The organism is Sporosarcina sp. ACRSM (assembly GCF_022346545.1).
Classification (GTDB): domain Bacteria; phylum Bacillota; class Bacilli; order Bacillales_A; family Planococcaceae; genus Sporosarcina.
Genome location: NZ_JAKRNU010000003.1, coordinates 56792 through 172134, shown reverse-complemented (window position 1 = coordinate 172134; position 115343 = coordinate 56792). Strand labels below are relative to the sequence as shown.

Genomic DNA, 115343 nt, shown 5'->3' with positions numbered 1-115343 from the left:
TCCTCTCAGCATCCTCTAGTATTCGATTGCTAGATTAGTATGCAATGTTAGATTTCAGAGGAGGATATGGAAATGAAGATCGTTATGGTTCCGTCAGGATTTAAAGAATGTTTGGATGCAGAAGAAGTGGCTTTGGCGATGGAGCGTGGCGCAAAGCGATTTGACCGTAAGGCTGATGTAGAAATTGTACCGATGATTGATGGGGGTGAAGGCTTTGCAAAAACAATCATTCGTTTGAAAGCAGGGAAGATCATTTATCGTGAAGTGACGGGACCGGTCGGAGAAAAGATTTTAAGCCATTTCGGCATTTTCGTTGAGAACGGAAAGAAGATAGCCGTCATCGAAATGGCAGCGGTTGCCGGATTGAAATTAGTTCCGCGCCATCAAAGAAATCCTTTAGAAACGACGACTTATGGTGTCGGAGAACTGATACTTTCCGCATTGGATTTAGGCGTCGACCAAATCTTGTTCGGTTGCGGTGATTCAGGCACATCTGATGGCGGAGTCGGAATGGCACAAGCACTCGGCGCGCAATTTCTAGATACACGCTCAAAACCGATACAAGTACGCAGTGTAGTAGACTTAATGAAAGTCAGGCATATTGACACCAGCTTCCTAGATAAAAGGCTCTCTACTGTCCCCATTGACGTGGCATGTAACTGGAAGAATCTATTATGCGGTGACAAAGGCGTCGCCCGTGTATTCGGTCCCCAAAAAGGAGCAACTCCGGAACAGGTTGAACTATTATCGGAGGCGCTGGATCACTATGCCGCTTTAATCAAGAAAACAGTTGCACTCGATGTCAGGTATTTACCTGGAAGTGGTGCATCGGGCGGTTTAGGGGCGGGCCTCATCGCTTTTGCCGGAGCCACATTGTATCCACGATTCGAAATCATAAAGAATTATATTCAGATCGAAGAAAAAATCAGAAACGCAGATGTCGTCTTCACGGCGGAAGGCAGTCTGGATTTTCAGACGCCAAACGGAAAAATCCCGTCAGAAGTCGCGCGTATTGCAAAAAAACATCACATTCCAGTCATTGCGATTACCGGCACAATCGGACAAGGAGCAGAACTAAATTACAATGCAGGCATTGATGCTTATTTAAGTATCATCCCCAAACCGACAACGTTGGAAAAAGCCATGATCAATGCACCAAAATGGATTGAAGATAGTACGGAAGCTGCGCTGAGGCAAGTCTCCATCGGCCTCACCATTGCCAAACGGATCAGCTCTTTAAAAGGGGTCTTGCAAAAATGATGACGAGAGCGGAAAAACATGCGCATGCACATCGGCCGTTCACTCGGCTGGTCAGCCGTTTTACAAAGAAAACATGGGCAATCCTAGGCGTCCATATCCTCTTCTTATTAGCAATCGGTCTGATTGAAAATCTGGATTATAGCGCAAAGGTTTCCTTGTTTGCTTTCTTATCTGCGATGACCCTATGGATCGCCACTAAAATTCCCGCCGGCTTTGTCGCCATTGCCCTGCTGATATTCATCGTGCTGATGAAGGCGGGTAGTCAGGAATTGCTCTATCATTCACTTGCGGAAGAAGTCGTGTGGCTAATGGTAGGTTCATTCATTATCGGGGAAGCGGTTAAACAGTCGGGATTGGCGGAGAGGTTCACCCGCTCCATCCTAAGCAGAGCAAAAAATAAAAACTCCATTCTTGCCGGAGTCACATCCATTTTATTTGCATCCGCCTTTTTCATCCCTTCGACTTCTGGTCGGGCTGCCTTATCCATGCCGATCATTAAACAACTTGGCAAAAAATTTTCCGAAAAAGAACAAAGTGCGCTGGCGGTACTTGCACCCATCGTCATCTTAATGAGCACATCTGCCACTTTAATCGGTGCAGGTTCCCATCTAATCGGAATCGGCTTGCTTGAAAGCACTGTCGATCAAACCATTTCCTACGTTCAATGGTTGATATGGGGAGTTCCGTTTGCAATCATTACAACCCTGTTCACCGCAATCATCATCAAATGGATGCTATGGCCCCGCAATGAATCGAAATTTACAGGACAAGCAATGGAAGTAACGGCTGAAGCCAAAAAACCTTTCAATGTTAAAGAGAGAAAAACAGTTATTCTGATTACGTTACTCATTTTCGGTTGGATGGCAGAAAGCATCCACGGCTACGATATTGCGTTCGTTACAATGATCGGTGCTGTATTCGTCATGCTCCCGTCCTTTGGTGTCATCAGTTGGAAAGACGGAATGAAATCCGTGTCCTGGAATTTGATCGTGTTCGTCGCCGCAGCAACTGCGCTTGGAAAAGTGCTCGTCGATACCGGTGCAGTCGCCTGGATTGAAAAAGAATTGTTTAGTGTACTTAGGCTTGTCGAGCATGGGAACGAATGGTTGATCGTATTGATCATCGCTATTGTAACGACTACAAGCCACTTATACATCACTTCCCATACGACACGTGCAGTCGTATTCATCCCGGGTTTGATACTGTTCAGCGAAACAATCGGAGTCAATCCCGCAACAGTCGTTTTCCTAAGCTTGATCGGGATGAACTATTGTGTCACCTTCCCGGTCAGTTCAAAAGCCCTTCTTCTGTTCTACGAGGAAGGGGATGTCTCCTTTGATGCCAAGCATTTGGTTAAAATAAGCGCTGTTCTCATGCCTCTTTATATTATGGCGATGGTCTTATTTTACTTCACGTTTTGGAAGTGGATGGGGATGGAATTATAAAATGCCAGTCACCAAAGCAATTTTCATTGTTCTGGTGACTGGCACTTGCGTCAATTATAAAGCGGATTTGACCGTTTTCCTGTAGTAACCGACTGTTAGGAATGCGAAGATCAAGTAGATCAGCGCATAGACGCCCATCGCAATGGAAGCGGGCACTGTAATATCGGACATAAAGAGGAACGAGGCCGCTTTGATGGCGAATACGGAATGCAGCAAGCCGATCAGCAAAGGCAATCCAAAGACGAATGCCTGCTTACGGATGATTCCGCGCATGATGTCTTGGACCGTAAAACCGAGTTGTCGCAGTGTCGCATAACTTTTCTTCTCCTGCTCCGCTTCCGTCATTTGTTTGAAATACAAGATACTACCTGTTGAAATTAAGAACACAAGTCCTAAGAACCCCGCGATGAAGATGAGTAATCCGTTTGACTGGATCGATCTTTCGTACATGGAATAATAATCAGCACCATATGACCATGAACCTTCATCCCAATGCTGGGTCCGAATATCCGAAGCTAGCGCAAGTTGGGATTTGTCAGTTATATTGAAAATACGGATGCTTTTTATGATCCATTCGGGGGACATGTTTTCTATACTTTCTGGAACCATCGCTTTTTTATATTTTTCAAAGTCAGCGTCATTAACGACAAATTGGGGACCCCAAGTATTATTGATTACGTTGCCTTCACCCAATTTTACAGCTGTATATTTGCTTTCCGGCTCACTACTTGTAATATAGATTTCGAATGGAATTTTCATATCTTTTGCTAAGAAACTCATCTCTGAGGAATGATAAATGACAGTCCCATCCTTTGGTGTATCAACTTGTAAGCCTGCTTTTTGTAGTTGCTTAGCACTTACAATATAGGTATTGTAGATTCCTCCTGACCAGTCCATAAATGCAGGGAAAATCCCTTCTTCATAAGTCCATTCCACACCAAGCAATTCAATTGTTGCTGTTGTATAATTGATTTCCTTCTCTTTTAATTCGGCTTCAAAAGCCTCGGCTGATATTTCATCATCTGCAAGCCATTGTTCGTCAAATGCAAAATCAAACGGCATCATGTAACGCGTTTCCTTCTCCGTCGAATAATAAAGTGAATACGAACCCGCCAGCATTGCCAGCGTCATCGCGGATAATACAGTAATGATTGTCAGCGAATTGGCATTCCCCTTCATCCGATGCATAAGCGGCGCAAGGGATAAACTATTGTTCAAGCCGAGATGCCCTTGCTTCCGTTTCCGAATTTGGTAAAATAGCCAACTGATTGTGACGCGAAACACAAGATACGTGCCAAGGATTGTCGAAGCCAATACTGCCAACATATTGAAGTAAATCATATTGTTCAACATATGCCCCGAGAACCAATAACCGAACACAATCAGCCCCATTCCAAGGATAGCCAACACCGCGGATAGGAACGTTTTAGGCTTTTTCGGATGCTCACCTGACTTCTCAGAATTAAATAATCCAAGCAAAGTGCTCCGGTAAACGGTGAACAGCATTTGGACAGATGTCAATGCAATGATGGCAATGAAAACAACAGCCGTTTGAATAACTGCCGCCATCGAAAAAGACACCTCAATGAAGCCTTCATGTCCAATCAATTTCATCAGCAGCATTAAAAATACGCGGGAAACGAGCAGCCCTGCCCCAACACCGATTATAAGCGCGCCCGCACCGAGAAGGGCATTTTCAATAATGAGCAGTCGCGTCACTGCGCCCTTTGTCAATCCTATCAATTGATACAATCCAATTTCCTTGCTTCTTCTTTTCAAGAAAATCGCATTGGCGTAGACAACAAAAATGCCGGCGATGAACAATAACAAAATGCCCGCTACTCTGAATGCCGCAGCCATATTCGCAGAGACTTCGGATTGTTCCATAACGGCTGGATCATATTGCAATGTCGCAAAGACGAAATACAAGACAACACTTAATATAAGCGCAAAAAAGTAGAGATAATAATGTTTGATATTTTTCCGCATACTGCGAATGACAAGATCAAATAGAGTCAACGTTGTCGCCCCCAAGTACGCCTTGGACTTTCAGTATCTCTTGGAAGAAAGCTTGTCTCGTCTTATCACCGCGATACAATTCCGAGTAGATCGTTCCATCTTTCAAAAAGACGACACGGCTACAGTAGCTCGATGCTACAGGATCATGGGTCACCATCATGATCGTGACACCCCGCTGTTCATTGACTTCTTCCATCGTGCCAAGCAAAGACGACGCCGATTTCGAATCAAGCGCGCCCGTCGGTTCATCCGCAAAGACCATCGATGGCTTATTGATCAATGCACGAGCAGCAGACGTCCGCTGCTTCTGCCCACCGGAAATTTCATGCGGGTATTTATGCGCGAGATCTTTAATGCCTAGAATGTCGGCGATGGCATTGAATTCCGCCTCCACCACTCTTTTTTTCTTTTTTCCCAGCGATACGGGCAACAAAATATTTTCTTTTACTGTCAATGTATCGAGCAAATTATAATCTTGGAAAATAAAGCCCAGCTTATCGCGCCGGAATGCAGATAACTCCGCGTCTTTCATCTTGGAAATATCAGAACCGCTAATCAGGACGGTCCCCTCCGTCACACGATCAATCGTCGCGAGAACGTTCAGCAACGTCGTCTTTCCCGCTCCCGACGATCCCATGATTCCCACAAACTCCCCTTCAATCACACGCAAATCGATCCCTTTCAAAACTTGCTGGACATTGCCACGCGAACCATATGATTTCCGCACATTTTGTGCATGTAAAACGGTATTACCCGTTGAATGTATCGTATTCATTGCAACTGCCTCCCTCTTCATCATGTCTCTATCGTATCGCGATTCATACAGCGAGTCGTTCGATTTACATGACAAACGGAAGCCCCAACATGACAATATTGTCATGTTGCAAAGTTCAGTCATGAGAATTCATGCAAAATCACCTTTGAACAAAGTTGAAATGGGGATGGAGTGCCTTCAAGTGATCATTAATTCTTGCTGGCGCTCAATGACCTCCTTCTAGCGATCATTAATTCTCCCTAGCGCTCAAAGGACACATCCAAGTGATCATAACCTTTTTCTAACGCTCAATGACCCTTTAATCAATCTTCAAACATTGCCAACGATCAATAAGATGCATCTAGCGATCATTAATTCTTCATTGCGATCAATGGGTTCCCTCTAACGATCATTAATTCCCCCTAGCGCTCAAGGAGCTCCTCCAAGTGATCATAAACCATTCCCAACGCTCAATAACTCCCTCCAAACGATCATAATCCCCCACCATCGCGCCCTCCTCATTACACATCCCCCGAGCGAATTCTCGTTTTATCAAACTCATTTTCAATAGAAAAAGTCATGCCAACAATCGTTCCTTTTCCCACTTCAGATTGCACTGTCAGTTGAATCCCGATTTTCTCCGCAACCGTTTGTGCGAGGTAAAGGCCTAGGCCGGTTGCGGCGTTATGCAATCTCCCGGTGCCGCCGGTGAATCCTTTATCGAAAATCCGCGGTACATCATGCGGTTCGATGCCGGGCCCTTCATCTTTAATCGTCAATATAGCATTTCCCACCCCCGTGACATGCATCGAAATAAAAATGGTTCCCCCTTCTGGACTGTATTTCAATGCATTCGTCAAAAGTTGCCGGATGATGAACCGGCTCCACTTCACGTCTGTGACAACGTCTAGCCCTTCGCCTTCCAATTCGACTGCAATATTCTTTTCCATGCACCATGTCGCTAGTTCACGCACTTCCGCAGTGGCCAGCTGGCGAAGGTCCGCTTTTTCCAGAACATAATCCGCTTCAAGCGTCGGCAATCGCGAAATGTACAGCTGTTGGTCGATCAACAAATGGACGCGCAACCACTCCGTTTCTATTTTCCGGATAACCGGATTTTCCCGATGGGCATCCATCGTCAATTTCATCGCGGTCAGCGGTGTTTTCACTTCATGCACCCACGCGGCAGTATAGTCCCCTTCGATGACACGATCCTTCCGAATGGCGGCCAGTTCACTTGAAAATTCCATCTCGGCCTGTTGCAAAACTTCTTTCACCATTTCATCACGCAGAAAGTCAGTTTCCGGCAATGCTTCCTGCCAGTCCTTCGTTTGCTCTTCTGCAAGCATAACCAGTTTTTTCGTGAATTTCATTTCCACCCGATACCGCCAAACGATAAATAAGACCAATATGACAATCAGCAACAGATTAAAATAAAGGACCGATGCAAACTTTGCGTCGATCCCCGGATCCAACCAAATGAGCATGTCCGCCAACCCGAGCGACAGCACAAAAAACAAAATCCAACTTTTCATATCCCTCACATAATGAATGAACATGTGGATAACCCCCTTCCTACAACGTGACCGCCATATAACCAAGTCCTTTTTTCGTAACAATTGCTTCACCCAGCCCGATTTCCGCAAGTTTCTGCCGTAGGCGCGTCACGTTCACCGTCAATGTATTGTCATTGACAAACCGTTCGTCATCCCATAATTTTCGGATCAAATCATCACGTGAAATAATTTCATCATTGGATTGAACGAGCACAGTCAGGATGAAAAATTCATTTTTCGACAGCTCCGTTTCCTGCCCATCTCGTCGAATGACGCCCCGTTTCAAGTCAATCATCGCACCATTCCACTCCAGCACATCCGGCGCTTCCTCTCCATATGCATACGTCCTTCTCAATAAGGCTTGCGTTTTCGCAAGTAGCACATCCAGGTGGAACGGTTTCTGAATATAGTCGTCCGCGCCCATATTCATCGCCATGACCATATCCAGCGGATGATCGCGGGAGGATAAAAAAATAATCGGCACTTTTGACACCGCACGAATTTCGCGGCACCAATGGAATCCATCATAAGCCGGCAGTTGAATGTCCAAGATGACAAGATGTGGATTCGTTTGAATGAAAGACCCCATCACATCGTTAAAATCAGCCGGTCCCTTGACATGAAAAGACCATTGCTCCAGTCGTTCTTTTAGTGAATTAAAAATTGAAATATCATCCTCAACAATAAAAATGCTCATGTCCACCCCGATCGACTCCCTTCTTCCGTCCATTTTATCGAAAACCTTCACGACCAAGCAATTCAGGACATCAGAGGACGGAAAAATCAGAAAAACCTGTTAAATATTCTTTGCATATGCTATACTACTTGAATAAGACGAGACTCTTAAATTGGTAAGAGTTAAAATGTCTTGTTTTTTTATTACCTTTCATTATTTTTTTATTCACTTTATCAAAATAATAATGAAAGAAAAAAATAATAGGAGGATTTCATGCTGAAATTTGAGAATGTGAGCAAGGTGTATGATGACGGCTTCCAAGCCGTTAAATCAATTAGCTTCGATATTCAGGAAGGTGAATTTTTGGTGCTAATTGGACCGAGTGGTTCGGGAAAATCAACGACGATGAAAATGATCAATAAGATGGAACCCCATACGAGTGGAACCATTTCCATCAACGGAAAAGATATCAATTCGTATAATCCATCCGAATTGCGTAAGGACATCGGTTATGTCATTCAACAGATCGGTCTTTTCCCCCACTATACGATCGAAAAGAATATTGGCATTGTCCCGCAAATGAAGGGATGGAATGACAAGGAGATAAAAGCGCGAGTGAACGAACTGCTTGAACTCGTCGGCCTCGATCCCGAAGTATATGCCACCCGTTACCCCAAAGAACTTTCCGGCGGTCAACAGCAACGAGTCGGGATTGCGCGGGCACTGGCAGCCAACCCGGACATTATTTTAATGGATGAACCGTTCAGTGCACTCGATCCACTGACACGCGAACAGTTGCAGGCCGAAGTAAGTGCCTTGCATAAAAAATTGAATAAGACCTTTGTTTTCGTTACCCACGACATGGATGAAGCGTTGAAAATGGGCGATCGCATCGCAATTATGAAAGACGGTAAACTTCTACAATTAGACACTCCAGAAAAATTACTTCACGAACCAGCCCACGGCTTTGTAGAGGAGTTCATCGGGAAACACCGGATAACCCAAAACCCTGAACTGATGCCCGTGACCGAAATTATGTCGGAAACCGTCATCACCTCTCTCCCTCAAAGGTCTCCGGAAAAAGCACTCTCGCTTATCCGGCAGCGAAAAATTACAAACCTTATTGTTGTCGATGATGACAAAAAGCTAATCGGAATCGTTTCTGCGTACGATGTCATTAAAAGATTGGATGCCATTAAAACGATTGAAGAAATCATGTTATCCCGTGAGCCATTCCTGCCAGAAACAGCAACAGCCAGGGACGCCATTGTCATGATGGATGAGGCACCATTCGGCATTATTCCGATTGTTGACGCACAACAGCGGGTATTAGGCGTCGTTACACGCGGTTCATTGCTATCCGCTATGTCCAGCCCGTGGACAGATACGGAGGAAAACAACCATGAATAATTTAAATATTTGGCAACAGCTCACCCAACAGTTGCAGATGCGTTGGCAAGAAGTCCTTTCAGCCACATCTGTCCATATCCAACTCGTGTTCTTCTCAATGTTAATCGCCATTATCCTCGGCGTGACACTTGGAATTATTGCCACACGTGTACCTAAGCTTGCGAACTTGGTGCTCGGCGGAGCCGGAATCATGCAGACGATTCCAAGCTTGGCATTGCTCGGATTCATGATTCCTATTTTCGGGATTGGCGTTAAGACAGCCATTGCCGCCTTGTTCCTCTATTCGCTCCTGCCAATTATTCGAAACACGTACACCGGTATCAAAGACGTTGACAAAGCGACGACTGAAGCGGCAAAAGGGATGGGGATGACGAGTATGCAAGTCCTCTTCAAAGTCGAATTACCTTTAGCGATCCCTGTCATTATGGCCGGCGTCCGCACAGCCGCAGTCATTAACGTCGGGAACGCCACACTGGCAGCGTTCATCGGAGCGGGCGGTCTGGGCGATTTCATCTTCCTTGGAATTACGCGCGGTATCGATGGCTTGATTTTACTCGGAGCGATTCCGGCTGCACTTCTTGCGATCATTCTTGAAACGCTCTTCACTGCGGTTGAAAAATGGACCACGCCGGAAGGATTGAAGTAAGTATGAGAAAAAAACTTGGTATATCAATGATCGTATTGCTGATCGCAACTATGCTTTCAGGCTGTATTTTCATCGAAAAAGATTCCTTGACCCTCGGTTCCCGGAACAATACGGAAAGTATCATTTTGTCACATGTGATGGGGCAATTGATTGAAGAAAAGACGGACATCACCGTCATTTACAAAGAAAATCTCGGCGGCTCGAACGTCGTCTGGAATGCGATGCTGAACGGACTGATTGACGTCATACCGGATTACACCGGAACCATTGTCGTCAACTATTACCATGAAGATCCAGGAACAGCAGAAGAGACGCTAGAATTGACCAAACGGCTCGTAGATGAAGACGGCATTATCGCCTTCAACACATTCGGCTTCAACAATACGTACACATTGGCATTGGATGAAGCGAAAGCTGAAGAACTAGATGTCAAGACATTCAGCGATTTCGCAAAAGTCTCAGAGGACTTCACACTCGGTGCGGTTTTTGAATTTATCGACCGTCCGGATGGCCTACCTGGCTTCCAGAAAGAATACGGTCTGAAATTCAAAGACGTCAAAGGGATGGACCACGGCATCATGTACCGTTCCATCGGCGCGAAAGAAGTGGACGTCATCAACTCCTACACAACAGACGGTCAGCTACAAGATTATGACCTGCGTGTGTTGGAGGATGACAAATCCTACTTCCCTCCTTACCACGCACTGCCGCTCGTACGAAAAGAAGCGCTGCAAGAGTACCCTGAAATCGAAGAGGTCCTCAGACAACTCGAAGGGAAAATCGACGAAGAAGCCATGCAAAAAATGAACGCCAAAGTCGACAACGAAGGCATGATGGTCGAAATCGTCGCAGAAGAATTTTTGATTGAATCAGGGTTGATTGAAAAGAAATAAATGAAAAACCGCACCTCTTGTGAAAGGGTGCGGTTTTCATTTCTATAAAAAAACCTGTTTTTAAGACACTATATGATTAATTTGGATAGTGGATTCCTGAACCAGGACCCAAATCAATACCGAACAACATCCAGACAACAAGTGTCGCTGTCCAGAAGATAAGGAAGAACATGCTGTATGGGAACATGACCGAGATAAGTGTCCCAATTCCCATTTTCTTATCGTATTTCTGTGCGAATGCGATAATAATCGCGAAATAAGTCATAAGTGGTGAAATGATATTCGTAGACGAATCGGCGATACGGTACGCCATTTGCGTTAACTCAGGCGTATAGCCCATCTCCATCATGATCGGTACAAATACCGGTGCCATCATCGCCCATTTCGCAGACGCACTACCGATGAACAGGTTGATAAATGCTGAAATAAGGATAAACATCAAGATGAGAGGAATCCCTCTTAAATTAATGCTGTCAAGGAATTGCGCACCATACACACCGATCATCAGCCCCATGTTGGACTCTGTGAAAAAGGCAACAAATTGACCCGCTGTAAATGACAAGACAATGAACATGCCCATCGCCGCCATCGTCGCAGACATCATCGCAGCAACGTCTCGATCATTGCGGATCACTTTCGTAACTTTTCCGTAAACAAGTCCAGGGATAAAGAACAAAATTGCAATAATCGGTACCAACGAACTCATAAACGGTGAACGAATGATCGGCATTTCGCCTTCCACTCCACGTAGCGGTGCCCCTTCAGGAAGAATGAGCAATGCAAATAAGATACTTGAGATGACTACAGAAACCGTAGCCCAAACCAGTCCTTTTTTCTCAATCGTCGTCAGCTTTTCAATTTTTTCGCGGTACTCGCCCTTATATTCACCAAGGCGCGGTTCGACAATTTTTTCAGTTACCCACGCACCAACGAATGTTAGAACGAATACAGAAGCTGCTATGAAGAAATAGTTCATAGCGATGTTCATATTTTCTGCATATGCAGGATCCATGATTGCCGCTGCGGAAATGGTCAGCTCACCGAGCAATGCATCCGTCCCTGATAAAAACAGGTTTGCACTAAATCCTCCGGAAACACCAGCGAATGCAGCTGCAAGACCCGCTAACGGATGACGTCCCAATGCGGCAAAGATAACCGCTCCAAGTGGAGGCAAGACAACGTATCCCGCATCTGAAGCAACACTTGACATAACGCCCGCAAAAACAAGTCCTGCTGTAATCAGTCGTTTGGGAACGGCCATAACAAACCCGCGTAACAGTGCACTAATCAGACCCGATCCTTCTGCGAGCCCGATTCCTAACATCGTTAACAAAACAACACCAAGCGGTGCGAACCCGACGAAGTTCGCCGTCATTTGTGTAAATATGTATTTGATACCTTCCCCGCTTAGTAGATTTTTAACCTCAATCATTTCTCCCGGCTTGCCAGGATGTTCGGCGGTTACCCCAAATGATGATACTATCCATGATAGGACAAGGACAAGCAGCGCCAATCCAGCGAACAAAGTTACCGGATGCGGCAACTTATTTCCGGTTTTCTCAACCATGTCCAAAAAACTTTGGAATAAACCCTTTCTTTTCGTTTCCATAGGAGACTCCTTCCATACCAATAGTTAGTAAAAATGTTCAGAAAAAAATAACCATTCTTTCGAATAGTTACCAGTATATAAGATAGTTAGAATTATTTAAATAGCAAAAAATAATTTTGAAATATGACGAACAGTCAATACCTTCCCACTCTTTAATGAATTCATTTGAAATCTTATATTATTTGAGTTGAAACCCATATATCAGAATCACCTATTTAACAAAAAAATAAATTATAACTATTATTTTTCGCTTTTTTAGTTATTTACAATTGTACTTCTCGTAAAAGATGATACTACTCGTAGTCTAGTATTTTGCCTAATTTGTCTACTTTCCATTTTTCTCGTACAAACTTTTCTTTGTCGCGTTTCCACGATACACTTACAACAATGAAGGAGGCGTTTCAATATGGAAATTATACCCATCGGCATTTGGGGCGGTTACCCGAAAGCGAACAGTGCAACCTCTTCGTTTTTAATCGAACATGAAGGCTTCCATTGTCTGATCGATTGTGGCAGCGGGGTCCTGTCATCCTTGCAAAATCATTTACCGTTAGAAAAATTGGATGCGGTCGTCATCAGTCATTATCACGCAGATCATATTGCAGATATCGGCAGCCTGCAATATAGCCGGCTGATCCAGTACTATCTCGGCAAACCGGCACCTGTTTTACCAATTTACGGACATCGGGAAGATGAAGAAAACTTCGCGAAACTGTCATACAAAGAACAGACAGTAGGTGTGGGAGTTTCAGAAGAGGAGATCGTCCAAATCGGACCGTTTGAAGTATCTTTTTGTCGAACAATCCACCCTGTCTATTGCTTGGCCATGAAATTTAAAGTGGACGATCGATCAGTCGTTTTGACGGCAGATACAGAGTGGCGGGATGAGCTGGTGGACTTCGCATACGGGGCTGATCTGTTAATTAGTGAGGCGAACTTGTATGAAGAACATGTTGGCAAGGCACCCGGTCATATGGGCGGTAGCGAAGCGGGCAAATTGGCGAAACTGGCCGGTGTCAACCAGCTTGTACTCACCCATTTGCCACTGCACGGTGATATCCAAGAGATTCTTGCGGCCGCTGCCAGTACATTTAACGGATCTGTCGAGCTTGCGGAAGTCGGGAAGCCGTACACGATTTCTCCATAACCAAAGAGGCTGTCCTCAGTTTTCACAAACTTTCTGGACAGCCCTTTTCTTCAATCATGCATCAATTTTTCACTAGTTTCGGCTGCTCCATATCGCTGCCGATTATCATTTCTTCACTTAGCTTTGTTTTATAACAAACTGGTCTAATAGATTAACATTTGCCTAGATACTCACACCACCGACATTGCCATCTTTTATTTTATTTTGGTAATCGAATCGGTTCCGCATAGCTCTCTTTAACTAGTTTAGATTGAACTTGTTTCAAATTTTCCTCTTCTAGCTTGTTATAGGCCGCATGTTTCTCCTGAACAAACGCTAACGCAATTCCGCCAACTAAAGACGCAATTCCAATAGCCCCGAAGTTAAATTGCGGATGCAAGTTCATCGTCAGCAAGATTCCGATAAGGATTGGGGCTAAGATACCGCCAATCCGGCCAATCGCCATTGTACTGCCAAGTGCGGATGCACGTATACCCGTCGGATAATATTGAGAAACAAATGTACTGGATAAATTTTGAACACCAATAGACGCTGCACCGATGACAGCAATCAATCCGAAGACGATGACCGTACTTTTTGAAAACCCAATGAGCCCAAGTGCAAGAGCTCCAGAAAGAAAAAGGGGGACAAGCACTTTTTTGGCACCTACTTTGTCCATCAGCCTTCCAAGTAGAATCGTTCCTGCAATCGCCCCAAATTGCATGACCGCTGTAAAGAGTAAACTGGAACTTAAGTCATAACCTGCCTGCATCAATAGACGTGGCAGCCAAGTAGTCAAAGAAAAAACGAGGAGGAGTGAACAGAAGCTAGCAATCCAAAACATAAAAGTGCTAAGCGCTCGCTTCTCCTCAAACATTTTAGCGACCGTTCCCCCAACAGCACTGTTAGTTGCTCGCGGTAGTTCCAACTGCACAAGCTGTGGCATGGATGGATCGACTTTCCTCAAGATCTGTTTCGCTTTTTCCAGTTCTCCTTTTTCAATAAGGTATGCGACTGACTCTGGAATATTTTTGATAATGAGAGGCAACATCAACAGCGGAATAACAGCCACCCAAAAAACAGGTTGCCATCCTACTATTGGAAGTAGCGCACGACTTGTTAGCGCTGCAATAAGCCCTCCGACAGAATAACCAGCAAACACGTAAGCTACGAGCGCTGTTCGTTTATATTTAGGCGCGAACTCCGTCATTAACGCCATGACATTCGGCATCACACCGCCAAGCCCAAGACCCGCTATGATTCGACAAATCGTAAACATTCCTACCCCTGTTGCAAAACCTGAAAGAAAGGTGAAGAAGCTGAAGAAAACGATGCAAATAATAATGACTCTCTTTCTCCCAATTTTATCTGCCAGTAATCCAAAAGTGATCGCACCTATCACTGTTCCCGCAATTGTGTAACTCCCAATGGCTCCAGCCAGTACATCGGACATGCCCCATTCTTCCATCAGTGCAGGCACGGCAGCTCCATAAATGACGACATCATAGCCATCAGACATAATAATAAAAAAGAGCCAAGCGACAAGCGCGATGTGAAATGAATGAACACGGCTGTTATTAATCATTTGCATAGGATTAATGGATTTCATCTAAATGGTTCCCCCTTTGGACTTCCAGTAACTGAATTAACACAGTCCTGATTTCTAATCGTCATTTCACACGGCCTCTTATTCGATCTACCGGAACGCAGCTTTTTCTTTAGCTTCTGGATTGGCATATAAATTATTCGCGTTTTCTTTCAATGCCTGTACCCATCGCTCGGAACGCTCATAACAGTCGGCGATTTCCAAGATTCTCTTATCCTCAAAAGGTTTACCGATTAATTGAAGACCAACTGGGAGACGGTCTTCGGTAAACCCGCAGGCAACGGAAAGAGCTGGGAAGCCCAATATATTCGCAAGCGGGGTCTTGCCTAGTGTAAACATATTGCTAATCGCCTGTTCCTTAACCATTGAGCCGATGTCATAAGGCGGCTGAACATTTGTCGGTCCGACGAGCGCATCAATGCCATGCATTTTTTGAAGAGTCGTTCGAATAAATTCATTTCTTGTCCGTTGGGCATTGATATATGCGGTCGCTGAAATATCCCGTCCAAATTGAAAACGGTATTTCAAGTCCTCCCCATAATCATCCTCATGTTTCTTTAACAACGGTTCATGGAAGGAAATGACTTCTGCTTGAGCAATCATCCGTAATCCATCAAGAGCCCTATCAATACCCGGCAGATTTATCGGAACAATTTCTGCTCCCAATGCCTCTAATTGACAAAAGGCCTTTTCAATAACAGCTTTCACACTGCTAGTAATCCCCGCAAACATATACGGTTCATAGAATCCAAGTTTTACACCTTGTAGGTCTGGTAATGATTTCTCGAAAACTACTGAGCCGTCATGCTTCACTGATGCTGGATCATTTGGATCATAGCCTTTCATAGCGTCTAGCATGATGGCAGCATCTTTGATCGTTCGAGTCATAGGCCCAACATGATCAAGTGACCAACTAAATGGAAGACACCCTTCACGACTGACAAGTCCATACGTCGGTTTGATGCCTGCCGTACCACACATCGCCGCTGGCAGACGAATGGATCCTGCTGTATCTGTTCCAACAGCGCCAAAAGCCATTCCTACCGCTGTTGCTACAGCAGATCCACCACTTGATCCACCGGGAATTTTTTTAACATTCCACGGGTTTCTCGTGATGCCATAGTGCGGGTTTTCAGTTGTCGCTCCCATCGCAAATTCATGAAGATTGGCTTTTCCGATAATAATGGCTCCAGCTTCTTTCAGTTTTTGAACGGAAGCCGCATCTTGATCCGGTATCCAGCCTTGAAAAACTTTTGAGCCACCCGTCGTCCGGACTCCTTCAGTTTGTAGCAAGTCCTTTACGGCAATCGGAATACCATGCAAAGGTCCACGTATTTTACCGCTTTGAAGCTCGTCTTCTAATTGTTTTGCTTGATTGATCGCTTCTTCTTCCATCACTGTTATAAAAGCTGTCAGTTCAGCATTATGCTGTTGGATACGTGCAAGGGATAGTTGCGTTAATTCCACAGGTGATAGTTCTTTCTTTTGAATGAATGACCCTACGTTCTCAATCGTTTCAAATAAAAGTTCACTCATCGTTATCCTCCTCAAAACCTTCAAGTGAAAACGTATACGCTGGTTCCCCTACCAACAACTCAGACTCCTCTAGTCCAACAACGCTGATTAAGTATTCAGTCAAAGACATCTAAAAATCCCCTTTCCCGAGTCATAAATGCTTTCTTCATGATGCGATTTGGCTAGACAAGAAATAATATTTTACGGTTTTAAAAATCAATTACACCTGAACTTAACTACGTCCGGATTTTGAAAAGGTTTTAGCATTCATCCCACTGCTTATCTTATAGAAGAAGGGGATGAATGCTAAATCAACCGTAATTTTATATTGCGTTGTTATTTTTCTAACAAGAAAAATGGTCGTCCAATGGAAGCTTCTAAACGGAAATAACGATCCAGACCTGCAGCGCGAAATGCATGCGTCATATTTGTAACCGTTTGCAAATCAGGGATGTTATATAAAAAACATGCGTGCCAATTGGCAGGGCCTGCATGTCCTGCCGTTAAAATATCTCGGTCGAACGTTCCTAGCAATTCTGAGCCGTTATGTTGCCATTCCTCTAATATTGCATTCAGTTTTGGCAATAATTCTTGTTCTTTTTGTTCCTGTGTTGTATCAAACCATCCCGTTGATTCAAAAATCATAAATACTCGTAATGGGTTTGGTATTTGAGGTGCACCGTGTTTAATTTCAGCCATTTTTCCATCTCCTTGTCGTGAAAGATTGGTTCCAAAACACATGATTTCGTGAGAAGTTTGGATTTCTAATGAATTAACGCATAAGCAGTCCACCGTTTATATCAAAGGTGGAACCCGTAATATACCCCGCCGCATCAGAAGCAAGATAAGACACCATACTGGCGACTTCTTCCGCTTTCCCAAAGCGCTGAACTGGAATACTCGCTTGCATTTGTTCTAATTTAGCAGGATCCATATTGTCCATTTCCGGTGTTTCTATCGCTGCAGGTGCGACTGCGTTGACAGTAATCCCTTGATCTGCCAATGACCGTGCAAATGCTTTTGTTAAGACAAGCTGTCCCGCTTTCGAAGCACAATAATGTGCGCCGGAAGATAACGGACCGGCTTGACCGCCAAAAGATGAGATATTAATGATCCGGCCTGTCTGTTGTTTTTTCATCGTTTCAAGTACTGCTTGTGAATAGAAAAACGTTCCGCCGAGATTCACGGAAAGAATAAGGTTCCACTCCTCTTCTGTCACGTCCTCAATGGCCGTTTCTTTGCGAACACCTGCGTTATTCACTAACACATCAATCCGCCCCCAGTTTTCTACAATCGTATGTACACTCGCTTGAATCGCCAGCACGTCCGATACGTCAACTGTGAGAAACATGTACTTCGAAGAATCGAAACGGTTCAACAGGTCCGATTGTTGAACTTCTGCTAATAGTCGTTCATTGACATCGACAAAGACAACGTTCATGCCTTCAGATAGTAATTTCTGTGCGATCGCAAGACCAAGACCTTGACCAGCCCCAGTGACGATCGCTACTTTTTGATTGGTACTCACAATAAGCGTCCCCTCTTCAATTGAAGATTTTTTTCATAACCTTCATGGCATTTCCACCGGCTACTTTCGCAATATCCGTCGTTGTATAGTCTTGTTGAATCAACCAGCCGATCATATTTCTCATCGCTTCGGAAGGATTCTCAAGTCCTTCAACATAGGAGGACTCTTCAAACTCCTCGCCGCTATGCGAAGCTGAAATTCCTAATCGATCATCAAACGCATGCTGCAACGCGACATGATCGCCAAAAAATGTATCCGGGCCAAAGCCAACATGGTCAATCCCTACTAAATTGGCAATATACTCGAAATGCTCCATGACAGAATGGATCGAGTGGGTAGCAGAACTTTTCGTTAACGTTGTATTCGGGGCTGCGCAAATCCCAATGAGACCGCCGTTTTCAGCACAAGCTGTTAGCACATGATCCGGTTTCATCCGCGGGGTGTTCCATAACGCTCGTGCTCCTGCATGTGTCATAAGGACAGGCATGGTACTTGCCTCGATAATGTCTAAGCTCGTTTGGTCGCCACAGTGAGAAATATCAATCATCATCCCTAATCGGTTCATCCGTTCCACAACACGGCGGCCAAACTGCGTTAAGCCGCCGTCACGCGCTTCGACTAATCCCGAACCAAGCGCATTGGCTTCGTTATACGTAATGCCCATACACCGAATGCCTAGTCCATATAAAATATCCACACGGTCCAGCTCATTCTCTAAAATACTTGCAGCCTCTAAAGAAGGGATGAGAGCCGTTTGTTTCTTCCGTTTCGCTTTCTGCATATCACTATATGAACGTGCAATATAGACAGTATTTTGACGTTCAATATCTGCATAACGCATACCGAGCAAGTAAATCACGTCGTCCCATTTCAATCCATTTTTCGATGTAATGATTGAAATGCCATCCATAAAATTTTCAAAAATGATATCGATGCCTGATTGGGCGATACCTTCATAATGAAAGAATGTGTGCAGTTCACCGCAATATGGGAGTATGTCGTCATAATTTTTCGGAACGATAAAGCCATGATCCCTTAAAGAAACAATCGGTTCTTCCATCATGATTTCGTTCAGCTTGGCTTCTTCTTCCTCCGTTAACTGCAATGAATAAGGCGGTACTCGATCCAATTCAGTCGCAAGGTCATACCGCTTGTAATCAACATTTTCCCGCAAGTAGTTAAAAGAGGTATAGCCATCGTATTGTTTCTTATTCATCACTGCTTAACCGGCTGGCGCTTCAGATCAAACTGTTCTTTTAATGGAAACGCTTGTTGCCAAGTTTTTTGATTGTCATCATAAAGGCCGTCACTGTATAACGTTTTCAATGACTCGTTCTCCAATGCAAACGGCTCCTGTCCTTCTTGGAATTTTTTCACTTGTTGAAGCAGGATTCGGCGCATATGGATAATCGGTAAATCGCTTGTCCCTAAGTGCTCAATCGAACGGTCAACAATTGTTCCCATCGTTTCAGTTGCCGCGTGGTCTTGGTTGGCAATCCCACGAATCCCTGTGAAGTTGCCTGTCTTTTGCAATTCACGATCTTGATTGTATTCATTTTCAGCATTAATTTGCTTACGGAAATCCTCATCCAGCTTTAAACCACGACGATCGTGTTGGGCTTGAACGTCTATGACGCGATCGTGCGCAAACTGAACATCCCACGTCCATGTACTATGGTCATCCCTTGGAATGAATGCATGCCACATGCCATCTTCGCCACCAAATCGTGGTGGGTACGTATAGAATGGAAAAATATAGTGAATTTCCATAAAAGCATTTTCTTCTTCAGTTCCAATTCCAACCGCAATACACCGTTTCCCGAAGTTCGTATCTTGAACAGCTTGTTTAACCGGAGGGTTTTTCACGAGCGGGTGGTCTGGGTCAATACCTAGGTCACTACTCAAAACACCTTCTTCTACCTCCTGCGTACCATGTGCTTTATGCAAAAATGCAGCGTGTACAAAATCCAGGTCATTTTCCATTGCTTGTGCATAGTTACACTCTTGCCAGACACGCTCGACTAATTTGTTTTCTTCAGGTAACCCCATCCAATAAAATTCCGGGAAATCCGGTTGTGAATCAGGCGGTCCCATATACGTCCAAACGATTCCGCTCACTTCTTTTGTTGGATAACTCTTTAATTTAATAGACTGTCTAAACTTTCCGTCCGTAGGCTCTGAAGGAATTTCCGTACAATTGCCAGCCGTATCAAATTTCCAGCCATGGTACATACAACGAATGCCGCATCCGTCATTAATGCCGTAATACAATGACGTTCCACGGTGCGGGCAACGCTCGTCAATCAATCCTACTTTGCCTTCCGTATCACGAAATGCAACTAAATCTTCACCTAGCAACTTCACTCGTTGCGGCTTTCCATCACTTACTAATTCATGGGATTGTAGTGCCGGAATCCAATATCTACGGAATAATTTGCCCATCGGTGTTTCTGGATCTGTTTGCGTGAGTAGTTGATTGTCTGCTTTTGATAACATGACTCATTCCCCCTGTTTCTCGTTGTGGTTTCGTTCAATATTTATTATTCAACCCATTCTTTTTGTGCGACATGTTCAAGCTTGCCACGGAAAAAGAGCAATGGTTCCGCTTGATCGTCGTATGTGGCATTTTTTACATAGCCTGTGATGATCACATGATCGCCACCTTCGAAAATCTCATAGACCTCACATTCAATCGTCGCTAAATTCCCCTGCAGGATTGGTACGCCCTGATCGGAAATCGTGTAAGAAGCACCTGCAAATTTGTCTTCAGACTTTTTCGCAAATCGCCAGCAATCTTCCTCTTGCTCCTTTTGCAAAATATTTATAGCGAAAGGGACACCCTTTTTAAACGCTGGCAAGCTGAAGGCCTTTTTGTCGATACAAACAAGAACGAGTGGCGGGTCTAAGGAAACCGAAGAAAAGGCATTGGCCGTTAACCCGATCAGATCACTCCCCTGCGCCGTTGTAATCACCGTGACGCCCGTTGCAAAATGACCAAGTGTAGTTCTGAATTCACGTGGATCCATTTTTGTTTCCTCCTTACATGAAATGTTAGCTCCATAAAGCACCGAATGTTTGATAGCGGTTTCACTATCTAAATAATTCGGAATACTTCGTTTGTGTATTCATCATAATTTATTCGAATTTTTGAAACAATCTAGGTTTCGATCTAATTATCCAATGTTATTAGACTCATTCGTACGAATAAAAACATAGAAGTTTTACTTTCATGAAAATCAATTACGCCTCGGCGTAATTGCGTCCAGATTTTGAATCGAGCTTGCTCGATTAACTCCTTTCAAAATCTGTGACATCCGCCGGAGGCTTTATCTTCGTTCAGCAGGCGTTTGGACACCCGCTGAACAGATAACAAAACCGGCATTCACCTCACCACCTATAGGGGTGGAAGTCTTCTGCTGAATGAAGATAAAAATACTCCTTTCCTGTAATTTCATTACAGGAAAGGAGTATTTCTAAATGAAAACCTATCGGCTCGGGAAGATCAAGTTATATTCGCTCTACAAACTGCAAGAGCTCCTCATTAGGTCCTTTAAATAAAATCATACGGCCGCCTTCAAGTGTAGGCTTTGGCTCTTCCGACGTAAAAACAATTCCTTTTTCGCGGTAGTAACGAATCGACGCATCAAGATCATCAACTGTAAAAGCGAGATGATTGACAATGCCACTCTCATTGTATTCCCCAACCGGATCAATGTCTTGGATTAATTCAATCTCCATATCCGGTTGTGCTTCTAAATATAAAAAAGCCATTTCTCGGTTTGGATTATTGCCCCTGAGACGGACAGTAAATCCGAACATCTCAGAATAGAATTGAATCGATTGATCCATATCCTTTACTATGATTGCTACATGCTCCATTTTACGAATCATATACGTTCTCCCCCTTCAATACGTTTTTTCTCCCCAAAAAGATCAATCAAATGAAGTGATCCCTCGCTTTGATTCATCTCTTTCATATCTATTTTACGTTAAAGAAGCAACCTTTTGCTTACTTTCTTTTTCGCCCATAACCGTTGTACTATGAAGCGGTTGGACTTTAGCACTCGGGTCCATATAAACTTTTGCATTGCTAACGGCTGTAGGCGCCTCCCCAAAGCCACTTGCAATGAGTTTAACTTTCCCTTCATATGTACAAATGTCACCCGCTGCATAAATCCCTTCAATATTTGTTTCCATTTTCGAATTGACGACAATGCTATTTTTCTCAATCTCTAGTCCCCACTCTTTAATCGGACCGAGGGACGAAACAAATCCATAGTTAACGAGGACATCATCAACTTCAACCACTTTCGTCTCTTCGCCTTTTACTTGCTGAAGAACAACTTGTTCAATCGCATCTTCACCAATAAATTCAGTTGGAACGTAAGGAGTCACAACCTTAACGGTGGAGTTTTCTAACTGTTGGACACTATGCTCATGCGCACGGAACTTTGCTCGTCGGTGAGCTAGCGTCACTTCCTCGGCAATTGGTTCAAGCATCAATGCCCAGTCAACCGCTGAATCTCCCCCGCCGAACACTTGAACTTTTTTTCCAGCAAACTTATTCAGATCATCTACAAAGTAATGAAGGTTTTTTCCTTCGTACTTCTCTGCAGCAGGCAGCTCTAATTTACGTGGATTAAATGCACCATTTCCAGCCGTAATAATGATTGTCTTCGTCAAATGTGTCCCTGCATTCGTCGTCATTTTAAAGATTCCATCCTCTTGCTTTTCCAATTCAAGAACGGACTCATTCAACACAATTGTCGGATCGAATTGATTCATCTGCTCAATAAGTCGATCTACCAGCTCTTGCGCAGTCACTTTCGGAAAACCAGCCACATCATATATATACTTTTCGGGATAAAGCGCAGAAAGTTGCCCACCTAATTGGGGCAAACTTTCAATAATTTTTACCGAAGCTTGACGTAAGCCAGCATAAAAAGCAGTAAACAACCCAACTGGTCCTCCACCAATTATTGTAATATCATACACTTCATTTCTATTGGACATCCGACTCACTCCCATTCAATGATCAATTACGCAGCAACGTAATCGTATTCAGCGCGCAACTTCCACAATTCCCTTTTATTCCGATGCCTTAAAGTCATCGAAAGTACTCAAACTCCAACTTCTTCAAATTTCAACGGATCCCCGTTGAAAGACTTTTCAGAAACCTTAATAGACTCGGTTGGGCATCCCTCATAAGCATCCTCTAGGTCCTCTACCAAATCCTCCGGTACTTCTACAATTCCTTCATTTTGATCGAGAAGGACATAAGAAATCCCCTCGTCATTGTAGTCAAATATATCCGGTGCAGCCCCTCCACATGCACCACATGCAATACATGTGTCTTGGTCAACAATTGTATATTTCGCCATCGTTTTTCACTCCTTCTTAATTTTACATTTGAATTCTTCCAAGGGTTAAGAAGATTTGAAGCGCAATTTGTATTTCAAAACGACTATTTGAGTCAGACAAATCGGTATACAACAAGTCTTCAATTTGCTGTATGCGATAGCGCATCCCACTAATTGAAATAGACATTTCACGCGCTGTTTTATGCAAATTGAATTCGTTTTGTGAGTAATAAAACAACGTTTGTAGCAATTCAGAATTTCTCTTTTCATCGTATTCCAGTACTGGACTCAATTTTCCCTTCGCAAACGCTTCTAATTCGGCAGGCTCCCGAGCGTTTAAAAATAACGTTAAATGTCCTAACTCATTGGACAATACAATTTCCGATTTGGACGTTCGATATTTTGCCAGTTCAACAGCTTTTTTTGCTTCTTGGGCTTTCGTATTAAAATCAGATAGTTTTCGTGTTTCATTACTAATCCCAATACAAATTTGTCGATCAGAACTCACAACTTGCCCTAACAGCTTTTCACCAAACTTTTTTATCGTCGTTCGCTGATTTTCAATCCATTTTTTCGCTACAATTACTTGGATTGTATTGAGCTTTGTGAGAATAAGCATATTATATTGATCGTCTGCGTTTTGAATGCTAGTCGTCAATTGATTTCGAATGCGCATATATTTATCATTTGTCGTATTGTCTTCCTCTATCGTTGGATTATTAATATCAATGTGCATAATATAATGGGGTTCAGTTAAATTGTAGCCAAGTGACGATAACCGATTATGAATTTCCCCCACTTCGGTTCCATCATCATTCAGAAGTTGCTCGACCAATTCCCCTTTTAACCTTTGCTCCGTTTCAAGAGCAATCCGCTCATTTTGCAAGTATAAGGCAGCAATTGTTGCGACACGTTCTAGTAAATCTTCATGAAAATCATCACTTTTTTGATCTAATGCGATGGTTATATATCCGTGAACTTGATTTCGAACGACGATGGATGTTGTCAAAAGCTTAAATGTTTTATCTTTCAAATCCGTTACAATAATGTGATTGAGTGCCGCTGTTTCATATTCACTTGGCCAAAAATTCTCCGCCGACATATAATCCGTCATTCCAGGGTTATCACCATATTGAGCAAGCAACTTAAAATTGCTATTTTCAATTAAGACAGGACAATGCAAGCTTTTTCCTAATAGTTCCGCAAAAGCCGGGAATCCTTCCCCTTTAAGCATGGCCGTCGTTAAATTTCGGCTTAAAGAGGAACCGATTCGGAACCGTTCTTTTTCAAGTTCAACTTTTCGATACATCTGATCCAGTTCACCTGACATATCGTCGTCAACATAAAAAAGTAGTTCCTCGGAAATGTCGTCGCCCCATTCCTCAACTGTTTTTCCAATATAACTACAATGGTCGTCGCCTTTTCCTCTACATTTCACTTCTTTAAAGATAATTTTTTTCCCTACACAAGCACTCGTATAACCACTTGCATAACCAATTAAAAAATAACAAATCGGTTCCGAATGCATCGGAAAATGCTCTAAATGCTGTTTCGCTTCATAGGAATCTATCCAGTAACCAGAAACATTAAAGGTTTTCTTTTCAAGGTCGACATAGAATTCTTCTGGGTACGATAAAGATCTTCCCGTTAAACTATGCATTTTAGAGCCCGCAAGGAGCCACTCCATGTCGTCCTTCCAATTAATCTTATCTTTTAACATTCTCGCTTCATGCGCGCCACAATTATATGCATAACGAAGCAAAAATCGTTTCGCACGTTGAACACCAAGTGCAGTAATTAAATCTTTCCGAAGGAATCCCCATGCTTCCATACTCATTAATGTAAAATTTAAATCTGTTAAGTTTATACCCGGCTTGGTGGAAATGTGCATCAGATGATCTAACGTCAGTTCACTAGCTTGAATTGTCAAAAGAATCCCCCCTTACTATTTTGATGACTCAAATAAGTATTCACAAAATAGTAAATGACTGTCCCAAAATAAAACACTCTTTGAAATGACAGCGTTTACACCCTGTAAAAAATTTTGTAAGATAAGCGGACTTATCAAATGTCTGTGAATAATTCTATCTTATCAGATGTAGCCTTTCATCGGTTGCACGCCCAACTGTACTGCTCCGGCACCGTCATACATGCTCTCGTTTAGGAATGCGTGCTGGGTCACAACCATCGCATCGCGCAAATGTCGTTGCAACGGATGTCCGTCGTAAATAGCAGAGGTGCCAGCAAGCATGTAGGCTGATTGTACGGCGCGCGCACCTTCGCGGGCCGCTTGCGTGGCTGCTAAGCGCAACATGCTTGTTTGATCGGCGGAGACGCCATCGCCTTTCAGGATTGATTCCCAAGCGGATTCAGTAGCCTCGTAGAAGAAGGCACGCGCCGATCTTAGCGCTGCTTCCGCCTTTGCCACAGAGATTCGCAAATAAGCTCGATCGGCCATTTTCGGTGCCCCTGTGATGCTGGAACGTCCAGCCATCTGAGAAACTTCATCAAGCGCAGCCCGGGCTACACCAAGATTGACGACTGCTAATACCTGCGCTGCATAGGCGATGGATGGAAAGTGGTAAATCGGTTCTTCAATAGAAGGAACACCGCCACGAACAAAGGTCCATTCATCAGGGACGAAGATGTCTTTTACGCGCAGGTCATGGCTGCCCGTTCCGCGCATCCCGATTACCTCCCAGTTCTCGACGATTTCCACGTCCTCAGGTCTTAGTACAGCGGTAAGCGGTTTGCCGCCTTCCCCAGTGCCAATACCGACACCGAGGAGATCCGCCCCCTTACATCCACTTGCGAACCTCCAAAGACCGTTAACAAGCCAGCCGCCACTCACCTTCTTTGCGGGCTGAACTGGAAACAGACCGCCTGCAAAGGCCACATCCGGTCCATCTGCATAAAGTTTTGCGAGAGTTTCGCGCGGCAAGGCAGCTAAGTAGACTGCAGCAGAGCCGAAGCTTGCTACCCATCCAGCGGATCCATCTGCTTCGGAGATCGTCTCAATCAACTTAAGGAACTCCATGGGCGTGCGGGCATCTCCGCCAAAACACTGCGGCGCATGAGCGCGATAGACGCCCACTTCCTTTAGTTGCGCTATCATGTCCTTTGGCATGTGCCGCCGTTTTTCAAACTCATCGCGTCGAGCGCGGATTTCGGTCAATACTTGATTGAGTAAGTTTTGGTTTTGTATTTGAACAGTCATGATTTTCTCCTCCCTATAACTTATATTTTCACTTAATGACAGTCACCTCATGATATAAAGAATGAGTTACTTACGGAAGAGCCTTCCCTTTCAACCTAGATTCCAAATTTCATTGGAGATTTGCCACTAAATATTTTATCTATTCCTACGATAGAACATTTGAAATATTTTAACTACTACACATTAGGTCTGAACTTCTTAAATATTCCATACGGTTCGTCTGATTAATTTCAATACTCAACCGCACATTCTAACTCGCTTTCTTCCACAAAAAAATCAGGGGCATTGAGAATGCCCCTGATTTTTTATAGTGTTCGCATCACAAAGTTTAACGAAGCTTCTTTATGATCGCCTTTATCAATAAGATTTGTCAGAAGATCTAACCGGACACCGTCTGCCACGTCTGTTTCAAGATATTCATCGCCTTCGAAGAACACTTGTGTAATAAGGGTTTCATGTCCCTCTGCTTCAAACATAAGGTGAAGATGTGCCGGACGCATCGGATGCTGATCCGTGTATTCCAAAAACTCTCCCGTAGGACCATCTGTCGGGATCGAATACGGTAGCGGAACGATCGATTTCACTTCAAAATCACCGTTTTCATCCGTATAGAAATGCCCTCTGAAGTTATATCTCGGTGCATCCGAATCAAAAGCGGAATATTTACGGGATGCATCATTATGCCACATTTCAACGCGTGTATTCGCTAGCTTCTTACCATCAACATTGCTGACGTTCCCTTTAAAATACAGAACCTCGCCTGCTTCGTCTGGACGCTGGGTCAACACCAATGGTTTTCCGGGTTCTGCTTCAATCAGCGGAGATCCTTCTATGAAATACGGCCCTAAAAGGGACGGTTGTGTACCCGGTTTCTCCGTGTACATCGCCTTTAGTACATGGGTCTCTAAGAAAACATCTGCATACAACGGAAATTCTCCTGTCCTTCCCAGACGATCAGCCCAATTTACAAAGTTTGTATACTCCTCGTGATTTAGTTTCGCTTCTTCTAAAAAACCTTGGATATGTTTGATAAATAAATGAAAGACCTCTTCTACACGTTCATTCTTTTTAGTAAGTTCTTTTTGCATCATGAATTCCCCCTAATTCATTGTTAGATTACCGTTCTCACACATCAGAAAAATTAGAATAATCTAATCATAGATATATACTAACGTAACCCTTCCCTTTAATACAATGTATGTTTAGGTCTAACTAACTACGGTAAATAGACCTTTTCGTATGAATAAATTTAAAAACGCACCTGTTGTGTATGACAAGGGTGCGTTTTTTGTTGGTATTTCATCAAACCACTTGGACTTCTGAAGATAAAGTTGAAAATTTACCTGCAAAATACGTGAGAGCATTCCCGTCATTGTACTCAAAATTCTTAACCTCACCTACGAAAAGAACATGGTCACCACCGTCATATTCGTTCCATGCAACACATTCGATATATGCGAGCGATTCCTCAAGACGAGTTGTATGCTCTCCTTCAATCCAATTGAATGGTTCAGTTTCCTTCGGACGCCCCGCAAAATGCATAGCCACATCTTCTTGATTGTCGTTTAAAATATTAATCGTGAATGCATTATTTTTAAGGTGTTTGAATGCTTTTGTTTTCCGGTCAACAGATACCAAAACAAGCGGTGGATCTAGTGACACAGAAGTAAATGAGTTTGCTGTGAACCCATGATTGCCGCTTTCAGCTTTACATGTTACAACTGTAACACCGGTTGCAAAACGTCCCATACAATTTCTAAATTCCCTTACATCCATCAAAATATCCCTCCTATTAAACTACCTGCCTGGTACTAATTACTAATACTTTATTAGGCGTGATTTACAGCATATTGATTTCTTCCTAATAATGAATAGGCTTTTTCCACTTCTTTATGCTGTAAAAGGTTACGAATCCGTGTCGATGAAATGACTTCCCCTTCTGGACATTTGACAGCGGGATGCTGATACGCCTTAAATGCATTGTCTAGATCTGCAATCGTACCGCTTTTCCCTTTGGCAAAGTTGAATCCTGGTCCCACCCATATCTCTTTTGGATTCACATCACTTAACTCGTCAATAAAATCTTGTACACCCCTGGATGCATATACCTCGTCAAATGATGCGAAAACTGTGTAGCAAACACCCAGTTCCTTTAGAAATCTTCTCTTTTCCGGCAGTGAAGTCAATAGTGGCTGATTTTGAAAAAAAACCTTAGGCGGTGGATCGAATGTATAGACAACAAGGGGAACCTTATAAAGTTCAGCTTGTGATTTCGCTTTTTTTATCAATGCTTGATGTCCTCGGTGAATGCCGTCAAAAGCTCCAATCGTGACAACGGATTGTTCTAGTTTAAGTTGATTGTTTTGAAAAACCTTCAATATAAGATATCCTCACTTTTCGTCAAGATGACAACGATCAATTCGTCAATGACGAATCAAGCATTGTTTTTCGCATTGAATAGCAACCGTTTTAACATCTTTGATTTTCAAAAAATCAAGGACATCATTCAATGCCCTTGACGATGTACACCTTACTTATAGCGTACGCATAACAAAGTTTAACGAAGCTTCTTTATGACTACCTTTATCGATAAGTTTTGTCAGAAGATCTAATCGCACACCATCTGCCACGTCTGTTTCAAGATATTCATCACCTTCGAAGAACACTTGTGTAATAAGGGTTTCGTGTCCCTCTGCTTCGAACATAAGGTGAAGATGTGCCGGACGCATCGGATGCTGATCCGTGTATTCTAAAAACTCTCCCGTAGGACCGTCTGTCGGGATCGAATAAGGTAGTGGCACAATGGATTTCACTTCAAAATCACCATTTTCATCCGTATAGAAATGGCCTCTGAAATTGTATCTTGGTGCGTCAGAATCAAAAGCAGAATACTTTCCAGTCGCATCGTTATGCCACATTTCTACGCGGGTATTCGCAAGCTTTTTGCCGTCAATATTGCTGACGTTCCCTTTAAAATACAGAACCTCGCCTGCTTCATCTGGACGCTGTGTCAACAACAATGGTTTTCCGGATTCCGCTTCAATCAGCGGGGACCCTTCTATGAAATACGGCCCCAAAAGGGACGGTTGAGTACCCGGTTTCTCCGTGTACATCGCTTTTAGTACATGTGTTTCCAAGAAAACATCCGCATACAACGGAAATTCTCCTGTCCTTCCCAGTCGATCCGCCCAATTTACAAAGTTTGTATACTCCTCGTGGTTAAGTTTCGCTTCTTTCAAAAATTCTTGGATATGCTTAATAAATAAATGAAAAACTTCTTCCACACGTTCATTCTTTTTAGTAAGTTCTTTTTGCATTTTGGATTCCTCCTAATTATCGTTTTTTTATTCTTCAACAATTTACAAGCGTCAAATTGTTGAAGAATACAATTCACTTTCCCTACTCATTTCTTTTGATAAGCATTTACATCATCCGGGTTGATCCACGTCGGATTCACCCAACCATCCAAGTTATAATCATCCATACATTCTTGAGCAAACTTTTCATACTCTTCTGCCTGACCAGTCTTTTGAGCCATGATCAAGTTCTCAAGACGAATATTTTCATTGTTTCCGGAGTAGTTTCGCTCATACAATTCATGGCGTCCACCGTATTCAGTCCCAATCGCATCCCATAGCAATTTGATGACTTTAATTTTTTCTTCTGCATCAATGCCATTTGAACCACGATAGAGCTTATCAAGATAAGGACGCAGCTCTGGATTTTTAAAATCACTTGTACTCGATGGCTGTACAATTAGACTTCCCGCCACAACCGTCTCAATAATGTCTTTTACACGCGGCCATCCTTCCGACATGAATACACGGTACGCCAAGCCATAGTCAATGTTTGGCAAGACGGTACCATTTGCACCTTGATTTGGATTCAAAGCCATGGCATCACTCATCGCCCAGAACATATTCCGATACGCCAACACTTCCCCAATATTGGCTTGAACACCACGGAATTTATCTGTTCCGTTCCCTCTTAACGCTTTAATCAGTAAACCTGAAATGAAATCCAGTTTAACCGCAAGTCGTACAACACCGTGAAACGTAAAGCGGTGTAGGAATCCACTTTCTGCGAAGAAGTTATTCGCTTTCTCGATATCTCTATAAACAAGTACGTTTTCCCATGGAATCAAGGCATTATCAAAAACGATAACTGTATCGTTTTCATCAAAGCGGCTACTTAATGGATAATCGAATGGACTTCCCGTTACCGCTGCATTCATTTCATAGGAAGGGCGGCTAATGAGTTTAACACCCGGTGTGGACATGTCAGCAATAAATACAAGTGCATACTCCTCACTTGGGATTGCAAGTGCCCCGTAATGAGCAACAAAGTTATAGTTTGTAAGAGCCGAACCCGTCGCAACCATCTTCGCACCACTGACCAAAATACCTTCTTCCGTTTCACCTACGCAGTGAATAAATACATCTTTCACTTCGTCAATCGGCTTGTCCCGATCAACCGGTGGATTAATGATGGCATGGTTGAAGTACCAGTTTTTCTCTTGCGCTTCTTTGTACCATCTCCTAGCATTGTCTGCATATTTTCCGTAGTATTCCGGATTTGCTCCAAGCGTTGCTAGAAAGGATGCTTTGTAATCTGGAGATCTCCCCATTTGACCGTATGTCAGCCTTGCCCATTGTGCGATGGCATCACGCGTTTTGAACAAATCCCCCGGAGTTGTATCCGGTTGGAAGAAGCGTTGTGTATAGCCGCCATTTCCTGTATCTGTTTCTCTCGTTAACACGTCTTTATATTTTGGATCATGCAAGGCGTCATACAATCTAGCAATGGAACGGGCACTATTTCGGAATGCAGGGTGCGTCGTAACGTCTTCAACTTTTTCCCCATGAAGCCATACTTCCCGACCGTCTCTCAAACTCTCCAAATACTCTGCACCTGTCAAAGGCGCTTTAACCGTTTCCTGTTGTTTAGTAGTCATCTTGTTCCTCCCTCTCTGTAATGTAACCGCTTACTAACCTAATAGTACCTCCTATTCTGATTATTGATAACTGTAAAAAAACATCAATAAAAGTGTCTTGACTAGCAGAAATTGCGGGTAGTTTAAAATTCAGAATCCCCACTCCGCTTTTACAATCAGTAAAGGACGAACCGCAAATGATTCGTCCTCCTTCAACATTCATTATTTCTTTATATTGCTCATGACTTGCAATGCAAAATATATTTTTGTAGCAAGCTGGCATTCAAATCTCCCGGCTCCCGTTTTTAAATCGATGCCACTTAACGATTCTATCCTTTCAATTCGGTAACGCAATCCAGCGATCGATAAATGTAATTCATCAGCCGTTTGCTGCAAATTTCCATTGTTGTCCAAATAGGTTTTAAGCGTAATAAGTAAATTCCCTTGATTTTCACAATCGTATTCCACTAATTCGCCGATCGTTTCAGAGTAAAACCTAATCAATTCTTGCGGATCAGACCCCTTCAAGAACATCATCATCGGTTCTAACTCTTTAAAAGCAGCATGTCGGCTGCCCATAGGGTACGTCAATTGGACAAAGTCACATAGACGAGTAGCGTCCAAATAACTTATACGCATCTTTTGAATCGTATCCGCCAATTGTCCTGAACCACTATAAACTTTTACATCGGGTAAACTTACGAGGATTTCCTCAAGTATACTGGACATATAGTCCTCAATATTCGGGTTGCTATTTTTCGGAACAATCATGACTATGTATCCGTCTTTCGTAAATACATCGAGACAAGAATACTTTTTCGTAAGGAAACCTAACACATCTCCTCTCTTTTCTTTCGGCAACACATTAATAGCGATCAGCCAATTTGGCTCGCCTGGTTTAAAACCAAAAATAGCAGCTTGCCTATTCAAAAGAGCATCATCTACTATTCTATTTTCGATCAGTTCACCGAAAAAATCTTCTCTTCTTTGCCATAGTGATTCTGTGATTTTCCGCTGATGATACATTTGAATCGTGAACACCATTAAAGCCCGATTTATGATTAACTGCTCTCTTTGATCAAGCTTTTCGTCACCGATTACAGTCAGCCTTCCCAATGAAACTTTATGACTTTTAATGCTGAATGACTCAAAAAACAAATCATCATACCGCTTCGTAACTACGCCGCTTTTTATCCATTTATCATATGTCTTCCGATCTTCCGCACACTTAAAATATGACGAGTATACTTCCGTTAAATGATCTATAACAATACTACGTCCGAGTATACTTCCAACCCTCGTCGTAATTTCATTAATATCTTTGTCCTCCAAAAAAAGCTCAGTTAATTCATTTTGCACCTTTTCCGACTCGACGATGTCTTTGTTAAGCTGCTCTATTTCCATATACATATCTTCCAAGACAGACTGCAAAGATTCTGCTTTGTAATAACGTAAATCCTTCAGGTGTTCTTCTTCAGAGTGAGCGACCGTTTTTGCAACAAAATAACACGCCGAGTCCCCTTTCCCTCGGCAGTATTTCTCATAAGCGACAACTTCTTTTCCAAAAACTTTTGTGAGATAACCACTTGCATAACCTATTAATGTCCAACATATTGCTTCACGATCTATACCTTGTTCATCAATATGATTTCCCACTTCAAATGAGTTTTTCCAGTGTCCTGTAAAATATAACTTGTCACCTTCAATTTCCAAAATGTCAGGCTCTACAGTAACAATTCCTTCTAATGTATGCATAGATGGTCCTGCCAGCACCAATTCTTTTATCGACTTCCATTCGTATTCTTCCCGAAGAGACTCTCCTGCCTTGTTGCCACATGCCCAGCCATAGCGCATAAGAAATCCTTTTGCGCGATCTTTACCGAGCGTATTTATTAAATCTGTGCGCAATATTCCCAATGCTTCTACGGAGATTAATGCCATTCGTTTGTCGTGTAATTTAATTATGCCTGTACGAGGATTGACATCAAGCAAATTTTGTAAAAGTAGCTCGTTAGCTTTCATTACCACTCCTACTCCCTTCTATTCATCAGCAAAACAATTGGACTTGCTTGTTTTTTCGAGGAATACGAATTCAATGTTTTCACGGATCATTTCTATTTGTTAGATTAGCGATAGCAAAGGGACTTATACAAACGAATGTTACTCAAACTTAAAGACCCTCTATACTCCACTGTATCAGATTGACCATAAGTACTATATTCAGAAAAAAATGATGATGTATATAGTCATTCATATACATCACCATTCCAATTATTTTGACAACGATTCCAACTTCGACAAAGCTAAACGACGATTTCCTATAGGTCTGCTGCACAACGAAATCCCATATGACCGGTTGAACTATCCACGGTGTTGTGTGACCGTGCCGCCACTCTATAGCGATTACAATAAGATTTATGACAGAGATAACTTCCGCCTTTTATAACTTTTTCATCTCCTGTTCGAGGACCTTTAGGATCGATTACGATTTCCTCTCCGAGATGACGATTTGTAAACCAATCTGAACACCATTCCCATACATTTCCCACCATATTATAAAGCCCATAATGATTAGGAGCGTATGCATCCACCGGGGCAGTGCCTATAAAGCCATCATTCCCCAAATCAAGAGTGGGAAAAACGCCTTGCCAAATATTACAGCTATGTTTCCCCATAGGGGTCAAGATATCTCCCCACGGATATTTTTTCTGAATAAGGCCTCCCCGTGCTGCATACTCCCATTCAGCCTCCGTAAGCAATCGTTTTCCACTCCAAGAACAGTATGCTTGTGCATCGTTCCACGAAACATGAACGACAGGATGTTCCATCCGATTGACGATCGAAGAATCACGACCTTCGGGATGTTTCCAACAAGCGCCGTCAACTTGGTACCACCACGGTGTTTGTTGTACGACATTTTGAATACTCCGCTTCATTTCATCTGATACAAATAAATGAAACACAAACGACCAACCATAGCGCTCAGCGTCTGTAATATAGCCCGTCTCCAAAATGAATTCTTGGAATTGTGCATTCGTAACAGCATACCGGTCGATGTAAAATGGTTTCAATTGAACCGGTCGTACCGGACCTTCACCGTCTTCTATAAAACTTTCAGGATCAGCCGTACCCATTAAAAATTCTCCACCTGCCATCTCAATCATATTCTCATGATGGCGGTAACCCGTTGAAGAAGTATTTTGTAGAACCGACACGGAAATCTCTTTCTTCTTAACTTGGTCTCTTTCTATCGGAGGGGGGCAACACTTTTTTATCATAAAGTTCTTGTCTCCTTTTCACCCCGTTATTTTTCAGTGGCTTCTACGTTGTTTTCCAGTTCCAAAACAACCTTTTCGATTGTACCGGTATAGGCAAATTCACCTTGATCCTCATAAGCAGGACTGACAGGATAAAGTAGATCTTTCCCAATGTCCATTCCCTCAAAAGAAGTTTTGTATGGCAATGTTGCTTCCATTTCAACTTCCCCAACCTTTTTGTCATTCACATAAAGCGACCCGATACCAGCATAATCACCTGTTTTATCGAACTCGAAGCGAATGGCTAACTCTCCTTCGTTCAAATCCTTTTCAGATATGGCTTTGTATCTCGCAAAGCCTGCATTGTATTCATAAATGAGACGATTATCTTTAATGTACAGGGTGTATCCACTCTTATGATTTCCTAAAGCGATCAGCACTCCCTCATCCCCGTTATGATAGGTGATTGGAACATCAATCTTATAGGAATGATTGATGATTGGCGGGGACGCAGATTCGCTCAAATGGCTCATCCCCGGGTAATACGTAAATGTTCTTCTCGCCCTTGGTGAATCATCCGCGACATTAGCAAACGCTTCCAAAAATAAATCTGATAGCGGCAAAACACCATTTTTCTCTGCTTCTTTTTGCCAAAGATCCTTCATCTCTAATAGTTTTTTGGGTTCTTTTTTAGCTAAATCGTGGATTTCTGAAAAGTCCTTTTCCACCTGGTAAAGTTCCCATACATCCTTTTCAAAAGGCTCACCCTTTTTATGCATTGTCACTGCTCTCCAACCATCATGATAAATAGCCCGATGGCCGCTCACCTCAAAATACTGTGTCTTCTTAACAGACTTAGCCCCACCGTCACCAAATGTATATGTGAAGCTTGTTCCATTTAACGGCAATTGCTCAATACCTTTTACTTTTTTAGGAACATCGATACCTAGCGCATCATAAATGGTCGCTGTTACATCGCTTACATGAACATATTGCGTCCTTATTCCGCCTTGATCTTTAATACCCTCTGGCCAATGAACAATCATCGGTGTATGTGTTCCACCAGCATACGTACTATTTTTATAAAACTTGAACGGGGTATTACTTACTTGCCCCCAACCTGCAGGATAATCAGTTCCAGCTCTTTCGCCACCCATAACTTCAATATTTCCAACAATATCTTCTATCTTTTCAGGTATAAAATTGTATGCAAGTGCCTGATTCACCGAGCCCAATTCCCCGCCGATCGCACTTGCTCCATTATCCGAAAGAAAGACAATGATTGTATTATCGAGCTCCCCTTTCTCTTCCAAGAAGTCAATGAACCTTCCAATTTGCTCGTCAGTATGCGTTAAAAATCCAGCGTAAGTTTGTTTCATACGAATAAAAGCTTTTTTGTGATCGTCAGATAAATCATCCCATTTCTCAACGCCTGGATTTGTTGGCGCAAGCTCTGTATTCTCCGGAATAATCCCCAATTCTTTTTGTTTTTCAAATCGTTGTTCTCGAATAACGTCCCATCCTTCATCATAGACGCCATCATACATATCAATATACTTTTCTGGCACTTGATGAGGTTGGTGCTGAGCTCCAAAAGCCATATACATAAAGAAAGGAGTATCTGGTGATGCAGTAATATTGTCTAGAGCGTATTGGATCGATTTATCAACAATGTCTTCCGAAAAATGATAATTATCCTTATCCGGCACTGGGACAGGATGATTATCTTCTGTTAATTCAGGACGATATTGGTCAGCTGAGTCCTCGAGAAACCCATAAAAACGGTTAAAACCTTTTCCAAGCGGCCAGTTATGATAAGGTCCCGCTGGTGTCACTTGTGAAGTCGGTGCAAGATGCCATTTCCCCAGTGCATATGTGTTGTATCCGCTTTCAGAAAGGACTTCCGCTACTGTTGCAGCCGCGGGTATGATTGAACCTCTTTTATTCGGAAATTCTGGACCATAATCGAAATTCGCTACACTTCCCATGCCTACTGCGTGATGATTTCTTCCCGTTAGCAAGGATGCGCGTGTTGGTGAACATAAAGGAGTCACGTGAAAATTGTTATACCTTAAACCATTTTCCGCTAGCTTGTCCAGGTGAGGGGTTTTGATTTCCGAGCCATAACTTCCAAGATCAGCAAAACCAGAATCATCAAGGACAATATAAGCAATATTCGTTTTAGATGGCGGTTCCCCACTTTCTGATTGATTTTCTCTAATAATACTTTTGGCTTTTACACTCTCTTCCAATGCTCTAGTACCTGATGCTTCCGGCCTGTAAGAACAACCAGCAAGCATTGTTAAAATGGAACAAATCGCAATTCCTTTAAAAATGATAGTGTCATTCCACTTAAGTTTCTGATTCAATATATGCCATCCCCCTTTAAATTCCCCTACGAAAATAAGGGCTATATAAAAGTAAATATAGCCCTCCTATCATTACATAAATTGAACGCACAAAAACGCACCGGCTACCGCATCGAAGGCACCTCTACCTGAAAATAGTATTGTGCCGTTCACATTAAGGATCGACCTTTAATTCTCCATTTTTTAAGCACTCTCACCCCAACTAAATCAACGATGTGATGTGGCTGTACTGTATTGTGCGTCCCTTGAATAATGGCGTACTTTTTCCTTATCAATCGTCATCCCGAATCCAGGTCCTTGTGGAATTTTGATCTCAAAGTTTTCATATTCGATGGCATTTGTTGTAATTGTATCTTTGAACAGCAACGGTCCGAATAGCTCCGTTCCGAAAGCGATTTCAGGAATCGTTGAGTATAGTTGGGCACAAATGGCCGTTCCGAGTGACGATTCGATCATCGTTCCTCCGTAAAGTGGGATACCCGCAGCTTCTGCGATGGCCGCCGTTTTCTTAGTGGCTATCAGTCCACCCGCCTTACCGACTTTAAGCGCAAAGACATTCCCGGCACGTTGCTTGGCAATATGGTGAGCTCCTTGAATATGACCGAGCCCTTCATCCACCATGATTGGCACCTTAAATCTTTCCGCAAGCCTTGCCATCCCTTCGTGGTTCCAGTGTATAAGCGGTTGTTCGATCAGATCGACTCCGCCAGCCTCCAACGCTTCAATACAGTATAGAGATGTTACTTCATCCCACGCCTGGTTCACATCTACACGGACACTAGCTTGATCTCCGACTGCTTCTTTTATTTTAAGTACATGCTGGACATTCTTTTTCGGGTCACCCATGCCGATTTTCAATTTGAAAATGTTGTGACGTTTTGCCGCCAGACATTCTTTTGCTTCTTCAATGTCTTTTCCTGTGTCTCCGCTCGCAAGCGTCCAAGCGACTGGCAACGATGTATGGACTTGTCCCCCAAACAGTTCATAACTTGGGACATTCAGTGCTTTTGCTGCCAAGTCGATAATGGCCGCTTCCACTAGCGCTTTCGCATAATAGTTCCCAACAACATGCTGACTGATTAGATAAGAAATAGCCCCAAAGTTTGCTGGATTTTCCCCAATGATAAGCGGCTCAATGTATTTCTCGGTATTAAACTTAATTGCTTCAGGGCTTTCCTCGGCATACGATGCGCCACCGATTGTTGCAACTTCAGCCCAACCTTCAATCCCATCTTCACTTTTTACGCAAGCAAGAACGATCGTCTGATTAACGATCGTATGCATTGCCAGGTGATGGGGTCGAATTGTCGGGAGATCTACGATATACACGTCTAACGAATGGATTTTCAATTTATATTCTTCCTTTCCTCGATAAATTCTGATGATTTTTTGATAGTATTCCTTCAGAAACAAGTGAACTCCCTAAGCTACATTTATAGCCTGTCAATCTACGTTTTCAACGACTATCGAAATACCGTGTCCTACGCCGATACACATTGTCGTTACTCTATTTCACCTCATACTGACACCTTCTTTATGTTTTGCAGTAAATCGAGAATGCTTTCCTGGACTTTCTCCTGCTTTTCAAACATTAGTGTGTAATGATTAGCAGGCACTTCGATGGTTACTAAATCTTTCGCTGTTGCAATCGTTTCGTTATAGGTTTCTTTCGTAAAAAGAGGTTCTTTCTTCCCTAAAGGTCCATACGCAATCACAAGTAACGTTGGACAAATGATTTTTTCAAATACAGGAATGGGATGAAAATCGTAAAAGCTATTAAAATCTTTCTCCATCGCACTCGCTTCTGATTTATGTCGCCATCCATCTGGCGTTTCTTTTACTTCATAGCGGGTAATTTCTTCAACAGCCGCATCCCATTCCACATTTAATGAGGCATAAATGTCCCTTGTTTGAGCGACATAGTCATCCGCGGAACGATACGATTTGTTCAATCGACTGAGAGAAGGGATGATCAATTCCCGCTGTCTTTCTTCCGTTGTACCGGCACCATCAAGTAAAATCAGCCCGGATACTTCTACTTCACTTGCAACAAGCGCACAAATATAGGCTCCCATGGAATAACCCATCAAAATCGGTTTCTCAATTTTCTTCATTTCAATAAATGTCTTTAGTTCTTCCGCATGTTTGAATAAGGATGTATTTTCATCTGCCGGACTGCTGTTTCCTCTCCCGCGAAGGTCATAGCTAATGAACGTATAATCCCCTTCCAACAACTTTCGGTAATGATAAAAGGTCTTATGATTACCCGTCAGCCCATGAACAGCTATAATTGTCCCTTTATGCCCCGGTGTTTCTTGAATCGCTAATTTCGTATGTGAATTGAGCATAAATTCCTTAACCATTTGATAACCCCTCTCTATTATTAGTCAACTTGATAGACGGAATATTTTACTCCAGTCGCCAATCGCTGTCCTGTTGAGACAAACGCTGTTTTATTCATCCAATCGTATTTTTCGGAAGCCGTTTCAAAGATTGGAACTGTACGGAAATAGTACTCTTCCGGATCGACATGTTCATTATTATCAAGGCGTGCCAATACTTCTTTCGGACCTGTACGAATTCCGCGGTAGGTCATCAAAATGAGTTCATTGTCGTCCGTGCGCAATAAGATACGAACATCCTGTATAATCGTCCCATCTTCCCGAACTGTAATCCAATCGTCTCCTCCTGGAATCACTTCTCCCTTGATAGACTCGCCATTGAAATGACCGCCTTCTACCCGGATGATTCGGCGATTACCGATAGGCGTTTTTCCGGGTAAATGAGCTTTTTCAACCTGTAATTCCAAATTAAATGTAAACGTCAGCTTTGGTGCTTCAAAATATGCCATAACTGATTACTCCCCCTTATTTATGAGTTGAACAATCTATTTTGTGAAAAGGTGTTTGCAAAATCCACCGTTAAATTGTACGCTTAACGTACAAAGAATTATATATCGTACAATCACATTATAGACACGGAGGTAGCAATATTGTCAAGGGAATATTCTAATAATTCTATTAAACAAGCAGATTTTGTCCAATCATTGGAACGCGGACTGGCCGTCATCCAAGCTTTTTCGCCAGAATATCCAACCCTTACGGTGAGTGAAGCCGCCAAAATTACGGAGCTAAGCCGACCCACAGTTCGCCGTATATTGCTTACGTTAGAGCATTTAGGCTATGTAACCTCAAAAAGTGGTCACTTTTCATTAACAGCTCGCGTGTTATCTCTCGGTTACGCTTATCTATCATCAAAAAATATTTGGGAAAGTGCGCATGACTATATGAAAGATTTAGTCAATCAAACAAATGAGTCAACATCCATATCCGTTTTGGATGACACGGATATCGTCTATGTGGCCCGAATTCCAACAAAACGAATTATGACAATTTCATTAGATGTAGGATCTCGTCTTCCCGCGTACGCAACGTCAATGGGTCAAATATTATTGGCTCATCTTTCACCATCTGAGCTTGAAGAATACTTTCAAAAAATAGAATTAAAGGCTTTTACAAAAAAGACCATTGTTGATAAATCGGAATTAATGAGCAGGCTTGAAGAAATTCGAAACAATGGATGGGTCTTTGTAGAACAACAACTAGAAGAAGGGCTTAGTTCAATTGCCTCAACGATTCGGAACGCGGAAGGAAAAGTAATCGCAGCCATTAATATATCTGCACAGGCTGGCAGGACAGACGAGAAAACGAGAAAAGAAGCTTTTATACCATTACTGCTACAAACTGCTAATCAAATTAGCATAGAAATTTCGAAGTCACACCATATATTTCATTTATAACTCTAAATGAGCATAGTCGAAAACATACTTTTCCACCTAAAAACCAATGACAGGTCTCACAAGCCACTTGGAGTTCATTTTTAAATAGAAAAGCGTGCTATTTCTTGATTCGAACAAGAAATAGCACGCTTCACACTTCTTTTGAGAACGCGCTTATGAAAATGAAGCTCAACAGGGAGCTGGAACTTGATGATAATGGGCCACGAAATTGTAATTTGTTAATGCCGATCCTGTCGCCACCATTCTAGTAATCGTTTGTATCATACCGTTCCCTCCAGTTTTATAGTTAGATAATCAGGCATCTAATAGAACCTTGCGATTATTCTAACAACTGTAGATATAAAATGGACCAGTCAATTGAGTCGGAGTTTACAATAAAATACCGTCTATTATAGGTTGATCGTCTGCTATCTCGATCGCTTTGATCTTCTCTTTGATTACATAAACTTTTCCTAAACGAAAAAAGGAGCCATCTCAGAAAGTCAATTTTCACTGACTTTCTGGACAGCCCCTTCACACATCAGTCGTCATCGCGGTCTTTTTCAAACTTCAATACTTCGCCTGTGAAAGCGTCGATCTCGAAGTCATATTCATACGTACCGTCCTCGATTTCGATTTCGTATATTTTACGATCGTCATCATCGTCCAATTCAAAGTCTGTGACAGTTCCTTTTGCTTGTTTCATGGCAATTGCAATCGCTTGGTCTTTCGTGAGCATCGTTTGTTTTGTACCAGCGACTTTGCTTGTAGCCGCTTGTTTGTTCACTTTTTTAACATCGTCATCGAGGTCTTTTTCGAATTCGAGAATTTTACCGGTGATGGCATCGATTTCAAAATCATATTCATATGTGCCATCTTTGATTTCGATATCATAGTGTTTGCGTCCATCGTCGCTATCCAATTCGACTTTGGTAACCGTGCCGTTCGCTTTTTTCTTAGCGATTGCAATCGCTTGATCCGACGTTAAAAGTTTCGCATCTGCTACACGTGGTTGAGCGGATTCCACTACTTTTAACGTGTTCGTCGTAGCTGCTTGTTGTGCAGTGTCATCGGAAACCACTTGTGCACTGCGCTTATCTGTCGATTGGGAATCAAGCACGATTTTCCCCGTTTTCGCATCGATGTCCAAATCATATTCGATGCCGTTTGACTTTACTTCTACGTCATATACATAGCCCGTTTTCTTTTTCTCAAGCTCGATTTCCGTCACTTTTCCACCATATTGTTGAAGCGCTAAATCTTTTGCTTCTTGCAACGTCATAAGCCCTTCCGTCGTGCTTACCTTATCCGTTGGCGTATCATTCGCCAAAGCTACCCCACCAATTGCTACTGCTCCCGCCAATGCAGGAATGAACATCCATTTTTTCATGTTTGAATTCCTCCTTTTCTTGTTATCTTTATCATACGACTCCATTCTGAGAAGAGAGGGAGAGGATTATTAGAAATTGATGAGAGAATATCAATTACGCCTCGGCGTAATTGTGAATCGAACAGCGTAGGGTTCGATTTGCCGTATTTCTGCGCTTTTTGCAGAAATTAAGGCTCTTTCAGGACGCAAGGCGTTGGACTCTCTCTGATTGAAATGTATTCTGGCATTCGTCCGACCACTTATGGCAGTGGAAGACTACTGCTGATTCAAGTCAATCAGTCCTCCCATGTTACATTCATGATTTTCCCGGTAATGGCATGAATTTTATAGACTGCCCCATCGACACCTTCGTCATTATCATCTTCGACTTCAATCTCGACTAAATAGTAACCGCCATCGTTTTCAGGGACAAATTCAACGTCATCCACTTCGCCTTTCAATTGGGCACGCGCAATTTTTATCGCTTGATTTTTTGAAATCAAAACCGTCTTAGCTTCTTTTTTAGGGGAAGTCGGCTTTTTTTCCTGCGCTGCTGAAGATGGCGTTTCAACTTTGCTTCTATCCGGCTCAGATTTCGGTGGTGTCACAGAAGGCTCTTTTTCCTTGGCTGGCTGCTCGACAACCTTCTCATTCGAAGTAGCTTCCTTTTCCCCGGCCGATGCAAGCGGTGTTTTTTCTTTCGTCTGGAAAAGAGATAGTACTTTTCCCGTCTCCGCATCCACTTCCGCTAAGTAAACCGCATTGCTTCTAGACAGTTCCACTTCATACATGGACCCTTTCAAAGAAAGCCGTTCCACTTCTCCTTCGTACATTTCTTCGAGCTGCTGGCGTATTTCATCTTCCGGTAAGGTCTCCGCTTTGGAAACCAATTGTTTAGTATAGAAATTGCCTATAATTAAAATTAAAATCGTCAACACGATCGGGATAAACCAAGGTTTTTTTAGTATTTTCAAAAGTCCTACCTCCTTTCATCCAGCATACGTCAAAAACATTAAAATACGATGAGAAATCATTTTTTCGGCATCAAAATTCGGATTGTCGTACCCATGCCAACAATGCTTTCGATTTTCAATTCAGCGCCTAATCCACCCGCGATTTCCTTAGCAATGGCAAGCCCCAATCCCGTCCCGCCGGTTTTCCGATTCCGATCTTTATCGATACGATAAAAGCGATCAAAAATATGCGGCAAATGTTCCTCGGCAATGCCATTGCCAAAATCCATCACGGAGATCGACACATTTTTCTCGTGTTCTTGAATAACGGTCTTGATGTCCCCATCGCTATACTTCCGTGCATTATCCAGCAATATGAACAGCAACTGTTTTAGTCGGTTTTCATCCGTCATTGCCTTGACTGGTAGATTGCCTTCCAAACTGAAATTTCTTGAATAAGCGTGCCGCATCGGCTGAATCACTTGCTCTACCAATGAATGGATTTCTGTTTCCGAGAACTCGAATGTCAACGGTCCGTTGCTTTTTGCAAGCTCCAACATTTGCGCAATCATCTCTTTCATGCGGACGGACTCACTAAGAATGGCCTCCACAGCTTCCTCCGCCACTTCACGATTTTCAAAGCCCCGGCGAGAAAGAAGACGGGAATAGCTTTCAATGACAGTAAGAGGTGTTTTCAATTCATGTGATGCATTTGAGACGAACTGTTCTTGTTTTTTGTAGTTTTGTTCCAGTTGTTCCATCATATCGTTGAATGTCCGCCCCATCTGTGCCAGCTCATCCTTCCCTTCTACAGAAACATTGATTTTTTCGTATGTTCCTGATTTTTGACTTTCCGACATCGTCTTCGTCAATTTTTCAATCGGCTGCGTGACGATTTGCCCCAATGTTATGCTGGACACCGTAATCGGTATCATGGCAACTACCGTTACACCAAATAGGATCAGCTTCAGCAGCTGCATACTCCTTTCTAACTCTTCCAACACTTGCACCATTTCAACTTGCACAACTTCTCCATTTGTCCAAATGGCAGGTACACGGATCGAGATGGTCTGCGTATCATTGAAATCCCCGATTGTATAACGCTCTTTCGGATTGATGTCGAAACTCTCCTTGCCCAATTCAAGTGCGGATTGAGACTTCACTTTCTCCTTGCCCTTCTCATCGACAATCCGAATGGCTCCATTCGACGGAAGATGTGCCCTTACAATTGTTTTAGCATCCATTTCCTCCGTCATTTTACTAAGTGACGTCGTGAGTTCTTTAGACCGAATTAACAATTGGTTATATTCCGTCTGATGCCCCATCTTTTCAAATAAAAAATAAATACCTACGTTCGTTAACGTCAGGATGACGAGCATCAGAAGTGTTGAAAATAAATGAATCTTCGTTTTAAGCTTCATGGACAGGTTCCTTCAACGCATAACCGACCCCGCGCACCGTTTGGATAAGGGATTGTTTATTGCCATTATCGATTTTTTTCCGCACATAACGGATATACACATCGACGACATTCGTATCACCGTAATAATCGAAGCCCCATACGGCATCCAGCAATTGTTCACGGGACAACACTTGGTTCGGGTGTTTCAACAAATGGAGGAGAAGATCATATTCCCTCGGTGTCAATTCAATCGCCACACCATCCCGTTTCACTTCCCGCGTTTGCTCATGGATGGACAAGCCTGCAAATTCATGAAGATGTTCATCTTTTTCTTCGGTTTTCGGCGTTGAAAAACGGAGTGCCGAACGGATTCTAGCAAGCAATTCTTCAATTTCAAATGGTTTTGTCACGTAATCATTGGCGCCGAGATCCAATCCGGTCACTTTATCCTCCACTTCCCCTTTCGCGGTCAATAAGATGACAGGCGTGCTCGTTTCCGTCGCCCGGATTCTGCGCAGAACGTCAAAGCCGTTCAAACCGGGTAGCATAAGGTCGAGAAGGACAAGATCCCATTGTTGTTCCCGATATTTGATCAGTCCATCCGGCCCTGTATGGGCAACGCCTGTTTCATAACCTTCAAATTCAAGTTCGAGCTGGAGTACGCGTGCAATATTTTCTTCATCCTCAATGATTAAAATCTTATTTTTCATTTGATTCACCCACCGTTTTTCTTTCATCTTAACAGAACTATGCAAAAAATGGAGACCCTCTACTATTTAGAAGGTCTCCTTACGTCATATCGATCAGTCTGCCATTGCGAGCTGATTTCCATTCGCGGCAAACATATTTTTCACCAATGTTTCCAACATGACCGGCATTTCCACAAATGCGCTGTCCACATGCAAGCGCTCTGTCCGTTGGTGTGCATCTTTCCCAAAAGGGCCTACGTTCAGCACAGGTGCTTTCAGCTGGGCCATCTCTTCAAAAGGAATGCTGTACGTAGCGCCCCAAACTGGCGTGTTGTTTTCAAATGCAAGCCAGCCGTTTGCATCGTCTTCGTAGTTCACATAGCTTAAATCGCAAATGCCATTGAAATAATGGATCTGCTCGACGGTATTATCAAATGTTTTTGCCACTTTCTTCATCAATTCAATGGACGCTTGTACAAGCGGGTCACCCGACGAATTGATAGCCGGGTAATAAGGCGGTGCGTATAGCAGAACTGTCGCTGGTGCAAGTTCTTGGCACTGAATCATTAAGTTATCGACAATACGCAGCGATTTTTCGCGATCATCCCACGCATCGTTTTGAAGTGCTTCTTGTTTCCAACGCTCCACTTCTGCGTGGCCCAATTTTTGGATAGCATGTTCAAGCAGCTGTTCATAACGCAATACTTTAACATCCCCCACCCCTTTCACCTGTTCCCTCTCGCAAATAGCTCTGTAATGTTCATTGCAAGCGCCCATCGCTTCCGTTGCGACCTGTTCGAACAGGTCCATCACTTCCGTCGCATTGCGCTTCAGTAAAAAGACATTGTACAGCGCCACTGCACGATAAGGTGTCTGCGTGGAATATTGCAATTTCAAATCCTTTTGTTGCAAGGAAACCGGCAGTGGTGTACTTTCACCGAGGTCCGTCTCACGAAAAAGCTCATTCCACTCCATCCGTTGCGTCAAGAATGAGGCAATATAATTTGCCGTCATCCCTTTCATCGGTTCGCCGACATGCGTTTCTTTTCCATAGAATAAGGCAGCAGGCATAATTTTCCCAACAGTGCCTGAGTAAACATATTCTTTAATATCTGCTGGATTTTGTGAAAATGACGGTTCACTATTGAAAAATAATTTATAAGTCAAATCATGTTCATCACGGAGTCGGACAAGTTCCGTCACGGCCGCACGCATACCTGCCGAGTTCACTTCTTCATCCGGTACCGTCGTCAAGACAAGGTTGATCGGCCACTGTTCGATACTTGCCTTTTCGATAAGTTGCATATGAAGGGCAAGCCCCATCTTCATATCCATCGTGCCTCGACCGAATAGATATTTCCCCGTCTCGAGATCAATCCGTGCATCCTCTGGAAGGTCCTTCTTAAAAGCGGGTTCCATCAATTTTTTCGTTAGTTCCTCCGGATGACAAGCAAGCGGCTCAAGCACCCCGTACTCCTCTGTCCATACTGTATCAAAATGACTGATCAGTACAACCGTCTCTGTCGCTTGCGGATGCTTATACAAAGCCGTAACAAGCTGTCTGCCTAAACCAGCATCATGCAATTCCAAGTGATCTGGATGGGCCTGAAAATAATCCAACCCTTTTAGCTTCTCGGCGACTTTCGGCGCAAATGTACGCTCCCCTTCTGTTAAAGTACGACTATCCCAGCTAACGAGCTCGCATAAAAGTGATCGAAGTTTATCTGGTGTCCCCCATCGATAGCTTCCCATTCCAACTCCTCCTTATCATCAAAAACACTTTATAATCTTTGTAAAAACTTTTCCAAACGATTCATTCCTTTTTCCAACACAGGCATTGCATATGCATAAGAAATCCTCAAATAACCTTCCCCGTAATCTGTGAAGGCACTTCCCGGAACGGCGGCCACTCCGCCTTCCTTGAGTAGCTTCGTTGCAAAGCTAAAGGAATCTATACCATATTTTTTAATGGACGGGAAAATATAAAATGCACCATTCGGTTTGACAACATCCAAGCCCATCTCCCTCAACCGATTGTAAACAAAATCACGTCTTTTCACGTACTCCATATTCATTTCTGCAGGAGTATGTCGACACTCATTTAAGGCTACGATTCCCGCATGCTGGCTTGGTACAGATGCACAGACCGAATTATATAAATGGACTTTCAACACATGCTCCATGAAATGGGCCGCCCCCAATACATAGCCGATTCTCCACCCAGTCATTGAATGCGACTTCGACAGACCATGTATCAGGAAAAGACGGTTCCGCAATACTCCATACTGAGCAAAAGAGACATGCTCTCCAGAAAATGTGTTTTCACTATAAATTTCATCGGAGATGATAAATAGTTGATACTTTTCGAGAACTGCTACCAGTTCGTCCATCTGCTCTTTTTCAATCGTCACACCCGTCGGATTGGATGGGAAATTAAACAAGATCGCCTTCGTCTTAGAGGTTATCAGTGACTCCAGTCTTTCTGGCGATGGACGGAATTCCGTGTCTGTCGTATCGAGGTAGACAACTTTCGCCCCGCATAAATTAATAATCGGCTCATAACCGAGATAGAGCGGCGTAGGTAGAATGACCTCATCACCAGGCGATAGTATTGTCCGGAAGACTGAGTCAATTGCTTCACTCGCACCATTCGTAATAACAATTTCTTTTTCAGGATCATAACTAAATCCATACTTCCATGTAAAAAAAGAAGATACTGCCTGCCTTAGTTCAAGTAAACCTGCATTATGGGAGTATCCTGTCTGATTGTTTTCAATCGCTGTTATCCCCGCTAGTTTCACAGCTTCTGGCGTCGGAAAATCCGGCTGGCCAATCGTTAGGTTCACAGCATCCGGATAATGGATAAGTTTGTTTGAAAATTGACGGATACCAGGAACTTGTAACATTTCCACATGTTCATTAATAGTTAATTTCATTCGTATTCACCTTTCAACAGTCATTGTGCTTATTTCCCAAGAAGATTTGGCAGCCATAAAGAAAGCGCCGGAATATATGTGATGACGAGCAAACAGATGATCATTGAAAGTAAGAATGGAAGGATTGAAACGACAATTTTTTCAAACCTTACATTCCCTACACTGGAAGCAACAAATAGATTGACACCTAACGGCGGTGTAATGAAGCCAATCGCCAAGTTAGCTACCAAAATGACCCCAAAATGGACTGGGTCTACTCCAACTGCCATAACAACTGGCAAAAGTATAGGTGTCAAAATAACTAGTGCTGAAATCGTATCTATAAACATACCAACGATTAAAAGCAACAGGTTTATTGCAAGCAATATCACAAAAGGATTGCTAGAAAAGTCCGTTAAAAATGCTGCGATTTGATTGGGAACTTGTTCAAGTGTCATGAAGTATGCAAATGAAACAGATAAGCCAATAATGATCATCGTTGTCGCATTGATAACTACAGCCTCACGGAAAGACTTAAAGGAATCCTCCCATGTTAGTTCTTTGTATACGAATTTCCCTATAATAAATGCATAAACAACTGCAACGACTGCTGCTTCTGTCGGCGAGAAAATACCGCCGTAAATTCCGCCCAATATGATAACAGGTATGAGTAAAGCCCATTTAGCATCATTCGTCGCTTTCAATACATCCATAAATTTAAATACTTCAGTTTCGGATGGTTTATATCCCCGTTTGTTGGCGATGAAATATGCTGTAATCATCAATCCGATTCCAATCAATACTCCAGGTATAATTCCCGCAAGAAACATGTTACCAACTGAAACACCACCAATAACGCCATACAAAACGAACGGAATACTCGGTGGAATAATTACACCGATCGATCCAGCTGACGCCGAGATAGCTGCAGCAAATCCACCATCATATTTACGCGCAACCATCGCCGGGATCATAAAACCACCAATTGCAGCAACCGTTGCAGGACCAGATCCGGAGATAGCCGCAAAGAACATACATGCAACAATTGTCACCATCGCTAACCCGCCCGTCATCCATCCAACTAGTGTGGTCGCTAGATCGAGCAAACGTTTGGAAACACCGCCTTTTCCCATTAAAATTCCTGCAAGCATAAAGAACGGAATTGCTAGTAATGGAAATGAATCGAGAGACGTAAATGCTTTCTGTGTAATAATAGAAAGTGGAAGCGTTGAACCAAAGTAAATTGCTACAAGTGATGAGACCCCCAAGGAAATTGCGATTGGAACACCAATCAGCAAACAAACAAACAGCGTTATGAACAGTAAGGCAATTGTCATGCGATGATTTCCTCACTTTCTTGCTTGTCGTAATTCCCTCGCCAAACCGCCACGATTTGTTGGATAAGTCTGAAGGCCATCCCAGCACCACCTAAAGGTAACGCAATGAATGGAATCCACATTGGAATTTGAAGAGCAGGTGAAACTTGACCATTCTGTAAGCTTGCCAATACAAGTTGTGTACCAAATACCGCCAAAAATAATGCAATGACAAACCAAATGATAATACCAACGGTTTCCAATATCTTCCGAGGTACCCCTTTAAATAATTCGATAAAAGCCTCAATCCGAATATGTTGACGAAATTTAACCGCATAGCTCGCCCCAATCCATACTTGGAAAATATGTATGTAGCGTGCCAATTCCTCTGTCCAACTAGGTGTGGATCCTAAAATATAGCGACCTACCACTTGCCCAAATATTAAAATGACCATGATCACGAGCGTTGCTACAAGTATACTTTCCTCAAATCGGTTAAACCTTTTCCCCATTCATCCCACTCCCTTTCAGAAAGGAAGGACCAAGGGTTTCCCCTCGGTTCCATTCTCAGTTATTGATTTGCCGCTTTTGCCTTTTCTACCAAGTCTTCACCGATTTCAGCAGTGAACTTGTCATAAACTACTTTTGCCGCCTCACGGAATGCATCCTTTTGCTCAGGTGTTATTTCATTCACCTTCATGCCATTCTCTTTTAACTTCTCCAAGAACTCTATGTCTTGCCCTTGTGCAATTTCACGCTGTTCTGTCCGATATTCTTCAGAAGCTTCAGTAACTAACGCTTGCAAGTCTTCAGGTAATTGATTGTAGAAGTCATTATTCATGAGCAGTATAGTAGCTGCATATACATGTCCAGTTAGCGTCAAGTACTCTTGTACCTCGTAAAACTTGTTCGTGTAATAAAGGGAGATAGGAGCCTCCATAGCATCGTAAGTGCCTTGTTGCAACGCTGTATACAACTCTCCGAAAGCAAATGGAGATGCGTTTGCTCCGAATGATTTAAATGTATCGGTGTGGACCGGATTCTCCAATGTTCTGAACTTCATCCCTTTCAAATCATCAGGTGAAGTAATTGCACCTTTGTGATTTGACATATGCCGGAAACCATTTTCTGCAAATACCAATCCTTTCAAACTATTTTTCTGAAGATCCTCCAGTAGACTTTCTCCAAGCTCACCGTCAAGCGCTTTATATGCCGCTTCATGATCATTAAAAATAAACGGAAGATCAAAGACCATAAACTTCTTGTTGAACGAAGCAAGCGGTGCCACTGCCGGAATTGTCATTTCCAAATTCCCGAGCTGGACAGCCTCAATTGCTTCCCGGTCAGAACCGAATAAAGCACCATTTGGATAAATTTCCACTTTTAGTCGACCATTTGATTCCTTCTCGAGTTTTTCTTTAAATGTGAGTGCTGCCAAATGTGAGGATTGTTCTTCAGGAACTAAGTGGGCAATCCGAATGGTATACACTGTATCCTTTCCATTTGTACTATCTGCAGATGGCCGTCCACATGCCGCCAAAATCAATACGGTAATCGATAATAATACGAGTAACTTCTTCATTGTTCTTCCTCCCTTTTAAAGTAAATTAAAAATCGGTCTTCTACTTTTTTCAAATGCATCATCATTTCTCTCTTGGAAAGCTCCAAATCTTTACTCTTGATTGCTTCAATAATCCGTAAATGCTCGTGATATGCTTCAATGGCACTCATCTCCACCGTATTGGATAGGATAAGAAATGCCCGATTGATGCCCGTGTTCATTTGGTGAATTAACTGCTTGATTTTCCTATTTTTGTTTTGTGAAGCAAGGATGAGATGGAATTCGCGGTCATAGTTCATAAAGTCCTGAAAATCATTACTTGAAATCGCTTTCATTTGTTCTTTTAAATTATTCTCTAATTCCTTAATGAGCTGTCCATCGTCATTTAGAACAATGTTTTCAATGTTATATATTTCAAGTACACGTCGTAATTCCAAGTAATCTAGAGAATCCTCTTTGGTAAAAGTAGCAACAGTTGCTGGTTTACCTTTGTTTAAATCGATCAAACCTTCCATCGCAAGTTTTCGTATGGCCTCCCTTAAAGGCGTGCGACTCACCCCCAGATCATTTGCCAATCTTTCTTCCGTCAGTTCCGTCTTCGGTGCAAGCTTTCCTGAAATGATCGATTGTTTTAATAATGAATAGGCTTGCTCTGCTAACGAAGTAGGCTTAATGACCTTCTCCATTTAACCACCTCCCCATGTCTGTCATCCTACTAAAAACTCTCTGTATACTGTATACTGTAACAATATATATTAAATTTAGATTTTTGTAAATGATAGTTTTCCGAATAATTAGAGTGATGAACACCAGACGGTTATCCCCTATTTTCAATCAACATTGCAAAATGATAAGAATAGGTGATATATTTTGTAATATCAATTTACTAGCTTAGAATCTAACCATCTACTTTTCAAAACAATATGAGGAGCTGAATATGTTGTTTATTTCCGAATTAAAAAAACGACTTGGAGCTGACAAAGTCACCCAAAATGAAACCGAATTATATCGCCATAGTAAAGATGAATCGCCACATCCACCCGTCGAGCCGGATGTCGTCTGTTTTCCGGAAAATACGAAAGATGTCATCGCCATCGTGGAAATCGCCGATCAGTTCGGGGTCAACGTCACACCATATGGGGCAGGTTCAGGTCTTGAAGGACAGGCAATTCCAATCAACAAAGGCATTTCCGTCGATTTTGAACGGATGAACAAAGTACTCGATTTCTCGCCTGAAGATTTGACAGTCACTGTTCAACCGGGCATCACGCGCATGCAGTTGAATGAGCTGATCAATAAACACGGACTCCAATTCCCGATTGATCCGGGTGCAGACGCTTCCATCGGCGGTATGGTCGCCACCAACGCCAGTGGAACGACTGCCGTAAAATACGGTTCGATGCGCGATCAACTATTGAATCTCGAAATCGTATTGGCCAACGGAAAAGTGATCCGAACAGGTACGAGAGCGAAAAAATCATCATCCGGCTATAATTTGACCGGATTGTTTACAGGTTCAGAAGGAACGCTTGGCATCGTGACGGAAATCACGTTACGACTTCACGGCATCCCCGAACACATCATTGCGGCACGCTGTACATTTGACGATATCGATACTTGTGCCGCAGCCGCAACAATGATCTTACAAAGTGGCATCCCAGTTTTACGCATGGAGCTTGTAGATGCCGAAAGTATTGCGACGGTCAATGCGTACGGAGATTATGATATACCAGTAGCCCACTCACTATTTTTTGAGTTTGCCGGAACAAGAGGTGGAACAGAGGAAGAAGCTGCGACTGCCAAAGAACTGATGCGCGAACTCGGATGCAATGACTGGGAAGCAGCAGGCACGTCGAAAGAACGCGCGCAACTGTGGAAAGCCCGTCACGAGATGTCCTATGCGTACAGCCATGCAGAGGGAGTCGTTGTTGCAGGCGGGGATGTTTGCGTCCCGATTTCCAAGTTGCCTGAAATGGTCCATTTAGCACGTGAATTAACCGACGCAAGCGGCTTGAAAAGCGGCGTGTTCGGCCATGTCGGCGATGGGAATTTCCATACCATCATCGCGTTTGACCCGAACAATCCTGACGAAAGAGCAAGAGCGGAGCAGGCAAACAAAGCACTGGCCCGGCGCGCTATCGAAGTAGGCGGCACTTGTACAGGTGAACACGGCGTCGGATTAGGCAAACGCCAATTGCAACAAGCCGAACACGGAGAAGCTTTAGAAATCATGAAGCAAATGAAACAAATGCTCGACCCGAAAAACCTATTCAATCCAGGGAAGATTTTCCCGTAAAGGATAAAAAAAATGACTCTTACACAAATGTGTAAGAGTCATTTTTCTTATAAAAAGACGATGACCGCTAAGACAGCCGCCAAAACCAGCCTGTAAATCGCAAATGGCATCAGTTTAATGCGTGAAATTAGCTTTAGGAAGAAGCGGATGGAAATTAGTGCAAAAACAAACGCACTTATGAATCCGACAATGTAAAATGACAAGTCATCCATGGATAAATGCTCCCAGTTTTTCAGCACAGACACAAGACTCGCGCCTGCCATGATCGGAACCGCCATGATGAATGTGAAATCGGCCGCAGTCTTATGATTCATCCCGAACAAGACACCGCCCGAAATCGTTGCCCCTGAACGTGAAAAGCCAGGCCATAAAGACAGACATTGCACAAGGCCGACAGCGAAAGCCTGCCTGTATGTAATTTGGTCCAATGAATTCACCCATGATTTTTTCGGACCGAATTTATCCGCAATAATCATTAAAATCGAGCCCGCTACTAATGCAAAAATCACTGTTTTTACGCCGGATAATTCTACATCAATAAAATCCTTAAGCGCAAATCCAATAATAACCGCTGGTAACATTCCGATTATGACATGTAATAAATTAAAGCTTTTATTCGCTTTTTGCCCATCAATCTTATACAGTCCTACTAAACTGAACAACCGTTTCCAAAAGACAACGACAACCGCTAAAATCGACCCCAACTGAATGACGATTTTAAAAGTGAAGGCCGATCGATCACCAAGAAACTCCGTCGTTTTCAACCACATATCATCGACGATGATCAAATGTCCCGTCGAAGAAACAGGCGCAAACTCCGTCATCCCTTCCACAAAGCCCAGTATCAACGCTTTCAATAACTCAAATAATTCCATAAGTCGTTACACTCTCTTTCTTCGGAAGCGAATGTACCATATAATAGCCGCTATTCCGCACAATCCGATAATCACATACGCAATGTTGGAGTAAATATCCATATACCCGACGATGGATTCCCAATTATCGCCGACTGCTGCTCCAACCGAAACAAGTGCCGCATTCCAGATAAGGCTTCCGATTGTCGTGAGCAATAGAAAAAGTGGGAAATTCATATTCGACATCCCCGCCGGAATCGAAATCAGACTCCGGATCAACGGAACCAGACGGCAAAAGAACACTGTCCAAGGACCATATTTGTCAAACCACGCGTCTGCACGATGGATATCTTTCCGGGTCAAACGCAAAAATTTCCCCCATCGATCCACGATTTTCTCCAGACGCTTCACATCGAGTAATAATCCGATACTATACAGGATCATCGCTCCAAGCACCGAACCAGCTGTCGCCGCAATGATGACACCCGTTCGCGTCATATCCGAAAACGAGGTCATATATCCTCCGAATGTCAAAATGACTTCTGACGGAATCGGTGGAAACACATTCTCAACCATGATTAAAAAAAACACACCAAAATAGCCGAATCGGCTCATAAATTCAATAATCCAATTTTCCACGTTATCCCTCCGTCATCCTCAACTTTACTAAATACGAAAACTAAGTGCAAATTGATTATGGAACTAATAGAGACGAATCTATAAATGACGAGGTTGCCTAACTACTCATTATTTTACGCAAGCTTAAGGTTGAATATGACGCGGCTTCATATGAACAACTATGCACATGTTGATACGTTGAAAACTTTCCAGTGGATAACTTTGTTTTTAACCGAAGTTATCCTCAAGTACAAGTGGATAACTTGATTGATTTGTTGATAATTTCTGAAAATTAACTGTTTTTATCCACAATCAGAGGGTTTTAGTTGTTTATCAAAATTAGTTATCCACAGCTCTATATCCGCTACTACTTATCCACAGGTTGAATTTAGAGCTTGCAAACTAGTTCCATTTCTTTCATTACGCACGCGCTACTCACATTTTGAGACTCATTCGACCTATTTCCTCAAGTGCCTAGGCGATCTCGGTCTCAAGTCTTAGATGGAAATCCGTTCTGCGCCTGTTTGGACAAGTCGGAAATCATTATAAGATTAGGCTACAAACGAAAGGAGGAACAACATATGAAAAAATTTGGTCTTCTCTTACTGGGAATTGTAGCGGGGATTGTCGCTGTTTCGAATCTTGGATCGCTTCTTGCACTCGCCGTTTCAGCCTTGATCGCTTACGCGGGTTTCCATTACTACAGAAAAAGCGATTCCACTTTTGCAAAAATCTTTTGGGGAATCGTTCTAGTCATCGGATTGTTGACAGCTATTTCAAATGTACCCGCGTTCATCGGTATCCTTGCTTTAGCGGGTGTGTACTACGCTTGGCGTAAATGGAAAGGTACAGAGAATAGCAACGTCATCCAAGCCCAATCAGATGATCCATTCGTAAACTTCGAACGTCAATGGAACGAACTTACAAAATAATGAGGAGGAAATGATGATGAACTCACTTTGGAACCGATTTAAATATTCTGTACAGGCGGATCTTCATACATTATTCGATAAAAAGGAAAGTAAAAACCCAATCGCCATGTTGAACCAATACATTCGCGAAGCGGAAAAACAGACGGAGTCAATCGGAAAATTGCTCGAACGTCAAAGTAAACTGAAAGAAGAAATGCAAAAAGAATTGACGGAATCAGAAAAAATGGCGGACAAACGCCGCCAACAACTTGAACTTGCCCAAACGGCGGGCGAAGAAGATTTGATCGCCTTTGCCGAAGAAGAAATTGCAGCTTACGACACACGCGCTGCCGAACTTTCCGAAAGCATTATGGAAACGGCCTACGAATTGATTTCGTTGGAGCGTAAATTCGAAGAAATGAAACATAAAGTGAAAGATATGAAAGTCCGACAACTGCAATTGATGGGCAAAGAAAATGTCACACGTGCCCATCGCCGGATGGACAAAGTCATCTCCCCCGAAAACGCGGACAGCAACATCGCATCTTTCGGTGAAATGAAAAAATACATTGAAAACCTCGGCGGCAAGATCGATCGGGAGTACGAAATCTCTTCCATGGAACGCAGGCTCGAAGCGCTTGAAAAAGGGAATGACTCGGAACCAAAAAATTCCGCAAAAGATGCTGAAATTGTGTAAACTATAAGAGGAAGGCATCCGCCTTCCTTTTAACCTGTTGACCAATGCCAAGTCAGACATCAAGAAGGGAGAATGATCAGTTGACACGCATCGATACAAGTAAAATCACCTTTTGGGGCTTCACTTTCCTTTTGCTCATTTTCATCGAAGCGGCTTTCTTCCATAACGGCAACATCGTTTTCGTCCTTCTTGGTGGCGGACTCGTCTATTATGGTTCACGGAAACGGGCGAAATGGACCGTCATCCTCGGACTGTTTTTCATCGCACTCGCACTTTTCACGTTATGGAGTTTACGTTTGCTCATCTTCATTGTGCTCGTATACGTTCTTATTAAGTTATGGAAAGGTACTCCTTCGGCAGAGATCATGCGACCGCTTAAAGAGTTTCAACGTGAAACGCCGAATGGCATTTGGAAAAACAAATTATTTTCCGTTCAATCCTCCCCTTTTTCATCTTACGAATGGGAAGACATCCATATCCAAGGCTTTTTCGGGGATATTCATATCGATGTGACGGATACGGTACTGCCAAAAGGGACTTCCCTCATTTCCATCCGGCAAGGCATCGGAAAAATCAAGATCGACTTGCCTTATGAGATACCCGTTCGCATCCATTACACGACATTGATCGGCGATGTGAAGTTATTCGGGATTCATCGAAAACGGCTCATTAACGAAACCCTTCATATGAAGGATAGTTACGAAGGAAAAACGGATGACTCACCTGAGCTGATCATCGCCCTTTCTACATGGGGCGGAGATGTAGAGGTGAACCGCAAATGAAATCCATTATTGCACGCGGGTTAACATTATCCTTGCTCTTTACGGGCATTGCAGCCGTTTATATTTATTTCCTCCTCGACTTGCCTTTGCAGGAGACTTGGTATGCATTTTACGATCTACAATTTGCGGAAGTCCCTCTTGGCTGGTGGATTTTGAACACCACTCTCCTACTCGGCTGGGGCATTGCCATTTGGACCGGTTCACTCGGCCGTTCGAAGGAAAAAGCGATCGAGCAAAGGTTAGTCGATTTAATCGACACGGAAAAAGAAATAGAAGTAAGGAAAAAATTCACCCCCCGGCTAGACCGGGCCATCGATACAGTATCGAATGTCATCGTCACGCAGCGAAAAAGTTTACAGCGCATTACGGATGAACGGGCAGAAGCGCAAGACCGCATGATCCAGGAACGGATCGTACAAGAACGGCAACGATTGGCCCGCGAATTGCACGACTCTGTTTCCCAACAGTTATTTGCAGCATCCATGCTACTCTCGGCCGTCAACGAACAGGCCGAAGACAAAGAGCAGCAAAAACCGTTACTCCAAGTCGAACGGATGGTCCAACAAGCGCAACTGGAAATGCGGGCCCTGCTGTTGCATTTGCGACCTGCCGCTTTGAATAACAAGTCACTTGCGCAAGGATTGGAAGAACTGTTAGCTGAATTACGGGAAAAAGTGTTGTTCGATATCCGTTTCCGCTTGGAAGAAGTGACTTTATCAAAGGGTGCGGAAGATCATTTATTCCGTATCGCACAAGAGACATTATCCAATACACTTCGCCACGCCCAAGCGACACAAGTGGATGTATTGTTCGTCGAACGTGATGGCCTGGCGATTCTTCGCGTTCAAGATAACGGCGTCGGCTTTAAAGAAAGCGATGGAAAAGGCGGATCGTACGGATTGCAAAACGTCAAAGAACGGGCGATTGAAATCGGCGGGACATGTAAAATCGTATCGGTCCCTTCACAAGGGACGATTGTAGAAGTGAAATTACCCGCACGGAAAGGAGTGGAGCCTAATGATCAAGATCCTATTAGTGGATGACCATGAAATGGTACGAATCGGCGTGTCTGCTTATTTGCAGACACAGCCAGATATGGAGGTAGTCGGTGAGGCAGTCAACGGCCGTGAAGCGATCGGAAAAGCGTTGGAATTGCGACCGGATATCATTTTGATGGATATGGTCATGCCAGAAATGAATGGTGCCGAAGCGACAGCCGCCATCATCAAAGAATGGCCAGAAGCCAAAATCGTCATCGTCACCAGTTTTCTGGACGACGACAAAGTATATCCTGCTCTCGAAGCCGGTGCCATCAGTTACATATTGAAAACATCCAACGCCAAGCGCATTGCAGAAGCAATCCGGGAAACGGTGAAAGGGCAAACTGTACTGGAGCCCGAAGTGACGACAAAAATGATGCAGAAGATGCGCGCGGGTACGGAGCGCCTTCCACATGACGACCTGACGGAACGCGAGCTCGAAATCTTGCTTCTTCTGGCTAAAGGCAAATCCAACCAAGAAATCGCAGACGAGTTGTTCATTGCACTCAAAACAGTAAAAACCCACGTCAGCAACCTGTTATCGAAACTCGAAGTACAAGACCGAACACAAGCGGTCATTTACGCATTCAAACATCATTTAGCGGAATGACAATGAACAAAAGTGAACGTGCGCAAGCCATTCCTTTCCTACTTGCTTGCACTTGTGAAGGGTTCGCTTGCATTCGAACTGCATTTGATTGCACTTATGGCTAGTTTGATTGCACACATCACCGTTTTGATTGCATCTCGTGACTTTTGAACTATGGTCATTCTTTTCTCCACAACAAAAAGTCGTCTACAATCGAATCTATCCGATTGTAGACGACTTTTTCATTATGAAATTATTTCCCTACCACGCGGTTCAACCCTTGAATCAGTCCAGCGTGCATCCCTTCGTGCCATACGATAAATTGGACAACAGCATCCACTGTCTCCATCGTATGAATATTTCCAATCCGTACAGGTTCCGCCAATGTCTGATCTAATTCCCCTTCAAGAAGAGCGACAATTCGTTCAGATTGTGCCTTCAATGCTGTTAGTAGCTCTTCATTGGTAGGCGGTTCACCTTCCCATTGAGATGTGCTAGATCCCGTAACAAAAAAAGGAATCCATTCTGGGTTCACAGGTGTATATTCAGGTATTGCTTTTTGAACGAATACTTCCATCGTTACAAAAATATGGCCTGCATTCCAACGGATCGTGTTGCTGAATCCTTCAGGCTGCGTATCCCATTTTTCTTCCGGCGCTTGTTCTAACTGTCTTAATGCGTGCATGCGCGTAAAGTTCAATTGCTTTAAAGTAGACATTTCCATCAGCCCTTTCCATTAGTCTCCCTCTTACTGTATCGCATATTAGTAGAATTAGGAAAGCGACCGCTCCGCAGTGGATGGGTCGCTAATCAGTTAAACCCTAGGTTTGAAAGGATCCTCATTCGGTTTTACCTCATTCCACTTATCATGTGATAACTGATTGAATTGGCGTTCATATTCCTTTCGATCGCCATAAGGAAAGCGTTCGCCCGGTTTCAGACCATTGTAGCTGGTGTCCGGTTTGTTCGCACCGTAAGCGGACTGAATGTGTACCCCCGCTTTTTCTTGCGCATTTTTTTGGAAGACGTCTGATGTATTCGAATCGGAAGGATCTGCAAGGGGGAGCTCGTCTGGATTGGTAACCCCTGGAACTTTTGGTTCAAGATCTTCTTTGTTTGGATACTTTCCGTCAGATTTCGTCATGTGTAATGCCCCCTTCTTCTGTTGTATGGTTTTGCTTCTCGCAAAAAATACTATTTGAAAGAATTATAGCACAACTCAGTCATCCATCCTAGTATTCTACCCCCTTTTAACAGAAACTTCACAAAACTTTCAAATTCGATGAAACCGAACTTCTCCCCTTAACGTCCCATTTAACAACGAAGCGGAGGGATTTTTTTGAGAACAGTTATCGGGATTCTATCGGCACTTGCCAGCATTGCTATTTTGATTTGGATTGAACAAGTGCTGGAAGTGACATACCTATTGAAGACAGTGGCAAAAGCTACTCTTTTCTTGCTTGTCCCATTCATTTTGTTCAGAAAAACCGGTTTCCCGTTTTTCCGCTTACGTCAGACCGATCGCAAAAGCATGAACATCGCCATCGTTTTCGGCATCGCGATTATGGGGACAATCCTCGCGACTTTCATCCTCTTACAGCCGTTCATCGACATCGATGCACTTGTCGATGACCTTGCTGATGCAGGCGTGACATCTATAGTATTCCCGTTTGTCGCATTCTATATCCTTTTTGGCAATTCTCTTTTGGAAGAGTTTTTCTTCCGCGGCTTATTACCGAGCTTTTTGGATAGGCCTCTATTGCGTCTATTGTTGCCTTCATTCTTTTTTGCGATTTACCACATCGCCATTTTTCTGCCTTGGTTTAGCACGCCCATCCTCTTGCTGGCTGTTGCGGGGCTTTGGATTGGCGGCATCATTTTCCAACTGGTCAATGAACGAAGCGGAACCATTTTGCCGTCTTGGATCATCCATATGTTTGCGGATGTAGGTGTTTTAATCGTTGGCGTATATATGATTTACTTCTATTGAAAAAAGCTGCACGCATTTGCGTACAGCTTTTTTCATGAGTAATCTATCAAATCGCCGCCACGACGACCGTCACTTTGAATAAATCCCCGTCCACTTCGATTTTCATATTCCCATTATGCATATCGACAATCGATTGGGCAATCGCAAGCCCTAGACCTGATCCATCCGTATGACGGGAAGTATCTGCCCGTTTGAACCGTTCAAACAATTCATCGGTATTGTCCCCAAGTTCATATTTCGTAATATTTTTCACGACAAACTCGGCGGTATCGCCCACTTTACGAAGCGTGATGTAAACACGTGTCCCCGGCAACGTATACTTGACGGCATTGACAATGAGATTGTCGAGTACCCGCCACCATCTTTGCCCATCGACATACGCAATGAGCGGAGAATCCGAGCTATTCACCCTGAAATCCAAGCCCGACTTTGTAATTTCTTCCTCATGTTCTGCAAGTGCTTGTTGGAGCAACTGGGTTAAATCGACACGCTGCTTGTGCAGCTCCAAGTTGCCGCTCGCCATTTTCGAGACTTCAAACAAATCCTCAATTAACGTCTTCAAACGCTGTGACTTCTTATCAAGAATGTCCACGTATTTTGAACGTTCCTCAGACGAAAGCTCTTCATTTTTCAATAAATCCGTATACGTAATGATTGACGTCAACGGTGTCCGGAGATCATGGCTCACATTCGTAATGAGCTCCGTTTTCAACCGTTCGCTTTTCGCTTGCTCGCTCATTGAAATACGGACCCCTTCGCGCAGGTTATTCAAGTTTTTCGCATGTTCCGCAAGCGGGGATTTCCCTGCCACTTTAATATCCTCATTCAGCTGTCCTTTCGCCATCGCTTCCGTCGCAACCAAAATACGGTTTAAATACGCAGCACGCCTCACAAAAATATAAAGGGCCGGCAACCCGAGGAACAGCACACATGGCGTGTACAAAACAATAAAGATCGGATCAATAAACATACAAACGAACCCGATGCCCGCAAGGAAAAAGCCGATTAGCAGAATGAATGTCTGAACACCCATCTTGCGATTCAAAAACATTCCCTGCAATGCTTTTAAAAATTTCACACTATAACTATCCCTAATTTCCTGTTCCAATGTTTCTACATTTTTCAAACGCTCCACGAGTAACACCAATTGAAACACCGTCGCCCATAGGAGGAATACTAAAGCGACAAATGATAGGAGCAAGAACAACCCGTTTTCGATACTGTACTGAAAAAAGAACCAAGTATAGCGATGAAGAATCGTAAAGGTGAACCCCCAAACGATCATAGCTGAAAGGATTAACAACGCCACTTTCAAATCCAACTTCAGCCGATCATAGCGTGAGGCAAAGCTGCTCTGTGTCACCCATTCCTTTTTAAAACGCACGACGGATGCTAACGCAAGTAGCGCAAGAAGGCCAAGCCCTCCAAGCATATAAATCCCAAGCAATCGGCGATTATACTGGTCTACATTTCTGCCAAGCAGTCCTTCTTTCATTGCACTCTTCGGCACAATCACCGTTCCCTCAAACTTCTTTACAGCTTGCGGTTGGCCCGATTCCAAAGCCGTATCGGTTGAATTGCTTTGAGTTGTTGCCACCGTCTCTTCTGTATGACTAAATACCGAATCGCCCCACTCGTAGACACTCTCCGACGGATAGCTGTCATAATCGAAGTCATTAATCGGATATGGAGTTGCTCGCAAATAACCTTCCTTTTGATTGAAGGTCTTTTTATAGCCTGCCACTACGCTTATATCCCCAGCCTTAAACGTCTCCCCCGATTGAATATCCGTCAACTCGTACGCCACAGGAAAATACAATTGCTCCTTCGCACTTCGAATTTGGTCCTGCCACTCTTGCTCCAGTTGCCGCTCTTTATCGGCACGGATTTTCGCCTCTACATGTGCATCCGACTCAAAATTTTTGCGAATATCGGCGATTTTGGCATCTCGCTCTTCCACCAATGTCTTTTTCAGATTTTCTTTTTTCGCAGCTTCCGCATCGGCTATCCGCTCTGCATATTGTTCTTCAATGTTGCCGACTTGCTCGGAAAGCGTGCCATAATAAGTACGATGCTCTTCGATTTCAGAGCTCGTCACAACAATGTTCTTTTTCGCCGCCTCTAAGTCAACTGGATTTAAAATAGCTGTGCTGAAACTTGTATAAAAATTCTCCATTTCCTGTTGAAAGTCTTCCGACTCGACATAACTTTTCCCAATATAGCGGTAGTTGCCATTTTCCACAAATGATTGCAATGCCATTAAAACAATAACGACTAATGAAGCCCATACAAGATAAGGTATGCTTGTATTCCTTTTCACCGTCATACACTTCCTTTCACTAGCCGTGTGAGATAGGCAATGGCCCGGCTTGAACGTTCCACACCATTACTAATCAAGTCAATAATATGAGAGAAACAATACCCGATGCTCAGTGCCGCAATGGTAAGTGCGACAATGGACCAAATAATACCTCGCTCACTTTTCGATTTTGTAGCCAATGCCCCACACCACCTTTACATAGCGCGGATTTTTCGGATCCGCCTCGATTTTTTCCCGGATTTTCCGGATATGGACCGCGACGATGTTTTCCGCGTTATACGCCTCTTCATTCCAGACACGTTCGTAGATTTCATTGATGGAAAAGACGCGTCCTGCATTTTTCATCAGCAATTCCGTAATTTTATACTCAATCGGCGTCAGCTTTACCGCATCGCCATCCAGTGTAATTTCCTTTGCTTCCTCATCCAGTACAAGTCCATCGACTTCGATTTTTTTCTGGCCATCATATGTACCAAGCTGGACGTAGCGCCGCAGTTGTGACTTCACGCGCGCCATCAATTCCATTGGGTGAAACGGCTTCGTCACATAATCATCCGCACCAACCGATAGCCCGTGAATCTTATCGGAATCCTCGGCCTTCGCGCTGAGCATGATGATTGGGATATTGCGCACTTCCCGTATTTTAAACGTCGCTGTAATGCCGTCCATATTTGGCATCATAATGTCGAGAATGAGCAGATGAACATCATTTGCCTCCAACAACGCAAGCGCCTCTTGCCCATCCGCAGCTTTCAGCACCTCATAACCTTCATTTTTCAAATAAATTTCAATCCCGTTACGGATATCTTGGTCGTCATCCGCCACGAGCACTTTGAACTTCGCCATCTTCCGCACCTCGCTTTGTTTCTATGATACCAATTGTAACCGTCAAATCTTAACATACACTAACTGGAATTATGAAGAAATTCTTAAGATCATTCTGCTCATTTTTCATCAATTAAACTTTGATGCATGTTTACTAGGAAGCGGACATATCAATAGGTTGCAAGGACAAACTACTAATAGGGGGATTGTGAATGTCAAATCGCGCTGTGGTATACAAAGAACCAGGAAAAGTAGCAATTGAAAATATCGGGTTTCCAGACTTGGTCTTACGGGATGGGCCTGGAGTCAATCCGTTGAATGTCGGACGGAAATGTGAACATGGGGTCATTTTGAAAGTGGTCGCTACAAACATCTGCGGCAGTGATCAGCATATGGTGCGCGGTCGGACAACTGCCCCAAGCGGCCTTGCATTAGGACATGAAATCACCGGTGAAGTCATTGAGGTAGGACGAGATGTGGAATTTATGAAAGTCGGAGATCTCGTCTCTGTACCTTTCAATATTGCTTGTGGTCGTTGTAGAAGCTGTAAATCACAAGACACCCATATCTGTGAAAATGTCAATCCAGATCGCCCTGGATCGGCTTATGGCTATGTCGATATGGGCGGTTGGGTCGGTGGTCAATCGGAGTATGTCATGGTTCCCTATGCCGATTTCCAACTATTGAAGTTTCCGGACAAAGCACAAGCGATGGAAAAGATCCTCGATTTGGCCATGTTATCGGATATTTTCCCGACAGGATTTCACGGTGCGTACAGTGCAGGAGTTACAATCGGTTCGACGGTCTATATTGCAGGTGCCGGACCTGTCGGCTTAGCGGCAGCCCATTCCGCACAATTGCTCGGTGCCTCCTGTGTCATTGTCGGCGATATGATCGAAGAACGATTGGCACAAGCGAGAAGTTTTGGTTGCGAAACGATCAACCTTCGTCATCATGACGATATCGGCGAACAAATTGCCCAAATCCTTGGAACGCCTGAAGTCGACTGTGCAGTAGACTGTGTAGGGTTTGAAGCGCATGGACATGGATCGGAACAAGGAGAGGCACCAGCAACCGTTCTGAACTCCATCATGCAAGTGACACGTGCGGGAGGAAAATTAGGAATCCCAGGTCTTTATGTAACAGGTGATCCAGGCGCTGTCGATGAGGACGCCAAAATCGGAACACTGAAAATCCGTATCGGGCTAGGTTGGGCAAAAGCGCATCATTTTGTCACAGGACAAACGCCTGTCATGAAATACCATGATTTTCTGATGAAATCAATCCTCAGCGGTAAAGCCCAAATTGCCAAGGCGGTCAATGCGACGCTTATTTCATTGGAAGAAGCACCGCAAGGCTACCAAACGTTTGACAAAGGCGCAGCGAAAAAGTTTGTCATCGATCCACATGGATTAGTAAAAAGATAACTTGAACGCTACTATCATGCCGGATGCATGTTGTTATGCCCGTCATGGTTAGGTTTATGACCGGCATGAGGTTCGTTATGACCGCCAAGGGCCATTTCAATAGTTTTTTCAATCCTGAATCGACAATTAGGGGGGACTTCCCATGTCGGCATTTTTAGGTGAATTGATCGGAACGATGATTTTAGTCACTTTGGGGTGTGGAGTTGTTGGCGGAGTTGTGCTCAATAAGTCCAAATCACAAGCTTCCGGCTGGATTGTCATTACGATGGGTTTCGGACTCGCAGTAGCGATCGCCGTCTATGCGGTTGGCGGAATAAGCGGCGCTCATATCAACCCCGCCGTCACGTTAGGGCTGGCTGCAATCGGCGCCTTCCCTTGGGCAGATGTTCCGGCATATATTGCAGCTCAACTCATCGGGGCCATCATCGGTGCAGCCATTGTGTTCTTGAATTATTTACCACACTGGGAAAAAACGAGTGATCCCGAACAAAAGCTGGTCATTTTTGCAACGACTCCAGCTATCAGAAAGCCCTTTTCCAATGTTGTGAGCGAAATGATTGGCACATTCGTTCTGGTCCTTGGGCTTCTAGCGATCGGCGCCAATCAATTTACCGAAGGATTAAATCCGCTGATCGTCGGGTTTCTTGTCATGTCCATCGGCTTATCATTGGGAGGCGCCACCGGTTTCGCCATTAATCCCGCACGTGACCTCGGTCCGAGAATCGCCCATTTTGTCTTGCCGATTCCCGGAAAAGGATCATCTGATTGGCGTTACGCATGGGTTCCCATTGTAGGACCATTATTAGGCGGCGTATTTGGCGCATTGTTCTATCAACAACTATTCAATGGGATTCATACATTGGCATTTTGGTTAGTAGGCACCCTTTGTCTCCTTGTCATTTTGAGTGCCTATTTTATGAACAGCACGTTAAAAACACGATAAAGTGAAACTTCAATCAGTGGGGGTTTTTCCCATCCCCCACTGATTGAGGGGAACACAAGCTAAAAGCGTCACGTCCTGTGACAACGCTTGTGTGACCAACATCGTGTTGACCCGAACCAATCGGGCTTTTACGGGCAGTTGATCTCCCACTTATCCTGATCATTTTACTTAAGTCTTGAAGTGGGAGTCTTACTGCCCGTTAAAGCGGGATAAACTGAAATGCAAAAACACCCCCTTCCGCCTATTTAAGCTAGGCGATCAAGCGGGGTGTTTTATGTTGGAATAACAATCCTGCTACCCCTTCCATTTGGTATACTTAGGAAATAGATAAGGAGGGGAAATATCATGAACGCCCGTTTTTTCTGGATAGCCTTAAGTCTGATCGGCATCAGTTGGATTGCCAATTCCATATACGCCTATTCCAAGCAATTGGATGAACCGATTTTCTTGGATCATTATATTGAAACATCATCACAGGATACCATTCAGATGACTTTTTACTATTTGGCGAACAAAAACGACAGAACAACCGTCACCTCTGTTTCAGCCGGAGAATGGGTCGGCTATCCACATAGCTATCATCTCCCTGGCGAACAAGTGTATAACGACCAGACATTCACTAATCACGTATTGCGCAAAATTGAAGTTCAGTTCGATACATACTTACCAGAATCAGATCATCTCGAGGAATTTTCTTTTACAGAAATGGACGTTTATTTTTCCGACGGCACACAAATCACCGCACCAATTGGAATGGTGAAATTCCGTCCTTTTCATTACGAAGAAAGTCCATTAAGACAATCCAGCTCGACGTCCAGTTCTTCTTACAAGCTGGCACATTATTCGGTCACTGAACCATTGACAGTTGAAGCGATTACAACTTCTTTTCAAGAAGTACTACAAGATCATTTTCGGATCAAGGTACACACACCCGATCAACCGCCATCATTTAGTACATTTAATGATTTCAAACAAGATGATTGGAACAAATTACCCGCACGAGACTTGAAGGATTTAACATTGCCGTTCACTATGGACACAAGCGACTTCCTTAACTTATACAGCGCCCTTGATCCCGATTTCAAAGCAGTATTGGACTTGCGGATCTCTATCTCTGGAACAAGTGCATCAGGCAAGAAATTCTCAACCGCCGAAGGCTACATTCATTATCCCTATTTAGAACAAAAAGACGTCAATGAAATCATAAAACGGAAAACAAAGGAGGGTTCCGATGAATAAAGCATTACAAATGATGTTCTGGGGATACCTCTTCGTTTTCTTCCGGATCCATTTCGGTTTTGATTGGCTCGCTGATCCGATCGGTTATTATTTGCTGTACGCAGGAAGTGCCAGGCTTGTTGAACAATATCCCCATGCTCAAAAAGCAAAAATTGCGGCTGGGCTCGGGATTGTCATTTCCTTCCCTTCGATTTTCATCAATCTATCGGAACCCAATCTAGCCGGCTGGGAAATGTATAGTTTCGCTTTACTCGCCTTAAAACTGATTGTCGCTTATTTTCTGTTTGCAGTGTTGAAAAGCATTGTCCATGATTTTGCAGACCGCGCACTAATCAGCCGCACGAATCGGGTCTTCAACTTTTACATCGGCATTCACTTACTAGCGCTTTTCCTTTCGTCATTCTCCATGAATGTATCCGGGGACTTGTGGATAGCATTCCCCTTCATCTTAGGACTAAGCGTCGTCATCATGGATATCGCCTTCCTCCTGCTGTTAGGAGCCATCCGTCGGAATGAACCGGCCCATCGCTATGATCTAAGTGTCTAAATTGAAAAATATAGATAAATAAAGCGACCTCACCTATTTGGGAAAACGAATAGGTGGGGTCCTTTGTTCTAGAATTACTGGGTCTGAAAGAGCTCTCCCCTTCATGCGAAGAGTCCACTCACTTAATCTTTCATCCTACGAATTATATCCAAAAGAAACTGAAAAAACTAATGCTCCTAAAGACAAACCAATTAGAATTGTACATAATACAATGATTACCCCAATTAAACCTTTGGGCATATTAGAACGACTTTTCCAAGAAGCATACACTAAAATTAAGCTCGCTAGTATAATGATTACAAATATAGAAAGAAACAGATAACGTTCCTGAACAACAGCCCATAAATCCATTTTGCTCACCTCTTGTAAAAGGATCTATTCTTCATTCTTTTTGATAGTTATCAATTTCGACATCACAAAGTGAACAACAGCAATAGTGATCAGTAAATCTCGATACGGTTCATGTGTTCCCATCAACAACGACGTAATAATATAAAAAAATCCAAATGAAATTAAGAGTAAGAATGTAACATAATGTTCAATGTATAACTTCATTTCATTTTTCTCCCCAATGTAGCTATTTATTTTTCTTTTTAAATAGAAAAAAAGGCTTTACCCCTTCATGAAGTAAAGCACTCGATAATGGAATACTAACTAATTCTGATTCCTTCTTTGTTTTGCTTTGAAAAAGAAAACGCCAGCTATTGTCAAAACAATAGCAACACCAGCTATAACTAAGGATGAAGTATCAAAGATAAAAAAATGCGAGTCATTAAGTTCGTACACAATGATCACCACCTATTTGGTTTATTGTCGTATAATTACTCAGTTAAATGGTCCGATTGTTGAGCATAGGTTAAACGCACTCTTCAACAAACCTGTCCCGTTACCTGAACAAGGAATCTTTCTAATTACGGATACGCCCAGTATGCCAGTAAAGTTTCATTAATTTGAAATAAGCAATGACTGCCCATTAAGAAAATCAACTTATCTCAAAAGGACTTTCCGAATATTCCCTTGGTTATTTCATCTAAAACTACCTCTGGAATATCCTCTTTAACAATTTTTTTTATAAAATCAACTATTTCCTCTTTAAGCAATCCTTTTTGATATATATTAGTCTTTCTAATAATAAAGTTCTCCATATCAACTAGATCAAACCTTGTGTTCATTTCACTTACAAATTTTTTTGTGTAACGGACAATATCCTGATAGTTTTTACCTTCATCTTCAATCAAATATATATAATTTATTTGTTCATCTCGTTGAAGATCTGAATAGATAACAAGGTACCCCAATACTTCAATTAGCCTGCCATCCCAGTATTCATTAAAATTTCCTGCTTCATTTACTCCACGAATAAAAAAGAATTCTACACTTGGCGTTCTCACTAAGCGTGTAAATGAGTATGTTTCAAAACTGTTCATTTTAAATTGTTCATAATCATCCATACTTAGCCCCTCCCATTCAGATGTTTCAACGTTCTTAAACTAAAGCGCCCGTTTTGCAGAATTATATAGCTTTCGTTTTTCTGTCCGAGAACCAAAAAAACACCGTCAACAACAGAAAAATAATAGAGGTAAGACCCACATATTTCACAGCACTATTTGCTCCGAAAAAATAGGATGCGATGGGTATAAAAGTAATTGTACTGATTAGCATCAAAAGCCAAGAACGCCTAAAAATTCCGAATGCTAATGTGATGATTGACGTGAGAAATGAAGCGTACCAAAGTAAAAGCATGCTAACCCCTCCCTTGCCCTTTCCTATTACTTACCTGCATTGTAACATATGTAAAATATTGGACATAAGTATTGTTGTCATTAACCTGCTCTTTGAAAAATAAAAATCCACCCGATGTCCACTTTCCCCTAAGAATTCTCTATATAAAGAGTGAGGCGACTGATCATAGGAATGGGGATCGCAATGGAAAAAGGTTGGAGCAAACTGCATCGGGAACTGGTGGAAAAACCGATGTGGACAGAGTTGACGCCGATGCAAAAAGTGCTTTTGGTTACGCCACTTACGATGGCCAATTACGGCAAAAAACATGGGGAAAATAGCAGCGCCCGGAAAATGCGGACGACACACAAAAAATTAACACAATACGAATTTCTAACAGACGAATCAACAAACAAAAATCGACTGCTAACCATTGTAAACTAGGGTGTTTATCAAGATTTGGAGGGTTCTTCAACAGTCCATGTAACAGACGAGTAACAGACAACTAACAGACGGTTAACACCTAACAAGAATGTAAAGAATGAAAAGAATGTAAAGAAAAATAATAGCCGCAAACAAGTTTACGACGAATCATCTGAATACAAATGAGCCAAATATTCAAGATTGCAATTGCAACTATACAACGCTTCTTAAACACTCCTGGCCAACTCATGCCCGATTGTTGCAGGCTCAGTAGGCGTTCATTCTTGGCGAGCTTTTTCATTTTGCCTAAAGATCAAATTGATCATGTAATCAATAATAAGACCATAGATGAACCATAGGAGAAAGTGAACCAAAAAGCCTAGAAAAAGGATTTTAAAATGTTCGTCATCATACAGAAAGCCGCCACTGTTAAGCATCCAAAATATTTTTGCTAGCAAGGGGTCGAAGGCAAACACGATGTCTTTAACCGGGTTCCACAACACTTCAAACATATAGTGAATGACTGTCAATACAGGCAACCAAAAAGCAAAACGTTTTAACAGTGACATGAATTCCCCCTTCACTTCTTGCTTAGTTTGCTCTATTGTCAATCAGAACAGAGGCTTGTCCCTGTGAATCTCCTCTAAATACGAGGAAAAAGTTGAATAGCGCCAGGATGCCTGCACTCAAAAGGCTTGCAACTTGTAATTGTGCATAGGAAGAATTAAAGTATTCTGCCCCGAGATGGCTTTTATAAATGAAGAGGTCGATAATAAATAACAAAAGAAATGTAAAGCCTATAATGACTCTTGGCTTATTACTTCTAAAAGAAATTGAAGCGAACAAAAGTAATAAAGTCGCTAAACTAAAAAGGACTTGAACGGTTATAGCTCCTGATTCCGAATATAAAACTGGTATATCTGATGTAATTACAAATCTAATAAAATGGGCGATTACTCTTGAAATAATTCCCAGAGAAAACAAAATAATTAGAAGTACGTTTTTCTTCAATACTTAATTCTCTCCCTTATCAGTAATGAAAATAAGAAGCCGATAATGGCTATTCCAAACTGAATTGATATTCCAAGCATATTTTTCGCAACCGATTACTTGCTTCTGATATTCATTTCTCGTCTAAAGGTTCTGTTTTATTAAAAGGTCCGATAATGAAAAACGGATGCTTCCTAATCCCGTTAAATCGCCCATTTGTTATAAGCAAATTAAACAAGAAAAAAAGAGGACTCTATGCAGTTAATCACCTTCAAATAAAGAACCTGTTAACTTAATAAGGACCAAGCAATTTAAGTTCGATAACAAGTATGATTGCCAATACAATCAAACACATTTCCGTCAAAGTCAAAATAGCTTGCTTCGGATGTTGTGTATATTTCCATTCAAAAAATGCTCTTACCAAGTAATCCAACACCATAAAAGTCATGATCGCAATTAAAAATAGGTACATGAAATCTGGATAAAAAACCACCAGTACACAAGTTAGAATCAATAAAGTAATCGTAGAAAAAGTTCTTAAACCTTTATCAATTTTCCGATGCAACTCGTTGACATGATTAAAAGAAAAAAACTCTTTTTTTACTTTCTCAATTTTGAGTAGGTGTCTCAGAAGAAACTTCACTATTGAAATAAGGACAAAAACAATTATCACGGTCAAACTGAATTTTATCCAGAACATATAACTCCTCCCAATCCTTATATTTATAAATTCTAGTGAGATAGTAATAGTCCTTTTAATATTCCCACTTCAGGAGGAATGGAATTGTTACTCCGAAAGGTTCTTTGTAAAGCATCTCAAAACTGGTTTTCATGTTTTTTGAAAAACTCATAGTATGTGCGGACATTTTCTAATTCTGTCCAGCGTCTCACAGTCACAGGATTTTCATCGAGATTATAAATTTTCGCTTCCCTCATGGAGAGTAGAAATGGAGAGTGTGTTGATATGATAAATTGACAGCCAAAAAACCGGGCAGAGTCTTCAAGGAATTTCACCAATTCCAGCTGCCGTTTTGGAGAAAGGCTGTTCTCCGGCTCATCCAAAATATAAAGTCCATTATCCTCAATTTTTTCGGTGAAATAGCGGAATGCACTTTCCCCATTCGAATATTCCCTCACATTATCGATCAGTTCATTTCTCACAAAACGGGATTGCGTTTTGCTTCTAGCTGTGTTCACCTTTTTTAATTGCTCGTAATCTGCCAGGGATCTCATCTGGAAATGGGAATATTTCGCGTCTAAGTATTCTTCAAAAAGCTCTTCCCGTTTTTGGTCAATTCCCTCGTTGAGATTCCGGATGTTCAACATATAATCAAATACATCATCGCTCGTAATGATCCTACTATTTTCAGGGATATCCGCTTTTAGTTGCATCTCACACATATTGACATAATCAGGATAGAAGTTGGATTTATTATAGATAGAATCGCGTTTGATTCCTGCTTTTTCTGCTATCACATTCAATGCAGTAGATTTTCCGGAACCATTTCCGCCATATAAAATCGTCACGGGTTCAAAATCAATTGTTTCAAAACCATTTCTTGATAAAATTTTAAACGGATAAAACGAGTCATAGCACGTTCTTTTTATTTTTATGATAAAGTCAAATTCCATATCCTCGTTCGGAAATGAAAAGGCACGTAAATAAACCACAATTTCTCCCCCTTATCGTTTGCTTCATCTTTTTTCCGAGGTTATCTTTACAAGAAAAAAAGAGATAACTAAGGAAATAAATCCAAAAATAGAGACTTTTAGCCGAGATATTTCTACATTGAAAGGAGACATTTCCTCCATATTAAAAGTATATAAGGACCACCACTCATCCCCTGTGGACAGGAAAACAGAAGCAAACAACCAAATACCAAATAACATAACAGCATTTACAAGACATAGGATTATATTTTTCAAGTTTCTCTCCTTAATTTAGCCACTTTGCTTTGAATTCATTTTATTGGTGGAGTTCCTTTTACTTAATAGAAATGCCCCTTTCATACATAAGTTCAACAAACTTCCCTATTACTTGAACAAAGGATCATTCTTCTACTAATACGTTCAGCATAATTGAGAAGTTTCTTTAATTCAAACTAAACATGGAAACCTTTAAAGTAATCAAACCCAAAAAGCACTTATGAAGTCAAAATTGATTTCACAAGTGCTTTTATTGAAGTTTGGATAGACGTTTGGCTGCATTTTTATAGACTTCGTTCTCCTCTCGCTTACCGACAGCAATAATTTCCGCTATTTCTGCTTTATCACCAATAATGCGGTAGACGATTCGGATTCCGATTTTCCTAAACTTAATTTTTCTGCATCCAACTAAATTGGAATGGCTCTTTTTTGTCAGTTCTTCTCCAAGTTCATCCGCCCGCAATTGCATTTTTGTAATTGCAATATCCACAAACTTTTTTATCGATCCATCTAATTTTCCATACTCTTCTTTTGCTTCTTCTAGAAACACAATTTCAAATTTCTTCATTATCAATCGAATAATTCATCATCGGATATAGCGTCTGGGTCAATCTTTTGAAACTCTTCATAATCCGCTTCTCCCATGACCTCTTTCAAATGATACCGATGACTCGGATTCAAATCAGCTGCTTCAATACGATTAGAAAGGTTCAATTCCCACGTCAATTCGCGAAGGTATTCCAATTCCATGAACATCTTTTCATAATCCTCATAACTTTGCACAACCGAATCAATCCGATTGTTTTCAGAAATGAATTGCGGAACAACTTTTGCATTTTTGCGCACTTCTCCAAAACGCCTAGCTGCGATTGATGCTGGGATGACCTGATCAACATTGAATTGGGGCTTTTCCATAACATCCACCTTCATTTCTCACATCTCCTTATATACTATGCATTTATTACTAAAATTATACAAAGCATCACGTCAAATGTACAGTGAATTACCACGTGAAATTATGCGTGATTTAGCAAACCTAAGTAGAATACAAATATAAGAAAAAAATCATCCCGCTGTATAACCACGAGATGATTTTTTAGTTTATTTCAGATTAGAATGTAATAACCCCTAGAACAATCGCTGTAATAATCATGACAAAACAGGATCCCAATGCCCATTTAAAGATGAACTTCTGGTGATCTCCCCATTCTACTCCAGCCATACCGACAAGTAGATAAGCGGAAGCCATTAACGGGCTCATCGCGTGAATAGGTTGTCCTAGGATGGACGCACGTGCAATCTCTACCGGGTCCACTCCATAAGCCGCCGCTGTTTCAGCCAAAATCGGCAACACCCCAAAATAGTAAGGGTCGTTGGCCATGAAATAAGTGAACGGAAGACTTGTTACAGCCACAATGACAGTAAAGTATGAGCCTAAAGATTCCGGAATGACCGAAACGAGGCTGTTCGCCATCGCGTCTACCATTTCAGTACCTGATAAAATTCCAGTGAAAATACCTGAAGCAAAAACTAATCCTACAACTGCAAGTACGTTTGCTGCGTGATTCGAAATTCTTGCTTTTTGATCATCCAAGTTCGGATAGTTCACCATTAAAGCAATGATTGTCGCAATCATGAACAAAGTGGCCAATGGCAATACGCCCACTATCAAACAAACAAGAAGTGCGATTGTTAAAGCAAGGTTAAACCATCTCAATTTCGGGCGTTTATAATCTTCCATCGTTGCAGTCGCGCCCGCCTGACTCATCGCAAGTAGCTCTGCTTCCGAGTATTGAATCTCAGCGATACCCAATCTTTTACGCTCTTTTTTCCCAAGTACAAACGCCGTGAATAGATTCCAGACAATCGCAGCTCCCATTACAGGAATCAGAGGTACAAACACATCCCCCATATCGAGTTGCAAAGCAGCTACAGCTCTAGCTGTCGGCCCTCCCCAAGGCGTCATGTTCATCACACCAAGTGAAAGCATTGCCATGCATGTTAAGATAAGTGGATTCATGCCAATACGCTTATAAAGCGGAAGCATGGCCGCAACTGTAATCATATACGTAGTCGTTCCATCACCATCAAGTGCTATGAGCATGGAAAGGACAGAGGTACCGATAACAATTTTTAAGGGATCTCCCTTAACGATTGACAGGATTTTTGAAACGAGCGGATCAAACAAACCAGAGTCTATCATAATCCCAAAATACAGGATGGCGAACATGAGCATGACGCCGGTCGGAGCCACTTGTTTAATCCCATCCATCATCATGTCACCGAGACCGGCATAAAAACCGCCGATCAATGCAAAAAGAATCGGAATCGAAACTAATGCAACCATTGCAGACATTCGTTTCGTAATGATTAAAAACATAAATACGACAATCATCGAAAACCCTAAAAACGCTAACATAACATGACCTCCCCATTTGCAATTGCCGTAAAACATCTATCTAATTTGACGAACAATTTAAGATTTTTTATATTATCTATTAATCTAAAGCAGCGAGGAGAAAATGTAAACGATTACAAAATATTATTATTAAAATTCTTAATAATTATTTTATACATTAAAACCATAATCAGTTTATTCGAACATTAAATGCAAAAAAAAACGCTTGAAAAAAACCAAGCGTTTTTCAACCAAATTATAGTGCTTTTGCTGCTTTTTCAAGAGCATCCTGTCTGCCAAAGATCCACCGTAGAAAAATGGGTACGATAAACAAGATGAAAAACACCCGAAACAATTGATAAGCCGCAACCATCGATACATCTGCTTGGACGGTATGTGCCGTCACTCCCATCTCCGGCAAGCCGCCGGGAGCTATACATAAAAACGCAGTTGTCATCGAAATCGGATAAACGATATGTAAGCCATAAGCTAAAACGAGTGAAAAACCGACAATGAGCAATCCAGAAACAATGGAAAACGGCAATAATCTTTTCCAATTTGCCAATCGATTTATTTTGATACCAAGTCCCAAATGCACGCCTAAGCAAAGTTGTGCAACAACGATCAAAATCGGAGGAAGTTGCGGTGTTTCAAAGCCACTGACCGTCATAATCGCCGCAGTGAGTAAAGGCCCTATAATCCATGGCGTTGGACATTTGAAGTGGACTGCACAGGCGGTGATGAATAGCACAATCGCCACAACTAGCAGGACATGAAAAAAGCCGCTGGATGCCGCTTGCGTCACCATTCCGCTGGCAGGTTCACTGTTTTGTATCCCGCCACCCGAAAAGGCATGGATGGATAGTGCAGGGACTATGAAAATGACCGTTAACATCCGAATTGTTTGCATGAATGTTACAACAGTTGTATCTGCCCCTTTGATCTCTTCACTCAATACGACCATTTGGGATAACCCTCCTGGCGTCGTTCCCATGACAGCACTTGGTAAATTCATACCTGTGAACTTTGCTACTAAAAAAGCGATGGCCAGCCCAAAAGCTACCATAAGGACCGTCACAATCGCCATTGATGGCAGCTGGTGGCCAATCTGTTTCGCACTTGCAATCGTAAACGATAGCCCCATACTATACCCTAATACCATCTGTCCCCCATTTTTGAAACTTTTCAACCAATGCAATTCCCGTTTGGCGATCAGCTTCCAAACAAAGACCGCTGTCAGGGGCCCCAACATCCAGGCTAATGGTAAATGTAACACTGTGAATACAGCACCACCAATAATGCCGCAAAGCAATGTTTCCAATAGCTGAAGAAGTTGCTGTTTACTACTGTTCACCGCATTTTTGCTTGATGAAAAAGTCATGATGTCTCACCCCTACCGCTCGCCTCTAGAGATCGAAAAAGCTGTGCCTTGTCTACCTTTTGAAAGGTTCCATAATCAATTCATTTTTCAACCTATAGAGGGATGATTCGTATTTGTCTTGCATGATTTTTCCATTATCATACAGTCATCATCTGCCGAAGTATACAATACGAAACATCTATCCATTAAGTTCATTAAAAACATTATATTCTTTTAATCCAAATTAACTATTCTGTATGGTCGACCTTCATGAGGGCCTCATACATCTTTCCTTGCTCTTCAAGAAATTTAACCGTTTCATTACTATTTTTATAAAAATCATTCCACATATACTTTTCAAGTATTTGTTGCCATGCTTCAGTCTGCACCATTTTTTCAAGCGTACGATCCCAAAATTGAATTTCTTCTTTCGTCATATGAGGAGGACCCATAATCCCGCGCCAATGTTCAAATACGACCGCCATGCCTTCCTCTGTCCATGTAGGGATTTCAGGCAGTTCTTGCAATCTTTCATCAGCGGAGATTACAAGCAGTTTCACTTGTCCCGCATCATAATATTTTTTGGCTTCGGCTAACGTCATCGTTGCCACATCAATTTGGTTTTTTAATAATGCATCCACTACTTGCGCACTGTTTTCATAGACGTAAAAATCCAGTTCTTCCGGTTTCAGCCCAACTTGTTTTCCGGCTAAAACAAAGGATAGTTGATCATCGTTGCCCAACCGCGGTGAAAGTCCGATTTTATAAGCATGCGGTGCTTTTTTCAAACTGTCCATTAAGCTTTTGGCGCTGCTAATAGTTGAATCCTCTGCAACGATGACCACTTCCCATTCCGTAGCCAAAGTGGCAATCGGTGTGAAATCTTTATAAGTCAGTTTGCTTTGCCCTAGCAAATGATTCGTAATGAGCAAACTCGAATTGATGGCTAGTACAGATTCTTTTTGCTGCTGCACGTACTTCCATCCTAATTCCCCGCCTGCTCCTACTTTGTTCAGTACATGGATATCCCCGTCAAACAACTTCTCACTTACTAAAATTTCCTGTATCGCGCGTGCCGTCGTATCCCACCCTCCTCCGACAGAGCTCGGTGCGACGATTGTCACTTCATCGGAAATCACTTTCCGTTCCTCTTTCGGTGAACAGCCACTAATGAACATGATCAACAGTGTCAAACCAACCATTATTTTTTTCCCCATTGTTCAGACCCCGCTTACTTCCTAATCAATTGCCGCTGTTAACTCGACGTCATTGCGTTCATCCCGCCACTTCTAGGGGTGGCGGGTCACAGCTTGCATTCTGTCGTTATTCGATAAGGTAATATTTCCGCTGTGGCCTTCCTACAATTCCATATTCATGCTTTGCCGTGCACACATCGATGGAAACGAGATATTCCAAATATCTTCTGGCAGTTGTTCGGGAGACGCCTAAGCTTTCTCCCATTTCCTCGATTGTAACGCCTCGCAGCTCCTCCACTACTTCTCTCACTTTTTTTAACGTATGGCGATCGACACCTGTAGGGAGATCTTTTTGATTGTTTGTTGACGGGTTAGAAGATCCAAAGAATTGATCGATCATTTTCTGATTCACTTCATCGCGATCTTGCAGGATTTCCTTCTTCTTTTTATACTCTTCAATCGTTTCAACGAATTTCTCCATCGACACTGGCTTCAACAAATAGTTGCTAACCCCGTATCGCATCGCCTTCTCGAGCATGACCTTTTCCATGGCAGCCGTCACCATGATAATATCCGTGTTCGGATAATCTTCCCTGATTCTGGCTAACAAATCCGTTCCGAGTTCATCAGGTAAATAGATGTCGAGCAACAGCAAATCCACTTCATGTTCATGCAATAGATTCATCGTTTCTTTGGCATTTAACGCTTTTCCAACGAGTTGGACACCCTGTATCTTTTCTAAAAATTGCTCTTGTACTTGAGCGATTCGAAAATCATCCTCGGCTATAACCACTTTAATCATTTTGCTCTCCTTTCACTTCTCCCGAAACTTTTTTTGGTAAGTATACTGTAAAAATAGCCCCTCCATTTTTTTCGTTTCCTACTTCAATCGTTCCACCCAATGATTCCACGATGTGCTTCACATTGAATAAGCCATATCCCCTGTTTCCGCCTTTGGAGGAGTAGCCTAAAGAAAACAAGGATTCCATCACGTCATCTGGTACGCCCTGTCCGCTATCTGTTACTTCTATAATAATGTCATTTCCAAAACCCGTAATTGAAAAGATTACGTTTTTTTCAGATTGCTGGGCAACGGCCTCAAAAGCATTATCGATCAAATTGCCGATAATGGTGATCATATCCGATACGCCTATGTGAGCCGGTAAGACGTCGACAAAACTATCGGGTTCAATTTCTAGGTTAATTTTCTTTTCGGATGCTCGGCCCAGTTTCCCTAACAAAATAGCTTGTACATTCGGATCATGGATCTGATTGAACAATATTTGACTGCGATGCTGATGATCCGTAGACTCTTGCTGGATGAACTTAAAAGCATCTTCATATCTTTCCAACTGTAATAAGCCGGATAACAAATAGAGTTTATTGGCATACTCATGCGTTTGAGCACGAAGCCCTTCCGAATATTCACGGACCTCCGAAAGTGTATGCATCAGTTTTTTCAATTCCGTTTTATCCTGAAAACTACAGACAACCCCTACCACACGCTCATTGTCAATAACTGGCGTTAAGTTGAAAATGAACGTTTTCTCTCCAATCCTGTTCTCAACATTATGAATTGCCCGCCCCGTTTGCAAAACATCTTCCAATTGGATTGTAGGCACGATCGGATGAATAGACTGACCAATCAAGTCGTCTTCCTTCAGATCCAACATCGTCTTTGCAGAATGATTGGCCAGCGTGATCCCCCCATTTCGATCCACTGCCACGATCCCCTCTTTGATCGATAATAGGATTGCACTTCTTTCCGTATACAACGAAGAAATTTCATGCGGCTCCAATCCCAATGTATCTTTTCGGATACTTTTCGTTAAAAAAATACTTCCGATAATCCCTAACACGAAAACGAACAATGACGCAATCGCAATGGTTTTTATTCTCGAGTAAATCTCTCCATAAATGTCCTTCTCCAAATACTCGATCGAAACCGTTCCAATCACCTGTGTATATTCACCATTATCTGCAATGATCGGAACTTTCCCGATCAAAACCGAACCATGTTCCCGTTCCACCTCAAAATTGTAGGAACCTCCGAATACGAACGCATGATAGTTTGTATCATCTAAACTCTTCCCCCCGACTTGGGCGGGATCGGTATGTGAGTAGACGATCTCCTCACGATTTTCGATAATGATGTTTGACGCATGGACTTGATCTTTCACTTGCTCCGCAATCGGTCGAAAATGGGATTCAATATCATTTGTTTCAATTGCTTCCCGTAGCTCTGGCATCAATGAAATCGTTTTTGCAGCTTGCAAAACGAGCTGCTTGACTTGATCTTTTTCATCGGCAAATTGTAAATAAGCAAAGATGCTTGCAAGCAAAATGACGATGAGAAGCACCAATGTACTTATAAGTCCTACTATTTTAGTTTGTAAGGGGATAAACTTTGATTTTTTCATTTTTTGACTCTTTTCTTATAAATGCATTCATTTTCATCATAGCATGTTCACATAAGCATTTATACCGGACGACTTCCTTTATAATTACAAGAAAACACTTGCTATATTTATTATTTTCCATTCAAACACAAAGTGAAAGCACTATGATACACTGGACTATGTATTTTTTAACACGTGGTTCGCAACCATCCCACGTAAAAAAACTAGGAGGAACTAAATAATGAAAGTAAAAACAATGGCCACAAGTGGAGTAATTGCCGCTTTGTATATAGCTGTTACATCTTTAATTGCCCCATTTGGTTTTACACTCGTCCAATTTCGAGTTTCTGAGATGTTCAATCATCTTGTCGTGTTCAATAAGAAATATATTTTTGGGATTGTCATCGGTGTCCTTGTCTCGAATTTCCTATTTTCACCGATTCTCGTTGATGTCATTTTTGGAGTGCTTCATTCCGCAATCGCTCTTTCCATCACCATTTTTTCCGCCAAATTCATCAACGGCATCTTCAAGCGAATGCTATTTAACACAATCGTCTTCACGGTTTTGATGATTATCATCGCTTATCAGCTTAAGATTTTTGCGGATCTTCCCGATTTTAATGGCATTCCGTTCCTCATCGTTTATTTAACACTTGCAGTTGGGGAATTTGTCGTCATGGCAGTCGGAATCCCGGTTATGATGGCTTTGAACAAACGCCTGAACTTCGAAAAGTTAATCTGACATACAAAAGCGCAGGGCGCCTGCTTAGATGCGACAGGCATAAGACAGATTGGCGAAGAGGCGATCTTTGCCTCATAGCCAAGATGGCTTATGACCCGAGCATCTGGCGCCCGGAGCCTAGACGATATAATAATCCTCGCCACCTCTTTGTCCGCAATTGAAATGGCGGGGATTTTTTAAGGAGAATCCGCATGTATATTACCATTCAAGAAGCTGCTGAGTATCTCGGCATGCCGGTCCAACAAGTGCAAAAATATGTACGCGAAGGTCGGATCCGCTCCGTTCACGATGGCGAACAGTTTCTGATCAATCAAGCGCAATTCAACCTTTACTTTGAGCAACTAGAAACATTGAAACGCCAAATCGATGAATGGCGCAACGAACCGATTCCGCCCGATCGCGATATTAAAGATGAAGATTGAAAAACGGCTACAGACAGACACGTCTTAGCCGTTTTTTGTTTAAAAGTTATTCAAAGCAGCTATTAATCCCCTGAAAGGAGCTTAATCGCTTCATCCAATGATTTCTCGATCGCGATGGGAGCATATGTAAACCATGGATCTTCACCAATATAATAAACATTGCCGTTTTTCACCGCATCGAGATTTTTCCACAATGAACTTTGTTCAATTTGAGCAAGCATGCCCCCCTCCTCTTTCGTTTCTTCCCCGTACGCCAGCATAATGATTTTATCTCCAGCGTATTCCGGTAACTTCTCCATCGAGATATCCTCGAAAACAAACTCTTCAAAGTTCGGATCATCAGCTAGCTTTTCTTGTATAAAAGTTGGTGGGGTTAATTGTAACGATCGATAAAATATTTGCCCAATATTCCTTGCACCGTAAAGCCTTAGATTATCTTTCCCATACGTCATAAAAATGGAGACAATTTCATCTTGCCCGATCTTATCAGCAATTTTTTCTCTACCTTGAGCAGCTTTTTCATCCAATTTGGCAATCCACTCATCAGCTTCCTGCTCTTTCCCTAAAATACTAGCCACTTCTTTCAATTGCGTAAAGACGTCTCCATACATCCAAGGAATGACAACAGTAGGTGCAATTTTGCTCAATTGCTCCACTTCCTCCGGATCGGCTGCAATAATTAAGTCAGGTGCTAATTCCAACACTTTTTCAACGCTGAAGGGACTTCCGAGATCGACGACTCCCTCCTGTAACTCACCCAAATATTGATTGTCTAAAACATGTGACGGTGCGCCCAGTGGCTTCACACCAAGCGCTAGCATAGCATCTAAATATTGAGTCGTCACGACACGTTCAGGGTTGGTAGGAATCTCAACCTCTCTACCTGTCACATCCGTGTATATTCTTGTAGTTGTGCTCGCTTCCTCTTCTTTTTCAGGCTGTTTTGTTGGAGTTTCCGCTATATTTGCTTCTTTTCCATTACAAGCAGCTAGTACGAGTAGTAGCATGGTCACAATCATACAGCGAACAATTATCGCTTTTTTCTTCACTGTGTTTTCCTCCATCTATTTCATCATAGACATGACTAGCTACCCAGCCACTCCACTAGATCGAATCGTTAGCTTTTTACAGCATATAAATGCTTCACCAATTCACGGTTTTTCTCTTTAAAGAGATCATTATGCGAGGATACCCGTCCATGTCCATACGCTTCGGGCTCAATGTATTGTTTCGCTTTATTCACTGCGTTCCCCGCATCTTGGAACGCTCCTGCGATGAGATGCAGTTTTCCTTCGTGATTCAAAATATCTCCTGCCGCATAGAGTCCAGGGACAGAAGTTTCACTCATCGGACTGCCTGCAACCGTATATTCATCCGCCATTTCGATATCTAATCCACTATTGGATGTCAGTGCTTTATCCCGATCATAGCCATGGTTAATGATTACTTCGTCCACTGCAAGCTGAATTTTCTGTCCATCTTCATTGTTGACGAGCTCCACTTTTTCAATGCTTTCACGATCATCTGCCGCAATCAATCTTTCAATCGATGTATTCAATAGACATTCAACAGAACTATTGAACAAGCGGGTCACTTCAGCCTCATGTCCTTTTAATAGCTCTTTCCGATAGGTTAAATATACTTTTTCCGCAATCGGCTCCAATTCATTGGCCCAGTCGATCGCTGCATTCCCTCCACCGGAGATCAACACCGTTTTCCCTTGGAAACGTTCAAATGATTTGACCGTATAATGTAAATTTGAAACTTCAAATCGCTCAGCGCCTTCAAGCTCCAATTTCGTCGGTTTTAAGATACCGTATCCGACAGCCAAAATGACTGTTTTGGAGTAGTGTTTTTGATTGCTTGCGGTTTGGACCACAAAGTTTCCGTCTTCACCTTTACTAATTGCTGTCACTTTTTCGCCCAGGACAACCTCTGGCTCAAAAGTCAATCCTTGCTGAATCATTTGCTCGATGAGTTGCCCGCCCGGAACAGGTGTCAGACCGCCTACATCCCAAATCATTTTCTCAGGATAGACATGCACTTTCCCGCCTAAGTAAGGCTGGAATTCAATGATTTTTGTTTTCATTTCCCGTAAACCACTATAAAAAGCAGAATAGAGTCCTGCCGGGCCCCCACCGATAATTGTTACATCATACAATTGTTCAGAATTCATCATGATTGCTCCTTTTCAATTAGTCATTTGGCTACAAACGAAATGTCCAAACCGTTTCTTATGATTATGCTTTTGACTTGGCCAATAAATACAAGAAATAGGGGGCTCCGATGACAGCAACGACAATCCCGGCAGGTACTTCGGATGGCTCAATGATCCACCTTCCGATCGTATCCGCCGTAATAAGTAGAAGACTCCCGACCAACGCGGCTGTCGGTATCAGATACTGATGCTTGGCGCCTACTAATTGACGCGCTAAATGAGGGGCGATCAGGCCGATAAAGCCGATGCCTCCACTGACTGATACACTGGCCCCCGCTAAACCGACTGCTACTGCAAGTAAAATCAGCCGCTCTCTTTCGATTGCCAATCCGAGCCCTGTCGCTGGCATTTCTCCTAGGTTCAACGTATTCAACACCCGGGATTTTGCAAAAGCGATCGGCAATAAAATAAGAATCCATGGCAATAATGCGATGACAAACTTCCAATTGGACCCCCAAATACTGCCCGCCATCCATACCGCTACAAATTGATAATTTTCAGGCGATAATCGCAATGTTAATACAATCATCGCTGCACTGATCCCGGCTGCAATCGCAACACCTGTCAACAACAAGCGAATCGGCGAAATGCCTTCGTCCCGTTTATATGAAAGCACATAGATGAGAACAGCCGTCACTCCTGCACCTACAAACGCTAAAAATGGCAGAAAAAAGACGGGCGTTGCCGTTGTCGATGGAAAGAACGAGATGAACAACATAACAGCTAGACCTGCACCCGCGTTAATCCCTAAAATGCCCGGATCCGCTAACGCATTCCTCGACACTCCTTGTAGGATGGCTCCCGATACGGCCAAGGCCATCCCCACTAAAATAGAAATGACGATTCGCGGCAACCGGAATTCAAACAAGATCAGTTGCTGCTTCTCTGTTCCCATTCCAAACAATGTACGGAACAGTTCCCCAGGCGTCAGTCGAATAAAACCTGTATTCATACTGATCATCAACATCAACAAAATAAGGACAACAATCGTTATGATAATGAAAACATTTTTACGATGTCTTTTTTGTTGATAGACCGAAACATATTTATTCTCACTCATAATTCCTTCCCTCCTTTACGCGCAAGGTAAAGGAAGAATGGGACACCCAATAACGCAATGAGCGCTCCAATAGGTGTTTCATAAGGCGGATTCACCATTCTGGCAGCAAAGTCCGCCAATACGACTAATAGGCTTCCTAAAATGGCAGAACAAGGAACAATCCATCGATAATCATTGCCGACAAGAAAGCGTGTCAAATGAGGAACGATCAAGCCGACAAACCCGACAGCCCCAACCACGGAAACAGCTGCACCTGCTAAGACTAAAACAATAAGCGCTCCAAAAAATTTAATGACGCCGGTTCGTTGGCCCAGTCCAATTGCCACTTCGTCCCCAAGACTGAGTAACGTAATCGATTTGGAAAGAACAATGGCACCTGCTATGGCAACAACTATCCATGGTGTCATGATTTGAAGGTGCTCCCACTTTGTGCCGGAAACACCGCCTGCATACCAAAACGCTAAATCTTGCCCGATGCGGAAATGGATGGCAATCCCTTCACTTAAAGCAGCAAGCAAAGCACTGACGGCCGCTCCTGCCAATACGAGGCGCATAGGCGTTAACCCGCCTTTCGCCACTGATCCTACGCCGTAAACCAAACCTGCACCTACCGCTGCACCTAAAAATGAAAACAGGATGATATACATATAAGGCAGACCTGGAAAGAATGCAAAACAGATAGCCAACATAAACGCGGCACCGGCATTTAAGCCTAAAAGACCTGAATCCGCCAGCGGGTTGCGCGTCATTCCTTGCATGATCGATCCTGCAACAGCAAAACAAGCGCCGACTAACGCCGCTCCTAAAACTCTTGGCAATCTGATTTCTTGAATGATCTGGTGAGATGTCAATTCGGGTTGGAAGTGGAAAACAGAAGACCAAACCGTCGCCAACTCAATATCCGCCGCACCAAATGAAATCGAAAGGCCTATCGCGAATAGTAACCCGATCATCCCGCCAATCATTATAAATGTCGCCATGATTGGTCGTGATCCTTTATATACTTTTTTCATCTCTACTGACTCTTTGACTGAAGCTGACATCTACTTGCTCCTTACGCATATTCGACGGCTTCCAATCAATTACGCCTTGGCGTAATTGCGTCCAGATTTTGAATTGAGCAAAGCTCAATTAACTCCTTTCAAAATCTGTGACATCCGCCGGAGGCTGTATCTTCGTTTAGCGGGCGTTTGAATACCCGCTAAACGAAGATAAGCAGTCCGTTTCTTTATTCAATTGATAAGATAAACAGATCGGATGCTGACTGAATGGACATTCCGCTAAAAATGCATTGATGTCGAACACCGCTTGCAAATTCGTATGGGTCATCACTTTTTCAGGTTTCCCTTCTGTAACGACTTCGCCGTCTTTCATCGCAATCATATAATGCGAGAAACGAGACGCATGATTTAAATCATGCAAGACCATGACAATCGTTTTTCCTTCTTCCTCGTTCAGCTTTTTGAGCAATAAGAGAATATCCAACTGATGGGCCAAGTCCAAATACGTTGTCGGTTCATCCAATACTAAAATATCCGTGTCTTGTGCAAGTGCCATCGCAATCCATACGCGCTGGCGCTGCCCCCCTGACAATGCTTCCACTGGACGGTCCTTCAACTCGCTTAACCCCGTCACTTCAATCGCCCAATGGATATGTTTCAAGTCTTCTTGTTTCAACGTGCCGAATCCACGTTGATGCGGAAACCTGCCGTATGAAACGAGCTCAAAAATCGTCAGCCCTGGTGGTGCTTCAGCACTTTGCGGTAAAATCGCCATCTTCTTGGCAACTTCCTTTGTCGAAAGTTGCTGAATGGCCCGCCCGTCAAGGAACACAGTCCCACTTTGCGTTTTCAAAATTCGAGCGACCGCTTTTAACAACGTAGACTTGCCACACCCATTTGGTCCAATGATCGTCGTAATTTTCCCTGCAGGGATCTCCACACTTAATCCATCTATAATTACAGCATTCGCATACCCTACCGCTACCTGATCGACAGTAAGAACTGACATATCCGTTTACCAACCTTTCTTTCTTCGATAATGAGAATCATTATCACTTTTCATTAGTATAAAGTATCTTTCAACGATTTACAATTCATAATTGAAAACGATTATCAATTTCACTATAATGTACAATAGCTTCAATCAATTACGCCTCGGCGTAATTGTGTCCAGATTTTGAATTGAGCAAGGCTCAATTAACTCCTTTCAAAATCTGTGACATCCGCGGGCCTACAGGATGTAGGTCATGCAACCGTTGCCAATCGAACAGCGAAGGGTTCGATTTGCCGTATTTCTGTGTTCTTTGCAGAAATTAAGGCACTTTCCTTCAGGACGCGGCGAACTTAGGTTGCCTTCCATTCTTCGTTCAGCGGGCGTTTGAACACCCGCTGACCAGGAAACAAAACTGCATTCATCTCGCCACCTACAGAGGTGGGAATCTTCTGCTGAATGAAGATAAAACATTTAAGCTGTAAAGTAAGAGGAGGAAAACTATTGAATACATCTATCAGAAACAAGTTGCTCGTTACGGCAATCTTTTTACTCTCCATATTTTTAGTAGCTTGCGGAAATCAGCAACAGAACAACGAGGAAAAACCAAAAAACGGTTCTGAGGAAGCTTCCCAAGAACGTGTACTGACAGACGCTTTAGGGCATGAAGTGACGATTCCCGCCAATCCTGAACGCGTCATCGCTTCTTATTTGGAAGACCACCTGATCGCATTAGGCATCACTCCTGTTGCACAGTGGTCCGTCAATAACGGTGCATCCATCCAAAACTACTTACAAGATTCGTTAAAGGACATACCGACTATTCCTTTCGACCTACCTTTTGAAGCGGTGACCAGTTTCAATCCCGATCTCATCATTGTGTCATCGGCTGAAACGGTAGAAGGCGGAAAATACGAACAGTACAATAAAATTGCCCCTACTTTTGTATTGGAGAATGAGGCAAATGCGTCTTGGCGTGAAAAACTGTTAAAAGTCGCAGAAATATTTGATAAGACCGAGAAAGCTGACGAAGTCTTGCAACAGTACGATCAATTGGTAGAAGAATCAAAAGAAAAAATCCACAACGCGGTTGGTACACAATCAGCGGCAGCGATCTGGATCGTCAATAATACGGTGTATATGGTCAGTGAAACAGCTTCAAGCGGCGCCGTATTATATGGTGAACTTGGTCTGACCGCTCCAAGCTTAGTGAAGGAAATATCCGAATCGGCAACAGGCGATTGGTCCCCTGTTTCTCTGGAAAAGTTGGCAGAGTTGGATGCTGATCACCTATTTCTCATTAACAGTGATGTAGGAAATGGCGCAGAAATGCTAAAAGATCCACTCTGGGCAAATATACCTGCCGTCAAAAACGGCAACGTTCATGAATTTGCAAAAGATACAAGCTGGCTCTATTCGGGTCCTATCGCCAATAGCCAAATCATTCATGACGTAGTCAAAAGTATTGTAAAATAAGTCGACTGAATCCATTTTGTTCTATCTAATTGGAATGAGAAAAAACCTGCTAAAGAGACGCATCTCTTTAGCAGGTTTTGTTCAATTCGATATCGTTTGTGGCAAATATCTTTCGACTTCCTCTTCCACCAGCAATCGGGAATCGGTCGGTTCAAATCGTTTGACGACTTCCCCATCTGCAGCGACGAGGAATTTTGTAAAATTCCACCGAATGTTACGCCCTTCCAAATACTCGGGATACTCTTCTTTCAATCTCGTCTTCAAAATGTTCTCCGCCATCACTTCCTTATCCAAATCACGGAATGGGACTTCATGTTTCAAATAAGAGAATAAAGGGTCCATCCCTTCCCCATTTACCATCACTAGATCGAACATTGGAAAACTGACGCCGTAATTTTTCTGACAAAATAATGCCGAATCATCCCCATCTTCTGGGTTCTGATTACCAAACTGATCACATGGAAAACCGAGTATGACAAAATTTCGATCCTTATACTGCTCATACATTTTCTGCAATTCTTCAAACTGATACGTGAACCTGCATTTGCTTGCTGTATTGACGATTAACATCGTTTTGCCACGATACGTTTCCATCGAAAGGATCTCGCCATTTGGCTTTCGCACCAAGTAGTTATAAATACTCATTTTCTAACCTCTTTCATTATGCTTATATACCTAATTTACGTGATAGACAAGCACAAGGAAAGTTTATTGCTTATAAGCCTGACACGACTTTTTTCCATATGGAAATAAAATTGAAAAGAACAATATGGTCACCTAAGTGCGGTTGCATTCAATGTCGTTTGCTAGTATAGTTGAAAATTGTTTATCGCTGTTCAGCGGATGTCACAGATTTTAAAAGGCGTTTGCAGTCAAAGTCTGGGCTCCATCACCAGTTCCAAAAGGGGGAAGCATGAAGAAAATTTCAAATGTCTTTTATATTACAATCGGTCTCATCATATTGGCCGTCGGGTTCGGCGCATTTTCACCCGGAAGTTTTGAAGCCATCACATCAAACATCAAAAACTTCGTTGCGTCAACGTTTGGCTGGTACTATATGTTACTCATGTCATTCATGCTAGTGCTCAGTATCTTTTTTACCTTAAGTCCATACGGGAGGATCCGACTGGGAAAGGACACCGATCGCCCACAGTTCTCAACTGTCACTTGGATTGCGATGCTCTTTTCTGCAGGAATGGGTATCGGGCTCGTCTTTTACGGTGCAGCTGAGCCATTGTCTCATTTTGCAATTAGTCCGGCTACAGAAGAGCCGAATACAGATGAAGCCTTCAAAGAGGCATTGCGTCAATCCTTTTTCCATTGGGGTCTCCATGTGTGGGCCATGTACGGAGTAATTGCGTTATCCCTTGCCTTCTTCCAGTTCCGTAAACAAGAACCGGGATTAATTTCAGCAACATTGAAGCCGATATTCGGCAATAAAATGAAAGGTCCGTGGGGCGTTCTCGTCGATGTACTCGCTGTCTTTGCGACGTCGTTCGGAGTCGCCACGTCACTCGGCTTCGGTGCTGTTCAAATTAATGCAGGCCTGAATTATCTCTTTGGTGTCAGCATCGGCATCTCCTCGCAATTCATCATCATTGCGATCGTCACAGTCTTGTTCATCCTGTCCGCTTGGTCGGGGCTCAGCAAAGGGATCAAGTATTTGTCCAATGCGAACATCGTCCTTGCGTTGGCACTACTCGGATTCATCCTCATTTTGGGTCCGACATTGCTTATTTTCAATATGTTTACCGATTCTTTTGGTGGTTATTTGGCGAATCTTGTGAATATGAGTATGCGCACGGCGCCTTTAAACGCAGACAATCGGGAGTGGCTCGATGGATGGACCATTTTTTACTGGGCTTGGTGGATTTCTTGGGCTCCGTTTGTCAGTATGTTCATCGCCCGCGTATCAAAAGGGCGTACGATTCGGGAATTCATGATCGGGGTGCTGGTTGCCCCTACACTGCTTGGCTCGTTCTGGTTCTCGGCATTCGGGACGACTGCCATCGATATGCAAAAACAAGGTTTGACCGATTTGACTGCGTCTTCTACGGAGCTGACTATTTTTGAAATGTTCAACGCGATGCCTTTATCGCTCTTCATTTCGATTTTCGCGATTTTACTCATCGCCTCCTTCTTCATCACTTCGGCGGATTCGGCCACTTTTGTATTGGGCATGCAATCGACGAATGGCTCGTTGACACCACCGAATAATGTGAAGCTCATCTGGGGTATCATCCAGTCGACAATCGCGGTCATTCTCCTATCCGTCAATGGACTGACCGCCTTGCAAAACACCATTATCATTGCAGCTTTGCCGTTTTCTTTTATCATGTTGCTCATGATCGTCGCTTTGATCAAAGCATTGAAAGCTGAAGCGAAAGCAATGAAATTGAAAAAATGAACCAATTAAAAAGGGTGCCAAAAAAGACTGAGTGGCTCCAAGGATCTCAGTCTTTCTTGGCATTCGTATTTTCTACATTTCTTCATAATGGATGATAACTGCCACTTATAGCATCTACGATTAGCGACTTTGGCTCATATGCTTCAAGTCTGTACTCTACCAACCAAAAAGGACGATAAAATAATGTACTCGTTAACAATTGAATATCCGGAACAGTTACAAACTTTGTTTTCGACATAGCATTTTCAAAAATAAACTGTCCCGCCGCTTCCCTTGCTTCATCCTCATCGATCTGAATTGCAGGGGCCTGTCCAGCCTCAATCTGGCGATGTGAAAATTCAGGTTGCACATCAATCAATGCCCCATACCCACTTAACGCATCTATCGTACAAGCTGTCTTTCCTTTTAACTTCAGTAAACTTCTAATGCCAAGTTCATATTCAAATAAGTAATACGGATAAAAAATCAATTTACGTACGTTCATCTTAGCTTGCTTTTCATACTGCTGCAACCCACGTAAAACATCCTGTTCACCATAAACCGGTTCTTGCATCAATACCCCACTCATGAGTATATCCCACTGTGGCGATCTGTTTCTTGCGACAAAAAACTCGATATATTTTTAGCTTCAGGAGCTAAACTACGAGCGATATTTTGATCAAACTCTTTTGAAAAGAAGCGTTTATTTGTTGATTGTTCAAAGATATTCAGGATGGGCTGGGAAGGCTTGCGACCAAAACGACTGCCAATAATCATCCCGATAAGGGAGACGGTCAGGCCTGCCAAAAACGGATGTACGGCCGTTATCGTTTCCAACTCCATCGAAGTCCAAATAATATTTGTCATAGCCCCACCAATCATTGCACATAGACAGCCAAGAGCATTAGCCTTTTTTGAATATACGGAAGCAACGTAAGGAACAAGAAAGCTATTCCCAAGCGTACCAAAAGCAAAAACAGCTAATCCAAAAATGGATGGTGGTTCATAAATCGCAACAGCGATTCCGACAAGTCCTCCTCCTAAAATACATAACCTAGAAACAAGGACTGTTGTTTTCTGGCTCGCGTTCTTATTGATAAACCGTTGATAGACGTCACGGGATAAAATGGTTCCTGCTTGCATGAGTAAAGAATCCGCAGTGGACATGACAGCGGACATAACCGCTGATAACAGAAGAGCCGCAAAAAATCCCGGGAAAAGCGTGTAAGCTAGTTCGGTAATGACCATCTCCGGATCAGCGAGATTAGGCAAAAGTATGATTCCGATAAGTCCTAAAATATAGGGAACATAGATAAAGAATTGGTTCCAGATTGCACTTATCAGAATTGCACCTTTTACCGTTTTGGTGCTTTGCATTGACATATGTCGTACGACCACATGTGGGAGCCCCATATACCCTATTCCAAAGATAAGAATAGCGCCTAGTACTACTCCCCACTGGCCGTAGAAGGCCAAATCTTTCCCCCAAATACTTAAATAAGTGGGATCGATTTGTGCCAAGGCAGTATTCAATCCGGATATTCCACCGACATGAAAATAAGCTAAAAAACCGATACCGACAACCCCGGTCACCATTATGATTCCTTGCACAAAAGAAGTGTAAGCAACAGCTAGATAGCCCCCTGCCACTGTATAGATAATAATGACACTGATCCCGATCACCAATGACAGCTCATATGGAAAACCGGTGAGTGTAGCCATCGCTTTTCCTGCCGCTATAAATTGAGCGCAAACATAAGCGAATAGAAAAACAATCGCTATAATTGAACCGATGACACGTACACTGGCACTTTCAAATCTTTTTTCCAAGTATTCTATTGGTGAAAGCGCTCCCAATAATTCAGACATTCTTCTCATCCGTTTCCCTAAAACGGAAAGATTAATGATGGAACCTCCCGCATCACCAATCGCATACCACAAAGCATACCAACCATATTTGAAGGCGAGCGCAGGCGCCCCCATGAACATATAACCGCTCATAGCAGTCGTCTGCATCGTCATTGCGGTAACAGCCGGACCAAGTGATCTTCCCCCAAGCAAATAATTTTCCGTGGATTCAGATGACTTACGCGAAAACCAGAGACCGATGACTAAGAGTACTGCTATATAAGTTATAAAAATAACGCCATCCATACTCATTGCTTTCCCCCCTAACGATCATTTTCTTTCTCATCTTCCCTTTTCAACTTTACATACAATACCAAGGCCAATCCTACCCATATGAATGGCCACGGAACAAGCCACCAAAACGTTTCCGCTGGTAAATTGAACATCTCAACACCTCCCATTGTTATAATTAAATCCGCGGGCCTACAGGATGTAGGTCATGCAACCGTTGCCAATCGAACAGCAAAGGGTTCGATTTGCCGTATTTCTGTGTTCTTTGCAGAAATTAAGGCACTTTCCTTCAGGACGCGGCGAACTTAGGTTGCCTTCCATTCTTCGTTCAGCGGGCGTTTGAACACCCGCTGATCAGGAAACAAAACCGCATTCATCTCGCCACCTACAGAGGTCGGAGTCTTCTGTACCTGACGCTTCGCTTACAGTACAAAAACATTTGCTGAAAGAAGATAGATATAGGAATAAGAGGTGTGCACACACCTCTATCCAGATCATTCATTCGTTTTCTTTAAACACTTTCTTTACAACCGCGATCATAAAATCTACATCTTCGTCGGTGCAGGATAGCGGTGGGCTAAGCGCTAAAATATTATTATAGCCGGCTACTGTATCACCATTCCTTCCGATGATAAGCCCATTCGCCTTGCATTCCCCGATAATTTTCGCGACACGTGCATTGGAAGCAGGTTGCTTCGTTTTCTTGTCTTCAACAAGTTCAATTCCTAGAAGGAAACCGAGACCACGGATATCGCCAACAAATGGATGGTCCTTCAAGCTTGCCAATTCTTTTTGAAGACGCTCCCCGAGATTCGCCGATCGTTCGACAAGACTTTCTTTTTCAATAATCTCAAGATTCTTCAACGCAACTGCACAAGCCGCAGGGTTCCCGCCGAATGTATTAATGTGGCGTAGATGGCTGTTCTGTTCACCCGTATCAAACTTTTCATAAATCTCTTTTCGAACTGCTGTAACTGATAACGGTAAATAGGCGCTCGTTAGTCCTTTCGCCATTGTAATAATATCCGGTTTCACATTAAAATGCTGATGACCGAATGCTTTTCCAGTTCTTCCGAATCCACAAATGACTTCATCGATAATAAGAAGGACACCGTGACGTTGGCAGATTTCTTGGACTTTTTCCAAGTAAACCGGATGAGGAATCAAGACACCTCCACCTGTAATAAGCGGTTCCAAAATAATGCCGGCAATCGTCTCTTTCTGCTCCCAAATAATTTTCTCCTCAAACTCTTGGGCGCGTTGGATATTATATTCTTCAATTGATTGCCCCGCAGGTCTGCGATAATTGTCAGGTGGTGCAACGTGCAGAAATCCCGGTACAAGCGGCTCGTACTTGTATTTACGAAGTGCTTGTCCTGTCGCTGAGAGCGCACCCATTGAACTTCCATGGTACGCGCGATAGCGGGAGATGAATTTGTAGCGGGATGATTCCCCGTTTTGCTGATGATATTGACGTGCTAGCTTGAACGCCACTTCATTTGCATCAGATCCGCTATTCGAATAGAAAAACACATACTCGTCACCAAGCATTTCATTCAACTTTTCAGCGAGCTCGATCGCTGGTTCGTGACTTTGTGTCAAAGGTGCATACGCCAGCTTCGTCATCTGTTCATATGCGGCTTTCGCCAGTTCCTCACGCCCATACCCAACATTTACGCACCACAGTCCGGACATGCCATCGAGGTACCTATTGCCATTATGATCTGTAATCCAAGCCCCTTTTCCTTCCGTTATAATCATCGGTGGATTCTTTTCATTATAGGCTGATATATGATGCCACACATGTTGACGATCCTTTTCAACTAACGATTCGGTTTCCTGTCCCACTTTTGTCATCTTCTTTCCCCCTCTTCCCTTATCAATCATAATGACCTATCTTCACTGACTGTTTCCGTCAATTGCGATTACTCGGAAAATCAAATGCAACATCATCGTTACCTTTCGATTCTGGCCATCTTTCAGATACTGTTTTTATTTTCGTGAAGAAGCGCACGGTGTCCGGTCCGAACATATGACTTTCGCCAAACTTCGAACGCTTCCATCCTCCAAAATTGTGATAGCCTACCGGAATCGGAATGGGGACATTAACCCCAACCATGCCAACCTCGATTTCCTCTGTGAATTTGCGGGCAGCAGGACCACTCTGTGTGAAGATTGTCACGCCATTGCCGTATTCATGTTCGTTTACCAGATTGATCGCTTCGTCCAAGCTATTAACGTGAACGACTATCCTTGCCGGACCAAACACTTCTTCCTGGTAAATTTCCATATCCGGTGTGACACGGTCAAGTAAAGTGGCCCCCAAGTAATAACCATTAGTAGTTCTCCCCACATCTGGATCACGGCCATCCACACAGAGCTTCGCACCTTCCCTCAAGCTTCCTTCAATTGACTTGAGTACCTGCTCTTTCGCTTGTTGCGTGATCACCGGTCCAAAGTCTGCTTCCTCATCGTCATATGAGCCCACTTTTAACTCCTCGACGCGCCTTTTCAACTTTTCAACAAATACCTTTGCTGTTTTTTCCCCTACTGGCATTGCAACAGAAAGAGCCATACAACGCTGGGAGGCAGCTCCATATGCAGCACCTATGAAAGAAGTGACTGCAAAATCGATATCAGCATCTGGCATGATGATCATATGGTTTTTTCCTCCACCAAATGCAGCGACTCGTTTATGATGCCGGCTTGCTTTTTCATAAATTGTTTCCGCCACTTTTGTTGAACCTACAAAACTAACAGCCATCACCTTGGGGTGGGTAATCAGTGCATCGACCGCTTCCTTGTCGCCATTTACTACACTCCATACCCCTGCAGGAAGCCCCGCCTTTTTCCACAGCTCCGAGATGAATAATGCAGAATTCGGTACACGCTCGGAAGGCTTTAAGATCACCGAATTACCGCATGCAAGTGCCATTGTCGACATTGCAACAGGTACCATGACAGGGAAATTAAACGGTGCAATACAGGTAACGACGCCAAGTGGTTGTTTAATAGAAAAGGCGTTAATGTCTCCGCCTACATCAGATGAGTGCTCCCCTTTTAACAAATGCGGTGCATTCATCGCAAAGTCGACCGCTTCGATTGCACGACTGATTTCCCCTTTGGCATCCGTGATTGTTTTTCCATTTTCTTGTCCAATCATAGTAGCCAGCTCATCTGTCGCCTTAACGAGTAATGATTTGAATTTGAAAAGAATCTCTACTCTTTTCGCAACAGGCGTGCTCTTCCATCCTTTAAAGGCTTGTTCTGCAGCTTCTACCGCAACGTCCACTTCCTCAGCTGTTGCATAAGGACAAACAGCCGTTTCCTCACCTGTGGATGGGTTATAAACATAACCATAACGTTCATTTTTACCTTCTGATCTTGCTCCATCTATAAAGTGGTAAAGTCTGTCTACCAATTTTTCTTCACCTACAACGTGATCGAGCTTATTCACAACCAATGAACCCCCTGTTTTCATTTTGATACGTTCATAACGCTTTACAGTAATCCTCTATCACACTTGCTAAACAGCTCTCCAGTCTGCCTTAACAGTATATTGATCGTATTTCCAACTCCTGATTAACACTTAGTAAGATTAAAAATGAATTTACTTTACACTTTGTCCAATAACAAAAATGTCCTTTTAAACGCCGAAGTCGTCTTCAACCCTCTATAAGCTTTGCAAACCACAAAAAGACTGTAAACATCGAGCGCTTTCACGCTTTTGTCTACAGTCTAAACCCTTACTTATTTGAAGCTTCGTTTGCAATGCCTCTCTTACTTAGTAATTTTTGAAACACTCTTTCCGATTGTGATTAGTACCTCATAGAGTATCGTAGCTAACCGCTTCGCCCATTCCTCTACTGTAATTTCTTCTTCGCTATCCCTCTTTTAATTTAAAATCCTCTTATTGTGTCACAGCCACTTTCGCAAAACGATCAAATCGTAATGGATCTGTTGGAATAATGGTGTCGGATACACCGCGAATCAATTCGTCAATTAACTTCCCAGTAACCGTCGCCAAACTGATGCCATCGCCTTCATGTCCGGCTGCGATGAAAAATCCTGGTATGCTATCGACTTCTGAAACAATCGGCAAATGATCGGACGTCCATGGTCTGAATCCGGTGTATGTGCGGATCATCGTGAAATCATTCATTTTCGGGTAGAATCGCATCGCCCTTCTCGCCATCGTTTCCACGACATTGATATCGATTCTTCCATCATACCCGACAAACTGGCGGCTGCTTCCTAGTAAGAAATTCTGGCTTTCCGTTGGCTCCAGCACCAATGCCACACCATGTTGCTCCGTTCTTTTATCGACAATACGCTCCCGGCCAAATTTGTTCATCAAATAACCGAACTCCATGACGTTGCGCATCATGATCGGTTTTTGTCGAGCACCAACCATGATATGCCCTTTTCTTGGGATGATCGGGATGTCGAGATCCAGCATTTTGCCGATGAAAGGTGCCCATACACCTGCTGCATTGACCACTTTCTTGGCGGTAAAGGTTCCGTTCGTCGTTTCAATGGTAAACGTTTCTTTTTTCGTAATGTTCGTCACTTCTGCCTGTGTTTGTAATTTCAGACCATACTGCTTGGCCTTTTCAATCAGTGAATAACAAAACAGATAAGGATTGATCAGCGAATCCGTTTCGCATTCCAAGCCGCCTGGAATATCATCTGCAAAATAAGGTGATTCTTGTCGCAGATCTTCCCGATCCAGTAAGTTGAATTTCAGACCAGCAGCTGTTTGAATGTCCACCCATTCTTTCGCTGCTTGCATTTCTCTATCATTTTCACAGACGAGCAAACTGCCGAGTGGTCGGTATTCGAATGGCAAATCCAATTCCTTATTCAACTCGATCGTCAATTCCTGACTTTTCCAGGACATTAGACTATCAAATCCAGGGTCTTTATCCACAATGGTCACGTTGCCGTCACAGCGTGAAGAAGTACCGCTTGCAATATCATTTTTCTCAATGAGTACACAGTCAATGCCCGATTTGGCAACATAATAAGCGATGGCACAGCCGACAATTCCCCCACCAATTATCGCGACTTCCGCATGATTTTTCATCGACATTCCACATCCTCCTTATTTCAAAGGTTTATTGTGCATTTTCATATTCTAGGAAAGATCTTTGGATCCTCTCCCGCCCTTCAACAATAGCAGGATGGAATTGGATGGATGCTGACTCACGGACTGCTTTTACATCTCTCATCGCTTGTTGTATTTTGGCATGGTTTTTCGCAATCGAGTATCCCGCAAGCGTTCCTTGTGCACGAGCGACTTTTGCACTTTCGATGCCTGTAATATTGCCCGCAACATATAAGCCTTTCAGTGGTGTTTCCATTTGTTCATTATGAACTGGGATATGACCACCCAACTCTTCGACATACTGGAATGGACAACCGATAACTGAGGCAAGTTCTGCAAGTGGATAAAGTCCTCCCGCTATACAGACAAAATCGACGTCAATTGTTTTTTCGCTGCCTGCAATCACTTCTCCGTCCGCAGTAATATCACACATCGTAACGGATTCCACCTTTTCCGTCCCGTTTATTTGAACGATGGCTTTGCGAATATGGATGGGCATTCCCCACATTTTCACGCCGCCTTTTGGATAAAATTTCACAGCAATATCACGTACCCACTCGGATTTGGCAAATTTACTTCCAAACCGCAGGAAAGCAGAAGGTGCCAAATGAGCAATTCGCACCAATCCATCCATGACATGTTTGGGATCGGCATGTTTTTTCGTGACGGTGTTGGCAATCGGTAGCGCCATACTGTGCAGTTCAATCCCAGCAATTTGAAGTTCACGGGCAATCGCTGCAGACAAAACGTTGACACCAACGACAATCCCTTTCTTCCCAACGCGAACGCGATGGACGTTTGTCATCACTTGTGCTGCACCAATGGACATTACACCAGGAAGTGTCCAACCCGGAATCGGGACCGCGGTTTCCGCGGCGCCTGTTGCGATTAACAGATTGGTCGTGTCAAAAACGCCTATATTTGTATGGATGGCATAGCCGTGTTCTACTTTTTCGATATGATGGGCAGAAACACCACATTTAATTTCTGTGTTCAGTTTTTCTGCCGTATCTAGTAATATTTGTGTTTCTTTTATGCCATTCCACCATTCCCCATTCGGCTCTTGGTGAAGTTGTCCTAGCAATCGTCCACCTGGTTTTGAAAATTCATCGATGACCATGACATGTAAATTTGATTCGCGGCATGCAATGGCAGCCGATAAGCCAGCGGGACCCGCACCAATGATGACGACATCATACATGTAACTCACCGACCTTTTTTCCTTTGTTCTTCTGTTCAAATTCGGCATATGTACGCGGCCATTCTTCTGGTGCAGATTCAAATGGTGTGGCCTGTAATTTGCCACTTTCGACGATCATATTTTTTTCGATTGGTGTCATACATGCCCGAACCCCTTGTGCATGATTGACCGTTACACGACATTCAAAGCAATGGCCAATATTACAGTAAATGGCTCGTGGTGCGCCGGTCTCTTCATGCACGCGCAGTTGTCTAATGCCATTTGCAAGCAGTGCCGATGCGATGGTATCTCCTTCAAAACCTTTATAAGTAACACCATCAAAAGTAAAATTGACTAGCTTTTGGTTCGTTAATTTCCCAAGAACCGGATGATCTACTATACGGTTTATCATTTTACTTCCCCTCCCAAAACGGACAATGATACAGGTCTGACAGGTGGTTGGACTTTCATCGGTATATCGTGTCCTGCTTTTTCCCCCGTAGCCGCTTCTAACACCGCATCTACAGCTGGTCTACATGTCCGCCCGCCACAGTACCCCATACCCGCACGTGTTCGTAATTTCACTTCACGGGCAGAGCAGTTATAGGTGGCTGCAGTATGTTGAATGTCATGTAAAGAAACTTCTTCACATCTACAGATGATTGTTTGATCCATAGTCAAGTCTCCTTTTACTTTGTGTCTATTTTACCCATTGTCCAACGGCAAGGATCATGGGCGTTTTCTTCTCTGCCGCTGTGATTGTCGTATGGATTCCTCTATTCAATTTCCCTTGCTAGTTAACGTGATTTTCGTTAGACTTCATACTATACTTTACTAATTTTTTTGACTATTGTAATTGGACAAATTGTAAAATCATACACTTATTTTTTTTACGTTTTGGAGGGCAACTATTAAATGAATGAATTGAGATTGACTGTTGGCGATGTTCTTTCCCGTAATCCGTTCAAATCTGCAAAAGTTGTGGCGGGAGAGGGTGGGTTGGATCGGCAAGTGAAATGGACACATGTACTGGAAGTTAATGAATTTGAGTCTTTGATCGATGGAGGGGAAATGATTCTTACGACAGGTGGAGGCCTACAACCCGATCTACCCAATCAACTAAAATATGTAGAGAAACTGATAGAAAAAAATGTTGCATGTATTTGTATAGAATTAGGATATTATTTCAAGGAAATGCCGCCTGAACTCCTTACACTGGCAAACGAGCATGATTTCCCAATCATCATATTTGAGAATCCAGTGAAATTTGTTGATATTACGCAAGACCTTCATACATTTATCATTAATCAACATCATCAAATGCTCTCACAGTTAGATACGCTTTCAAGGAAATTTAATGCTTTGTCCCTTACACCAAATGGTATTTTGAAAATTTTACAGGAATTACACCAGTTTTTTCAGAAAAGCATTCTATTTATGACCGATGATAGAAGGGCTTATTATTACCCGCCTGAAAGCAAAGAGATGGAATACACCATTCGGAATTATTTTGAAACCCTTCCTTCAAGCGATGTGGAACAGACTATTTTTACACTTGACAAGCAACTATTCGCCCTTATGCCTGTTAAAGGACTGGGACAAACCTGGGGGTATCTCTGCCTACAAGTGGGTCAGCCGATATCAGACGAATTCACCTTTCTTATTTTGGATCGCGCTGCGCTTGCGATTGCCCAAATTTTATTGCGCAATCGCACAATTGAAGAAAGGAAACAACATAATGAAGAGGAATTTGTCCGAAACTTATTAAACGGCAGAGATTTCGAACAAGACGATTTACAAAGTTATTTGCCCATTGCAAGTCGAAATATGCATTTTAGAATCTTTATCATACAAACCAATGGACAAGAAATAAACCTCAGCGAGGATGACTGGGAAGAAATTAAACTACAAAGGTCGGCAATGATCCGATCCCTTTTTAAAAGAGCAGGTTTTTTTCCTGCCGTGTCATCCACGAAAAGTGAGATTGCTATCATCGCTTCGTTCATCGCCGCTGATCATCTAAGAAATGAGACTACTCGTTTTTCACAAGTAATCCGACACATTGTTGAAATGAAGGATAATAGCTTCATCGCCGGGGACAAGTGCACGTTTGGAATAAGTATGGTCTATAAGGAGTTTTCAGATGTAAAAAGGGGTTATGAAGAAGCCCGGAAAGTTCTTGCTCTCCATGAATCAAGGATAACGGAAACAAACTTCTATGAAGAGCTAGGAATTTACAGACTCCTTCTTCTCTTAAAAAATAGCGATTATCTTGAAACCTACGTCCTAGACTACTTATCTGCTGTACTTGACTACGATAAAAAGACGGATAGTGCGCTTTTGGAAACACTTCGCGTCTATCTGGCATGCAACGGCTCTAAAAAGGACACTGCCGATTCTCTGTTTATCGTTAGGCAAACATTGTACCATCGACTTGAAAAGTTAGAAGCTCTCCTAGGTGCTGATTTTATGGAACCACCGAATCGCCTTGCGTTTGAAGTTGCGATCATGCTCCATCAACTGTTAAAGGACAACAAGAGCAGAGCTGACAACCTGCTCCACAATTGACCTAATTTGCAAATTTAAGAAACGTGAAGAACAGCTGAAATGGCTTAACCTTCAAGAAATAGTTGTGATAATCACCCCTAACAATAAAAAAGGCTTCCTCATTAGAATTCTGACGAGAAAGCCTTTTTTAACGTGTATAGACGACTTTTCCAATACGCTGTCTCCCCTTGACTACCAGCCCCTCCAAGTAACCTACACTAATTTTTATCTTTCCCTTAGAATTCACCGACAAGCAGTTATACGTGGTTGCCATATGTTGAATGTCATGCCACATTTACAGATAATAATTTGATTCATCATCAGATATCCATCTCATCACCCGGGATATTGGCGATGAGATGGGTATTCGAAATGTTTCCCAACTAGTTAAAATCATTGTTGATCAGAGCTATCTATTCATTTTCCTTAAATACTTTCTTAATGACCGCTACGATGAAATCAAAATCTTCATCTGTACAAGATAGTGGCGGGCTAAGCGCTAGGATATTGTTATATCCAGCAACCGTATCACCGTTTCTTCCAATGATGAGTCCATTGGCCTTACATTCCCCGATAATCTTTGCAACACGCGCATTGGAGGCAGGCTCTCTCGTTTCTTTGTCTTCTACAAGTTCAATGCCAAGAAGGAATCCAAGCCCGCGAATATCCCCGACAAACGGATGATCCTTTAATTCTGCCAACTCATTTAGAAGACGCTCGCCAAGCTCAGCCGATCGTTCGAAGAGATTTTCCCTCTCCATAATTTCAAGATTCTTCAACGCAACGGCACAAGCCGCTGGATTCCCACCGAATGTATTGACGTGACGGAAGTGGCTATTTTCTTCACCCGTATCGAATTTTTCATAGATATCTTTTCGGATAGCCGTTACCGACAACGGCAAGTATGAGCTCGTTAGTCCTTTCGCCATCGTGATGATATCCGGCTTCACTTTGAAATGCTGATGACCAAACGCTTTTCCAGTCCGTCCGAAACCGCAGATCACTTCATCTACGATCAGCAGGACATCGTGGCGGTTACAGATTTCCTGAACCTTTTCAAGATAAATCGGATGCGGAATTAAGATACCACCGCCTGTAATAACCGGTTCCATAATAATTCCCGCAATCGTTTCTTTCTGTTCCCAAATGATTTTTTCTTCGAATTCTTGTGCACGCTGAATATTGTATTCTTCAACCGATTGTCCTGCCGGTCTTCGGTAATTGTCCGGTGGTGCAACGTGTAAGAACCCCGGTGCAAGCGGCTCGTATTTATATTTGCGTAATGCTTGACCAGTCGCCGCCAATGCGCCCATCGAACTGCCGTGATAGGCACGATAACGGGAGATGAATTTGTAGCGTGACGGTTCCCCGTTTTGCTGATGGTATTGGCGTGCTAGCTTAAATGCTACTTCATTGGCATCAGATCCGCTATTCGAGTAAAAAATTTTATACTCTTCCCCAAGTAGTTCATTTAACTTTTCGGCCAATTCGATTGCAGGTTCATGACTTTGTGTCATCGGAACGTAAGGCAGCTTTTTCAGCTGTTCGAATGCGGCTTGCGCCAGTTCCTTGCGCCCATATCCCACATTCACGGACCAAAGTCCTGACATACCGTCTAGATAACGATTGCCCTGATGATCCGTAATCCAAGCCCCTTCTGCGCTTTCCCAAACCATTGGTGGATTCTTTTCGTTATAGGCGGAAATATGATGCCACACATTTTCACGGTCTTTTTCAACTAGTGACTTCGTCGTTTCTTTTGCTGTCGTCATTTTCCCCACTCCCTTTTCCCTTTTTTCACTTAATGGCGTGCTGTCAACATTTTCTTACGTGTGTAAAATTCGATTCCATCCCGGCCATTTGCATGCAAATCACCATAGAATGATTTTTTATAGCCCGAGAACGGGAAGAATGCCATCGGAGCCGGTACACCAAGATTCACGCCGAGCATCCCTGCATCAATCTCTTCTCTAAATTGTCGAATCGCTTTTGCGCTATCTGTGAATAAACAAGCCCCATTCGCAAACTCGGATTGGTTCGCGACCTCGATTGCTTCATCCAATGTATCCACTCGAACAATGGATAGCACAGGTGCAAAAATTTCTTCCTTCCAAATTTTCATCTCTTGCGTTACTTCATCGAAAATGGTCGGTCCAACAAAATAACCGCCTTCAGAAGTAGATTTATCCTTTCGTCCATCACGGATTAACTTAGCACCTTCCGTTACACCCGATTCAATGTAGCTTAGGGTCTTGTCTTTATGCGAATCCCGGATGACAGGTCCAAGGAAAATCCCTTCTTCCAGTCCATTACCGATCGTCAGCTTATTCGACTCATCGACTAAACGTTCAACAAGTTCATCCGCCACTTCACCAACCGCCACGACAACCGCACAAGCCATACATCTTTCCCCTGCCGATCCGAAAGCAGCGTTAATAATATTTGTAACCGTCAAATCCAAATCCGCGTCTGGCATAACGATGGTATGGTTTTTCGCTCCGGCAAGTGCTTGCACTCTTTTCCCATTTGCTGTTCCTGTCTTGTATACATACTCCGCAACCGGTTGGGAACCGACGAATGACACCGCTGGAATATCCGGGTGGCTCAAGATGCCGTTCACGATATCGTGCGCTCCATGAACGACATTGAATACGCCTTCCGGAAGACCCGCTTCTTGTAGCAATTCCGCAAGACGGTTTGCGAGAAGTGGCGTGCGCTCTGACGGTTTCAAAATAAATGTATTGCCACTCGCAATCGCTAACGGGAACATCCAGCACGGCACCATCATCGGGAAGTTGAACGGTGTAATTCCTCCCACTACACCTAATGGATAACGATACATACCGGACTCAATATTGGTCGCAATATCCGGAAGCTGAGTACCCATCATCAGAGTTGGTGCTCCCGCCGCAAACTCCACACACTCAATTCCGCGTTGCACTTCGCCATACGCTTCACTGTAATTTTTACCATTCTCAACCGTAATGAGTTTCGCAAGCTCATCCCAATTTTCAATCAAGAGCTGCTGATATTTGAATAGAATACGAGAACGTTGAGGAACAGCCACTTTCTTCCACTTGGCAAATGCTTTTTTGGCTGCTGCCACCGCGATGTCCAAATCCTCTTGTGTGGAAATCGGAACTTCCGCCAGAATTTCCCCCGTAGCCGGATTCGGCACTTCTTCGTATTTATCTGTCGTCGATTTTACCCATTGTCCATTGATGAAGTTTGCGAGCGTTTTCTTTTCTACTACTGTGATTGTCATATATACTCCTCCTTTTCATTTCCCCTTGCTAGTTAATGCGATTTTCGTTAGACTTCACCATATACTTTACTAATTTTTTAGACTATTGTAACTAGACACACTGTAAATTCACACACTTATTATTTTTACGTTATGGAGGGCTTCTGTTAAATGAATGAATTGAAATTGACTGTTGGTAATATTCTTTCCCGCGATTCATTTACATCTGCAAAAGTTGTGGCGGGCGAGGGCGGATTGGATCGGCAGGTGAAATGGACACATGTACTAGAAGTTAATGAATTTGAGTCACTGGTCGATGGTGGAGAAATGATTCTGACAACAGGTGGGGGCCTGCAATCCGATCTGCCCACCCAGCTGGAACATGTGAAGAAACTAGTCGAAAAAGCCGTCGCATGTCTTTGCATTGAGTTAGGAACTCATTTCACAGAAATTCCGGCGGACATCATCAGTCTCGCAAACGAACATGATTTCCCAATCATTGTATTTGAAAATACCGTGAAATTTGTTGACATCACGCAGGATCTTCATACATTTATCATCAATCAACACCATCAAATGCTTTCACAACTCGATATGCTATCAAGGAAATTCAATGCTTTGTCCTTGACGCCTAATGGAATTTTGAAAATTTTACAGGAATTACACCAGTTTTTCCAAAAAAGCATTCTATTTATGACAGATGATAGAAAAGCTTATTATTATCCTCCTGAAAGCAAAGAGATGGAATACACCATTCGGAATTATATCGAAACCCTTCCTTCCGGCGATGTGGAGCAGACAATTTTCTCACTGGAAGGTCAAGCATTCGCCCTTATGTCTGTTAAAGGACTCGGACAAACCTGGGGTTATCTCTGCCTACAAGTGGATCAGCCAATATCAGACGAATTCACCTTTCTTATTTTGGATCGTGCCTCGCTTGCGATTGCCCAAATTTTATTGCGCAATCGTACAATTGAAGAAAGGAAACAACATAATGAAGATGAATTTGTTCGAAACTTATTAAACGGTAGGGATTTCGAACAAGACGATTTACAAAGTTATTTGCCCACCATGAGTCGAAATATGCATTTTAGGATTTTTACCATTCAAACCAATGAACAAGAAATAAACCTTAGCGAAGATGATTGGGAAGAAATTAAACTACAGAGGTCGGCAATGATCCGATCCGTCTTTAAAAGAGCAGGTTTTTTTCCCGCTGTATCATCGACCAAAAATGAGATTACTGTCATTGCTCCCTTCATCGCCGTTGATCAGCTAATAAATGAGACTACTCGTTTTTCACAAGTAATCCAACACATTGCTGAAATGAAGGATAATAGCTTCATTGCCGGGGAAAAGTGTACGTTCGGAATAAGTATGGTTTATAAGGAGCTTGCAGATGTAAAAAGAGGTTATGAAGAAGCCAAGAAAATTCTTGCCCTCCATGAATCGAGGTTAGCGGAGACAAACTTCTATGAAGAGCTAGGAATTTATAGACTCCTTCTTCTTCTAAAAAACAGCAACCATCTTGAAACCTACGTCCGAGATTACTTATCGGCTATTCTTGACTACGATCAAAAGATGGGCAGTACGCTTTTTGAAACACTTCAAGTCTATCTGGCATGCAGCGGCTCTAAAAAAGAAACGGCCGATCGCCTATTTATTGTCAGACAAACATTATACCAGCGACTTGAAAAGCTGGAATCACTTTTAGGGGAAAACTTTATGGCACCATCCAATCGCCTTGCACTCGAAGTTGCAATCATGGCCCATCGGCTATTGACGGACAACAAGAGTAAGGCTGACGATCGTTCATTGTTGTTGTGACGCTAGAAAGCACCTCCTTTGATACATGATCAAGAGGTGCTATGTGTTCAATATGCTTTCTTTGAATGAAGGGCTTCTATGTTAAATACCAACTTTACTCGGGCGGAAGACAGGGTCAAGCTCTGTTTCGGCAGTGCCTTCTTTCGCTTCAAGCTCTTCCCAGAAATCAGCATTTTTAATCCCGACTTTACTCGGATGGAAAACAGGATTGAGCCCTGCTTTTTTCTGTTCATCGTAATCTTTAAGCGCTTTTATTGCAATTTTAGATAAGGTGAAAATAGTGATCACATTAATCCATCCGAGAAGACCAACACCTACATCCGTAATCCCCCAGATCAATGGAGCCGAGTTAACTGCACCGAAAATCACCATTCCGAGAAGACCAAAACGTGCGAGGTGATTAACAACGTTACCTGAACTTCTGAGGTTCAGCGTTTCTCTGACAAACGCGATGTTGGTATCCATTTTATAGAAATAAGTAATTAAAGTTGTAAAGCAGAATAAGAATAATGAGGCTGCCATGAAGTATTGACCGAAAGTCTGCGAAACTAAAGTTCCCATTGCCAATTGCGTATATAATTCTGGACCAGTACCTGATAAGTTGCTAACAATTGCATCCTTACCGCTAGGAACAACATTATACATCCCTGTAATTAAAATCATAAAAGCAGTGGCAGTACAAATTAAGAAAGTGTCAATATAAATTGAAAGTGCTTGTACCAAACCTTGTTTTGCAGGATGTGAGACACTTGTCGCACCGGACTCGAAAGTTTCGGTACCAAGACCTGCAGCACTTGCAAACACTCCGCGCTGTACGCCCATAGCAATTGCAGTCCCTAATAACCCGGCGAATGTAGCATTCAGATTTAAAGCACTTGTAACAATCAATGTAAACATAGCCGGGATTTCAGAAGCATTGAAAGCTAATAACGCGATACAGATCCCCACATAGCCAAGCGCCATGAATGGAACCAAGTATTCCGAAACAGTCGCAATACGCTTAACGCCACCGTAAATAATAACAGCGATTAACGACGCCAATAAAATCCCTGTGACCAAAGGTGGAATATGAAAAGAATCTTGTACGGTTAGCGCGATTGTATTCGCTTGTACAGTCGGCCACAAAATTCCGATGACTACTGTCAAAACAATTGCCGAACTAACAGCGAACCATTTTAAATTTAATCCCTTGTAAATATAGAACGGCGTTCCACCACGATACTCACCCTCTAATTTACTTTTATAAATTTGAGTTAATGTGATCTCGATAAAAGAAGTGGCACTTCCAAAAAATCCTGTAATCCACATCCAAAAGACTGCTCCTGGTCCTCCTAAACTGATAGCAACAGCTACCCCAACAATATTACCGGTTCCGATACGACTGCCCAAAGACATCGCTAATGCTTGAAAGGAAGAAATACCTGCATTATCATTATTCTTTTCAAATAGTAAAGTAATCATGTCTTTCAAACGCCTAACTTGTACAAATCTAGTTATGACGGTAAAGTATAGTCCGACAGCTAAGAATAGGAATACTAGGGCCTTACTCCAAATATACCCATTCAAGAAACTCACTATTTCTAACATAAAAAACCATCCCCTCCTTGGCATCGTTACTATCAGGTAATTCAGGATGCAAGATTCATTATCCACATCTCGAATTGTAGACGAGTCCATCTTTTCCACAGGATATATAAAAAGGAAGTGGATTGTCGCGATACCCCAGTTCCTTTTTACATATTTGAGCCGATTCCTGAATCGCACTACTCCCCTCTTCTAATATCCTTAAAATTCAGTATGTTGGGGAGATTTACTTTACCGAATAACCACCATCTACGAAGATTTGCGTTCCAGTTATAAATGACGATTCATCGGATGCTAAAAATAGTGCAGCTCCTATTAAATCATCCGGTTGTCCGATGCGTTTTAACATTGTCAGTTCCGCTTCTCTCGCGACGACTCCTTCAGCCTGTAAACGGGATCCTGTCAATTTAGTTTGTATGGTTCCTGGAGCGATGGCATTCACTCGAACGTTTTGCTCGCCTAAATCCAATGCCATATGGCGTGTCATCGCAGCGACAGCGCCTTTGGAGGCACCATACTGTACCGCATTTCCTTCTGCCAAAACGGAGGTCGTGGAAGACATATGAATAATGCTACCACCACCCTGTTCAACCATAATCCGAGCAGCTTCTTGACTGCAAAAGAAAACACCCTTTGCATTCACGTCCATTACACGATCATAATCTGCTTCCGACAACTCAAGAAATGGTTTTCTGATCGTAATTCCAGCGTTAGCCACCATAACATCTATTTTCGAAAACGCTTTCAAAGTTTCACGGATTAAATCTTCGACAGAACTCTGATTTGCAACATCCACTTCTACCGCAATCCAAGCATCTTTACCGTATTCTGATTGGATCGCTTCCTGTTCTGCCGCGCTGACATTAATGTCAGCAAACACCACTTTCGCTCCTGCTGCAAGAAATCCTTTAGCAATGGCAGCTCCATTTCCTGAGCCTGCGCCTGTTACGATAGCAACTTTATCCCTTAATCTCATAATCCGCCTCTTTTCTTTCGTTTTTCCAGTCAACTTCATTTCACAAGTGGCTGTACTTTACCGCTAGCAGGCCGGTCAAGTTTGCTTTTCTCAGGTGCAATTCCTTTCTCTAACCTACCCGTTTTAAACTCATTTTCCCAGAAGTCTGCGTTCTTTATCCCAAGCTTTACTGGATCGAATACTGGATCTTTTCCAGCCTTTCTCTGTTCTCGATAATCTTTTAATACTTTCAACGCCGGTTTTCTCAAAAGCAGGATGGCAATGATATTCAAATAAGCCATACTCCCTAGCCCAATATCTCCAAGCGTCCAAGCGGTACTTGCAGAAACAACACTACCTGTCAGTGCAAAAATGAGAACACCAAATTTCAAGAGAAACCCTAACCAAGCCCTGTTGCATTTTTGATTGCGATTAATAAAAGCCAAGCTCGTTTCGGATTTATAATAATAGGCAATCATCGTTGTAAAGCAGAAGAAAAATAAAGCAAGCGCGATAAAAATATGGCCGAATCCCGTAAATACAGAATCCACCGCTAGTTGGACATTCATAGCGCCGGCTTCTACCCCAGGAATATTGGTTGCAAGTGCTTTTGAGCCAGATGGTTGTACATTATACAGTCCCGTGATCAAGATCATAAAAGCTGTTGCCGAACAAATGACCCATGTATCGATATAGACGGCTAAGGCCTGCACGAGTCCTTGCTTCGCAGGATGTGTCACTTCTGCCGCGGAACCCTCGAAAGTCTCTCCACCTGAACCGGCAGCATTTGAGAAAAATCCACGCTGAACGCCCCATGCAATGGCAGATCCGACGATCCCTCCGAATGTCGCTTCAACACCAAAGGCGCTTGAAAAAATCAACGTAAAAACGGCTGGTATGGCCGTTGCATTTACACCAAGGATAATCACAGTAACAACCAAGTACCCAATGGCCATGATGGGTACAACCCATTCCGCAACCTTTGCAATTCGCTTGACTCCTCCAAATACAATCATTGCCAAGAGGACTACCATTACCAGGCCTGTAATAATCGGGCTTATGCCAAATGCACTTGCCATTGATCCAGCAACTGTATTCGACTGGATATTCATAAGCAAGAAACCATTCGCAACAATGGTTAACATCGCATATGCAAAAGCAAACTTCTTTAATCCGAGCCCCTTTTCAATATAATAAGAAGGACCACCGCGATATTCTCCATCAATTTTGCTTTTATAGACTTGACCCAATGTAATTTCGATAAAAGAAGTTGCTGCACCTAAGAATGCCATTACCCACATCCAAAAAACGGCACCGGGGCCCCCTAATGCAATCGCAGTCGCCACACCTGCAATATTGCCTGTTCCAACCCGACTTCCCAGTGACATTGAAATAGCTTGGAAGGAAGAGACACCACTTTCGGAACTCTTCCTTTGGAACATCAGCCTGATCATGTCTTTAAAATGCCTCACTTGAACAAACCCTGTTGTAATCGTAAAAAACAATCCGACTGCTAAAAAACAATAAATAAAATATTGGTTCCACACCATTCCACTCAGCCAATTGATAAAATCAGTCATAAGCGTCCCCCTCCGGACAATTAGGAATAATCTGAACAAATGAGTCATATTACTTTCCAACCTCGCCGTTAAACATGGTTCAAAATGGTCACATCTGTCACATATAAATGTTTCCGTGGCTTTAAATTTTCAATAATGATTTCAGCTACGTCATCTGGATTCATATAATTATTCAACTGACCCTCGGGATGTTCGTCCCCCCATAAATCCGTTTTCATATTCCCCATATAGACAGAGAAAATCTGTACACCGGAATTTTTCAATTCCAATGCAAGTGCATCTGAAAAACCCCGGACACCAAATTTACTTGCACTATAGACACTCTCCGTCTCTTTTGCTACTTTCCCGGACGCCGAAACGATATTGACGATAGTTCCCCTATTTTTTTCTTTCATCCCAGCCAATACTTCCTGCGTACAATAGATTGTTCCTTTTAAATTCGTATCTATCATTTGATCGATTTCTTTTGGCTTGAGATCCCCGAAGTACTTAAAAACCCCTACACCGGCATTATTGATTAAACAATCGATCGAACCACGCGCTTCCTGTATTTTTTTCATGACATGGTGAACACTTGTGAGTGAGGTGACATCCACTTCATAAACCGAATGGTCATTTTTGAGTTTCGAAGCTGTTCGGATAAGCTTGTCTTGCGTTCTTCCAAGTAAACATACATGATATCCGCATACTGAAAACTGCTTTGCCAGGGATGCGCCCAGACCGCTTCCTGCCCCCGTAATGACAACTGTTTTTTCTGTCATGACTTCCCCCTTCAGGTTAAAGGCCATGTTGTGACCCGATTCTCAATAAACGGTATAGCTTTGTCCCGTTTGGGCACCTAAAATGCTCTTTCTAAAAGCTAGTGCAACTCGTTGTGCCGGAACCGGCTCGTATCCTTCAAAAAACGGACCATACTTTTCTTTCGATTCCTCAAGCATATTCGGACTCACACTATTAATGCGAATACCTCTTGGCAATTCAATCGCCGACGATGTAACGAAGGCACGAACACCTCCGTTTGCCATCGCAGAGGAAGCCCCTTTCACAATGGGGTCATCCATGAGAATGCCTGTTATTAACGTAATGCTCCCCTTATCACGTATGTAGGGTAATCCAAGAAGCACCAAATTCACCTGACCAAGAAGCTTACTTTCCACGGCGATACGATTGAGTTCCGGGGTGAGCTCTTCAACAGTTCCAAAATGTGCCGCACCCGCCGTACAGACAAGTGCATCTATTTCTCCAACTTCCTCAAACATATGTTGAATACTAGCTGTCGACGTAATATCTACTTGGATGGTCGAATTACTTCTACTTGCTTGAATAATTTCAGCTGTATCCTTCATTTCTTCAACTACCGCTTTGCCAATTGTCCCATTGGCACCCACTATTAATAGCTTCAAATCCGCGCCTCCAATCCATTTTCTTATGAAACCGATTCTTTTCGTTTCATAGCCTGTTCTTCAAGCAGAAATTGGCGGTACACCATTTCTCGAGCTTCCGGTATGCCAGGTTGAAACTGCATGAGCGCCGTTGCCCTTGTTTTCCGAACTTCTTCAATGGCCACCTTTAGTAATAACTCTATTTCCTTACTTGTACTACCCGATTCCAAGGCGATTGATAGTCCTGCCACTTTCCCTTGAGCCATCGCAACTTTCGCACTTTCAACTCCCGTGATATTTCCCGCCACAAAGAGATTTGGGACGTTGGTTTGCATCCGTTCATTATGGACAGGCACGTGACCGCCAAGCTCCGGTACATACTTGAATGAACATCCAACGACTGAGGCAAGCTCTGACATTGGTGCCAGCCCTCCAGCTATACAGACAAAATCAGCTTCCGTGACCTTTTCACTTCCCGGAATTTCTTTTCCTTCCGATGAAATCGCAACTGTCCGCACACCCGTTGCATGCTCATCACCAACAATTTCGATGGCGGCCTTCTTAATCCGGATCGGAATATCAAATAGCTTAATACCTTTTTTAGGAAAGAACTTAATAGCGAAGCTTGGATTGACAAATTTCCCAAGTTTACCCGCCTGACGCAGAATAGCAGTTGGTGCCAGATGTGTTAACTTCATCAAAGATGCCAGCACTTTCTCCGGTCTGCCCGCGTCCTTGGAAATGGATCCCGCTGCCGGTAGAATAATTTCCTTCACTTTAATTCCACATAATCTCAATTCATTGGCAATTGCCATGGACAGTACATTTGCACCAATAATGACACATGTATTTCCCGGCTTTACCCGATGGACATTGCCCATCACTTGTGCAGCTCCAATGGACATTACCCCGGGGAGTGTCCATCCAGGTAGTGGAATAGGGATTTCCGATGCGCCGGTGGCCAATAGCAGTTTTCTTGTTTCCATCATTCCTTGCGAGGTGTACACCGTCCAACCTGTAGCGGATCGACTAATATCAAAGACAGATACCTCACATTGGATGTCAACTCCTACACGAAGCGCCTCTTGATGGAGCTTTTCCCCCATTGCGATCCCATTCCACCAATCGCCGTTTGGCTCTTGGTGAAGTTGTCCGAGCAGGCGTCCACCCGCTTTGGAAAACTCGTCAATCACTTTGACATCAAGGCCTTGCTCAGCCGCCGCAATTGCCGCACTTAAGCCCGCAGGTCCTGCCCCAATAATTAATAAGCTCACCAATGTGATCCATCTCCCTTCTTAAAGGCAGTCAGTGAATGAATTTCCATACCTTCTGAAACGGGTGTCAAACAAGCCCGTACGACTTTGCGCTCCCCCACTTGAACCCGGCATTCAAAACAATGACCTATATTGCAATAGATGCCCCGACCTTTCCCACTCTCCTCATGATGCCGTAGCGTCTTAATGCCTTCAGCCATCATGGCAGAAGCGATGGTGTCACCTTCATACACTTGATAGGATTGGTTGTTGAAATAGATTGTAATCTGATTCCGTTCCTGCAGTTTTCCTAGAACTGGATGATTAATAACTCTCATTGTCATGGCAGCACCCTCCTAACACGCCAAAAGTCATGGGACGAACCGGCGGACGATAACTCAGTTGTACCTCATCCGCAACAGCCTGCTGGTTTACATCTGAAACAATTGTATCGATAACATGTCGACAAGTTCTTCCACCGCAATACCCCATCCCCGCCCGTGTGCGCAATTTCACTTCACGGGAGGAACAGCTGAATTGCTGGACGGTGTCACGAATGGTCTTCAGCGATACTTCTTCACATCTGCATACAAGCGTCTTGTCATCGTTCATGATTAAAACCTCCCGCCTTAAATGAAACCATCATATGGTCTTTGTGTTGTTGCCATATGTGCCCATCGTATCATTGTGATAAAATCATAGACCGGTAGTCCAACTGCTCGTTGAATATCCGCTGCATATGGGGGTAGATCACTGCACTCCAATAGGATCGCTCCGATATCCGGGTTGTCACGGACAAGCTCTAGCGCTGCATTGACAACTTCCTCACGCACAATATCATTATCAAAGCTGCCTCTACTTTCAATGATTGCCGAAAACTCCGGCAATCTACCTAAATCCTTCACAACGACGTAATCCGGACTATCGATGCCGCAACTCTTATATAAAGCTGGTGTAATGCCATGACTATCAGCCGTCAACATACCCACACGTTGAGTTGATTTTAGCCCTGTTTTAATCCAAGGTAATTGCACAACACTTGATAGAAAAACAGGAATATCAACCGCATTCGCTACTTGCTTTTGGAAGTTACCGAAAAAACCACAAGCTCCACAAATGACCCGAGCCCCTTCAGCCTCAAATTGTTTGGCTGCACGAATGACATCATCGATAAGTGTTGGATCCCCTGCGTGAATTCTCTCTTGCGTGCAATTCGGTACGACTTTTAACACAACAGGAAAATCATAAGTGGTCAGATTGGCTACATTGCCCGGTAAAATCGGATACCAACATTCATCTAAAAACAGAATACCTACAGAAAAACCTGAGATATACTGCCCCTTCTTCATATGGACTTTCGATTTTATTCCTTTTTCAATAAAGCCATATTCTCTTTTTTCCGCAGTTATCATCGTCATGCTGTCCCCACCTTTAAGTAGATTAATAAGAGAGTAGGGAATAGTTTTTCGACTATTCCCCACAAGTTATCAGACCGGGCTTACCTCATAGCCAAGCTCAGAAAGTGTCACTTTCATTTTCTGTTTTAATTCTTCAGTAGCTGGAACGAGTGGGGAACGGACAGTTCCGCCTTTCAA

At 42.9% G+C, this 115343-nt stretch carries 110 protein-coding genes, 1 pseudogene and 1 riboswitch (1 of these 112 cut by a window edge); of the genes and pseudogenes, 25 read left to right on the top strand and 86 right to left on the bottom strand.

Annotated features, from left to right (window positions below; genetic code table 11):
• Window positions 1-72 precede the first annotated feature (72 nt).
• Both MHZ95_RS06605 and MHZ95_RS06600 read left to right on the top strand, forming a co-directional pair.
• A complete protein-coding gene (locus tag MHZ95_RS06605) occupies window positions 73-1260 on the top strand; it encodes a glycerate kinase family protein (protein WP_239389773.1) in 1188 nt (395 codons plus the stop codon).
• Window positions 1257-2705, top strand: coding sequence for an SLC13 family permease (locus MHZ95_RS06600; RefSeq protein WP_239389771.1), 1449 nt, complete (start codon window positions 1257-1259; stop codon window positions 2703-2705). Before MHZ95_RS06605 ends, MHZ95_RS06600 begins: the two co-directional genes overlap by 4 nt.
• Before the next feature lie 54 nt (window positions 2706-2759).
• Here MHZ95_RS06600 and MHZ95_RS06595 read toward each other — a convergent pair whose 3' ends face one another.
• The 4 genes from MHZ95_RS06595 to MHZ95_RS06580 form a co-directional block, all read right to left on the bottom strand.
• Window positions 2760-4724, bottom strand: a complete 1965-nt coding sequence (locus tag MHZ95_RS06595; protein WP_239389770.1) for an ABC transporter permease — start codon at window positions 4722-4724, stop codon at window positions 2760-2762.
• The gene (locus tag MHZ95_RS06590) at window positions 4711-5499 is read right to left on the bottom strand and encodes an ABC transporter ATP-binding protein (protein WP_239389768.1); all 789 of its coding nucleotides are present in this window, start codon (window positions 5497-5499) and stop codon (window positions 4711-4713) included. Before MHZ95_RS06590 ends, MHZ95_RS06595 begins: the two co-directional genes overlap by 14 nt.
• A 500-nt stretch (window positions 5500-5999) precedes the next feature.
• Window positions 6000-7037 carry a sensor histidine kinase gene (locus MHZ95_RS06585; protein ID WP_239389766.1) on the bottom strand — a complete coding sequence of 346 codons (1038 nt, stop codon included), beginning with the start codon at window positions 7035-7037 and terminating at the stop codon, window positions 6000-6002.
• A gap of 16 nt (window positions 7038-7053) precedes the next feature.
• Window positions 7054-7731, bottom strand: a complete 678-nt coding sequence (locus MHZ95_RS06580; protein WP_239389967.1) for a response regulator transcription factor — start codon at window positions 7729-7731, stop codon at window positions 7054-7056.
• A gap of 252 nt (window positions 7732-7983) precedes the next feature.
• Between MHZ95_RS06580 and MHZ95_RS06575 the strand changes: the two genes are divergently transcribed.
• From MHZ95_RS06575 to MHZ95_RS06565, 3 genes are read left to right on the top strand one after another with little or no spacing between them, the layout of a single operon-like run.
• The gene (locus MHZ95_RS06575; protein ID WP_239389764.1) at window positions 7984-9120 is read left to right on the top strand and encodes a betaine/proline/choline family ABC transporter ATP-binding protein; all 1137 of its coding nucleotides are present in this window, start codon (window positions 7984-7986) and stop codon (window positions 9118-9120) included.
• Window positions 9113-9766: an ABC transporter permease gene (locus MHZ95_RS06570; protein WP_239389762.1), complete on the top strand. Its 654-nt coding sequence runs from the start codon at window positions 9113-9115 to the stop codon at window positions 9764-9766. Before MHZ95_RS06575 ends, MHZ95_RS06570 begins: the two co-directional genes overlap by 8 nt.
• A 2-nt stretch (window positions 9767-9768) precedes the next feature.
• A complete protein-coding gene (locus MHZ95_RS06565) occupies window positions 9769-10659 on the top strand; it encodes a glycine betaine ABC transporter substrate-binding protein (RefSeq protein ID WP_239389759.1) in 891 nt (296 codons plus the stop codon).
• 76 nt (window positions 10660-10735) lie between these two features.
• On the opposite strand, the gene MHZ95_RS06560 is transcribed toward MHZ95_RS06565, so the two are convergent.
• Window positions 10736-12268 carry an AbgT family transporter gene (locus MHZ95_RS06560; RefSeq protein WP_239389757.1) on the bottom strand — a complete coding sequence of 511 codons (1533 nt, stop codon included), beginning with the start codon at window positions 12266-12268 and terminating at the stop codon, window positions 10736-10738.
• A 406-nt stretch (window positions 12269-12674) separates the two neighbouring features.
• Here MHZ95_RS06560 and MHZ95_RS06555 point away from each other — a divergent pair, with 406 nt between their 5' ends.
• Window positions 12675-13415 (top strand): MBL fold metallo-hydrolase, encoded by a 741-nt coding sequence (locus tag MHZ95_RS06555; protein ID WP_239389755.1) that lies wholly within the window; start codon window positions 12675-12677, stop codon window positions 13413-13415.
• 199 nt (window positions 13416-13614) lie between these two features.
• On the opposite strand, the gene MHZ95_RS06550 is transcribed toward MHZ95_RS06555, so the two are convergent.
• The 23 genes from MHZ95_RS06550 to MHZ95_RS06440 form a co-directional block, all read right to left on the bottom strand.
• Window positions 13615-15003 carry an MFS transporter gene (locus MHZ95_RS06550; protein WP_239389753.1) on the bottom strand — a complete coding sequence of 463 codons (1389 nt, stop codon included), beginning with the start codon at window positions 15001-15003 and terminating at the stop codon, window positions 13615-13617.
• An 87-nt stretch (window positions 15004-15090) separates the two neighbouring features.
• Window positions 15091-16536: an amidase gene (locus tag MHZ95_RS06545; protein ID WP_239389752.1), complete on the bottom strand. Its 1446-nt coding sequence runs from the start codon at window positions 16534-16536 to the stop codon at window positions 15091-15093.
• A gap of 315 nt (window positions 16537-16851) precedes the next feature.
• Window positions 16852-17214 (bottom strand): hypothetical protein, encoded by a 363-nt coding sequence (locus MHZ95_RS06540; RefSeq protein WP_239389751.1) that lies wholly within the window; start codon window positions 17212-17214, stop codon window positions 16852-16854.
• 73 nt (window positions 17215-17287) lie between these two features.
• Window positions 17288-18043 (bottom strand): SDR family NAD(P)-dependent oxidoreductase, encoded by a 756-nt coding sequence (locus MHZ95_RS06535; protein ID WP_239389750.1) that lies wholly within the window; start codon window positions 18041-18043, stop codon window positions 17288-17290.
• Between the two features lie 16 nt (window positions 18044-18059).
• On the bottom strand, window positions 18060-19259 hold the full coding sequence (locus MHZ95_RS06530) for a dipeptidase (RefSeq protein ID WP_239389749.1): 1200 nt from the start codon (window positions 19257-19259) through the stop codon (window positions 18060-18062).
• A complete protein-coding gene (locus tag MHZ95_RS06525) occupies window positions 19259-20539 on the bottom strand; it encodes a Rieske 2Fe-2S domain-containing protein (protein ID WP_239389747.1) in 1281 nt (426 codons plus the stop codon). The genes MHZ95_RS06530 and MHZ95_RS06525 overlap by 1 nt, the downstream gene beginning before the upstream one ends.
• Before the next feature lie 44 nt (window positions 20540-20583).
• On the bottom strand, window positions 20584-21069 hold the full coding sequence (locus tag MHZ95_RS06520) for a flavin reductase family protein (RefSeq protein WP_239389744.1): 486 nt from the start codon (window positions 21067-21069) through the stop codon (window positions 20584-20586).
• 481 nt (window positions 21070-21550) lie between these two features.
• On the bottom strand, window positions 21551-21934 hold the full coding sequence (locus MHZ95_RS06515; RefSeq protein ID WP_239389741.1) for a VOC family protein: 384 nt from the start codon (window positions 21932-21934) through the stop codon (window positions 21551-21553).
• Window positions 21935-22027: 93 nt separating this feature from the next.
• Complete coding sequence (locus tag MHZ95_RS06510) at window positions 22028-23056, bottom strand: NAD(P)/FAD-dependent oxidoreductase (protein WP_239389739.1); 1029 nt, start codon at window positions 23054-23056, stop codon at window positions 22028-22030.
• Window positions 23057-23163: 107 nt separating this feature from the next.
• Window positions 23164-23424, bottom strand: coding sequence for a ferredoxin (locus MHZ95_RS06505; RefSeq protein ID WP_239389738.1), 261 nt, complete (start codon window positions 23422-23424; stop codon window positions 23164-23166).
• Window positions 23425-23446: 22 nt separating this feature from the next.
• On the bottom strand, window positions 23447-25333 hold the full coding sequence (locus MHZ95_RS06500; RefSeq protein ID WP_239389736.1) for a XylR N-terminal domain-containing protein: 1887 nt from the start codon (window positions 25331-25333) through the stop codon (window positions 23447-23449).
• Window positions 25334-25495: 162 nt separating this feature from the next.
• Complete coding sequence (locus MHZ95_RS06495; RefSeq protein WP_239389734.1) at window positions 25496-26620, bottom strand: acyl-CoA dehydrogenase family protein; 1125 nt, start codon at window positions 26618-26620, stop codon at window positions 25496-25498.
• A gap of 305 nt (window positions 26621-26925) precedes the next feature.
• Window positions 26926-27708: a dioxygenase family protein gene (locus MHZ95_RS06490; RefSeq protein WP_239389733.1), complete on the bottom strand. Its 783-nt coding sequence runs from the start codon at window positions 27706-27708 to the stop codon at window positions 26926-26928.
• Between the two features lie 214 nt (window positions 27709-27922).
• Window positions 27923-28396, bottom strand: coding sequence for a flavin reductase family protein (locus tag MHZ95_RS06485; RefSeq protein WP_239389731.1), 474 nt, complete (start codon window positions 28394-28396; stop codon window positions 27923-27925).
• A 53-nt stretch (window positions 28397-28449) separates the two neighbouring features.
• Complete coding sequence (locus MHZ95_RS06480) at window positions 28450-28998, bottom strand: FAD synthetase family protein (protein ID WP_239389730.1); 549 nt, start codon at window positions 28996-28998, stop codon at window positions 28450-28452.
• Between the two features lie 156 nt (window positions 28999-29154).
• On the bottom strand, window positions 29155-29937 hold the full coding sequence (locus tag MHZ95_RS06475; RefSeq protein ID WP_239389729.1) for a dioxygenase family protein: 783 nt from the start codon (window positions 29935-29937) through the stop codon (window positions 29155-29157).
• An 86-nt stretch (window positions 29938-30023) separates the two neighbouring features.
• Window positions 30024-31574, bottom strand: coding sequence for a 4-hydroxyphenylacetate 3-hydroxylase family protein (locus tag MHZ95_RS06470; protein WP_239389727.1), 1551 nt, complete (start codon window positions 31572-31574; stop codon window positions 30024-30026).
• 201 nt (window positions 31575-31775) lie between these two features.
• The gene (locus MHZ95_RS06465) at window positions 31776-33575 is read right to left on the bottom strand and encodes a XylR N-terminal domain-containing protein (RefSeq protein ID WP_239389725.1); all 1800 of its coding nucleotides are present in this window, start codon (window positions 33573-33575) and stop codon (window positions 31776-31778) included.
• A 296-nt stretch (window positions 33576-33871) separates the two neighbouring features.
• Window positions 33872-34831, bottom strand: coding sequence for a formylglycine-generating enzyme family protein (locus MHZ95_RS06460; RefSeq protein WP_239389723.1), 960 nt, complete (start codon window positions 34829-34831; stop codon window positions 33872-33874).
• Between the two features lie 26 nt (window positions 34832-34857).
• Window positions 34858-37179: an arylsulfatase gene (locus MHZ95_RS06455; RefSeq protein WP_239389721.1), complete on the bottom strand. Its 2322-nt coding sequence runs from the start codon at window positions 37177-37179 to the stop codon at window positions 34858-34860.
• A 207-nt stretch (window positions 37180-37386) separates the two neighbouring features.
• A complete protein-coding gene (locus MHZ95_RS06450) occupies window positions 37387-38529 on the bottom strand; it encodes a muconate cycloisomerase family protein (protein WP_239389719.1) in 1143 nt (380 codons plus the stop codon).
• A 167-nt stretch (window positions 38530-38696) separates the two neighbouring features.
• On the bottom strand, window positions 38697-39542 hold the full coding sequence (locus MHZ95_RS06445) for an alpha/beta fold hydrolase (protein WP_239389717.1): 846 nt from the start codon (window positions 39540-39542) through the stop codon (window positions 38697-38699).
• 20 nt (window positions 39543-39562) lie between these two features.
• Window positions 39563-40030, bottom strand: a complete 468-nt coding sequence (locus MHZ95_RS06440) for a DUF3237 domain-containing protein (protein WP_239389715.1) — start codon at window positions 40028-40030, stop codon at window positions 39563-39565.
• Between the two features lie 141 nt (window positions 40031-40171).
• On the opposite strand from MHZ95_RS06440, the gene MHZ95_RS06435 reads away from it, so the two are divergent.
• Window positions 40172-40978, top strand: coding sequence for an IclR family transcriptional regulator domain-containing protein (locus tag MHZ95_RS06435; protein ID WP_239389712.1), 807 nt, complete (start codon window positions 40172-40174; stop codon window positions 40976-40978).
• Between the two features lie 520 nt (window positions 40979-41498).
• Here MHZ95_RS06435 and MHZ95_RS06430 read toward each other — a convergent pair.
• The 10 genes from MHZ95_RS06430 to MHZ95_RS06385 form a co-directional block, all read right to left on the bottom strand.
• Complete coding sequence (locus MHZ95_RS06430; protein WP_239389710.1) at window positions 41499-42347, bottom strand: PepSY domain-containing protein; 849 nt, start codon at window positions 42345-42347, stop codon at window positions 41499-41501.
• 275 nt (window positions 42348-42622) lie between these two features.
• Window positions 42623-43300 carry a PepSY domain-containing protein gene (locus tag MHZ95_RS06425; protein ID WP_239389708.1) on the bottom strand — a complete coding sequence of 226 codons (678 nt, stop codon included), beginning with the start codon at window positions 43298-43300 and terminating at the stop codon, window positions 42623-42625.
• Window positions 43301-43356: 56 nt separating this feature from the next.
• Complete coding sequence (locus MHZ95_RS06420) at window positions 43357-44700, bottom strand: sensor histidine kinase (protein ID WP_239389706.1); 1344 nt, start codon at window positions 44698-44700, stop codon at window positions 43357-43359.
• On the bottom strand, window positions 44690-45391 hold the full coding sequence (locus tag MHZ95_RS06415; protein ID WP_239389704.1) for a response regulator transcription factor: 702 nt from the start codon (window positions 45389-45391) through the stop codon (window positions 44690-44692). Before MHZ95_RS06415 ends, MHZ95_RS06420 begins: the two co-directional genes overlap by 11 nt.
• A 93-nt stretch (window positions 45392-45484) precedes the next feature.
• Window positions 45485-47122, bottom strand: coding sequence for a M20/M25/M40 family metallo-hydrolase (locus tag MHZ95_RS06410; RefSeq protein WP_239389703.1), 1638 nt, complete (start codon window positions 47120-47122; stop codon window positions 45485-45487).
• Window positions 47123-47151: 29 nt separating this feature from the next.
• Complete coding sequence (locus MHZ95_RS06405; protein WP_239389702.1) at window positions 47152-48306, bottom strand: aminotransferase class I/II-fold pyridoxal phosphate-dependent enzyme; 1155 nt, start codon at window positions 48304-48306, stop codon at window positions 47152-47154.
• A 29-nt stretch (window positions 48307-48335) separates the two neighbouring features.
• On the bottom strand, window positions 48336-49622 hold the full coding sequence (locus MHZ95_RS06400; RefSeq protein ID WP_239389701.1) for a TRAP transporter large permease: 1287 nt from the start codon (window positions 49620-49622) through the stop codon (window positions 48336-48338).
• Window positions 49619-50113, bottom strand: coding sequence for a TRAP transporter small permease (locus MHZ95_RS06395; RefSeq protein ID WP_239389700.1), 495 nt, complete (start codon window positions 50111-50113; stop codon window positions 49619-49621). The genes MHZ95_RS06400 and MHZ95_RS06395 overlap by 4 nt, the downstream gene beginning before the upstream one ends.
• A 59-nt stretch (window positions 50114-50172) precedes the next feature.
• The gene (locus tag MHZ95_RS06390) at window positions 50173-51183 is read right to left on the bottom strand and encodes a TRAP transporter substrate-binding protein (RefSeq protein WP_239389699.1); all 1011 of its coding nucleotides are present in this window, start codon (window positions 51181-51183) and stop codon (window positions 50173-50175) included.
• On the bottom strand, window positions 51180-51848 hold the full coding sequence (locus tag MHZ95_RS06385; RefSeq protein WP_239389698.1) for a GntR family transcriptional regulator: 669 nt from the start codon (window positions 51846-51848) through the stop codon (window positions 51180-51182). Before MHZ95_RS06385 ends, MHZ95_RS06390 begins: the two co-directional genes overlap by 4 nt.
• A 251-nt stretch (window positions 51849-52099) precedes the next feature.
• Between MHZ95_RS06385 and MHZ95_RS06380 the strand changes: the two genes are divergently transcribed.
• Window positions 52100-53458 (top strand): FAD-binding oxidoreductase, encoded by a 1359-nt coding sequence (locus MHZ95_RS06380; protein ID WP_239389697.1) that lies wholly within the window; start codon window positions 52100-52102, stop codon window positions 53456-53458.
• 47 nt (window positions 53459-53505) lie between these two features.
• Here MHZ95_RS06380 and MHZ95_RS06375 read toward each other — a convergent pair whose 3' ends face one another.
• Together MHZ95_RS06375 and MHZ95_RS06370 are read right to left on the bottom strand one after the other, a co-directional pair.
• Window positions 53506-54333, bottom strand: a complete 828-nt coding sequence (locus MHZ95_RS06375; protein WP_239389696.1) for an undecaprenyl-diphosphate phosphatase — start codon at window positions 54331-54333, stop codon at window positions 53506-53508.
• 6 nt (window positions 54334-54339) lie between these two features.
• Entirely contained in the window at window positions 54340-54951 is a 612-nt protein-coding gene (locus tag MHZ95_RS06370; protein WP_239389694.1) for a DedA family protein, read from the bottom strand.
• Window positions 54952-55511: 560 nt separating this feature from the next.
• Here MHZ95_RS06370 and MHZ95_RS06365 point away from each other — a divergent pair.
• The 5 genes from MHZ95_RS06365 to MHZ95_RS06345 all read left to right on the top strand — a co-directional run bounded on the left by MHZ95_RS06365 (window position 55512) and on the right by MHZ95_RS06345 (window position 58970).
• The gene (locus tag MHZ95_RS06365) at window positions 55512-55862 is read left to right on the top strand and encodes a lmo0954 family membrane protein (protein ID WP_239389692.1); all 351 of its coding nucleotides are present in this window, start codon (window positions 55512-55514) and stop codon (window positions 55860-55862) included.
• 16 nt (window positions 55863-55878) lie between these two features.
• On the top strand, window positions 55879-56538 hold the full coding sequence (locus tag MHZ95_RS06360; protein ID WP_239389691.1) for a PspA/IM30 family protein: 660 nt from the start codon (window positions 55879-55881) through the stop codon (window positions 56536-56538).
• A gap of 80 nt (window positions 56539-56618) precedes the next feature.
• Entirely contained in the window at window positions 56619-57320 is a 702-nt protein-coding gene (gene liaF / locus MHZ95_RS06355; RefSeq protein WP_239389690.1) for a cell wall-active antibiotics response protein LiaF, read from the top strand.
• Complete coding sequence (locus MHZ95_RS06350; RefSeq protein ID WP_239389689.1) at window positions 57317-58363, top strand: sensor histidine kinase; 1047 nt, start codon at window positions 57317-57319, stop codon at window positions 58361-58363. The genes liaF and MHZ95_RS06350 overlap by 4 nt, the downstream gene beginning before the upstream one ends.
• Window positions 58338-58970 (top strand): response regulator transcription factor, encoded by a 633-nt coding sequence (locus tag MHZ95_RS06345; RefSeq protein ID WP_239389688.1) that lies wholly within the window; start codon window positions 58338-58340, stop codon window positions 58968-58970. Before MHZ95_RS06350 ends, MHZ95_RS06345 begins: the two co-directional genes overlap by 26 nt.
• Window positions 58971-59202: 232 nt before the next feature.
• Here MHZ95_RS06345 and MHZ95_RS06340 read toward each other — a convergent pair whose 3' ends face one another.
• On the bottom strand, window positions 59203-59667 hold the full coding sequence (locus tag MHZ95_RS06340) for a DinB family protein (RefSeq protein ID WP_239389687.1): 465 nt from the start codon (window positions 59665-59667) through the stop codon (window positions 59203-59205).
• A gap of 96 nt (window positions 59668-59763) precedes the next feature.
• Window positions 59764-60093 (bottom strand): hypothetical protein, encoded by a 330-nt coding sequence (locus MHZ95_RS06335; protein ID WP_239389686.1) that lies wholly within the window; start codon window positions 60091-60093, stop codon window positions 59764-59766.
• 195 nt (window positions 60094-60288) lie between these two features.
• On the opposite strand from MHZ95_RS06335, the gene MHZ95_RS06330 reads away from it, so the two are divergent.
• Window positions 60289-60939 carry a CPBP family glutamic-type intramembrane protease gene (locus MHZ95_RS06330; RefSeq protein WP_239389685.1) on the top strand — a complete coding sequence of 217 codons (651 nt, stop codon included), beginning with the start codon at window positions 60289-60291 and terminating at the stop codon, window positions 60937-60939.
• A gap of 46 nt (window positions 60940-60985) precedes the next feature.
• Here the strand turns inward: MHZ95_RS06330 and MHZ95_RS20980 are convergent, their stop codons facing one another.
• From MHZ95_RS20980 to MHZ95_RS06315, 3 genes are read right to left on the bottom strand one after another with little or no spacing between them, the layout of a single operon-like run.
• Window positions 60986-63259, bottom strand: coding sequence for a sensor histidine kinase (locus tag MHZ95_RS20980; RefSeq protein ID WP_239389684.1), 2274 nt, complete (start codon window positions 63257-63259; stop codon window positions 60986-60988).
• 2 nt (window positions 63260-63261) lie between these two features.
• Window positions 63262-63438 carry a hypothetical protein gene (locus MHZ95_RS06320; RefSeq protein WP_239389683.1) on the bottom strand — a complete coding sequence of 59 codons (177 nt, stop codon included), beginning with the start codon at window positions 63436-63438 and terminating at the stop codon, window positions 63262-63264.
• A complete protein-coding gene (locus tag MHZ95_RS06315) occupies window positions 63416-64105 on the bottom strand; it encodes a response regulator transcription factor (RefSeq protein ID WP_239389681.1) in 690 nt (229 codons plus the stop codon). The genes MHZ95_RS06320 and MHZ95_RS06315 overlap by 23 nt, the downstream gene beginning before the upstream one ends.
• A gap of 191 nt (window positions 64106-64296) precedes the next feature.
• Here MHZ95_RS06315 and fdhA point away from each other — a divergent pair, with 191 nt between their 5' ends.
• The 4 genes from fdhA (at window position 64297) to MHZ95_RS06295 (ending at window position 68240) form a co-directional block, all read left to right on the top strand.
• Window positions 64297-65511 carry a formaldehyde dehydrogenase, glutathione-independent gene (fdhA, locus tag MHZ95_RS06310; protein ID WP_239389680.1) on the top strand — a complete coding sequence of 405 codons (1215 nt, stop codon included), beginning with the start codon at window positions 64297-64299 and terminating at the stop codon, window positions 65509-65511.
• A gap of 142 nt (window positions 65512-65653) precedes the next feature.
• Window positions 65654-66454, top strand: coding sequence for an MIP/aquaporin family protein (locus tag MHZ95_RS06305; protein ID WP_239389678.1), 801 nt, complete (start codon window positions 65654-65656; stop codon window positions 66452-66454).
• Between the two features lie 345 nt (window positions 66455-66799).
• A complete protein-coding gene (locus MHZ95_RS06300) occupies window positions 66800-67693 on the top strand; it encodes a hypothetical protein (protein ID WP_239389677.1) in 894 nt (297 codons plus the stop codon).
• On the top strand, window positions 67686-68240 hold the full coding sequence (locus MHZ95_RS06295; RefSeq protein ID WP_239389675.1) for a hypothetical protein: 555 nt from the start codon (window positions 67686-67688) through the stop codon (window positions 68238-68240). Before MHZ95_RS06300 ends, MHZ95_RS06295 begins: the two co-directional genes overlap by 8 nt.
• A gap of 135 nt (window positions 68241-68375) precedes the next feature.
• Here MHZ95_RS06295 and MHZ95_RS06290 read toward each other — a convergent pair whose 3' ends face one another.
• The 3 genes from MHZ95_RS06290 to MHZ95_RS06280 form a co-directional block, all read right to left on the bottom strand.
• Window positions 68376-68591, bottom strand: a complete 216-nt coding sequence (locus MHZ95_RS06290; protein ID WP_239389674.1) for a hypothetical protein — start codon at window positions 68589-68591, stop codon at window positions 68376-68378.
• Window positions 68592-68615: 24 nt separating this feature from the next.
• Window positions 68616-68795: a hypothetical protein gene (locus tag MHZ95_RS06285; RefSeq protein WP_239389673.1), complete on the bottom strand. Its 180-nt coding sequence runs from the start codon at window positions 68793-68795 to the stop codon at window positions 68616-68618.
• A gap of 437 nt (window positions 68796-69232) precedes the next feature.
• Window positions 69233-69691 carry a hypothetical protein gene (locus MHZ95_RS06280; protein ID WP_239389672.1) on the bottom strand — a complete coding sequence of 153 codons (459 nt, stop codon included), beginning with the start codon at window positions 69689-69691 and terminating at the stop codon, window positions 69233-69235.
• A gap of 475 nt (window positions 69692-70166) precedes the next feature.
• Here MHZ95_RS06280 and MHZ95_RS06275 point away from each other — a divergent pair, with 475 nt between their 5' ends.
• Entirely contained in the window at window positions 70167-70406 is a 240-nt protein-coding gene (locus MHZ95_RS06275) for a hypothetical protein (RefSeq protein WP_239389671.1), read from the top strand.
• A gap of 257 nt (window positions 70407-70663) precedes the next feature.
• On the opposite strand, the gene MHZ95_RS06270 is transcribed toward MHZ95_RS06275, so the two are convergent.
• The 11 genes from MHZ95_RS06270 to MHZ95_RS06220 form a co-directional block, all read right to left on the bottom strand.
• A complete protein-coding gene (locus tag MHZ95_RS06270) occupies window positions 70664-70954 on the bottom strand; it encodes a hypothetical protein (RefSeq protein ID WP_239389670.1) in 291 nt (96 codons plus the stop codon).
• Between the two features lie 22 nt (window positions 70955-70976).
• Window positions 70977-71396 carry a hypothetical protein gene (locus MHZ95_RS06265; protein WP_239389669.1) on the bottom strand — a complete coding sequence of 140 codons (420 nt, stop codon included), beginning with the start codon at window positions 71394-71396 and terminating at the stop codon, window positions 70977-70979.
• A gap of 271 nt (window positions 71397-71667) precedes the next feature.
• Window positions 71668-72075 (bottom strand): DUF4181 domain-containing protein, encoded by a 408-nt coding sequence (locus tag MHZ95_RS06260; RefSeq protein WP_239389668.1) that lies wholly within the window; start codon window positions 72073-72075, stop codon window positions 71668-71670.
• Window positions 72076-72191: 116 nt separating this feature from the next.
• Window positions 72192-73046 (bottom strand): AAA family ATPase, encoded by an 855-nt coding sequence (locus tag MHZ95_RS06255; RefSeq protein ID WP_239389667.1) that lies wholly within the window; start codon window positions 73044-73046, stop codon window positions 72192-72194.
• Between the two features lie 505 nt (window positions 73047-73551).
• Window positions 73552-73869 (bottom strand): type II toxin-antitoxin system RelE family toxin, encoded by a 318-nt coding sequence (locus MHZ95_RS06250; RefSeq protein WP_370642941.1) that lies wholly within the window; start codon window positions 73867-73869, stop codon window positions 73552-73554.
• A gap of 2 nt (window positions 73870-73871) precedes the next feature.
• A complete protein-coding gene (locus MHZ95_RS06245; protein WP_239389665.1) occupies window positions 73872-74231 on the bottom strand; it encodes a hypothetical protein in 360 nt (119 codons plus the stop codon).
• 181 nt (window positions 74232-74412) lie between these two features.
• On the bottom strand, window positions 74413-75720 hold the full coding sequence (locus MHZ95_RS06240) for a CitMHS family transporter (protein ID WP_239389664.1): 1308 nt from the start codon (window positions 75718-75720) through the stop codon (window positions 74413-74415).
• 235 nt (window positions 75721-75955) lie between these two features.
• Window positions 75956-77080 carry an AbrB family transcriptional regulator gene (locus MHZ95_RS06235; RefSeq protein ID WP_239389663.1) on the bottom strand — a complete coding sequence of 375 codons (1125 nt, stop codon included), beginning with the start codon at window positions 77078-77080 and terminating at the stop codon, window positions 75956-75958.
• A gap of 227 nt (window positions 77081-77307) precedes the next feature.
• Window positions 77308-78276, bottom strand: a complete 969-nt coding sequence (locus MHZ95_RS06230) for a tripartite tricarboxylate transporter substrate binding protein (RefSeq protein WP_239389662.1) — start codon at window positions 78274-78276, stop codon at window positions 77308-77310.
• Window positions 78277-78382: 106 nt separating this feature from the next.
• Entirely contained in the window at window positions 78383-79057 is a 675-nt protein-coding gene (locus tag MHZ95_RS06225) for a response regulator (RefSeq protein ID WP_239389661.1), read from the bottom strand.
• Window positions 79050-80675 (bottom strand): ATP-binding protein, encoded by a 1626-nt coding sequence (locus MHZ95_RS06220; RefSeq protein ID WP_239389660.1) that lies wholly within the window; start codon window positions 80673-80675, stop codon window positions 79050-79052. The genes MHZ95_RS06225 and MHZ95_RS06220 overlap by 8 nt, the downstream gene beginning before the upstream one ends.
• A gap of 168 nt (window positions 80676-80843) precedes the next feature.
• Window positions 80844-80888, top strand: a riboswitch (PreQ1 riboswitch).
• Between the two features lie 7 nt (window positions 80889-80895).
• On the opposite strand from MHZ95_RS06220, the gene MHZ95_RS06215 reads away from it, so the two are divergent.
• Both MHZ95_RS06215 and MHZ95_RS06210 read left to right on the top strand, forming a co-directional pair.
• Window positions 80896-81396 (top strand): QueT transporter family protein, encoded by a 501-nt coding sequence (locus MHZ95_RS06215; protein WP_239389659.1) that lies wholly within the window; start codon window positions 80896-80898, stop codon window positions 81394-81396.
• 191 nt (window positions 81397-81587) lie between these two features.
• Window positions 81588-81818, top strand: a complete 231-nt coding sequence (locus MHZ95_RS06210; RefSeq protein WP_239389658.1) for an excisionase family DNA-binding protein — start codon at window positions 81588-81590, stop codon at window positions 81816-81818.
• Between the two features lie 62 nt (window positions 81819-81880).
• Here the strand turns inward: MHZ95_RS06210 and MHZ95_RS06205 are convergent, their stop codons facing one another.
• The 5 genes from MHZ95_RS06205 to MHZ95_RS06185 form a co-directional block, all read right to left on the bottom strand.
• Window positions 81881-82882 (bottom strand): ABC transporter substrate-binding protein, encoded by a 1002-nt coding sequence (locus MHZ95_RS06205; RefSeq protein WP_239389657.1) that lies wholly within the window; start codon window positions 82880-82882, stop codon window positions 81881-81883.
• A 53-nt stretch (window positions 82883-82935) separates the two neighbouring features.
• Window positions 82936-83994 carry an NAD(P)/FAD-dependent oxidoreductase gene (locus MHZ95_RS06200; protein WP_239389656.1) on the bottom strand — a complete coding sequence of 353 codons (1059 nt, stop codon included), beginning with the start codon at window positions 83992-83994 and terminating at the stop codon, window positions 82936-82938.
• A 64-nt stretch (window positions 83995-84058) separates the two neighbouring features.
• Window positions 84059-85096: a FecCD family ABC transporter permease gene (locus tag MHZ95_RS06195; protein ID WP_239389655.1), complete on the bottom strand. Its 1038-nt coding sequence runs from the start codon at window positions 85094-85096 to the stop codon at window positions 84059-84061.
• Complete coding sequence (locus MHZ95_RS06190) at window positions 85093-86109, bottom strand: FecCD family ABC transporter permease (protein WP_239389654.1); 1017 nt, start codon at window positions 86107-86109, stop codon at window positions 85093-85095. Before MHZ95_RS06190 ends, MHZ95_RS06195 begins: the two co-directional genes overlap by 4 nt.
• Window positions 86110-86275: 166 nt before the next feature.
• Complete coding sequence (locus MHZ95_RS06185) at window positions 86276-87106, bottom strand: ABC transporter ATP-binding protein (RefSeq protein WP_239389653.1); 831 nt, start codon at window positions 87104-87106, stop codon at window positions 86276-86278.
• A 441-nt stretch (window positions 87107-87547) separates the two neighbouring features.
• On the opposite strand from MHZ95_RS06185, the gene MHZ95_RS06180 reads away from it, so the two are divergent.
• A complete protein-coding gene (locus MHZ95_RS06180) occupies window positions 87548-88564 on the top strand; it encodes an ABC transporter substrate-binding protein (protein ID WP_370642925.1) in 1017 nt (338 codons plus the stop codon).
• A gap of 81 nt (window positions 88565-88645) precedes the next feature.
• Here MHZ95_RS06180 and MHZ95_RS06175 read toward each other — a convergent pair whose 3' ends face one another.
• Window positions 88646-89209 carry a glutathione peroxidase gene (locus MHZ95_RS06175; RefSeq protein WP_239389651.1) on the bottom strand — a complete coding sequence of 188 codons (564 nt, stop codon included), beginning with the start codon at window positions 89207-89209 and terminating at the stop codon, window positions 88646-88648.
• A 268-nt stretch (window positions 89210-89477) separates the two neighbouring features.
• Between MHZ95_RS06175 and MHZ95_RS06170 the strand changes: the two genes are divergently transcribed.
• Window positions 89478-90971, top strand: a complete 1494-nt coding sequence (locus MHZ95_RS06170) for a glycine betaine uptake BCCT transporter (RefSeq protein ID WP_239389650.1) — start codon at window positions 89478-89480, stop codon at window positions 90969-90971.
• Window positions 90972-91053: 82 nt separating this feature from the next.
• Here MHZ95_RS06170 and MHZ95_RS06165 read toward each other — a convergent pair whose 3' ends face one another.
• From MHZ95_RS06165 to MHZ95_RS06130, 9 genes and pseudogenes are all read right to left on the bottom strand, one after another.
• Window positions 91054-91539 (bottom strand): hypothetical protein, encoded by a 486-nt coding sequence (locus MHZ95_RS06165; protein WP_239389649.1) that lies wholly within the window; start codon window positions 91537-91539, stop codon window positions 91054-91056.
• A complete protein-coding gene (locus MHZ95_RS06160) occupies window positions 91536-93110 on the bottom strand; it encodes a sodium/proline symporter (protein ID WP_239389648.1) in 1575 nt (524 codons plus the stop codon). Before MHZ95_RS06160 ends, MHZ95_RS06165 begins: the two co-directional genes overlap by 4 nt.
• A gap of 11 nt (window positions 93111-93121) precedes the next feature.
• Window positions 93122-93244, bottom strand: coding sequence for a hypothetical protein (locus MHZ95_RS20845; protein ID WP_255726619.1), 123 nt, complete (start codon window positions 93242-93244; stop codon window positions 93122-93124).
• A gap of 343 nt (window positions 93245-93587) precedes the next feature.
• A complete protein-coding gene (locus MHZ95_RS06155; RefSeq protein WP_239389647.1) occupies window positions 93588-94946 on the bottom strand; it encodes an aspartate aminotransferase family protein in 1359 nt (452 codons plus the stop codon).
• Between the two features lie 58 nt (window positions 94947-95004).
• The gene (locus MHZ95_RS06150; RefSeq protein ID WP_239389646.1) at window positions 95005-96546 is read right to left on the bottom strand and encodes a CoA-acylating methylmalonate-semialdehyde dehydrogenase; all 1542 of its coding nucleotides are present in this window, start codon (window positions 96544-96546) and stop codon (window positions 95005-95007) included.
• A gap of 453 nt (window positions 96547-96999) precedes the next feature.
• Window positions 97000-98181, bottom strand: coding sequence for an NAD(P)/FAD-dependent oxidoreductase (locus MHZ95_RS06145; protein ID WP_239389645.1), 1182 nt, complete (start codon window positions 98179-98181; stop codon window positions 97000-97002).
• Between the two features lie 25 nt (window positions 98182-98206).
• The gene (locus MHZ95_RS06140; RefSeq protein ID WP_239389966.1) at window positions 98207-99397 is read right to left on the bottom strand and encodes an NAD(P)/FAD-dependent oxidoreductase; all 1191 of its coding nucleotides are present in this window, start codon (window positions 99395-99397) and stop codon (window positions 98207-98209) included.
• Window positions 99398-99494: 97 nt separating this feature from the next.
• Window positions 99495-99785: pseudogene (locus MHZ95_RS06135) on the bottom strand ((2Fe-2S)-binding protein); the annotation flags it as partial.
• Window positions 99785-100051, bottom strand: a complete 267-nt coding sequence (locus MHZ95_RS06130) for a (2Fe-2S)-binding protein (RefSeq protein ID WP_239389644.1) — start codon at window positions 100049-100051, stop codon at window positions 99785-99787. The gene MHZ95_RS06130 and the pseudogene MHZ95_RS06135, both read right to left, overlap by 1 nt.
• A gap of 240 nt (window positions 100052-100291) precedes the next feature.
• On the opposite strand from MHZ95_RS06130, the gene MHZ95_RS06125 reads away from it, so the two are divergent.
• The gene (locus MHZ95_RS06125) at window positions 100292-101944 is read left to right on the top strand and encodes a PucR family transcriptional regulator (RefSeq protein ID WP_239389643.1); all 1653 of its coding nucleotides are present in this window, start codon (window positions 100292-100294) and stop codon (window positions 101942-101944) included.
• Between the two features lie 392 nt (window positions 101945-102336).
• Here MHZ95_RS06125 and MHZ95_RS06120 read toward each other — a convergent pair whose 3' ends face one another.
• Window positions 102337-103695 carry an aspartate aminotransferase family protein gene (locus MHZ95_RS06120; RefSeq protein WP_239389642.1) on the bottom strand — a complete coding sequence of 453 codons (1359 nt, stop codon included), beginning with the start codon at window positions 103693-103695 and terminating at the stop codon, window positions 102337-102339.
• 29 nt (window positions 103696-103724) lie between these two features.
• Complete coding sequence (locus tag MHZ95_RS06115; RefSeq protein ID WP_239389641.1) at window positions 103725-105188, bottom strand: CoA-acylating methylmalonate-semialdehyde dehydrogenase; 1464 nt, start codon at window positions 105186-105188, stop codon at window positions 103725-103727.
• 150 nt (window positions 105189-105338) lie between these two features.
• Here MHZ95_RS06115 and MHZ95_RS06110 point away from each other — a divergent pair, with 150 nt between their 5' ends.
• Window positions 105339-106994: a PucR family transcriptional regulator gene (locus tag MHZ95_RS06110; RefSeq protein WP_239389640.1), complete on the top strand. Its 1656-nt coding sequence runs from the start codon at window positions 105339-105341 to the stop codon at window positions 106992-106994.
• 81 nt (window positions 106995-107075) lie between these two features.
• On the opposite strand, the gene MHZ95_RS06105 is transcribed toward MHZ95_RS06110, so the two are convergent.
• From MHZ95_RS06105 to dapA, 10 genes are all read right to left on the bottom strand, one after another.
• Window positions 107076-108581 carry an alanine/glycine:cation symporter family protein gene (locus MHZ95_RS06105; RefSeq protein ID WP_239389639.1) on the bottom strand — a complete coding sequence of 502 codons (1506 nt, stop codon included), beginning with the start codon at window positions 108579-108581 and terminating at the stop codon, window positions 107076-107078.
• Between the two features lie 223 nt (window positions 108582-108804).
• Entirely contained in the window at window positions 108805-109554 is a 750-nt protein-coding gene (locus MHZ95_RS06100; protein WP_239389638.1) for an SDR family NAD(P)-dependent oxidoreductase, read from the bottom strand.
• A 35-nt stretch (window positions 109555-109589) separates the two neighbouring features.
• Entirely contained in the window at window positions 109590-111113 is a 1524-nt protein-coding gene (locus MHZ95_RS06095; protein ID WP_239389637.1) for an alanine/glycine:cation symporter family protein, read from the bottom strand.
• A gap of 68 nt (window positions 111114-111181) precedes the next feature.
• Entirely contained in the window at window positions 111182-111874 is a 693-nt protein-coding gene (locus MHZ95_RS06090) for an SDR family oxidoreductase (protein ID WP_239389636.1), read from the bottom strand.
• A gap of 42 nt (window positions 111875-111916) precedes the next feature.
• Entirely contained in the window at window positions 111917-112516 is a 600-nt protein-coding gene (locus tag MHZ95_RS06085) for a short chain dehydrogenase (RefSeq protein WP_239389635.1), read from the bottom strand.
• A 23-nt stretch (window positions 112517-112539) separates the two neighbouring features.
• Window positions 112540-113772: an NAD(P)/FAD-dependent oxidoreductase gene (locus MHZ95_RS06080; RefSeq protein WP_239389634.1), complete on the bottom strand. Its 1233-nt coding sequence runs from the start codon at window positions 113770-113772 to the stop codon at window positions 112540-112542.
• Entirely contained in the window at window positions 113766-114092 is a 327-nt protein-coding gene (locus MHZ95_RS06075; RefSeq protein ID WP_239389633.1) for a (2Fe-2S)-binding protein, read from the bottom strand. Before MHZ95_RS06075 ends, MHZ95_RS06080 begins: the two co-directional genes overlap by 7 nt.
• Window positions 114073-114360 carry a (2Fe-2S)-binding protein gene (locus MHZ95_RS06070; protein WP_239389632.1) on the bottom strand — a complete coding sequence of 96 codons (288 nt, stop codon included), beginning with the start codon at window positions 114358-114360 and terminating at the stop codon, window positions 114073-114075. Before MHZ95_RS06070 ends, MHZ95_RS06075 begins: the two co-directional genes overlap by 20 nt.
• 17 nt (window positions 114361-114377) lie before the next feature.
• Window positions 114378-115166, bottom strand: coding sequence for an aspartate/glutamate racemase family protein (locus MHZ95_RS06065; RefSeq protein ID WP_239389631.1), 789 nt, complete (start codon window positions 115164-115166; stop codon window positions 114378-114380).
• Between the two features lie 69 nt (window positions 115167-115235).
• On the bottom strand, window positions 115236-115343 hold the 3' portion of the coding sequence (gene dapA / locus MHZ95_RS06060) for a 4-hydroxy-tetrahydrodipicolinate synthase (RefSeq protein ID WP_239389630.1). It continues 792 nt past the right edge of the window; only the last 108 of its 900 coding nucleotides appear in the window; its start codon lies off the right edge, out of view; the stop codon is at window positions 115236-115238.

Bases quoted from the DNA above. Each gene is read 5' to 3' on its own strand.
- MHZ95_RS06605 (WP_239389773.1), top strand. From the start codon at position 73: ATGAAGATCGTTATGGTTCCGTCAGGATTTAAAGAATGTTTGGATGCA.
- MHZ95_RS06600 (WP_239389771.1), top strand. From the start codon at position 1,257: ATGATGACGAGAGCGGAAAAACATGCGCATGCACATCGGCCGTTCACT.
- MHZ95_RS06590 (WP_239389768.1), bottom strand. From the start codon at position 5,499: ATGAATACGATACATTCAACGGGTAATACCGTTTTACATGCACAAAAT.
- MHZ95_RS06585 (WP_239389766.1), bottom strand. From the start codon at position 7,037: ATGTTCATTCATTATGTGAGGGATATGAAAAGTTGGATTTTGTTTTTT.
- MHZ95_RS06580 (WP_239389967.1), bottom strand. From the start codon at position 7,731: ATGAGCATTTTTATTGTTGAGGATGATATTTCAATTTTTAATTCACTA.
- MHZ95_RS06575 (WP_239389764.1), top strand. From the start codon at position 7,984: ATGCTGAAATTTGAGAATGTGAGCAAGGTGTATGATGACGGCTTCCAA.
- MHZ95_RS06570 (WP_239389762.1), top strand. From the start codon at position 9,113: ATGAATAATTTAAATATTTGGCAACAGCTCACCCAACAGTTGCAGATG.
- MHZ95_RS06565 (WP_239389759.1), top strand. From the start codon at position 9,769: ATGAGAAAAAAACTTGGTATATCAATGATCGTATTGCTGATCGCAACT.
- MHZ95_RS06560 (WP_239389757.1), bottom strand. From the start codon at position 12,268: ATGGAAACGAAAAGAAAGGGTTTATTCCAAAGTTTTTTGGACATGGTT.
- MHZ95_RS06555 (WP_239389755.1), top strand. From the start codon at position 12,675: ATGGAAATTATACCCATCGGCATTTGGGGCGGTTACCCGAAAGCGAAC.
- MHZ95_RS06550 (WP_239389753.1), bottom strand. From the start codon at position 15,003: ATGAAATCCATTAATCCTATGCAAATGATTAATAACAGCCGTGTTCAT.
- MHZ95_RS06545 (WP_239389752.1), bottom strand. From the start codon at position 16,536: ATGAGTGAACTTTTATTTGAAACGATTGAGAACGTAGGGTCATTCATT.
- MHZ95_RS06540 (WP_239389751.1), bottom strand. From the start codon at position 17,214: ATGGCTGAAATTAAACACGGTGCACCTCAAATACCAAACCCATTACGA.
- MHZ95_RS06530 (WP_239389749.1), bottom strand. From the start codon at position 19,259: ATGAATAAGAAACAATACGATGGCTATACCTCTTTTAACTACTTGCGG.
- MHZ95_RS06525 (WP_239389747.1), bottom strand. From the start codon at position 20,539: ATGTTATCAAAAGCAGACAATCAACTACTCACGCAAACAGATCCAGAA.
- MHZ95_RS06520 (WP_239389744.1), bottom strand. From the start codon at position 21,069: ATGGATCCACGTGAATTCAGAACTACACTTGGTCATTTTGCAACGGGC.
- MHZ95_RS06515 (WP_239389741.1), bottom strand. From the start codon at position 21,934: ATGATTCGTAAAATGGAGCATGTAGCAATCATAGTAAAGGATATGGAT.
- MHZ95_RS06510 (WP_239389739.1), bottom strand. From the start codon at position 23,056: ATGTCCAATAGAAATGAAGTGTATGATATTACAATAATTGGTGGAGGA.
- MHZ95_RS06505 (WP_239389738.1), bottom strand. From the start codon at position 23,424: ATGGCGAAATATACAATTGTTGACCAAGACACATGTATTGCATGTGGT.
- MHZ95_RS06495 (WP_239389734.1), bottom strand. From the start codon at position 26,620: ATGACTGTTCAAATACAAAACCAAAACTTACTCAATCAAGTATTGACC.
- MHZ95_RS06490 (WP_239389733.1), bottom strand. From the start codon at position 27,708: ATGCAAAAAGAACTTACTAAAAAGAATGAACGTGTAGAAGAGGTCTTT.
- MHZ95_RS06485 (WP_239389731.1), bottom strand. From the start codon at position 28,396: ATGGATGTAAGGGAATTTAGAAATTGTATGGGACGTTTTGCAACCGGT.
- MHZ95_RS06475 (WP_239389729.1), bottom strand. From the start codon at position 29,937: ATGCAAAAAGAACTTACTAAAAAGAATGAACGTGTGGAAGAAGTTTTT.
- MHZ95_RS06470 (WP_239389727.1), bottom strand. From the start codon at position 31,574: ATGACTACTAAACAACAGGAAACGGTTAAAGCGCCTTTGACAGGTGCA.
- MHZ95_RS06465 (WP_239389725.1), bottom strand. From the start codon at position 33,575: ATGAAAGCTAACGAGCTACTTTTACAAAATTTGCTTGATGTCAATCCT.
- MHZ95_RS06460 (WP_239389723.1), bottom strand. From the start codon at position 34,831: ATGATAAAAAAGTGTTGCCCCCCTCCGATAGAAAGAGACCAAGTTAAG.
- MHZ95_RS06445 (WP_239389717.1), bottom strand. From the start codon at position 39,542: ATGGTTAAGGAATTTATGCTCAATTCACATACGAAATTAGCGATTCAA.
- MHZ95_RS06440 (WP_239389715.1), bottom strand. From the start codon at position 40,030: ATGGCATATTTTGAAGCACCAAAGCTGACGTTTACATTTAATTTGGAA.
- MHZ95_RS06430 (WP_239389710.1), bottom strand. From the start codon at position 42,347: ATGAAAAAATGGATGTTCATTCCTGCATTGGCGGGAGCAGTAGCAATT.
- MHZ95_RS06420 (WP_239389706.1), bottom strand. From the start codon at position 44,700: ATGAAGCTTAAAACGAAGATTCATTTATTTTCAACACTTCTGATGCTC.
- MHZ95_RS06415 (WP_239389704.1), bottom strand. From the start codon at position 45,391: ATGAAAAATAAGATTTTAATCATTGAGGATGAAGAAAATATTGCACGC.
- MHZ95_RS06410 (WP_239389703.1), bottom strand. From the start codon at position 47,122: ATGGGAAGCTATCGATGGGGGACACCAGATAAACTTCGATCACTTTTA.
- MHZ95_RS06405 (WP_239389702.1), bottom strand. From the start codon at position 48,306: ATGAAATTAACTATTAATGAACATGTGGAAATGTTACAAGTTCCTGGT.
- MHZ95_RS06400 (WP_239389701.1), bottom strand. From the start codon at position 49,622: ATGACAATTGCCTTACTGTTCATAACGCTGTTTGTTTGTTTGCTGATT.
- MHZ95_RS06395 (WP_239389700.1), bottom strand. From the start codon at position 50,113: ATGGGGAAAAGGTTTAACCGATTTGAGGAAAGTATACTTGTAGCAACG.
- MHZ95_RS06390 (WP_239389699.1), bottom strand. From the start codon at position 51,183: ATGAAGAAGTTACTCGTATTATTATCGATTACCGTATTGATTTTGGCG.
- MHZ95_RS06385 (WP_239389698.1), bottom strand. From the start codon at position 51,848: ATGGAGAAGGTCATTAAGCCTACTTCGTTAGCAGAGCAAGCCTATTCA.
- MHZ95_RS06380 (WP_239389697.1), top strand. From the start codon at position 52,100: ATGTTGTTTATTTCCGAATTAAAAAAACGACTTGGAGCTGACAAAGTC.
- MHZ95_RS06375 (WP_239389696.1), bottom strand. From the start codon at position 54,333: ATGGAATTATTTGAGTTATTGAAAGCGTTGATACTGGGCTTTGTGGAA.
- MHZ95_RS06365 (WP_239389692.1), top strand. From the start codon at position 55,512: ATGAAAAAATTTGGTCTTCTCTTACTGGGAATTGTAGCGGGGATTGTC.
- MHZ95_RS06360 (WP_239389691.1), top strand. From the start codon at position 55,879: ATGAACTCACTTTGGAACCGATTTAAATATTCTGTACAGGCGGATCTT.
- MHZ95_RS06350 (WP_239389689.1), top strand. From the start codon at position 57,317: ATGAAATCCATTATTGCACGCGGGTTAACATTATCCTTGCTCTTTACG.
- MHZ95_RS06345 (WP_239389688.1), top strand. From the start codon at position 58,338: ATGATCAAGATCCTATTAGTGGATGACCATGAAATGGTACGAATCGGC.
- MHZ95_RS06340 (WP_239389687.1), bottom strand. From the start codon at position 59,667: ATGTCTACTTTAAAGCAATTGAACTTTACGCGCATGCACGCATTAAGA.
- MHZ95_RS06335 (WP_239389686.1), bottom strand. From the start codon at position 60,093: ATGACGAAATCTGACGGAAAGTATCCAAACAAAGAAGATCTTGAACCA.
- MHZ95_RS06315 (WP_239389681.1), bottom strand. From the start codon at position 64,105: ATGGCGAAGTTCAAAGTGCTCGTGGCGGATGACGACCAAGATATCCGT.
- fdhA (WP_239389680.1), top strand. From the start codon at position 64,297: ATGTCAAATCGCGCTGTGGTATACAAAGAACCAGGAAAAGTAGCAATT.
- MHZ95_RS06305 (WP_239389678.1), top strand. From the start codon at position 65,654: ATGTCGGCATTTTTAGGTGAATTGATCGGAACGATGATTTTAGTCACT.
- MHZ95_RS06300 (WP_239389677.1), top strand. From the start codon at position 66,800: ATGAACGCCCGTTTTTTCTGGATAGCCTTAAGTCTGATCGGCATCAGT.
- MHZ95_RS06295 (WP_239389675.1), top strand. From the start codon at position 67,686: ATGAATAAAGCATTACAAATGATGTTCTGGGGATACCTCTTCGTTTTC.
- MHZ95_RS06290 (WP_239389674.1), bottom strand. From the start codon at position 68,591: ATGGATTTATGGGCTGTTGTTCAGGAACGTTATCTGTTTCTTTCTATA.
- MHZ95_RS06285 (WP_239389673.1), bottom strand. From the start codon at position 68,795: ATGAAGTTATACATTGAACATTATGTTACATTCTTACTCTTAATTTCA.
- MHZ95_RS06280 (WP_239389672.1), bottom strand. From the start codon at position 69,691: ATGGATGATTATGAACAATTTAAAATGAACAGTTTTGAAACATACTCA.
- MHZ95_RS06275 (WP_239389671.1), top strand. From the start codon at position 70,167: ATGGAAAAAGGTTGGAGCAAACTGCATCGGGAACTGGTGGAAAAACCG.
- MHZ95_RS06270 (WP_239389670.1), bottom strand. From the start codon at position 70,954: ATGTCACTGTTAAAACGTTTTGCTTTTTGGTTGCCTGTATTGACAGTC.
- MHZ95_RS06260 (WP_239389668.1), bottom strand. From the start codon at position 72,075: ATGTTCTGGATAAAATTCAGTTTGACCGTGATAATTGTTTTTGTCCTT.
- MHZ95_RS06250 (WP_370642941.1), bottom strand. From the start codon at position 73,869: ATGAAGAAATTTGAAATTGTGTTTCTAGAAGAAGCAAAAGAAGAGTAT.
- MHZ95_RS06245 (WP_239389665.1), bottom strand. From the start codon at position 74,231: ATGAAGGTGGATGTTATGGAAAAGCCCCAATTCAATGTTGATCAGGTC.
- MHZ95_RS06240 (WP_239389664.1), bottom strand. From the start codon at position 75,720: ATGTTAGCGTTTTTAGGGTTTTCGATGATTGTCGTATTTATGTTTTTA.
- MHZ95_RS06235 (WP_239389663.1), bottom strand. From the start codon at position 77,080: ATGACTTTTTCATCAAGCAAAAATGCGGTGAACAGTAGTAAACAGCAA.
- MHZ95_RS06230 (WP_239389662.1), bottom strand. From the start codon at position 78,276: ATGGGGAAAAAAATAATGGTTGGTTTGACACTGTTGATCATGTTCATT.
- MHZ95_RS06225 (WP_239389661.1), bottom strand. From the start codon at position 79,057: ATGATTAAAGTGGTTATAGCCGAGGATGATTTTCGAATCGCTCAAGTA.
- MHZ95_RS06220 (WP_239389660.1), bottom strand. From the start codon at position 80,675: ATGAAAAAATCAAAGTTTATCCCCTTACAAACTAAAATAGTAGGACTT.
- MHZ95_RS06215 (WP_239389659.1), top strand. From the start codon at position 80,896: ATGAAAGTAAAAACAATGGCCACAAGTGGAGTAATTGCCGCTTTGTAT.
- MHZ95_RS06210 (WP_239389658.1), top strand. From the start codon at position 81,588: ATGTATATTACCATTCAAGAAGCTGCTGAGTATCTCGGCATGCCGGTC.
- MHZ95_RS06205 (WP_239389657.1), bottom strand. From the start codon at position 82,882: ATGGAGGAAAACACAGTGAAGAAAAAAGCGATAATTGTTCGCTGTATG.
- MHZ95_RS06200 (WP_239389656.1), bottom strand. From the start codon at position 83,994: ATGAATTCTGAACAATTGTATGATGTAACAATTATCGGTGGGGGCCCG.
- MHZ95_RS06195 (WP_239389655.1), bottom strand. From the start codon at position 85,096: ATGAGTGAGAATAAATATGTTTCGGTCTATCAACAAAAAAGACATCGT.
- MHZ95_RS06190 (WP_239389654.1), bottom strand. From the start codon at position 86,109: ATGAAAAAAGTATATAAAGGATCACGACCAATCATGGCGACATTTATA.
- MHZ95_RS06185 (WP_239389653.1), bottom strand. From the start codon at position 87,106: ATGTCAGTTCTTACTGTCGATCAGGTAGCGGTAGGGTATGCGAATGCT.
- MHZ95_RS06180 (WP_370642925.1), top strand. From the start codon at position 87,548: ATGAAGATAAAACATTTAAGCTGTAAAGTAAGAGGAGGAAAACTATTG.
- MHZ95_RS06175 (WP_239389651.1), bottom strand. From the start codon at position 89,209: ATGAGTATTTATAACTACTTGGTGCGAAAGCCAAATGGCGAGATCCTT.
- MHZ95_RS06170 (WP_239389650.1), top strand. From the start codon at position 89,478: ATGAAGAAAATTTCAAATGTCTTTTATATTACAATCGGTCTCATCATA.
- MHZ95_RS06165 (WP_239389649.1), bottom strand. From the start codon at position 91,539: ATGAGTGGGGTATTGATGCAAGAACCGGTTTATGGTGAACAGGATGTT.
- MHZ95_RS06160 (WP_239389648.1), bottom strand. From the start codon at position 93,110: ATGAGTATGGATGGCGTTATTTTTATAACTTATATAGCAGTACTCTTA.
- MHZ95_RS20845 (WP_255726619.1), bottom strand. From the start codon at position 93,244: ATGTTCAATTTACCAGCGGAAACGTTTTGGTGGCTTGTTCCGTGGCCA.
- MHZ95_RS06155 (WP_239389647.1), bottom strand. From the start codon at position 94,946: ATGACAAAAGTGGGACAGGAAACCGAATCGTTAGTTGAAAAGGATCGT.
- MHZ95_RS06145 (WP_239389645.1), bottom strand. From the start codon at position 98,181: ATGTCGATGAAAAATCATGCGGAAGTCGCGATAATTGGTGGGGGAATT.
- MHZ95_RS06140 (WP_239389966.1), bottom strand. From the start codon at position 99,397: ATGTATGATGTCGTCATCATTGGTGCGGGTCCCGCTGGCTTATCGGCT.
- MHZ95_RS06130 (WP_239389644.1), bottom strand. From the start codon at position 100,051: ATGGATCAAACAATCATCTGTAGATGTGAAGAAGTTTCTTTACATGAC.
- MHZ95_RS06125 (WP_239389643.1), top strand. From the start codon at position 100,292: ATGAATGAATTGAGATTGACTGTTGGCGATGTTCTTTCCCGTAATCCG.
- MHZ95_RS06120 (WP_239389642.1), bottom strand. From the start codon at position 103,695: ATGACGACAGCAAAAGAAACGACGAAGTCACTAGTTGAAAAAGACCGT.
- MHZ95_RS06115 (WP_239389641.1), bottom strand. From the start codon at position 105,188: ATGACAATCACAGTAGTAGAAAAGAAAACGCTCGCAAACTTCATCAAT.
- MHZ95_RS06110 (WP_239389640.1), top strand. From the start codon at position 105,339: ATGAATGAATTGAAATTGACTGTTGGTAATATTCTTTCCCGCGATTCA.
- MHZ95_RS06105 (WP_239389639.1), bottom strand. From the start codon at position 108,581: ATGTTAGAAATAGTGAGTTTCTTGAATGGGTATATTTGGAGTAAGGCC.
- MHZ95_RS06100 (WP_239389638.1), bottom strand. From the start codon at position 109,554: ATGAGATTAAGGGATAAAGTTGCTATCGTAACAGGCGCAGGCTCAGGA.
- MHZ95_RS06095 (WP_239389637.1), bottom strand. From the start codon at position 111,113: ATGACTGATTTTATCAATTGGCTGAGTGGAATGGTGTGGAACCAATAT.
- MHZ95_RS06090 (WP_239389636.1), bottom strand. From the start codon at position 111,874: ATGACAGAAAAAACAGTTGTCATTACGGGGGCAGGAAGCGGTCTGGGC.
- MHZ95_RS06075 (WP_239389633.1), bottom strand. From the start codon at position 114,092: ATGACAATGAGAGTTATTAATCATCCAGTTCTAGGAAAACTGCAGGAA.
- MHZ95_RS06070 (WP_239389632.1), bottom strand. From the start codon at position 114,360: ATGAACGATGACAAGACGCTTGTATGCAGATGTGAAGAAGTATCGCTG.
- MHZ95_RS06065 (WP_239389631.1), bottom strand. From the start codon at position 115,166: ATGACGATGATAACTGCGGAAAAAAGAGAATATGGCTTTATTGAAAAA.